The organism is Shewanella bicestrii (assembly GCF_002216875.1).
In the GTDB taxonomy this organism is placed as follows: domain Bacteria; phylum Pseudomonadota; class Gammaproteobacteria; order Enterobacterales; family Shewanellaceae; genus Shewanella; species Shewanella seohaensis.
In genome coordinates, this window is record NZ_CP022358.1 from 57,672 (window position 1) to 173,014 (window position 115,343).

Below are 115,343 nucleotides of genomic sequence, written 5' to 3' on the forward strand. Positions count from 1 at the left end.
CTAGTTCGGTGATGGTCTTTTTTAACTCGTTAATCGAGTTCATGCGTGCCTTGTTGAGGTATTGGTAATAGGCCAACATCCGCTCAATCGTGGCGGGACTCTGCTGATTCAGCATCATCTTAGTGTAATCGTGGTTACCGGCAAGATAGGCGCTCGAGAGTTGTTTTGAGAGCGTTTTTTGCTGGCTGACCTTGAGGGTTTCTAACTCTTCCTGGCGTTGTTTGAGTTCGGCGAGCTTAGTATCAATCTGCGCCAAACTGTTTTTGGTGCTATTGACCTTTTTGGCTGCCGCCGCAATCGCCTCTTCGTCACTACGTAGCAGAGCGAGTAACTTTTCCCGCTGTTTACTGGTGTTTTTGAGCGCACTTTGTTGTTGGTTGATTTGCGCTTGGATGGATTTCAACTCGGACTGACGCTTCTCCAAATCAGAAGCGTAGACCGAGAAAGATAACATCATAAAGCCAGCAATAATGCTGGCTTTAACGGGGAGTCGAGTGCTCACTAGGTAACAACTACTCTTTTACGTGGATTAAGGGCTTACCCGTCATCTCTGCTGGAATGGTTTCACCCATTAGGTGCAGAATCGTTGGGGCGACATCGCTCAGTTTACCGCCTTCATCTATGGTGGCGTCACGGCCAACAAACACAAAGGGCACGAGTTCACTGGTATGCGCCGTATGGGCTTGGCCAGTGGTTTCGTCGGTCATCTGCTCGGCGTTGCCGTGGTCGGCGGTAATAATACATTCGCCGCCCACTTTCGCCAGCGCATCGACTACGCGGCCGATACAGGCATCGACAGCTTCGCAGGCTTTAACCGCCGCATCGAAGTTGCCAGTATGACCCACCATATCACCGTTCGGGTAGTTACAGATAATCACATCGTATTGAGCGGATTCAATCGCTGCGACTAACTTATCCGTCAGCTCGGTTGAGCTCATCTCGGGTTGTAAGTCGTAGGTTGCCACTTTAGGTGAGTTGATCAGGATGCGATCTTCACCGTTGAAAGGCGCTTCCTTACCGCCGTTGAAGAAGAAGGTCACATGGGCGTATTTTTCAGTTTCGGAGATACGTAACTGAGTACGGCCACGGTTTTGCAGCACTTCACCTAAGGTGTTCACGAGGTTTTCAGAAGGATAAGCGATAGGTGCTTTGATATCGGCTGCGTATTCGGTCAGCGTTACAAAGTTAACCTTTGGCGTCACTGCACGTTCAAAACCATCGAAATCGGCATTGATAAAGCTGCGGGTGATTTGACGAGCACGGTCGGCGCGGAAGTTCATAAAAATCAGTGCGTCGCCATCGTTTAAGCTGGCAACCTTGCCTTCACTGTCGGTAATGGCAGAAGACGACACAAACTCATCGTTTTCATCGCGGCTGTAGGCTGCTTCTAACGCGGTCACGGCGTTATCGTATTGGAACTTCGCCTTGCCTTGGGTGATCAGCTCGTAAGCCTGAGACACGCGGTCCCAGCGGTTATCGCGGTCCATGGCAAAGTAACGACCAATAATTGAGGCGATACGGCCATGGCCCAATGTAGTAAACAGATCATCAAAGTGGCTTAGGCTGCCTTTGGCGCTGCGAGGTGGGGTATCGCGACCATCTAAGAAGGCATGCAAGTACACTTTAGTGGCACCGCGCGCCACTGCCATGCGGCACATGGCTTCGATATGCTCTTCATGGCTGTGTACGCCACCGGGAGAGAGCAGACCCATAATGTGCACTGCACCACCGGCTTTGACTGCTGCATCAACGGCATCACAAAGGGCTGGGTTTTGTTCAAACTCATGATCTGCAATGGCTTTGCTGATACGAGTCAGCTCTTGGTAAACGATTCGGCCAGAACCTAAGTTGATATGGCCTACTTCAGAGTTCCCCATCTGCCCATCGGGCAAGCCTACATCTAAGCCTGAACCTGAAATTAAACCGTGGGCATATTGGGCGTTGAGACGGTCGAGCACTGGTGTGTTGGCGTGGTAAATCGCATTCATATGCGTATTTTCACGGTAACCCCAGCCATCGAGGATCAACAACGCGATTGGACGTTTAGTTGTCGTCATGGTGATACCTTTAAAGTTTAAGGAAGCTAAAGAAATCTGAAATTGGTTAAATATTACTACGTAAGCGGGGTACGAAAAAGCGCTTTACCTAGATTAAGGTCATCGAATCGCTATTTGAGCAGATTCTGTGAGCGCCAAGAGAAGCGAGATGGCGCAAGGGCTGAGCTGTGTTCTAGAACAGTGACTAAACTGCTGCAATCTGCCAAGGCAATGGGTATACTCTGTGCCCTTATCGAATTTTTCGCCATTTATACGGGCTGTAACCATGCAAGAATATATCGAATTTTTTAAGGCTCACACTATGCTAAGTCTGGCTTGGGTGGGTTTGTTTGTAATGCTTGTGGTCAGTGTGATCAAATCGAGCTTCTCTAAAATCAAAAATGTCACTCATCAAGAACTCACCACTATGGTGAACAGACAAGACGCTAAAGTCGTGGATGTGCGTTCAAATGACGAGTTCCGGAAGGGCCATATTGTTGATGCAGTTAACGTTACGCTCGCGGATATCAAAAATAATCAGGTTTCAGCCCTTGAAAAGTTCAAAGGCAGTCCCATTATACTGGTATGCAATGCTGGCATGACCTCGTCTCAAGCGGCTCAGCTTTTAAGTAAACAAGGTTTTGAAAACCTATATAACTTGAAAGGTGGTATGGGTGAATGGCAGGCAGCAAATATGCCTGTTTCAAAAAGCAAAAGATAAGTTGTCGGCGGCAGTTATGCGCTGTGCTGCATAGTTAATTGATTGTGCAGCAGTGGCGTCATCATTGTTTGGCATACTAATCCTGTGGTCACTAAGGGCTTAAATTAAGTATTTAGATTGACTTCAAAAGTACCCCGTTAAGGGAACGTTGGGACGGTACTGAGATCTCATTCAGGCATCAAAGCATAAGCCCAGCTAAATAGACAAAAAAGCCAACCAGATAAGTGTTGGCATAACATTGATAGGATAGGTAGGAAATTATGGCTGAAGTAGCAAACAACGAACAACAAGCCCCACAATTCAACATCCAACGTGTTTACACTAAAGATGTTTCTTTCGAAACACCTAACAGCCCAGCTGTATTCCAAAAAGAATGGAATCCAGAAGTTAAGTTAGATTTAGACACTCGCAGCGCTAAATTAGCCGACGACGTATACGAAGTGGTTCTGTCTTTGACTGTGACTGCACAAAACGCTGGCGAAACTGCATTCCTGTGTGAAGTACAACAAGCAGGTATCTTCTCAATCGCAGGTCTGACTGAGCCACAACTGGCTCACTCATTAGGTGCATACTGCCCTAACATCCTATTCCCATATGCGCGTGAAGCTGTAGGTAGCTTAGTGGGTCGTGGTACTTTCCCACAACTGAACTTAGCACCAGTAAACTTCGACGCTCTGTTCGCACAATACGTGCAACAACGTCAAGCCGCAGCAGCTGCACCAGCAGCCGAAGAAGCTAACGCTTAATTACATGAAAAACTCTGCCGATATCACGGTGTTAGGGGCGGGCTCTTATGGCACCGCCCTTGCCATCTCTCTAGCCAGCAATGGTCATAAGACCTTGTTGTGGGGGCACGATCCTGCCCATATGCAAACGCTCGCTCAGGACAAATGCAACCAAGCTTTCTTGCCTGGTATTGCCTTCCCTGAGTGTTTACATATCGAAGCCGACTTAGCCAAAGCCTTAGCGGCCAGCAATAATGTGCTGGTTGTGGTACCTAGCCATGTGTTTGGCTCGGTACTGGCCCAAGCGAAACCTTTGTTACGCCAAGATGCTCGCATCGTATGGGCGACCAAAGGACTCGAGCCTGAAACCGGACGTTTGCTGCAAGATGTGGCCCGTGATGTGTTAGGCGAGCAATATCCGCTGGCGGTATTGTCAGGACCTACGTTTGCGAAGGAATTAGCCATGGGGTTACCTACGGCGATTTCGGTTGCGGGCACTTGTCCTAAATTTACCGCTGAGCTAGTGGAATTGCTGCACAGCCCTAAACGTTTACGCGTTTACGCTAACGACGACTTTATCGGCCTGCAATTAGGCGGCGCGGTGAAGAACGTTATCGCCATTGGCGCGGGGATGTCCGACGGTATTGGCTTTGGTGCCAACGCCAGAACGGCGTTAATTACCCGTGGTTTAGTCGAGTTAACCCGCTTAGGCGAAGCCTTAGGCGCTAGCACTGCCACCTTTATGGGCATGGCTGGATTAGGCGACCTAGTGTTGACTTGTACCGACAACCAATCCCGTAACCGCCGCTTTGGTTTAGCCTTAGGTAAAGGCTGCGATGTGGATACCGCACAGGCCGAAATCGGCCAAGTGGTTGAAGGTTATCGCAATACTAAAGAAGTGTTTACGCTGGCGAAGCGCATGGGCGTCGAAATGCCGATCACCGAGCAAATCTACCAAGTGCTCTACCAAGGCAAAGCGCCCTTGGATGCCGCCAAAGAACTGCTCAGCAGAGAAAAGAAATCAGAAACGCCAGCGCAATAAAGCGCGAGTCGTGATGATGCTGAATAAAATAAAGGGTGCTAAAATAGCGCCCTTTTTTATACATGGAAGTATTTATCCCCGATCGCCATGGCCCTTGATGTTCCCTACATCAGGCGGGCATTTCCTCCATCCTTGGAGGTCAGATGGTGAAAGAGGGGATTTATGTCCGATCGCTATCGCCTTAATGTACTGGCAGCAGTCTGCATTGGCTGTATCCATCAAGGCTGGATGCTGAACACGGAATATCTACCCCAATATCAAAGACCAATACTGTAACCCAGTCTTTGAACTATTTGGGATGATAGGCAATAGCCAAATTAATTTATCGACTGGAGTATAAGTGTGAAACATCATGATGTAATTATTATCGGAGCCGGCGCCGCAGGATTAATGTGTGCTGCAACAGCGGGTTACCGAGGTCGTGATGTACTGGTACTCGATAATGCCAAGCAGGCTGGGCGTAAAATCCTTATCAGCGGTGGCGGCCGTTGTAACTTTACCAACCTTAAAGTCGAACCCGCCAACTTTATCTGTGGCAACCCGCACTTTGTCAAATCCGCATTGGCGCGTTATCCGTCGCAGCAGTTTATCGAACTGGTTGAGCGCCACGGCATTGAATACCACGAGCGCGATCATGGCCAGCTGTTCTGTAATGACTCGGCCAAAGAGATAGTCACTATGCTGCTGACCGAATGTGAGTGGGCAGGCGTGAGCATTAAACTTCGCACCGATATTCTGGCGGTGAGCAAAACCGAGGCAGGCCGCTTTGAGCTAAACACCTCAAATGGCGAGTTAAGTTGCGACTCCTTAGTGATCGCCACCGGCGGTTTATCAATGCCAAAACTCGGCGCCACGCCTTACGGCTATCAATTGGCCGAGCAGTTTGGGCTTAAGGTGTTGCCAACTCACGCGGGTCTGGTGCCTTTTACTTGGCACAGCGAAGATAAAATTCGCTTCGAACCGCTGTCGGGCATTGCCGTCCCTAGCCGTATTACCGCCAAAGATGGCACCGCCTTTAGCGAAGCTTTGCTCTTTACCCACAGAGGCTTATCTGGTCCCGCTATTTTGCAGATTTCCAACTATTGGAAAGCGGGCGAAACCATAGAAATCAATCTATTACCCAATATGGATGCCGCACAGGCTTTAGAGCAACAACTGGCCGCACATCCTAAACAGAGTCTGCGTAATACCTTAAGCCAGTGGTTACCTAAGCGGCTGGTGGAAGTGTTATTCGATGAAGCTTTACTCAACAAAGCCTTAAATCAGCTGGTTCATGCAGAGCGCGCCAAGTTAGTCGACGATCTGCACCGCTGGACAGTCTTAATGAATGGCACGGAAGGTTATCGCACCGCCGAAGTGACACTAGGTGGCGTGGATACCCATGAACTCTCCTCCAAAACCATGGAAGCCATAAAAGTCCCCGGCCTGTTTTTTATCGGCGAAGTGATGGATGTCAGCGGTTGGTTAGGTGGGTTTAACTTCCAATGGGCCTGGGCGTCTGGTGTGGCAGCAGGAAGGGCGGTTTAGTCTGTTTGGGAACAATAAAGTTTGAAGAAATATTTAGAAAAATTAAATGAACTAGAAATCGCTTGTCATAACAATTTTAAGCATGACTCAGATGAACATTGGGTTGATGAAGAATACGTCCGTATAAGAGTTGATGCTCTCAAGTTGCTAAGTAGCGCAAGCAAAGAGTTAGAAGTAAATGAACTCACTAGTTTTAGATTGAAAATAGTACAGTTCTTTTGTGCCAATATGGGATGTCATTTAGATATCAAAGTGCTTGAATCTGAAGATGCAAATGTACTGTCGCAAAATGAGATCGAATTTATATTGGGAAATTCTCAGCTAGCGCGGTGGAATACGTAAATTTAAGTTTGTTTTCTGCACATAACAATTCAAGGCAGTTGGCGTTGTATACATTGTCACTGTTTCCCCAGTGACACGCCGCCCTTTTATTTTACAAGAAGTATCCCTATAGGCTCGACGGCGGCATCTGCAATACATGGAAGGAGGCTGTTCATAATTCTGTGTCAGGTTAATTTCACAGATCGATATGGTTTTCTAAGCGCCCCTCAAAATGGATTGAGAGCTGTGATAGCGTCAAATTCCAATTTTGGATGGGGTGAGTCCAGCGCTCAGAGGCCTTCAATATACCCGCGTAAAGCAGCTTGAGTAAACTGTTCTCGTTAGCAAAACCACCTTTGGTTTTAGTTAACTTTCTGAATTGGCGATGCACGGCTTCAACCGCATTGGTGGTGTAGATGGCGGTCCGAACGTAGTCAGGGTATTTGAAATAAACCGATAGCAGTGCCCACTTGTTGCGCCATGACTTAATCACTACAGGGTATTTATCACCCCATTTTGTCTCCAGTTCATCCAGTGCCATCTCGGCCGCATTCAAGGTGGCAGCCTTATAAACACACTTTAAATCGGCCATGAAGGCTTTTTGGTGCTTGGACGCGACATACTTCATTGAGTTGCGAATTTGATGGATGACGCACAGCTGTACTTCCGTCTGTGGATATATGGTTTCAATCGCTTCAGGAAAGCCTTTAAGGCCATCCACACAGGCGATGAGGATGTCTTTCACCCCACGGTTATACAGGTCGGTTAGTACGCTTAACCAATGGTGAGCCCCTTCATTATCAGACAGATATAAGCCTAATAGCTCTTTCTTGCCTTCGACGTTAAGGGCCAGAATGGTGTAAACCGCCTTGCTGATAAAGCGACCATTCTCTTTGATTTTATAGTGAATCGCATCGAGCCATATGACGGGGTAAAGCGGCTCTAGCTCGCGTTCCCGCCATGCCTGAAGCTCAGGTAGTAACTTGTCAGTAATGGCGTTCACCGTGCCGTTGGACACCGACATGCCGTACATGTCTTCGATATGTGCACGAATATCTTGATAGCTGGTGCCTAATGAAAATAAGCCAATGATTTTACGCTCCATTTCATCGGTAAGCTGGGTTTGGTGCTTTTTGACTAATTGAGGCTCGAAGGTGCCCGCTCTGTCTCTGGGCGTGTTCAACTCAAAGTTACCAATGGGGCTTTTAACTGTTTTAGTGGTTTTACCGTTTTTACGATTAGCGCCTTCAGTGCTCGCCAAATGGCCATCCAACTCTGCGGCTAAGGCCGCTTCAGTGAGTTGCTTAATCAAAGGGGTTAAGATGCCATCCTTGCCGGTGAGGTCTTTACCTTCACGCAGCGCTTGAATGGCAGCATTGATATCAAAAGTAGGTGTGGTCATAAATCATCTCTTTTTGGTATAGCTTAAAGAAATGACACAGAAATTTGAACACTACCCATGGAAGTGTAAATGCCGCGTTCACATGGCCGATGATGTTCCCGACATCATAGTGGCATTTTCCATATTCCTATGGGTCAGATGTGAAAGAGCGGCAATGCCGCCAACGGTCACTGTTGCAACAATGGCAATTTTAACGACCATTGAACTGTTCATCTGGCTAAAGGCTTTTGCCCCATTCTTTGTTTCGGCTCGTTAGATCAACCGAAAGTTCCTACACCTGTAGCCATACAAACTCTCATCTAGCTAACTATGTTTGCCCCTACCAGAAATAGACTAACAATGTATGGGTATACAGTCGTATTTAAATTTAGGTATTTGGGGATGATTTGAAGGCAAAAACATTGCGCACTAATTCCATCTGAAACAAATAAAACTCTATAAAATCAATTAACTATAGTGGCTAGCTTTTAGTTAATAGGTTTGAAAAACGCGCATGCGCGTTTTTGCAGATGGTGTATTTGGCAGAAAGCTGATAAGTTCTTTTGATACAGATAGTTAACTGTGCGCGCTTCACTGCTCCAAAGAGGTAAACGCGCATGCGCACGAATAAAATGTTATATGCCAAGGAGTGTTTACCGCAATGTCAGGTTATAAATTTTCAGGTTACGACTTTTGTGGTGGCTATGATGATGGAAGCACCATCTTTATGTTTGTTGATCCCGAGGATGAATCAAAAGGTTTTACTTTGTCGTTGAGAGACCATGAAGGGTTTGATGATCATGATGAGTTACTTTATGAAGATGAGGGTGAAGTGCCTGAAGAGTTAAAAGGTTTAGTCCTATCAGAACTTAATCAAGTACTAATTGAGCATAAAGATAATACCGAAGCATGTGAAATTGTTCGTCGTTGCATTGCAGCTATTGGCATATAACAAGAAACTGCAGCCGACCGCTGACGCGCCGGCTGAGTAAAGCGTTACAAGGCATAAGGATGTTCCGTGTTTGAAATAGGTAAGGAATACAAAAGAAATACAGAAATTCATGGTCCATACGGCGGCCAGGCTCAAGGTGGAATTTCAACTCCTAAGAATTTCCCAGTGGTTTTTGTTTTTACGTCTGACGCAGGGGAGCAACACGGGTACAAGGACGAATATCGTGACGACGGTATTTTTTGGTACACCGGTGAGGGCCAAGTCGGCGACATGAGAATGGCTTCTGGAAACAAAGCCATTCTAGAACACGCTAAAAACAATAAAACGATTCATGTGTTTGAATACACAAAGAAAGCATTTGTCCGATATATAGGCACAGCAGAGTGCTTGAGTTACCACGAAGAAACTCGTCCCGATAGAGAAGGTGATGAGAGAAACGTTTTTGTATTTCACCTAGATATAGACTCGGTTGATACAGCCAGCCAGGTTACGGAGCCTTCGGCCAGCTACGGTCCCAAGAACGTTAAAGGCTTAAAGAATAAAAGCCTAAAAGAGCTGAGACGGGCTGCGCTAAGCAGTAGCCCAACAGGCGCCAGTACAAAATCGAAGCGCGAAACTGCCTATTACCGATCTCAAGCTTTAAAGTTATATGTGGTCGCGCGTTCGAAAGGTATCTGTGAGGGCTGTGGTTCTGGCGCTCCATTTCAAACTAATAGCGGTCCATTCCTAGAGTGCCATCACGTGCATCGTCTTGCTGATGGCGGGCCTGATCATCCCCAAAACGTTGTAGCACTGTGCCCTAACTGCCATAGGCGTGCACATTTCGCTAAAGATGCCATTAGCTTTAACAATGAGCTAAAAAAAATTGCATTAGAGGCAGAGAAAAATGCCTTGTAACAAGGCCATCAACGATCAGCCCAACTACGTTGTGCTCGGACCTTCGCCCCTCTCCATAGATATTCTTATCCAAAACAGACACGTTCGAGTTAAGGCTTTAACTCGAAAATGTCCCATAAACGAGTCGCATATCTTCTTTAAAACAGCCGATGCTAAACAGGTGAGCCATGGTGATTAGTGAGGCGACCGTCCGCACCATGGCCGCTCTTTGGCATCCATGCCATCGCGGCATTCGTGAATCCATTCACATCAGACGACCGTCCGCACCTCGGACGGACTTGAACAACATCCGTGTTTAACGGCCAGTTCGCCTTCCATGGCTCTCGTTCATAAGCTTAGAAACCCAAGGTTTCTATTCACCGCGTCGTCGAGCAAATGCCATGGCTCACCTATCAGTCAGCGTTTAAAGAGCTAAGTTCCAAATTTGCCCCTCTTCATGAGTCCTACCAAATCCATGCTTTACACTCTTTTTGTCCGTAAATGAGCGAGTGAATCCATCCGTTCTAGACGGATTCACACCAATCGACCATTCCACTGGCTCAAGATTACAACTCTCTGATTATCAGTAAATTTGTTGTGCCACCAACCAATCCTTAGCCAATTGCTAATTTGGTTTCTGCATAGCGCAGCTTTTTTACCCTTGGGTTGGCAAGGAAGTAGGCCAACATCAGTGGGCCGAGGCGCCCCATAAACATCATAAAGATGATAATGCCTTGGCCTGCACTGGATAAATTGCCTGTTAATCCACGGGATAGCCCAACGGTGCCGAGGGCGGATACGGCTTCGAAGGCGATATCCATTATCGGGGCTTTTTCGGTAAGCACGAGGGCGAATATTGCCAGCCAAGTGACGCCGATGGATATCATCGTCAGGGCGAGTGCCTTGCTAATGGTATCTTTGGGGATTTCCCGCTTAAACACATACACAGCTTCATCGCGGCGTAAATAGCCGTAGGTGGCGAGGATTAACACCATAAAGGTCACGACCTTAATGCCGCTGGCGGTGCTGAGGGAGCCGCCGCCGATAAACATCAGCACTAAAATCAATAGGGTGGAACCATCTTCGAGTTGGTCTATGGGCAGGGTGTTAAAGCCTGCGGTGCGCGGGGTTACGGCTTGAAACCAAGAGGCCAACCATTTGCCGAGTTCGCTTAAGGGGGCGAGGGTGTTGGGGTTATTGTACTCAATCAGGTAAATGGCTATCACGGCTACGGCATTGATCAGTATGGTGCCGGTAATCATCATGCGGCTGTAAACGGTGAGCTTCGACCAACGTTTATTGCGCTTGAGGTCAATCCACACCGAAAACCCAAGGCCGCCCACAATAAATAAACCTGTGATGGTGAGGTTAACGACTGGGTCGGCCACATAGGGGATTAAACTATCTGGGCTTAGGGCAAAACCCGCGTTATTAAAGGCGCTAACGGTATAAAAGAAGCCATGAAACAGGCTGGTTTGCCAGCCAAGCTCGCCGCTCCAGTAGACGGATAAAATCAGCATACCCACGGCTTCAACCAATAGTGAAAACATCAGCACGGCCTTAGCGGTCGAGACTAAGGTAGAGGTGTCGGTTTGATTAAACGCTTCTTTCGCCACCGTTTGCTGCAAGAAACCTATCTTACCGCCCAGTGCTATTAGCGTGACTATGGCAAAGGTCATCAAACCTAGGCCGCCGCATTGAATTAACAGCGCGATAATCACTTGGCCAAAGGGCGTGAACACACTGCCAGTATCGACGACCACAAGCCCTGTGACCGTCACCGCTGAGGTCACGGTAAAGAGGCTTTGCAGCCAAGTAATGGGCGACTCGGTGGCGACGGGCAGTTTTAGCAAGCAAGTGCCAAGTAAGATCAGCAGAGCAAAACTGACACTTAAGATAAAAGGCGGCGCGCCAAAGAGTTTTTTACCGCTTTTAGGTGTGTGCTCTAGGGTGAGAGAAGGGTGCCATTGAACCACGTTACACCAACCTTGGTGCGAGCTGTTTTAACTCGGCACGGCTACCGCAGAGGAATAGGGCATCCTCTGTGTGCAGGCTAAAGTCGCTATCAATCTTGCTAAATACGTTGTGCTCACGCTTAACCATCAGCGCCGCTACCTTGCCCTTAGGATTGCGTGGGACATTGGTTTGCTCATCGGCGCTGTGCTCCTGCAAGCTCCCGAGCAGTTGGCCAACAGTGGTGTGATGCAACTGGGCTTTAATATGGATTTCAACAATATAAAGCCCATCGCCGATGGCGAGAAAGTTATTCACCATAGGGTAGTTAAGCGACTGGGCGACGCGGATCCCCATTTCTTCCTCGGGATGAATAATGCGGGCAACGCCGAGTTTCGACACTATGATGTGGTGCGCCTTGGTGCTGGCCTTGACCCAAATCGTCTGCACGCCGAGGTTTTTCAGTGCCAGCGTGCACAGCAGGCTAGACTGCATATCCTCACCGATAGCGACCAGCACGGCCTCGCAGTTGGTCAGATCGAGTTCGCGCAGCGACGCCTCATCGGCGCAGTCGCAAATCACCGCTTCTGTAAGACTTTCTACATATTTTTCAACGATTTTTGGGTCGCTATCGACACCGGTAACCGTGTGGCCTAAGTGGATGAGTTCGAGGCTCGCGGCAACGCCGAAGCGGCCTAATCCGATGACAGTAAAATGTGCCATTTCATATCCTTTTGTGATTGAGCTAAAGAGTGAGGCGAGTTGGCCTAGGGCGGGCCGAGGTCGGTGAGTCGATACCCTAAGCCGGGCTCGGTTTTGATCAGTTGTTGTTCGTCGCTGTCGTTAAGCTTTTTACGCAGTTGGCGGACTAGAATCCGCAGGTAGTGGCTATCTTCTTGGTGAGTCTCACCCCAAATATTGCGCAGCAGTTCGCTTTGTTTCAGTAATTGCCCCGGGTGGGACATGAGTTGGGCGAGCAGGGCAAATTCCTTTTTAGTAAGCGCCACTTCCTGTTGATTGAGCCAGCATTGATGGCTGCTCTTTTGTAGGGTGAGCGGGCCAAATTGCAGCATATCGATGGGGCTTGAGGTATCCACAAGGTCGCGGACTAATACCTTGATACGCACGATTAATTCCCTGATGCCAAAGGGCTTACTCAGATAATCGTTAGCACCCGCCTCGAGCAGGCGGATTTTTTCTTCCTCCTGATCGCGGGCGGTTAAAACCAACACGGGGGTTTTATCCTGCTGGCGCAGCCCATGGAGCAATTCGATACCATCGCCATCGGGCAGGCCGAGGTCGAGCACGATAAGGTGCGGCTGGTGGCTTTGGTATTGTTTAAGCGCCGTGGCTATGCTGGTGGCGCTTAAGTATTCAAAGCCTTCCGCTTCGAGTGAGATCCGCATAAAGGTATGGATTTGCGGTTCATCATCCACCACTAATACCTTATAAGCCATTTATGCCGCCTCCGTGGTTATGGGTAAAGCGATGCGGATCAGGCTGCCTTGGGCGACAGTTTCGGCGCCGATGCAGCCCCTGTGGGCGGTAATAATGCCTTTGGCGACCGCTAGGCCTAATCCCGCACCGCCATCGGTCGAGGGATGTTGACGATAGAACAACTCGAAAATGGCCTCGGCGTCGGCTGGCGCTATGCCTTGTCCTAAGTCTTGAATATCGATGCGTAGCAGCTGTTGGTGGCGGTATAGGTTTACCGTGACAGGCAGTTCTGCGGGCGAGTAGCGCAGGGCATTGTCGAGCACATTAAAAATCGCCTGTTCAATCAAAGAGCTGCAAATCATTAATGGCGGAAGTTCTGGCTCACTGTGAATTTGGATCCTAGGTTGCGCGGTTTGAAAGCGGGCAATCGTACGCTGTAACACTTCGCGTAGATTGGCTTCGTCTAGGCTAAATTTGAGCGCGCCATGTTGTAACTTGGTCGCCTGCAAGAGGTTTTCGATATATTGGTGCAGGCGATGACTCTCGGCGGCGGCCGAGTCAATAAGCTCCTCGTTTTGCTCTGGGCTGAGTTTAGCTTGGTATTCCTTCAGCGTGGTTAAGGTGCCGATAATGGTCGCAAGCGGCGTGCGTAAATCGTGGGAGACTGAGAGCAAAATGCTATTTCTGAGCTGCGCCTGTTCGAGTGCCTGCTGCTGACGGCGATAATGTTCGGCTAACTTGCTGCTAGTGAGGGCGACCAGCAAAAACACGCTTAGATTGACTATGTCTTCGACGTTGAACATCTGCAACGAATAGCGCGGCGTGGTAAATAAAAAATTGAAACTCACTGCGCCAAACACGGCCACAAAATAGGCGTAGTTGGCGCTGCATTGCAGGGCCACGGCGACCACGGCTAATTGCAGGATAAGCAGTACGGCAATGGCCGAGCCTGAAAAGTGATCAATCAAATAGCTAGTGAGCAGAGCAATCACTAACAGCATGGCGGTAAATAACGCGGGATGCGTGCGCCAGTATTGGTTGATGGAGGCTGTATTTGCAAAAGTCATAACGGCTAAGGCGTTGCTGAAGTTAAGGCTACTCTAGCAAAGGCCTGTAGGGATAGCGCGTAAAAAATCCGTAAAATTTTCTGTGGCTTGGCGTGTGAATGTTGTCTGGCATTTACCTCAGGCTGGCGGTTCTACTCACCAACTTGCATTAGATAGTGGCTGCAAATGCCGCCATTACGCGAGGCAATCTAGCTCGATTACCTCGCGCTAACGCATGAACGGCTTGGGTTACCAAGGGATGGGCGGCGGCATTAAGCGTTTGCCGTTATAACCCGGCACAGTGGCAAAGCGTGGGGACTTGGACTCCCAATCGGCTTGGGCGCTGGCGATATCTTCCTTGCTGTGGCCGACAAAATTCCACCAAATACTGACGGTGTCGGCGAGGGGCGCACCGCCAATCAGCAGTAAACGTGCGCCAGGGTGAAGGTCGAGTGTCACACTCTCGCGCAGCATGCCAAGGTAAGCGAGGTTATTGTTATCAAAGGCCTCGTCGTCGATATCGAATCGGCCCTCGAGTGGCATTAGGCCATATTCAAATCGCGGATCCAGCCTGAGCGTCAGTTGAGTGGCCTCTGCGGCGAAGATATCGAGCGCGACGATTGGTGAAAAGTGCAGCGTTGGCGCTTGTTTATCCTTCCACGAGCCTATCAATAGGGTAAATTCGACGCCCGCCTCCTGCCAAGTGGGCAGCTGGGGATAATGGTCGAATCTCGGGGCTGTGTCTTTGTGCTCCAGCGGCAGCGCAATCCATAGCTGCACCGCATGCATAGTGCGATGACCTTCGATGGACTCTTCGGTGTGGGCGATACCATGGCCCGCGGTCATCAGATTGACCTGCTTTGGGCGGATCACTTGGGCGCTACCTAGGCTGTCCCTGTGCATGATTTCCCCCTCCAGCATCCAAGTGAAGGTTTGAAGGCCGATATGGGGATGCTCGCCCACATTCATTAAGGGGCCGTCGGTGACTGGGCCAATATGATCCAGAAAACACCAAGGTCCTATGAGTCGACGCGGTTTTTGTGGAATCGCCCGCGCCACGGGTATCCCGCCCACATCACTGATTTTGGGAGCAATATGCTGGATTTGGATCCGCCCATCTTCGACGGGGCATTCCCTTGGGCCGCCGTAAAATGGCGATGTTTGCATTTGACTCATATCGACTTCTTATCTTCATTTAGACACGGATAGACTTAACATTTATGCTGGTGCAGCGAGGCGTGTTATCGCCCTCAAGGCCTGTTACTCTTTGCTCGACCTTAATGACTTTAACGCAATATTGGGAATAAGGGATGTTAACAGACCCTGTTTTTTGGCTGGTGGCGATTCCTGCGGTGTTGATCACTGGGATCTCTAAATCGGGTTTTGCCGGCGGCGTCGGTGGCCTGACCGTGCCTCTATTAGCGCTCGCCATAAGCCCGGCAACTGCTGCGGCAATCATGTTGCCATTGCTGATTTATATGGATTTTTTAAGTGTTCGCTCCTGGTGGGGCCAACATAACCCTCGCCAATTATGGATCCTTTTACCCGCGGCGATAGTGGGCATAGGCATAGCCTATTGGCTGTTCGACCGCTTAAACGAAGATTATTTACGGGCAATTTTAGGCTGTGTGTCCTTAGGTTTTGGTCTTTATGGCTTGATATTAGGGGATAAAACCCAAGCAACGCCTTCGCCACTCGTGGGGCGGCTCTGCGGCTTAACTGCAGGCTTTACCAGCTTTGTGGCCCATGCGGGCGGGCCGCCACTCAATGCCTATTTGCTGCCGTTACGCTTGGCCAAGCCAGAGTTTTTAGCCACGGCAGTGGTATTTTTTGCGGTGGTGAATCTGGTTAAGTTGGTGCCCTACAGTCTGCTCGGGCAAATTAACCAAGGTAACATTCTGATTTCGCTATTACTTGCGCCTTTGGCTTGGTTAGGCGTAAAACTGGGGTTGGCGATTCAAGATAAGATCAGCGATAGGTTGTTTAAACGCATCATCTTGATTTTAATGGTGCTGGTGGGTATTCGTTTATTGTGGACGGCGTTATAGTTTTAAGCTTGGGATTAGCTTAGGCTGTTACCATCGGTTTTTTCACGATATTTTCGTTATCGCTTTGATAGCACCCATATTACGCAAGAATTGCCTGCGATGAGTTTTACGCTAATGAAACGATTACTGATAGTTATCTTAGCTTTAGGTCTTGGCGCCTGTGCGAGCGCGCCAGAACCTAAGCCTGTGGTGAAGCAAGTTGAACCCGTATCCGTTTGGAACGATAGCAATATCGCCGATTTCCATTCCGAATGGCGCGGCGTACCCTATCGCCTAGGTGGCGGCACTAAAAAAGGCATTGATTGCTCGGCCTTTGTGTCGGTCGCTTATCAAAAGATGTTGGGCATGACTCTGCCGCGCACAGTAGAAGAACAGCAAGCCCTCGGCAAACCCGTGGCGCGGGACCAACTGCGTAAAGGCGACTTAGTGTTTTTCAAAACGGGTTGGAGCACGCACCATGTTGGCATTTATGTGGGCGGGAATAATTTCCTCCATGTCTCGACGAGCCAAGGGGTGAAAATTTCGAGTCTGCTAAATAGTTATTGGGCATCAAAGTATTGGAATGCAAGGCGAATTTAAGCCTTAATCACAGGTGGAGACTCTATGACCCCTGCGTCTGCTTCGTCCCAACATGAGCCTCTGCCCACCTCGGTTTTTCTGGCGATTTTTTCCGCCGTATTCTTGCCCATGTTTCTGGCAGCAGTCGATCAAACCCTACTCGCTACCGCAACCCCTGCCATAGTGGAAGATCTTGGCGGCCTCAGGCAAGCCTCGTGGATCACTATCGGTTATATGCTGGCGATGGCGGCCAGTGTGCCTATTTACGGCTGGCTAGGAGATAACTTTGGCCGCGCTAAAATCCTGATGATCGCCTTAGTGGTGTTTGCGTTGGGTTCAATCGTTTCCGCCAGTGCCAGTACGATGGACCATATGATTGCCGGGCGGATCCTCCAAGGTCTCGGCGGTGGCGGGCTGATGAGTCTGTCCCAATCCCTAGTGGGGGAATTAGTACCGATACGACAAAGGGCACGTTTTCAGGGTTATTTTGCCGCTATGTTTACCCTCGCCAGTGTTGGCGGCCCTGTGATTGGTGGCTTTGTGGTGCATGCCTATTCTTGGCACTGGTTATTTTGGGCGAATATTCCTTTGGTCATGCTGGCGGTTTGGCGACTTAATCGCTTGCATAAACAGAGTGTTAAACCGGTGCGGCAAGGGCGGTTTGACTTACTCGGCGTACTGTTATTTCCCACGATCATCACAGCGCTGTTGTATTGGTTGTCTGTGGCGGGGCAAGACTTTGCTTGGCTATCGGCCACAAGCTTAGGCTTTATGGGATTTATCTGTGTGGGCGCCCTTGTTCTGTTGTGGTGGGAGCGTCGGCGTGAGAGTCCTTTCTTACCTCTGGATTTACTCGCCAATAAAGCCATTTATATGCCGCTCTTCACGGCCGCGCTGTTTGCCGCCTGCCTGTTTGCGATGATCTTCTTTTTACCCATTTACTTGCAGGTCGGTCTGCACACCAATCCGGCCAAAACGGGCTTGCTGCTGATGCCAATGACCTTTGGCATTGTCACAGGTTCCACCATCGCTGGCAGGCTGTTGAGTCGGGATGTGGCGCCTAAATGGTTGCCGACCTTCGGCATGGGCTTAGCCTTTATCGGTTTGCTCTTAATCGGTTTAGTGCCGCCGAATGCGAATTTGATTGGCGCTTTAGGTGTGCTGGTGGGCATTGGCTTAGGGACTGTGATGCCCAGCGTGCAGCTAGTGGTGCAGAGCGTGTCGGGCAAGGCGCGTTTAAGCCAAATCACCGCCATGGTGTCCTTGAGTCGTTCCATGGGCGCGGCAATTGGTACGGCTTTATTCAGTCTGTTGCTATATGGCTTATTGCCGCTTGACGGGGCGCAGGTGGGAATTGCGGCAATAAAGCAGTTACCCATAGAGGTTGTGCATCACGCCTTCCAATGGGGTTTTATCGCGGCGGCTCTGGTGGCGCTCAGCTCGGCGATTGTGGGTTATCTCTCGCCTGCGACTGCGCTTAGGGATCATGAGTAGATTTGTTGGTGCACGACGGATTTAAGCTGTGTAGTATTTGCGGTAGGTTAGCTTCCGCTGTGACCCCATTCTTTGCCAGGAATTCTGCATGACAACTAAAAACTGGACTTTAAAGAGCATAGCTAACGAGCTAGGTGTCTCTAACGCCACTGTTTCTAATGCTTTTAATCGTCCCGATCAGCTATCGGAAAAACGTCGCAACGAGATTTTAGCCGCCTGCTCTAAACTGGGGTATTTTGGCCCAAACAAGGCGGCGCAGTCCCTACGTAGGGGCAAATTTGATACCGTCGCGCTGGTACTGTCCGATAGTGTTGAATATATGGTGTCCGATCCTGTCGCCAGTAAGTTTATGAAGGGGGTGGCTTCGGTATTGGAGCGGGAAAAACTCAACTTACTGCTATTTTCTGGCAGCTCCGACAGTGTGAATGCGGTGGCCGATTTTGTGGATGGGTTTATTTGTTATGGTCGCCCGCGCAATGCCTTGCTCGCCGAGCAATTAAAACAGGTTAAGAAGAAGGTGGTTACAGTGGACTTTGATATCCACCGCAACGCTTCTGTCAGCATTGACAATAAGTTAGCCGCCTATGAGGTGGCAAAATTGGCGTTAAAATCTCCCTCCGATCAAGTTGCAATATTGGGATTGAGGCTACTCGATACCCATTTAACTTGCCGAGTTTACGATTTGAATTTGCTCGAAATCGATATGTCGATTGCGCACCAGAGGTTGCAGGGATATTTACAGGCGATTGAGGAAACGGGTGTCACCCTTGGTAATGATCGGATTTGGAATATTCCAGAAAGTAATGCGGAGTATGCGCGGATTGCGGCCAAGGAGGCATTAAACTCAACCCCAAGACCCAATGTATTTTTATGTATGAGCGACTTAATTGCCCTCAGCGTGCTGGGTGAGGCGCAGGCCATGGGATTAGCGATTCCGGAGGATATTCGTGTCGTGGGATTTGATGGTATTGATGAGGCGACTCGCTCAACTCCACCACTGACCACGGTTTACCAATACTCGGAACAAAAAGGCCAAATGGCAGCGCAGATGTTTATCGACGATGCCGTGCATGCTCAGGTATTAGGGTATGAACTACGTTTAGGCAAAAGCTGTTAATACAATCAGTTTTATATGCAAAAGGCGCTAATTAAGCGCCTTTTGTTTTTGTTCTGCATTAGGCCTGTGCTTGAGTGAGCAGGTCTGCTAATGCGATTTGGGTTTCGATGCCTTGCTCATCAAGTAGGGTGATCAGCCCTTGTTTATGGGCAAAGTCGAGACTAAGACTGGCCGATGCATTTTGTGCAGACCATGTGAGAGTTAGTGTTTTTCCACTTGCAGCCATCGAAAAGCGGCCATTGAATGCTGCGCTATTATTACGCAGTTTAATCAATTGGATGAGGGCTTTAACCACAGGTTTTTGCAGGGCTTGTTGCACTTTTTCCCGGTTTAAATAGGGGCGATTAATGTCTCGGCCGACGTGGGTTTGATTCAGCAACGTCATGTCGTTTGGTATGGCAAGCAGGCCTGTGTAGTAGACCTGAGGAATACCCGGTGCGAAAAACTGAATTGCTCGCGCCATCAAGTAATCTAGATCATTTTGCCCTAGGGCATCGTAATAGGTGCAGTTGATTTGATACAAATCGACATTGCTGGCGGCCGCCCCAGTGGCTTGTAGACTCTCGCCTTGACTGTTGCCGTGTATGGTTTCGACCAGATTATCGATTTGTTTTTCGTTCAATAATCCGCGTAAGCCATCCATTGGGCCGACATCGATAATACCAATGCCATCGTGGGTATCGAGAACGGTAATGCAGTTGCGAGGGGCCATGTCTAGCCAGTGACTCAGGGCGCTACAATCTTGGCTAAACAGCGTGTGCAGGATGAGCGGTGGCAGGGCGAAGTCGTAAACCATGTCCACTCGTTTGGCGATATCGATTTGCGTCATATGATGGGAGTGGATTTCGGCTAGGGTTGTCATACCTAACTCATTGGCCTGTTTCGCTAATTTATCCACAAACTCGAAGGATTCCTCAATCATAAAGCAGCTAGTGCCGGGTTTTTTTATCGCATAACCTGCGGCATCTAAGCGGATTAAATTGACTTTGCTGTGGTTAAATCGCGCCAATACGCGGTTTAAATAATCCTTACCTGCAGCTGAGTTAACATCGATATCGATCTGGTTACGGGTAAAGGTGGTCCAAAATTCTTCCGTTGAACCATCCGCTAAGGTGTAAGTGCTAAAGCAGCTTCCTGGGCGGGGGCGATAGATAGCTTTTTGATCCTGTTCACTTAATCCCTCTGGGAATACCTTGTCCTTGGTCAGGAATAAATCCCAGTAAACCGATTGTTTGCCATGTTTGAGCACATCTTTAAACTCGGGAGATTCTGCGGACATATGGTTAACGATCAAGTCGGCCATGATGTCGAACGCTTCGCCTATGCTTTTGACATCGTCCCAATCACCTAAGCGTGAGTCCACTTGTACATGGTCTATGGGATCAAACCCTGCATCGCTGCCATCGATGGGATAGTAAAATGGCAGTAGATGAACGCCCCCAAATAAACCATCTAACTCATTATCGAGTAAGGCTTTGAGTTGTTTGAGTCCGGCACCGGTTATCCGATCGACATAGGTGATCAATTGCACTTGATTTTTCATACTTTGCCCACGCTTTAGTAGCCTTCCCAGAGTAAAGTTTGCTGGCGGTTATTTATAAATTGCACAAACAAACTTAATCGATTAAGTTGTATATTTAACCAATGTGAAACATTATTCAAGTGGTTTGTTAGATTTTTGAGTTAGTCTTGGTTTTGGGGGGATTAGCTCACTGCTGTACATAAATAATGCCTAAAGCTGTTTGGGGCTTAGCTAGCTTCAAGGGGGATTTAGCGCGATAACGATAAGGTGAAACAGTATGGTAAGTGATTCAAATTCTGTAGAAAATCGCCATCACACTCGAATTAGAGTGCTGACGTATTTAATGTTTTTTATGTTCGCTATGACCTCAGATGCCGTGGGCGTGATCATTCCTCAGCTGATTTCTGAGTTTGGCCTCTCTTTATCACAGGCGAGCGCCTTTCATTATATGCCGATGATTTTTATTGCAATAAGTGGTCTATTCCTCGGTTTTTTGGCGGATAAAATAGGGCGTAAACTAACCATTTTATTAGGGCTGTTGTTGTTCGCCATTGCCTGTTTTTTATTTGCGCTTGGGGAGTCGTTTTATTATTTCCTGCTGCTATTGGCCTTGGTGGGCTTGGCAATAGGGGTATTTAAAACCGGGGCCTTAGCCCTGATCGGTGATATTTCTCGGTCGACAAAACAGCATTCCAGCACCATGAATACGGTCGAAGGTTTTTTTGGGGTCGGCGCCATGGTGGGGCCAGCCATCGTCAGCTATCTGCTTATCAGTGGTGTGTCATGGAAGTATTTGTATTTTGGGGCGGGTGTGTTTTGTCTGCTGCTCTGTTGGTTAGCGTTTAGGGCCGATTATCCGCAGGTTAAGCGATCTTCAACGGAAACAATTAATCTGACGAATACCTTCAGTATGATGAAAAATCCTTATGCATTAGGGTTTTCCCTTGCTATTGGTTTGTATGTGGCCACCGAAGTGGCGATTTATGTATGGATGCCTAGCTTGCTGCAAGAGTATCAGGGGGATTACACAGTACTTGCGGCCTATGCCTTGACCATCTTTTTTACCCTGCGAGCGGGTGGACGGTTTTTGGGTGGGTGGATATTAAATCACTTTTCGTGGCAACAGGTTATGTTCTGGTTTAGCTTAGCGATCAGCCTTTGCTACCTCGGTTCAATGCTCTATGGCGTTGAGGCCGCTGTTATTCTCTTGCCCCTCTCAGGGCTGTTTATGTCAATGATGTATCCCACTTTAAACTCCAAGGGGATCAGTTGTTTCCCCGTGGCACAGCACGGCTCTGTGGCTGGAGTTATCCTGTTTTTTACCGCGGTTTCTGCGGCGTTGGCTCCCCTGTGCATGGGGTTAGTTGGGGATATTTTCGGCCATGTGAAGTATGGCTTTTACCTCGCAACCGGGTTTGCCGTTTTGTTGTGCCTGTTAGCGGGGGTTAATCTGATTAAAGATCCTTCTCAAGCTCTGTTAAGCCGTGAAACCGCTTGAATTGAAATGTGACAGAAAAATTTTTTCTGTCACATTTTTTCGATTAATCAATTAATTGCCAGCTGTTCCCACTTTAAGTTTGTTGGCTTGTACAAAAAACGCACTTGCTTTTTGTTATTTAGTTGCTAACTTGTTAACTTAATCGATTAAGATGTTTTTGGGAACCAAACAAGACTCACTAATCGATTAACAACAATTCAGTAGAAGTTGCCGTGGGGAGATATAGGCAGCTTCTCAAAATATGGGTGGGGACATAAATAATGATAAATCGCACATCACAACAATTCTTGTTAAGTACCATCGCCGTCTTGGTGAGTTCTCAGCTTTGGGCTGCCGATGCACCCGCGCAGGAAGAAACCAAGAAAGATGCGTTAGGCCTTGAGCGCATTACTGTTACGGGCGTGGCCCGTGGTACTCGCGTCATGGACTCGAGCGTGTCAGTTAGCAGCGTATCACTCGCGGAGTTGGAGGTTAGTACTCCACGTTCATCCGCCGAAGCGTTCCGGATCATTCCGGGGATGAAGGTGGAATCAACGGGCGGCGAAGGTAATGCTAACATTGCGGTCCGTGGCTTACCTGTGGCATCGGGTGGTGCTAAGTTTCTTCAAATCCAAGAAGATGGTTTACCAATTCTGCAGTTTGGCGATATTGCCTTTGGTAATGCGGATATCTTTTTACGTTTAGACTCTACAGTGCAAACTATTGAATCTATTCGTGGTGGTTCGGCATCCACTGCGGCGAGTAATGCTCCCGGCGGCATTATTAACGTGATCAGTAAAACTGGGAGCTCGGATGCTGGCAGCGTGTCTACCACCTTTGGCTTGGACTACGATACCTTCCGTACTGACTTTGAATATGGCACGAGTATCAATGATAGCCTGCGTTTCCATGTGGGGGGATTTGTGCGGACTGGCGAAGGTCCTCGCCAAGCTGGTTATGATGCCAACAAGGGCGGCCAGGTAAAAGCCAACATTACCAAAGAGTTCGATAGTGGCTATGTTCGTCTTTATTTTAAACACTTAGATGATAAGAGTATTGGCTACTTACCTATGCCAATGTATTCGGACGGTAGTTCTGTCCCAGGTTTTAATGCGAAATCCGATGCTATTCAATCAGCTTATTTCCTCTCAACCCTGAGTTTGGGCGCCGATGGTGAGCGTCGTCGCGGTGATATGCGCGATGGTATGAACCCTGAGGTTAACTCTGTGGGTTTAGAGGCGTCTTTTGATTTAGGCAATGATTGGCAGGTCGAAAACCGTTTCCGTTTCTCGGATGTGAGCGGTAATTTTATGGCGCCATTCCCTGCCGAAGTGGCTAATGGTGCCGACATTGCGGCCAGTATTGCCGGCACTGGCGCCAAGTTGATTTATGCCAATGGTCCCGATGCGGGCAATCCTATGGATGGACTCGCCATGCGTATCCATACCTTCGACGTCAAGATGAATGACTTTGGCTCAATCGTAAACGACTTAAAATTAACGAAAACTTTTGACGATACCAGCGTTACTCTGGGTTATTACAATGCCACCCAAAATATCAATATGACCTGGATGTGGAACTCCTATCTGATGGAAGTCAAAGGGGATAACGCCGCATTGCTCGATGTGGTGGCCGCCGATGGTACCGCCTATTCCGATGCTGGGCTCTACGGCTATGGTGTGCCTTATTGGGGCAACTGTTGCCAACGTAATTACGATACCGAATACAACATTAAGGCGCCTTATCTTGCGGTAGCGTCAAGTTTTGGGGATTTGTCGTTGGATGCCAGTGTGCGGTACGACAGCGGTGATGCCAGTGGTTACTACGCAGGTAATGTGCAATCGCAAGTGGATATGAACTTGGATGGCGTTATCTCTATTCCTGAGCAGAGCGTCTCTTCTATCGATAATGCCAATCCGCAACCCGTGAATTATGACTGGAGCTACACCTCCTATTCACTCGGCGCAAACTATCAGTTTGACAGTGATTTAGCCGCCTTTGGTCGCTTGAGTCATGGTGGCCGTGCCAATGCGGATCGCCTGTTATTTGGTAAGGTTCGTGCCGATGGTTCAGTGGCAAAAGAAGACGCTGTCGATAATGTGGATCAATATGAGTTAGGCGTTAAGTACCGTTACGATGATTTATCTGTGTTCGCGACCGCTTTCTATTCAGAGACCGAAGAGCAAAACTTCGAGGCGACCAGTCAGCGTTTCTTCGACCGTAAGTACAAAGCCAAAGGTATTGAAATTGAATCGGCCTATTTTATCGGTGACTTCGATTTTAGGGGCAATGTCACTTGGACAGATGCTGAAATTGCCAAGGATGCGTTAACGCCAGACGTTGTGGGGAATACCCCAAGAAGACAGGCCGACTTTATCTACTCACTGATGGGCCGTTATAACTTTGACCAAGGTTCAGTGGGCATCAACCTGATTGGCACTACTGACTCCTATGCACAGGATAATAATGACCTCAAGTTTGATGGTTATAATCAGGTCAATGCCTTTGCAACCTACAACTTGACTCAGGCCTTAAGCGTCTCGTTAAACGTCAACAACCTGTTTGACGCCACGGGTATCACCGAAGCTGAAGAGGGTTCGATTCCTGATAACAATATTATCCGTGCTCGCACCATTAATGGCAGAACCACGAGTGCAACCTTGAGATACGAGTTTTAACTCCGGCGGGTTTGAGGCTTAAAACCAACAATTTAAAAGGCCCATCAAGCATGGGCTTTTTGCTTAACCATTAGAGACATAAAGGGATCCATATGACGGTATTACTCAGTTTCGGTGAGGTGTTAGTGGATTTATTGCCCACAGATATTAGCGGCAAGTCCCATCAAGCCATTGCGGGCGGCGCGCCTGCAAACGTGGCTGTGGGTTATGCCAAACTGGGGGGCAAGAGTTACTTTGCCGGCGGCATCAGCACCGATGATTATGGGGCTATGTTAAAACAAGCCCTAGCGAATGAAGGGGTTGTAACGGATTACTTGACCCAAGTGCCGGAGGCGCCAACGGCGACTGTGGTGGTAAATTTGGATGAGCATGGCGAACGGACCTTTGAGTTTAACCGCCAAGGGACTGCCGATCTTTGCTATAGCCCGCGCCATTTTGATGCCATTCCATGGCAACAGATGGATATTTTTCATCTCTGCTCCAATACCTTTACCGAAGCGAGCATTTTTAACGCGAGTCTCTACGGCGCTTTTTGTGCGAATTCATTCAATAAGATAGTGAGTTTTGATGTTAATTTGCGCTTATCACTCTGGCCCGATACCGCATTGCTTGCTGAGCGGGTTGAGCAGTGTTTTCGTTACACTCAGGTACTGAAAATGAGCCGTGAAGAGGCTGAGTATTTAGCGTTAACGCGGAATAAGAGTTTCGAAGATTATTTGCAGTTTTGTTTGGCGCACGGTGTTGAAGTTATTTTGATTACGGACGGCGCCAATCCAGTGCAATGCATCACAGTGAATGAACGATTTAGTGTGCCAGTCCCCCAAATTAAAGCCGTTGATACCACGGCGGCGGGCGACAGCTTTATGGCGGGTTTTTTGTTTGCACTGGGTTTTGAGTTGGCGTTTGATCTCGAGCATTTAACCTTAAAACATCGACTCGCATGTCAGGCACAGTTGCGCAAGGCGATTGAGTTTGCGGTGCGTTGCGGCGCCGTAACCTGTGGGCAGAAGGGCGCTTTCCCTGCCTTGCCCACATTGTCACAGGTGAGTTAACACTTCCTGCAAACCATCAAGCTGAGGTGAGTGATTGCTTGCCTTAGCTTTTTTTCGAGCCTATTGCGCGAACTTCATCACGTTTTACTTGCCCCATTAGTCGAGCATTTATGCTATTTTAGCTGCGGCTTATAGTCGAAGGAGCATAGGTTTCTCCTCTGCTTTCGGTCGATTGGTTTTATTTCAACATGATTGGGGATTTCCTATGAGCAAAGCAAAAATCGGGATTGTTACGGTAAGCGATCGTGCCAGTGCGGGGATTTATGAGGATATCTCGGGCAAGGCCATTATCGACACCCTCAATGATTACCTCACCAGCGAGTGGGAGCCGATTTATCAAGTGATCCCCGACGAGCAGGATGTGATTGAAGCGACCCTGATCAAGATGGCAGATGAGCAAGATTGCTGCTTGATTGTGACCACGGGCGGCACTGGTCCAGCAAAACGCGATGTCACGCCTGAGGCGACTGAGGCGGTGTGCGATCGCATGATGCCGGGCTTTGGCGAGTTGATGCGCGCCGAGTCGTTAAAGTTTGTGCCTACGGCGATTCTCTCGCGCCAAACTGCGGGCTTGCGAGGGGATTCATTAATTGTGAACCTGCCGGGCAAGCCAAAATCTATCCGTGAATGTTTAGATGCGGTGTTCCCCGCCATCCCTTACTGCATCGACCTGATGGAAGGGCCGTACCTCGAGTGTAACGAAGCCGTGATTAAGCCTTTTAGACCTAAGGCAAAATAACGCGCCGCACAGCTATATGACATAAACCCAAGCCTAGCTTGGGTTTTTTATTGGCTTGTTCGGAGTTGGTGGCTTGCTGGTGATCAGCAGCGCCGATACACCTGTCGCGATAAACAGCACTGGGATAGCCACAAAATGCGCGAAGGCATTGGGCGCAATGCTGAAGTTTAACCAGAGCAAGAGTGCCCAAATGAGGCTGAGTAAGCCAAAGGCCAGCAGGCGTTTAAACTGGCTGAGGGTGCGCTGTGTCATAGTGTCGTCCTGTGTGCTGGAGGTTTAAGCACAGTCTAAAAACTCCCGCATTGGGCTTGAAGTGTCGTTATTGACAATTTTAGGGTGAGTAGTGACATTTTTAGCCAGTAAGCTAGACTCAATGCATGATGAGGCTGGCGAGGGCATTGGGATGAAAAGGATCACTATTTTGGCGACGGACAATACGGTTGCCAGCGGGATTATTGGTTTTCTCGATGTGTTTAGTTTCTGCAATACCTATTGGCGGCGAGTCAATCCACAGGCCGAACAAGACCTGTTTGAGTGCCAAGTGGTCTCGAGTCATGGCGGTGATATCCTAACGAATCAAGGTATTAAAGTGCCTGCCGTTGGGCTTAATACCCCGAATGATATTCTGCACTCCGATGCGGTGATTTTGGCTTCGGCCATGGTGACCAATAAAAGCGAGTTTCAAAACTATCTTCATGATTTTGAATCCTTATTCGAACCGTTAAGGCTGTTTGCCGACTCAGGTAAACCATTGGCGGCCTATTGCTCTGGCACCTTGATTTTAGCGGCCTCCGGCCTGCTGGACGGGCGTGAAGCGACCACCGTCTGGTGGCTGAATGAGATGTTTCAGCGACATTTTGCCAAGGTGAACCTGCGGATGGACAAGCTGGTGGTGTCCGACGGCCATCTGCATACCGCAGGGGCGACAACCTCGAATATGAGCCTCGCCCTGCATTTAGTGCACATTTTGGTGAGTGAGCAGTTAGCAAGCCAGATGGCAAAAATCCTGCTGATTGATCCTAATCGCCAATCCCAACAACCCTTTATGACCATGGATCTGATGACGTCGAGCCATAAGGACGAGGTGATTTGGAATGTGCAGCAATGGATGCAGCATCATTTAACCGAACCCCTGTTACTGGATGATATTGCTGATAAATTTGCTTTAGGTAAGCGCACCCTTATTCGCCGCTTTAAAAAGGCATTAAACGAGACTCCTGCCAGCTATGTGCAGCGTCTGCGGGTGGATGAGGCAAAACGCCTATTGGAAACGACCAGTTTAGGCTTAGAGGAAGTGGTCACCCGTGTGGGTTATGAGGATGTCAGCTCGTTTCGCAAATTATTCATTCAGCTAACGAGCTTAACCCCGAGGGCCTACAGGCAGCGCTTTAATACTCAGCAATATGAGTTTGATAGCGATAACTGCTGCGAGGCCGAACTGCATTAACGGCTATTTCAGCGCGTCAATCTGTTGCGCAAGAGATGTCTTGGCAGTGTCGTTCTCTGCGTCTGTCACTATGCGCTCCAGTACTTGCACACGCTCGGTAAGCACTTGATTCTGTAAACTCAGTTGCGTGAGTTTATCCTCAAGCTGTCGCTCGTTGCCGCCACCCAGTTGGCGGATTTTCAGGTAATGCTTAAACATTTCTGTGGCACTCACACCCACCACAAAAGTCACCATGATCACCATCAGCACATATTCGTTTTCCATAACTGACCTCTTTAACCCAAGGGCATACAGTGCCCTTGGGTCGATAGTGTTATAAGCCGAAGACCACTTTTTCACTCTTTAAGGATTTTTCCATACCAAGCGCCAAGACGAGGGCGATGGCTAGGGTGCCGAGCGTCGATACCAGCAGTTGCAGCATGCTCATGTCCTTACCTTTGATAAAGTCCATCAGCGCCTGTTGCTGACCGGATACTGGCAACCACTGCAGTATGTCCGGTGCTATGTTGTAGCTGGCCGCCATCGATAGTGCTAAGGGCACAAACAACACCATGGTCAGGTAGGATTGGGCTTCCTTAAAGGTTTTGGCCATAAAGGACACAAACAATTGCAGACAGGCGGCCATCAGGGCGACGGGAATACCGACCAGCAGCATTAGCGCCATAAATTCATTGGTGATGCTGACGCTAAAGCCGAGTTCCTGCCAAGGCACGAAGGTATAGGCGACCTTAGACACCAGTAAAATCAACACTAAGCCGAGCAGGGCAAACAGGCCGACGGCGATGATTTTCGAGAGCACTAACTGGCGTGTGGTCAGCGGATGGCTGAGTAACAATGCCAAGGAGTTGCGCTCACGCTCACCGGCGCTGGTGTCGATGGCCAGATTCATCCCCGAGATAAACACTGAGTAAATCATAGTGAAAATGGCGATGCCTAAGATCATCCCGCCCTTAGAGTCGGTCGTGGCTTGGTCATGCACATTCACTTTCAGTGGCTGCACCACTCGAGGGTCGATGCCTCGAGCGATTAAGCGTAGGCTGCCCATTTCGGCGCTGTAGGCCTGTAACTGTTTCTCTAAGCGACGAATCGAGTTTTGCAGTTTTTCCTCTGAGTTATCGGCCACGATAGTGATTTCGGCGCCTTTGCCTTGGTTCATCTGCTTGGCATAGTCGGGGCTGATAATCAGCTCGATGGCTTTCAGATCCTTAGCGCCTGCTTCACCTTGGGTAATGCCCTTGTTGGACAAAAATCTCACTAAGTCCGGTGCTTTGTCGGGGTTAGTGATGCTGATTTTGAGATCGTCCGGGCTCGTCAGCTGGCCGATAAGCACCATAAACAGGCCACACATGATCAGCGGCGTGCCGATGGCGTAGTAGAGTCCCGCCATCACAGAGCGTTTATCGCGGGCGGCGTCTATCAGTTCCTTGCGAACCATTGCGATGATTTTGTTCATGATTATTCCTTATCCCAAGTTTGTCTGTTCGCCATTAGGTCGAAGCAGGCGTTATCGCAATTTGTGTGAGCGTGAATGCTGTGAGTCATCATGCGGCAATCCCCTCATCGGTGCCGATCAGCTGGATAAAGGCATCTTCGAGTGAGGCCTTACCCGTTTGCGCGCAGAGCTGTTCAGGGCTGCCGATGGCGACCACTCGGCCCTGCGCCATCACGATCACTTGGTCGCATAATGCTGCGACCTCCTGCATCACATGGCTGGAAAACAGCACACAATGCCCTTGATTCTTAAGGTCGATAAGAATGTCGCGCAGCAAGCGAGTGCTCATAACATCGAGTCCACGTGTTGGCTCGTCGAGGATAATATTGCTCGGGCTGTGGACTATGGCCTGGGCGAGGGCGGTCTTCATTCTTTGCCCCTGGGAGAAGCCCTTACAGCGGCGGTCGCTGATATCTTCGAGGCGCAATTTGGCGATGACATTGTCGGTGGCCGCCTTGGCATCGCTCGCGGATAAACCGCTGAGTTCGGCAAAGTAACGGATATATTCCCGCGGTGTTAAGCGCTCATACAGACCGAACGGGTCGGGGAATAAGCCTAACTGCTGCTTAGCGCCAATCGGGTCGATGGCAACGTCGATACCTTCAATTTCAGCCGTGCCAGTGTCGGGTTTTAACAGGCCGAAAATCGTGCGTAAACAGGTGGTTTTACCCGCGCCATTGGGGCCGAGCAGGCCGGTGATCTGGCCATTTTCGGCCACGAAACTCAAATCGTTTAGGGCCTGCACTTCGCCGATGCGCTTAGAAAGATGGGATACTTTGATCATGATTACTCCTTGGCACCAGTGCTGGGCTTATCCTTGGCTGATTGGGTTGCGGCTTCGGTCGCGAGTGGCTCAACCGAGCTGGCATTTAAATAGAAGCTACGGCGTACATCCTTCTTCAAACATTCACCATCGAGATCTTTGACCGAACCAGTACGCACTAACTCGGCGATTAAGTTATTGGCACAGGACTGATAGGCCACGCCATGGGTGGCGTATGGCGCGACAAAGTGTTTGGCGTTAGTGAGTTTTTCCATCGCCAGCTCTCCCCAGCTCGGTGGGGTTGCTGGGTCAATTTCGCCCGACAGCAACAGTGTGGGGATATCGCTCTTGATAGGCTCGCTAAAGCTGGCATCGACCGCAGGCACCTTCCACACAGAGCACGAGGTTTCGAGGCTCTCGAGCATGGTTTTGCCGACATAGGAGTTTTTGGCCTGTTCACGCATCGCCGGAGTGATGCGGTGCATGTCTTCGCCGCAGACGACGGAGGCGTGCATGCCCATTGCCATACCCGCATTATCCGTAGTTAAGGCAAATAACCCGAGTAATGGTTGGTAGTTACCCTTAGCGGCCTGATGAATCGCATGGGGCACTAAGGCGCGCACATTGGTTTGATACAGCGCCATGCGGATCGCGCCATAAAACTTTGAGCGAGTCATAGTGAGTAGGGTCTTTTCTCCCGTCACAGGGTCGTGCACTTGCTCCATCACTGGCCCTTGGCTGAGTTTAGCGACTACTTGGTCAAACTCGGCTTTGAGCTCAGGAAACTCGGCATGGCAGGCGGCTGTGTCTTGGCAGTCTTTAAACAGCAAGTCAAAGCCACGTTCAATCGCCGAGCCAATCTCCAATACGCTCTGCTGCATGGGCACAATGCCGTCTATGGTGACTGTGGCTAAGTGCTCGGGATATAAGCGCATATAGAGCTGCGCCATACGTGTGCCGTAGGAGATACCGTAGAGGTGCAGTTTCTTATAGCCTAACTTGGCGCGTACGGCTTCGAAGTCTTGCACCGCATTGAGGCTGCCATATTGGGTGACGTCAGTATCGGGGAATTGATCGCGGCATTTTTGTGCCTCGACCAAGGTATCGACATTATCCTCGTCGATGGCGAGCGGAGATTGCGGGCCTGAGTCGCAGTTTAGTGGATTCGAGCGGCCTGTGCCCCGTTGATCGATAAGCAAAATGTCGCGCTGCTGGCGCACTTTGTTCAGCATGCTATCGAAGCCTGCCGCGTTATCTATGGCCGATTGACCTGGGCCGCCGGCGATCGCCAGTAAGGCCTCTTCGTGGTTGACGTTTTTCACCGCGGGCAAGACCACATAATGCACTTGGATCTGTTTGCCATCGGGCTTATTAGGGTTTTCCGGCACAGTGACAAAGCCGCAGTTTAAGCGGTCCGATACGCCCTCCACATAACAGGTGTTGGCGGATTCAGTGGGCTTTACTGAGTTGTCGCTCGCCCAAGCCGTGGCGCTACCCATGGCGAGCATCAGCGCACTCAAACTGATGATGCTTTTGCTTAACTTGCTCGAGAGCTGGTGCGTATCAATGCGCTTCATTGCCACGTCAGCGCTGGCATTATGGGACTTCCTGTGGATCATGCTATCTATCATGAGCGCTTTCCTTTTTGCATTTCAGGATGAGTGTGTTACTTTAAATACAGTGTATCGGTGTATCAATGTATTAATACAGTGTGTAAAGACTAATGTTAGAACTTTTAAATGTCAACCCCAGCAGTGGTGAGCCAATTTACAAGCAATTACACGAGCAAATCGTGCGCTTGATTGTGGGCGGCCAGTTGCAAGAGGAAGACGTATTACCCTCAGTGCGCCAAATTGCTGAATATCTTGCGGTCAATCCAATGACGGTGTCCCGCGCGATTCAGCAATTGGTCGATCAAGGTTGGCTAGAGCGCCGCCGTGGTCAGGCGACTAGGGTTGCGGCGCGTACCGAGGCGATGGAGTCGGGCGTGAGTCTGCTCGAGCCGCAATTAGATGCCTTGCTGGCGCAGGCAAAGCAGCTGGGCGTGAGTTTGCCCGAGTTACTGCAATTGATTAATGAGCGTTGGTAGCCTGAGTAGAGCTAAGTGAAAACGAGAATAAAAAGGACGCAATTCGATGGACCAAGACTGTACCCCAATACTAGAGTTTTCTAACGTAAACAAAGTGTTTCGTGGCAAAGGTGCCAGCGAAAAACGTGCGCTCAAGGATCTGACCTTACGTTTATCGGCCGGTATGGTGGTCGGTCTATTGGGACAAAACGGTGCGGGTAAATCGACCCTAATGCGCTGCGCCTTGGGGATCCTCTCGCCGGATTCGGGTGAAATCCGCACCTTAGGCGAAACGCCGGAGCAGCTTTCTTCTGCCGCTAAGGAACGCCTCGGGTATGTGCCGCAGCAACCCTTTGGTTATGAAGGCTTTACCGTTGAGCGCGCCCTCGATTTGCACCGCAGTTTTTATCCCCACTGGGACATGCAGTTAGAGCAGGATTGGCTCACCCGCTTCGAATTAGATGTCACTCAACAGGTACAACGCCTGTCCGTTGGTCAGCGCCAATCCTTGGCCTTGATCATGGCGATGGCCTATCGCCCCGAGTTGCTGATCCTCGATGAACCCGTGGCCAGTCTCGACCCGATAGTCAGACGCAAGTTTATGGTCGATTTGTTCGACTTGGCCCTCGAATCCGGCTCGGCCGTGTTGTTTTCATCCCATATCACCTCAGATTTAGAGCGGGTCGCGAGCCATGTCGCCCTGATTAAACAGGGCGAGTTAGTGCTGTTTAAGGAGATAGATGCCCTGCGGGAAGAGGTGCGTTTAGTCAAACTCGCGGAGGGCGCCGAGTTACCTGAGCAGGTGCGTATCCTCAGCCGCGATGGCGATTCTGTGCTGGTGGATAGGGGCGATGTGGAGCTTAATTTTCCCGGCGTGCAGCGCAGCGAAGCGCTGAATTTAGAACAACTCTTTGTGGAGCTGCACAAATGAGTGCCGCGAAACCCATAGTTGAATCAACGACCCGCATTGGCACTGGCCATTCGCTCAATCCCTTTAACGGTATGCTGCGCCTGTGGTTTTTTGATGTGGGCAGCGTGAGTTTTATAGGCACTGGCATATTTGGCTTGGCTCTGAGTGTGTTAGCGGGATGGGCGGGGCAAAAAGCGAGTTTCGATATTTTTGTCACTATGGGACTAGTGTCTACCTCGGCAGCGGTGGCATGGCAGCTGATCCGCCTGATGGCGAGTGAGTGCTCCATCTTAATCCCCCGTTATCGGCAAAATATTTTTATCCAGTGTGAAGTGATGCTGATAGGCGCCTTTAGCCTTGCGGTGTTGCAATGCGTGCTGTTTGACCTGACCGATACTCTGTCGTTACTGGTCTTTGCCCAAGGGATAAGCCTAGGGTTTATTTTGTTGTGCCTGCGACAAACCCAATGGTTTTACAGCTCCTTTTTACTGTTTATCTTAGTGCCGTTTTCCAACGAGTTGGCGGAGCAAGTGCCGCTGTGGCTGAGCATCATAGTGCTGTTTGTACTAGCCGCTTTGATTTGGCGCCGATGCTTAGTGTTACCTTGGCGGGTGGAGGCACGAAGTGTGTATCTTAACGGCTTGGAAATGGGCTGGTTTTGGCTGCCTAGTCTGCAATCCATACGGATCTTGACTCGGTTAGAGCGTTATCTGCATCCGGTTAACTTCTTTATCGGTCCTATGCTGACCGTGTTGCTGCTGTTGCTCCCCGTGCTAACCATCGGGCTTGGGATAGTCTCACACGAGCTGCATTGGAACTTCCCGGTATTACTGCTACTGGCACAATTTAGCGTGATTAGTTGCTCGTTAGTGCATTGGAGCCGCGTACAACGTTCTCGTGCGACTGAAATGCTGCTGTTGATGCCAAGCTTTGACGGCCGTGCAGGCTTAGTTAAGGCCTTTGGTCGTGGTCAACAACGCTTGCTGCTTCTGCTCAGTTTGAGCGTGTTAATCTGCAGTCTTTTTGTCACTTGGCTCGATGGTGATTTGAGCTTGCCTCTGCTGGCGCACATAGTGATGAGCACGTATTGGGCCTGCGCCTTAGTGTTAGGGCTAGGTTGTTTGTGTCGCCGCGTATTGCAGGTGAGCCTGACCATGCTGGTGGTGCTCGGGCATTCGCTCTGGGTGTCTATTAGCCTCGCGGCGCTGCAACACGAGGGCAGTCTGCTCTATTGGTCGCTGGGTAATCTAGTGCTGCTGATCCTTGGGCAAATCGCACTGATTTGGGGCAGTAAAAAGCTCTGGCAGGGCGACATTACCGGGCTCTAATTGCCCTGAAATGGCGTGATTTGGGTGACATTTGCACAAGATTAGAGCAAAAACTCTTAGTTTTTAGCTTGCCTTCAGGTAGAATGCCGCAAAAGCGGTACACTTGTAAGCTAAAAGGTGAGTCACTCATGTCTCTCGAACAATATCACGTAATTCGACTATTACAGCAGCAAAGCCAGTCATTAAAAGAGGCTATAGCGCTGGAAGGTTTTGAAATGGCTGCGCCTTGGCATCAAGTCAGTTGGCAGGCATTCGATCAAATCAGCCATAAAATTGCACAGGTGTTGATTGAACTTGGCGTACAAGTGCAAGACCGTTGCGTGATCCTGTCGCAAAACTGCCCTCAATGGACCTGCGCCGACATAGGTACTCTGAAAAGTCGTGCCGTTGTGGTCCCCATTTACCCGACCAGCACCTTAGAGCAAGCCAGCTTTATCATTAACGATGCGGCGGCTAAGGTGATTTTTGTCGACGATGCTAAGCAATATGCGCTGGCCTGTGAGCTGCAAAAACAGTGTCCGACCCTAGAGCATGTGATTGTGTTCGACGCGAGTGTTGAGCTGGCGCAGGACAAGGCTCAACATCAGCATTTAGACAGTTTGTTAGCCAAAGAATATGGCCAGAGTGCTGAGCTTGAGCAGCGCTTACAGGATGCCAATCTCGACGACCTGTTAACCCTGATTTATACCTCTGGTACTACGGGCGACCCTAAGGGCGTGATGCTGGATTACCGCAATATGGCTTCGACTGTGCGTCAGCACGATCAGATCCTGCCGTTTACCACTGGCGATGTGTCGTTAGCTTTCTTACCGCTAAGCCATGTGTTTGAGCGTGGTTGGAGCTTCTACGTGCTGTGCCGTGGCGGCCACAACGTGTATCTGCAAAACACTCAAAGAGTGAAAGAGGCCATCAGCGCCGTGCGTCCACATACCCTGTGCGTGGTGCCGCGTTTCCTCGAGAAGGTTTACAGCGCAGTACAGGATAAGGTCGCTAAATCCGCCGAAGGCCGTAAAAAACTGTTTGCCTGGGCCATGGGCGTCGGCGAGCGTCAATTTGAGGTGAGCCAAGGCCGCGCTAAGGGCGGTTTGTGGTTATCCTTGCAATGGCGTTTAGCGCACAAGCTGGTTTACAGCAAGTTGCAAGCCGTGCTCGGTGGACGCTTAAAGTTTATGCCCTGCGGTGGCGCCGCCCTCGATTTAAACGTAGCGTCTTTCTTCCATGCCATTGGTATTCCCGTACTTTGTGGTTACGGCATGACGGAAACGAACGCCACTGTGACCTGTAATACCCTAGATAATCGAGTTGCGGGTTCGAACGGTAAAGTCTTGCCCGAAATCGAAGTGAAGCTAGGTAAGGACGATGAGATTTTAGTCCGTGGCGACACTGTGATGCGCGGTTATTACAATCGCCCCGAAGACACTGCAGCTGCCTTCGAAGATGGCTGGTTAAAGACCGGCGATGCGGGACGACTCGATGCCAATGGCAATTTATTTATTACCGACCGCATCAAAGAGTTAATGAAAACCTCCAACGGTAAATACATTGCTCCGCAACGGGTTGAAGGCACAGTGGGCCGTTGCCCCTTTATCGAACAAGTGGCTGTGATTGCCGATGCCCGTAACTATGTGACGGCGCTGATTGTACCAGCCTTTGAATCCCTCGAAGCCTGGGCCAAGGATAAGGGCTTGAAATACGAGTCGCCTATCGAGCTGCTGCGTCACAGCCATGTGGTTGAACATTTCGAGCAGCGCTTAAAGCATTTACAGCAAGAGTTGGCGGGTTTTGAGCAAATCAAGAAGTTTACCCTGCTGCCTGAAGCCTTTTCGATGGAGGCGGGATTAATCACCCCGACGCTGAAATTGCGCCGCAAAATGATTTACCACAAGTACGCCCATGAAATTAATGCTATGTACAATAATTGATTGTTAAATCTCTGATCTTAAAAGGCCGCTAAGCGGCCTTTTTTGTGTCAGCCACTTCCTGAAGCATCAGACTTCGCTTAAAATTCGCCCCGCTTACTGGTGCGCACGAGGCGCAAGGTGTCGGTGTTAAGGATAGTTAAATGGAACTTTCGATTCGTCGTTTATGCGCCGCGGCTGGTGCGGTGTTGCTCTCTTCTTTTGCGGTTATTCCTGCTGCACTTGCGGCGGAATATGACAAAATGGTTCACGGTCCCGTGGATCTTCCCAATGGCTCAATTTTTATCAAAAAGATCAACAGGTATGGGGCGAAATGCTCTACGGCGATGCGCCGGGTGTGCGCATTGACGATTACGGCCGCGCCGAAATCGTGGCGGTGTTTTACTATGACTTCGACAAGGGCGGCACTAAAGAGGTGATCGTCATGCTCAAGGATGCCGATGGCCAGCATCTACGGGGTTATGGTTTTGAGGGCGAGGAGTTGACTAAACTGCCGCGCCTGCAAGCTGTGCTCGATGAAGTCGCACCCACCATTAGCACCTTTACCGTTGGCGGTGTTCGCAAAGTATTAAGCCAGTTACCACCGCAGCAGTACCGTATGACCTATGAGGCTGAGGGCGTCCAAGACCCTGACATCAAAGCGATTCTTGATGGTACCTCTAAACTCAAACCGACCTTAATTGGCTATCGCAATTCTGAAGGCACGGCGACGGATGTAAAAACCGCAGTGGAATACAAGCTGCGCTATCCCCTGACTCGCACTGATAAAGATGCCGAGGGGCGTGAACGAAAATACAGTCTGGTGGCAACCTTTGATCGCAGCGCCTACGTCGAAGAAGATAGCAGCTTTATGCTGGTGGCCATTGGTTACGAGGCCGATGACATCGATTGGCTTAAAAATGGCAGCGAAAAAATCCCGCGAACTGGGCCTTTTTACGAATATATGAGCATGGGCAGTACTTGGGCAGGCGTTGCCAGTGAAGCCCATTATGTGCAGGGTGAGCTTGATGGCCACTTTGCCGCCTACGATGCCCGCAATGGCAGTGTGATGTATGCCGGTGACTATAAGCTGGGTAAGCAAGTGGGTAAGTGGATTGAAGCCGACAGCCGTGAAACCTATTGGGAAGGCGAGTACCTCGACGGCCAAAAGCAGGGTAAATGGGTGTTGCAGTCCATTATGGATGATGCCGATAACTACGGCTTTATTCACTACAACAAGGGCGTGCCCGATGGCCCGAGTGAAATCTATACCCCAGATTACGATTCCAGCACCGAAGGCGCGAAAAAGTTGTCCGAAAAGGGCATTTATCTCAATGGCGTAAAAGATGGCGAGTGGCTTGAGTCCGATGGCAGCAAAGGCCAATACCAAAAGGGCGTAAAACAAGGCGCTTGGGTGGAAAAGGCCACTCAAGGGGATTATCGCTTTCAAACCGGTGAAGGCCGCTACCTCGATGGTAAACGTTCAGGTACTTGGGTCTATATTCGAACGCCCGATGAGAACGATGCTTTTACCACTAAGCAATCAGTAACTTACCTCTACAAGACTGAAGTCAACTATGAGAATGGCCTACGCCAAGGTGAAGCTAAGTTATTCAATAAAGATAATTTTATGTTCGCCCTAAAACATTACGATAAGGGCCGCCTCCACGGTGAAAGTCTATGGTATTCCGCGCCAAATATCGTCAGCAATGTTGCCAATTATCGTCAAGGGGAGTTGGATGGCGCACAAATGTGGCTCGAGCCTAACGGCGATCTGAATGAGTTGAGTCAGTATAAGTTTAATGACGCCGTAACACTTAAACCCTCGCAGGATGAATGCATGATGCGAAAAGAACCCTACGCAGGCGATTGTGAGGGGGTGTTAAATTCAAAAAATGCTGAAACCACTTCAATTAAGGATGGTGAGCAACGAGTGTATCGCGGCGGCCGCCTATCCGAATTAAGCTATTACACTAATGGGTCTGTCGATAAAGAATATCGATTCGATTCTAACGGTCGCTTAATGTCCTTGCAGACCTATAAAGCGGGTCAGGAATACGGCCCAAGCATCCGCTATTCCACCGACGGCGGCTATTCGCTCGTGCAATATGGTCATCTTATCAATAACCGCTTTTCTGGACCCCATTACACTTTCTACCCGAACGGCCAGTTAAAGAGTTTGTGGAACTATTGCCAGCAAGAAGGTGAAACCTGGAACGGTGAACCTTATTTCTGGGATAACGCCATTGCGCGCTGTGGTATCCAGCGGGAGTATTTTGATAATGGTGCCGTGAGTTGTATCGAGGATCTCGACAGCAATTATGCCGTGGATAAAGTCTGTTACGACCAGAATGGTAAGTTAGCCAGCGAAATGCTGCGTATCGACGAGCAGCATGTGGTGCATAAGCGCTATATCAACGGGGTCATCTATCAAGAGGAACCCGGATTCTCGGATTTTTCCCATGTGACTAAGGGGCGCAAAATCTATCACTTAGAAAACCCTAAAAGCCATGGTGTGTTTAAGTCCTACGACAGCAGTGGCAAGCTCAAATACGAAAAAATATTCGATATGGGTAAGGCTGGCTGTATGAAAAAGTACGATGCCAATGGCAAGCAAACCCCAGAGACCGCGAGCTGCCAGTTCTAGCATCGCGCTTCTTATTTCTGTTAGGCTTGGTGGGGATAAACGGGGCAAGCGCCTCGTTTATCCCATTCACAGCATAAAAGTATAAGAACAACAAAAGGGAAGTTTGCATGTCAGTCACCGAATACAGCCTTGAAATCCACCCAAGATTTACCGAAACCGATGGTCTAGGCCATATCAACAACACAGTGATCCCCGTGTGGTGCGAGGCGGCGCGCACGCCAATCTTCGAGATTTTTAATCCCGAGTTGGATTTGCATCAGTGGAACCTCATAGTGGCAGGCTTTACCGTGGCCTTTATCGCGCCGACTTATTACGGCAAGAGTGTGACGGTGAAAACCTATGTCAGCCGTATCGGCAATAGCAGCTTCGAGCTGACTCAAACCTGTTGGCAGGCTGGCAATAAAACCGCCGAAGTGAAAACCACCTTAGTGCACTACGACTACAGCTGCGAAAAAAGCCGCCCCATCCCCGAAGATATTCGTGAAATCCTAGCTAGCCTGAACGGCGAAGATGCATAAGTCAGATATTCGCTTTCACCGCACAATTGCAATTGCGCGGTGAAAACGTTAACGTGGCGGCCGCAAATGTGATGCGGATCACTTATCCGCGCCTTTATTCCTTCCGGCCGGATTTAGCATGAGATTTTACTTCACCCGAATGCGTTCTAAGGACATCTGTCCGCCACGACAACCCCTGAAAAAGATCGTTTGGTCATGGGTAGGGGCCTTTTGCGGCATTTACTTAGTCGCCAGTCTCGCCAGTTATATGGGCGATAATCTGCTCGGTACCATGTTTGTGATTGGTTCATTTGGGGCGTCGGCGGTATTAGTCTACGGCGCACCGCTGGCAGAGTTTTCTCAGCCACGTAACTTGATTGGCGGCAGTGTGTTATCAGCACTGATTGGTGTGGCTGTTTATCAAGTGTTTGCCGATTATATGGTGCTCGCGAGTGCGTTAGCCGTATCACTAGCCATCGCATTGATGTATTTAACTCGCACGCTGCACCCACCGGGCGGCGCAACGGCATTAATTGCCGTGATAGGCGGCGAGAACGTGCATCAACTCGGATTTCTCTATGCGTTGATGCCGGTCTTTCTCGGCTCACTACTGTTATTGCTGGTGGCGCTGGTCGTGAATAATCTCTCCACCGATCCCAAACGCCACTATCCAGTCTATTGGATTTAGCGTACCTGTTGCGAAGCCTGTTATTTCAAAAACTTCTGCACATACCAACAGCTGGCTGCTATCTCAAAATCTTGGGTTTTGGCCCACTTTAGGCCATGGCGAACTAAACGTTCGGCAAGGCCTTTGCCGCGCAGCTCGTCGGGCACAAAGGTTCGGTTAAAGTCGATGTGCTGGCCATTGAGTCGGTATTCCAGCACGGCTTCATGCCCGTCAACGGGGATCACAAAGCATTGTTTATCCTGTTGATGCTCAACAACGACTTCTATTGGCGCTTTTTCTGACATACAGCCTCCCTCTGATATGGCCTAAAGTGTTATGGCAATGTAGCCATAGACTCGGTAGCTTAAGCTTGCTCGTGTTGTTTAAGAATGGCGAGTAATTCCGTGGGAAGCTCGGCTTTTTGGCCTGTTTTAAAGTTAAACATCACAGCGACCGAAGTGCCTAAGGTCGTTATGGCCTGTTGCTGCTTACTAAAGGCCTGATAATGCATGGTAAATCTGTCGCTTTGAATATCGCTGATACTCACGCTGACCAATAGGGTATCAGGGAAGGTTACTGGACGTTTATAGCGGGCCTGATTTTCGCTAATCACTGGGCCGACACCGGATTTATACAGGGCATCGAGTGGAAAGAGGCGGTTGAAAAAGTCGATACGTGCGGTTTCAAAATAGCGGAAATAGACCACGTTGTTGACGTGTTGCAGCGCATCCATTTCGCCCCAAGCCACGGGGATTTCGGTCACTATAGGGTGCTGTGCGAGAAACTTTTCCATTGGACTTAGTGTTGGACTTTCCATTGCATTACTCATAGTCAAAAGCTCTAGTTAAAACGCTCGTTTAAGGCAGCCAGACTAGCAGTATAAAGTGCGAGCGACAAGCCTAAAGCGCGGTGATATGCTGGCTAAGGCTTGGAGGTTTATGATGATTTTTTCAATTATTTTAATGGATTAAATACTATGTATATTGGTGCTGTGGCGAAGCAAACGGGCCTGTCGATCAAGGCGATTCGCCTCTACGAGGAGTGGGGACTGATCAGTGCGCCGATCCGTAAGGGGCGTTATCGCACTTATAGCGCAACCGATATAAAGCAGTTATTGCTGATCAAAGAGGCCAAAACCTTAGGTATTAAACTCTCGCAACTTAAAGACTTGTTTACCGAGGGTGAGCAGGCGGCGCAGCTTGAGTCTGTGCAGCAGTTTTTATTGAATATCAAAGCCGATTACCAGCGGCAGATCAGCGAATTAGAAGATAAATTAGTCAGGCTCGATGCATGTATTGATGGTTTGGATACCTGCGAATCCCGCGCCTAATTCCTGGCTTGACTCTACCCCTAGGGGCAGAGCTTAAGCTGTTGTCATATTGAATACTCAAGGTTTTTACTATGACAAAAAAGATTCTGGTGATTTCTGGTCATCCCAAACCCGATAGCCTGTGTGAACATTTAGCCGACACTTACGCCAAGGCCGCTGGCGAGTCGCATTCGGTGCGTCTGTTAAAGCTCAGCGAGTTGGAATTTGAGCCTAATCTGGCGCAGGGATACCATCAAGAACAGCCATTAGAGGCAGATTTGCAACGCTTTCAGCAGGCCATTCTCTGGGCCGAACATGTCGTGATTGTTGTGCCCATTTGGTGGGGCAGCGTACCCGCCAAGTTTAAAGGATTAATTGATCGAACATTTTTACCCGGTTTTGCTTTTCAGTATCAGCAGGGGAAAACCTTTCCCAATCGGCTGCTCGAGGGGAGAACCTCACGCATTATCATGACCATGGATACGCCGCCTTGGTATTACAAGTGGTTCCAGGGCGCGCCCGCCCTAAAGCAATTAGATATCGCGACCTTAGCCTTTAGTGGTTTTAAGCGCGCCAAGAGTCAAATGTTGGGGCCAGTGATCAATGCCAAGGCGCAGCAAGTGCAAAACTGGCAAGCGCAAGTTGAACGGCATGGCAGGTTGGGGCGTTAATCCCTATGAATTAGGCGATGTGCCGGTTTGCGATGGGGTGAATCACCCGGCGGACAGGTAAATGTGATTTGCTCGATAAACAAACAAAAAGCGACCCTTGGGTCGCTTTTTGTGTGCTGTGCCGATGTTAGTCGATCACTAGCTCATCGAAGCTGTTGATAGTGCGAAAATCGCCGGTGCGTTGTTTGCTGTCGCGCACCATTTGGCAGGTCATCATGCCTGCAGCTTCGGCGGCTTTAAGCTCTTCAACCACGTCGGACACAAACAGCACTTGCTTAGGACTTAGGCTGATGGTGTTGAGTATGTTGGCGTAGGCTTGTTTATCTAATTTGTTACCGGTACGGGTATCAAAATGGCCGCTAAACATCTCGGTTAAATCTCCACCATCACTGTGGCTGAACAGCAGTTTTTGGGCTTCAACCGAACCCGAAGAGAAGCTGTAAATACGCAGTTTTTGCGCGCTAAAACGGCTAACCGCTTCGATAAAGTCGGGGAAGATATGGCCTGTAAATTCGCCATGGGCGTAACCTTGCTTCCAAATCAAACCCTGAAGGGTCTTGAGTGGGGTCACTTTACGGTCTTCATGCACCCATTGCTGCAAAATTTCAGTCACACGGGCTAAATCGGCATCGGGTTCGAGGGCGATATCTCGGGTGTCGCAGATACAGTTTTCCACCAAAACATTGTGTTGGTTCTGCGCTAAAAAGTCTGGTAAGGCTTTGACAGAATAGGGGAATAGTACATCTTGGATAAAGGTTAGGTCTGTCGTGGTGCCTGCTGTGTCTACGACTATGGCTCTGATACCCATAATGTTTTGATACTCCACAATATGTTGGCTAAAAAATGCAACCCCGATCCTAAGCGTTATTGGGGTAATTGGCTAGTGGATTTCGCCCTTAGACCGTGGGAGATTGTGCACCATATCACTCAGCTATTCGACTGAAACTTAATTAAATGAGGAATTTTAGAGGCTTATCTAGTGGATATGGATGAAATACTGGATTTAGTGGGGAGAATTATGCTGTTTATGATCCCACAACGTGTTGCTGGCATAAGACTATGGTCTTAATAGCTAAGGGAAATTTGGGCTGTTATTGTAGCTTTACTATCTTTCGACTGAATTTGTTCTCCTTTAGGGTTTAGGAATGAGGTCGAGCGAGTTCTGCACTGATGAGACTGTTTATGAAATATTTACCCGCATTTGGCTTAGGTATTCTGTTGGCGGTATTGAGCTTTGTGAGTTTTGCACTGGTTGCAACGGCGGGCTATATGTACGCCTTGCTCGGAAGCATCGATAACCTTAGCCACACTAGCGCGGTTTATTTGGGGTTAGGTGCCCATGATGCGGGCTTATTATTGCTGCTCTCTGGGCTGATGTTATTTAGCTATCAGCGGCTGTTTCCTCGATTGCCATTCGATTGGTACGCAGCGGTGGCGATGCAATTACCCTTAGGTTCCTTAGTGCTGTGGGCAGATGGGGTTTCCTTTAATCTTACGGATTTTTACGGCGTAGCCAGAGCCTTAACCCTCTTTAGTGCCACCTTTGGAGTGCTGATTATTTTTGGCTTATTGCAGCGCCGTGGTCGTAGGCTGGCTCGGGCTTAATCGGTCATTTGTTGGCCTTAAACTGGCCTTGCTGGAATAAAATCCGTAAAATCATTGCCCTAAATGGATTTGAGTCGTAAGAGTAGGAGCCAATGAGTTCGATTGAATGTGATATTCCCGAAGATCACCGTATCCCCTTTCAGAAGTATTACAAACAAAAAATCGCCCCTAGATGCGCACCGTTTGAAGCAAAACGTGAAGGCGTGAACCAGAGGCGGCGTGAAAATGCCAAGTTCACCACCCCAATCTACTACCTATGCATCACTATTATTTTGGGTGCCTTCGCCGGGCTGCTCGGGGTCCAGTTTATGCTGGTGCCTATGGATTATTTTGTGCCTTTGATGATTGGCGCGTTTTTGCCGATTCCCGTGATAGCCCTAGTGGCCATTGCCTCGGGAAAGGAAAGCAATGAACTTTATAATGCCGCCTTTGAAAAACTCTACCCTATTAGTCTCAAGTACTTCGGCAATGATTATGCGTTAACGAGGGAGCCTAAGGTGGATTTCTCAACCTTTCTGGAGTTGGGGCTGCTGCCTAAAACCGATAAACAGTATGCGCCAAATTGCCTTAAGGGAACCTATAACAAGGTGCCGTTCCAGTTTTACGAGGTCGATGCTTACAACACTAAATCGAACAACAATGGCTCGGTTGAGCGAGAGACCATCTTCAATGGTGTACTGCTGGTGTGCAATATTCCTAAGCGATTCAACGGTACCACGCTGTTAGTCACGGATAAGGGCAGTTTAAAAAATCGAATTGAGGGGTTTAAGACAAAGCTGTCGCGGGTCAAGCTTGAGGATGTGCGTTTCGAGCGTTGTTTTGAGGTGTATAGCAGCGACCAAGTCGAGGCGCGCTACTTACTCAATCCCTTGATGATGGAGAATCTCTTGGCCTTAGGTCGCGAGCTAAATGCCGAGGTGGAAGTCTGTTTCTATCAAAAACAATTGTTGATTAAGATCCCGACAAAACACCATTTCTTTATCAATCAACTCGATTTAGATCGCCCCATCGATTTTAAGCTCAATATCGAGCGGATGTTTACCGAGTTAGGTTATACCTTCTCGATCATCGATACCTTAAGACTCGATAAACATACCGGGTTATAGCGACAGTCGCCTCAATTGCAGCCACAGAATGTAGCTGCTCTATGCGACAGCTTAAAACATGACTTTTGGCACTTATGGGTGACTCCCCGTGCTCGTTAATATCAAGCTTCAAACTTTGATGGAGCAAGATGATGAACACGATTTTCACCCTGTCGCAATTTGTGCATATTACCGCGGGCGCACTGGCATTAGTGTTATTTTGGATGCCTGCCATGCTGAAAAAGGGCAGCGCGAACCATAGTCGTTTTGGCCGTTATTATGTTTATGCCATGTACACAGTGGCGGCGACGGGCGTGGCGATGGCAACGACGGGCCTGATTGATCCGCTCGCGGTGATTAAACAGCCTGCGGCCAACGCTGACGCCTTAGCGGCGCAGATTGCAGATCGTAAAAATGCTTGGATATTTCTCATCTATATCAGCTTGTTAACTCTAGTGACCGTTAGGCATGGCGTGTTGGTCCTGCGTTATAAGGCGCAGCGTCAGCAATTAAAATCGCCTATGCATCTGTCGTTAATGCTGAGCTTAACGCTACTTGGCCCTGTGATGGCGATATGGGGATACCAAGAAAAGCTGATCCTCGCGATGATTTTCGGCCTGTTAGGCACTACGGTTGGGGCGGGATTCTTGCGTTATAGCGTTAAGGCGACCCTGACCAAATTAGAATGGTGGATTGAGCATTTAGGCGCCATGATTGGCTCGGGTATCGCCTGTTACACCGCCTTTTTCGCCTTTGGTGGCAGCCGTTTGTTTATCGACCATGGCAATTTGCGTCTGCTGTCGTGGACACTGCCAGGTGTTATCGGTTTTGTGGTGATCCGCTATTTAAGCGGCAAGTATCAACGTCGTTTTGCGGATTAACCTGAAACGTAAAAGCATAGGGAGCCGTAAAAAGACAGGGGCCGCCTAAGCTACCCCTATATTGAGATGATGTGAGCGGTTTTACCCGAGTTACACCTTGGTCTCGGCGGCGGCATTGGCCGCCTTAGCGGATTCGAGCCACTGATCCATCTTTTGCTCCAATAAATCTAAGGGCAAGGCGCCATTTTCGAGTAGCCTGTCGTGGAAGACTTTAATATCAAACTTATCGCCCAAGGCTTTTTTGGCCTTAGTGCGCAATTCGATAATTTTTAGCTCGCCCAGCTTGTAACCTAAGGCTTGCCCCGGCCAAACCACATAGCGCTCGATTTCGCCCGTGGCTTCAGAGAGGTGTATTCCCTCAGTCGCCACTGCATAATCAATGGCTTGCTCACGGCTCCAATCCTTAGCATGCATACCCGTGTCGACCACTAAGCGCACCGCACGGTGTAACTCAGACTGCAAGCGGCCAAGGTCGTTAATCGGATTATCCTGATACATGCCCATCTCGGCGGCTAAGCGCTCAGCATACAGTGCCCAACCTTCTCCCGCGGCATTAGAGTAAAAAATGGTACTCAGCAGCGGCAAGGTATCCGACAGACCGATGAGCGTCTGTAGATGATGGCCGGGATTGGTCTCGTGGTAGGTTAAGGTTTGCAGCGAATAGGAGGGCAGCGCCGCCATATCGTACAGGCTTATCCAGAAGGTGCCCTTACGCGAACCATCTTGAGAAGGCGCATCGTAAAATGCACCGCTGGTTGCGGCGGCGCGACTGTCTGGCACGGCTTCAACCGCAACCTCTTGATTCGGTAACAGCCCAAACCACAACGGTAATTTGGCGTTCACTTTCGTCAGATAGCCGTGAATGTCCGTCATTAATTGCTGTTTACCCTCGGGGGTGTTGGGGTAGATGTATTTAGGATCCTTAAGCAATCGCTGCATGCGCTCGCCCACTGTGCCTTTGCGGTAACCCACTTGCTTGAGTAACACATCCATCTCGGCCGTAATGCGGGCAACTTCGTCTAATCCTAGTTGGTGGATCTCATCTGGGGTCATCTCCGAATTGGCGAGGTGCTTAATCATCGCCTTGTAGAGTTTAGCGCCTTGAGGTTGGTGTCCGAGTCCCGTTACATGGGTGGCCTTGAGGCGCACGGCTTGCAGTGCGGAAATCAACTGGCGCGTCGCAGGGTAATATTTTGTCTCCACCAGTTCGGCGGCAGAGTTCACCAACGCTTCACTTTCTGGTACTTGGGCGGCGGTTAATTTGGCTTTAAAACTGCTGACCAAGGGATGTTCATTAGCATGGTGCACTAATTGTTGCTGCAACACGGCTATGGTCTTATCGATAATAAAATCGGGTGGGATCACGCCCATTTGCACATCTTGATCCAGCTTATCGATAACTGTGCCCATGGCGGCAGGATACATGGTTAAGCGGTTGAGATAGGCCTTAGCTTGCTCTGGGGTGGTGACCGCAAACTTATCTTCCATATACCCCGGAAATTCAACATGCAATCCAGATAAGTGGTTGACGACATAAGGTAAAAACCAAACGCCGTATTCACCGAGCATAGTGCCATAGGCCACGGTTTCGGCTGGCAGCAGGGCGCCAGCGATTTCAGATTTTATCGAGCCTAAACTCACTTGCTCAGAGGCGCTAAGCTGGCTGGCATCGATAGTATTGAGTTCGGTCAATATGGCCTTAAGCGCTTTACGGCGATGATTTTCCCCCGATGGGCTGTAATCGGTCAGCTTAGAGAGTACATCCTTGCCCGCTTCATCCTCGGCCACGCCATAATAGGTGGCGATTTCGGGTCTAAGGGCAAAATAACGCTGGGTGATTGGCGCAAGTTGTTGCTTAAGGCTCAATACTTGGACGGCCTTTTCGGCCTTGGCCTGCTCGGCGGTTTGATTGGTCTGTGTTGGGTTTGGATCGCTACAGCCCGTTGCTAACATGGCCAGCATTAAAGCATTTATTATTCTTTTCATCGGGTTACTCATACAAAGACATTGAAGCGAATCCGTTATCGAACAGACCCCTCAAGCGTTAAACCGTGTTTAGTGTGATCAAGCTCAAATTTGAACGGTTATCCTAGCAGTTTATTGCATCTAAACCGCAAGAATTTTGTTACTCGTTTTGAGTGGGTGTACTTGATTGACCCACGGTCGCTGGCTTTTTCTCGGCTGAAGCAGTAATTCACCAATCATCACTTAATTGACATAGTCAACCAATCTCGATATTGTTGACAATGTCAACTATGTCGAGATGCCATTATGCCTGCTATTTCCCTCGGTGAAACCTTGCACAGATTAGTGCATGCCTACAAAAAACAACTGCGTGCGGATATTGCCGCGCAGCAGATTGAATTGCCTGTCACCCATATTCGGGCGCTTAAGGGGATTTGCCGTCATCCCGAGGCCACGGCGCAATCTATTGCCCTACGCATGCAACGGGATAAAGCCCAAATTACGCGTGTGCTCAATGAGCTACAGCAGGCTGGTTATATCCTAAAAGTCGATAATCCTAAGGATGGCCGTAGCCTGTTATTGAGACCGACGGCGCAGGGCGAGCAGTTGATGACGCAAATTATTGCCGCCGAAAAAGCCACAGTTGGCCATATGACCCAAGCGCTCAGTCAGGATGAAATTGCGGTGTTTATCCGTATTGCCAACCAGATCAGCGATAGCGTGGCGGAAAGCTAACGATTGAATGCCATTTATTTTTTGGAGTTTTAGTATGAACAGACCCGCCCCGCGCGAATTGACCGTGATAGGTAAAACCCAAGTCACGCCACATATGCTACGTATCACCTTAGGCGGCGATGGCTTCGCAGGTTTTCCCGCCGATCAAGAAAGCGCCTATATCAAATTACTGTTTCCGCAGCCGGGGGATGAGCGGCCATTAATGCGCACTTATACCATTCGTCAGCAGCGGATGAATGAAATCGATGTGGACTTTGTGCTGCACGATACCGATGGCCCCGCATCCCGTTGGGCAAAGTCGACCGAGATTGGGGATACCATCCAAATCGGTGGCCCCGGACTGAAAAAACTGATCAACTTAGATGCCGAATGGTTTTTATTGGCAGGGGATATGACGGCCTTGCCCGCCATCAGCGTGAACTTGGCGCAATTGCCAAGCAATGCAGTGGGTTACGCAGTGATTGAGGTGCTAAGTGAAGCCGATATTCAGCCCTTAGTGCATCCTCGCAATGTGCAACTGCATTGGGTGATTAATCCAGAGGCCGACCCAGAAGGTAAGCCCTTGGTCGAACGCATTGCTCAGTTGCCAAAACTCGAGGGACAAGGCGCCGTGTGGCTCGCCTGCGAATTTAGCAGTATGCGCGCCCTAAGAAAGCTGCTTAAGCAGACATACGACTTACCGAAAAGCCATTTTTATACATCAAGTTACTGGAAAATCGGCTGTAATGAAGGCGAGCATAAGCTGGTAAAACAACAAGATGAGCAGTTAGAAAATGGCGCTCAATAACCGCAGATATGATTGCTAAACAAGGCCGGCAGTATCCATGGCGACCTTGTTTAGCTGAACCGCTGATTATTGATGCACTAACTTACCGTTTTTCACCACATCCTTGCAGGGATTCACGCCGTAGCTATAGGCGAGTTGCGCTGGGGTGGCGATATCCCACAGACAGAAATCCGCCTGTTTACCAACCACTAAGCTGCCGACACTCTCTTCAATCCCAAGAGCCTTAGCGGCATTCAATGTTAAACCCGCAAGCGCTTCCTCTGGTGTTAAGCGGAATAGGGTGCAACCCATGTTCAGCATCAGCAGAGTCGAGCAGATGGGCGATGAGCCGGGATTAAAGTCGCTGGCGAGCACCATAGGCACACCGTATTGACGCAATAAGTCGATAGGCGGTTTTTGGGTTTCCCGCAAAAAGTAAAACGCGCCCGGTAACAGCACGGCGCAGGTGCCACTTTCACTTAGGGCCTTAACGCCAGCCTCATCTAAATATTCAATATGATCAACCGACTTAGCGCCTAAGCGTGCGGCTAATTCAGAGCCGCCCATATTGGATAATTGCTCGGCGTGCAGTTTGACTTGCAGGCCAGCCGCTTTGGCGGCGCTCAGCACGCGCTCGGTTTGCTCTAGGTTAAAGGCGATGTTTTCACAGAATACATCCACCGCATCGGCGAGGTTTTCGGCAATCACCGCAGGCAGCATCTTATTGATTATTAAGTCGACATAGCCGTCGCTATTGTCTTTAAACTCGGGCGGCACCGCATGGGCACCGAGGAAGGTGGTCTTCACATCCACATGGTGATGTTGGCCGAGTTCGCGGGCAACACGCAGGATTTTGAGTTCGGTTTCGGTATCTAAACCGTAGCCAGATTTAATCTCAACCGTAGTGACGCCTTCCTTTGCCAAGGCATTTAAACGCTGGCGTCCGAGATCAAATAACTCGGCTTCGTCGGCTTCACGGCAGGCGTTAACCGTGGAAATAATGCCGCCGCCAGCACGGGCGATTTCCTCGTAGGTAGCGCCCTTTAGGCGTAGCTCGAATTCGTTGGCACGATTACCGGCAAACACTAAATGGGTGTGGGCATCAATCAGCCCCGGAGTGATCCAACCGCCCTTGCCCCTGTAAACAGGAATGGACAACACATCGAAGGCGGGCAGCTCGCTGCGCGGGCCTAACCAGGCAATTTTACCGTCTTTTACTGCGATAGCTGCATTGGTAATTGCGCCGTAAGGTGCTGATATGGAAGGGTCCATTGTTGCTACGTTAACGTCTATCCAAACCTGATCCCAAGACATTGTTATCCCTCGCTGCGTTGGCTTTTTGGCCCCGCAAACTCTTTATTATCGAAAGTTATGTGAGCTAGCTTGTATTTACTTGTATATACAAGCTAGGATTGTAGCCGCAATTTTGAACGTTTGAAAGTGGCTCAGTGTTTTGGTGTGTGAGTACTTACCATGCCAAACCTAGGTAGATTTGATCTTGAGGAAGTGTTTTGGCTACGCCTAAGTTTGCAGAAATTAAGCAATATATCATTGGCTGTATCGAGTCTGGTGAGTGGGAAGAAAATGCCCGTGTCCCCTCGGAAAATCAGCTGGCCGAACTGTTTGTCTGTAGCCGTATGACGGCGCGTCGCGCCTTGACTGAGCTGACAGATAACGGCGTGCTTGAGCGTTCGCAGGGGCTGGGCACCTTTGTGGCCGGGCGAAAGTCGCAATCCTCCATGTTGGCGATCCGCAACATTGCCGACGAAATCAAAGACCGTGGTCATGGTTACAGTGTGCAGCAGTTAGCACTTAGACAAGTGAATGCCACCGCGCCTATCGCCATCGCACTGGCGCTGGAGCTCGGAAGTCCGGTGTTTCATTCGGTGTTAGTGCATTGCGAGCAGGGCGTGCCGCTGCAAGTCGAGGAGCGTTATGTGAATCCTGCCTTTGCGCCTGATTACTTAGAGCAGGACTTTAGCGAGCAGACACCCCATGAGTACCTGTCGCAGGTGGCTCCGCTGACCGAGGCGCACCACACCATCGAAGCCATTATTGCCAGTAGCGAATTGCAGCAGAGGTTAGCCATTCCGGCGACTGAGCCCTGTTTACAGATTTCACGCCGCACTTGGTCGCGCCAAGGGGTGGTGAGTTTTGCCAAATTGGTACACCCAGGTAGCCGCTTTAAGCTCGGCGGACACCTGACATTCAATAAATAACGTACGCAAACAGCGGTGAAGGCTTATGGCATTCATCCAATGTTTAGCGACAAAAACACAATAAAAACAATAGCACTTAGCCGAATGGCGAGTGAGTTCAACAGGTTGAAAGAGGACATCTCAATGGACAAGCGACACGACCCAAGCCGCCGCATTATTGCGCCCCATGGTAGCCAATTAAGCTGCAAAAGCTGGTTAACCGAAGCGCCAATGCGCATGTTAATGAACAACTTACATCCAGATGTGGCCGAGCGCCCAGAGGATTTAGTGGTTTACGGTGGTATCGGCCGCGCGGCACGCGACTGGGACTGCTACGACAAGATTATCGAAGTGCTAAAACGCCTCGAAGACGACGAAACCTTAATGGTGCAATCGGGTAAACCTGTGGGCGTATTCCGCACCCATGCAGATGCCCCGCGCGTGCTGATTGCTAATTCTAACCTAGTGCCACATTGGGCAAACTGGGAACACTTCAACGAGTTAGATAAGCAAGGTCTGGCGATGTATGGCCAGATGACCGCGGGTTCGTGGATTTATATCGGCACTCAGGGCATTGTCCAAGGTACCTACGAAACCTTCGTTGCCGTGGCAAAACAACACTTTGGCGGCGTGGCTGCCGGTAAGTGGATCCTCACCGGTGGTTTAGGTGGTATGGGCGGCGCGCAAACGCTGGCCGGTACTATGGCTGGCTTCTCTGTGCTTGCCTGTGAAGTGGATGAAACCCGTATCGATTTTCGTCTGCGTACCCGTTATGTGGATAAAAAGGCCACTTCATTAGACGAAGCCTTGGCGATGATCAACGACGCCAATGCCTCCGGCAAACCCGTTTCTGTCGGCCTGTTAGCGAACGCCGCCGATGTATTTGCCGAATTAGTAAAGCGTGGCATTACTCCTGACGTTGTCACCGACCAAACCTCTGCCCACGATCCGCTAAACGGCTATTTGCCACAGGGCTGGACCATGGCGCAAGCGGCTGACATGCGTAAAACCGATGAAGCCGCCGTCGTTAAAGCGGCTAAAGCCTCGATGGCGGTACAGGTACAAGCCATGCTGGATCTGCAAGCGGCAGGCGCTGCGACCTTAGACTATGGTAACAACATTCGCCAAATGGCCTTCGAAACTGGCGTTAAAAACGCGTTCGATTTCCCAGGTTTTGTGCCTGCTTATATTCGTCCACTCTTCTGCGAAGGTATCGGCCCGTTCCGTTGGGTGGCCCTATCTGGCGAACCTGAGGATATCTACAAGACCGACGCCAAAGTGAAGGAGCTGATCCCCGACAATCCACACCTGCACAACTGGTTAGATATGGCCCGTGAGCGTATCGCCTTCCAAGGTCTACCAGCGCGTATCTGCTGGGTGGGCTTAAAGGACCGTGCGCGTTTAGCCCAAGCCTTTAACGAGATGGTGAAAAACGGCGAGCTGTCGGCGCCCATCGTCATTGGTCGTGACCACTTAGACTCAGGTTCAGTCGCCAGCCCTAACCGTGAAACCGAGTCTATGATGGACGGTTCAGACGCAGTATCTGACTGGCCATTACTGAACGCATTGCTAAACACTGCCAGCGGCGCGACTTGGGTGTCGCTGCACCACGGTGGCGGTGTGGGCATGGGCTTTAGTCAACACTCGGGTGTAGTGATCGTGTGTGACGGTACTGAGGCCGCCGCTAAACGTGTTGGCCGCGTGCTGTGGAACGACCCTGCGACAGGCGTGATGCGCCATGCGGATGCGGGTTACGAGATCGCGAAAAACTGTGCAAAAGAGCAGGGCTTAGATCTGCCCATGCTTAAAGACTAACAATTCAACACAAACCGTGAAAAACAACGACAAGAATACGGATGTAAAAATGAAATCAGTCAATCATTTAGTATTAACGCCCGGCAGTTTAAGTCTGGCGCAATTGCGTGAAATCAGCCGCCATAAGCTGACACTTGAACTGGCGCCAGAGGCGATTACCGATATCAACACCAGCGCGCAAATCGTGCAAAAGGTGTTGGATGAAGGTCGCACCGTTTATGGCATCAACACAGGTTTTGGACTGCTGGCGAACACTAAGATTGCCCCGGAAGATCTGCAATTGCTGCAACGCTCTATCGTGTTATCCCACGCTGCGGGCACGGGCCAATACATGCAGGACGCCACAGTGCGCCTGATGATGGTGTTAAAAATCAACTCCTTAAGCCGTGGCTTCTCGGGAATCCGATTAGAAGTCATCAACTTCCTTATCAGCCTAGTGAACGCCGAGGTTTATCCTTGCGTGCCTGAAAAAGGTTCTGTGGGTGCCTCTGGCGACTTAGCGCCGTTAGCCCATATGTGTTTGCCGCTGTTGGGTGAGGGCGAGATGAGCTATCAAGGTCAGATTATTTCGGCCGCCGAAGGCTTAGAAATCGCCGGCCTAAAGCCAATCGATTTAGCCGCGAAGGAAGGCTTAGCCCTGCTCAATGGTACTCAGGCTTCTACTGCACTGGCGCTGGAAGGCTTGTTCCACGCTGAAGACTTGTTTGCTGCAAGCTCAGTGATTGGCGCCATGAGCGTCGAGGCAGCCATGGGTAGCCGCAGTCCGTTTGATCCACGCATTCATGCAGCCCGTGGTCAGAAAGGACAAATCGATGCGGCCATGGTGTTCCGTCATCTGCTGGGCGAAGAGTCTGAAATCAGCTTAAGCCACATCAACTGCGAGAAGGTGCAAGACCCTTACTCACTGCGCTGCCAACCACAGGTATTAGGTGCTTGCTTGACCCAAATCCGCCAAGCGGCCGAGGTGTTAGGCACAGAAGCCAACGGTGTGACCGATAACCCGTTGGTATTCCAAGATACTGGCGATATTATCTCCGGCGGTAACTTCCACGCCGAGCCCGTTGCTATGGCAGCCGATAACTTGGCGATTGCGATTGCCGAATTAGGCGCGATTGCAGAGCGTCGTATCGCGCTGCTAATCGACTCTAGCCTGTCTAAACTGCCACCTTTCCTGGTTAAAAACGGCGGGGTGAACTCGGGCTTTATGATCGCCCAAGTGACGGCGGCGGCATTGGCCTCTGAAAACAAAACCTACGCCCATCCAGCATCGGTCGACAGTTTACCAACCTCGGCCAACCAAGAAGACCATGTGTCTATGGCGACTTTTGCGGCGCGCCGTTTACGGGATATGAGCGAAAACACCCGTGGCGTATTAGCGGTTGAGTTATTGGCGGCCGCCCAAGGCTTGGACTTCCGCGCGCCATTAATGCCAAGCAAAGCAGTGGCGCAGGCGAAGGCCGAGCTACGCGAAGTGGTTGCCTACTATGATAAAGACAGATACTTTGCGCCGGATATCGATGCGGCAACGGATCTGCTTTATACCGCCAGCTTCAATGCTTACTTGCCCCAAGGCGTATTGCCGAGTCTGTAATGCACAGTCTTTGGTACCGATAACCCATCAGCGGGTGAAAAGTGCTGAAGCAAGCGACCAATAAAGTGAAAGGCATAGCGATTTGCTATGCCTTTTGTCTATCCTATGCGGCGATTTCGCTGTTTTTGCACTTTGTACTTTAGGTGTGTTTAACACCGCAGGATGAGTGCTTTTTTATCCAATCTTTACATTGTCAGCTTTGATGGCTGTCTATCCATCCAAAACCGGTAAATATGAGGTGTTTTTAACCATCTCTTATTTCATTTCGGCTTTAAATTCACACTCTATATAACCTTAATATGTCATTGTGAGACAAAATGCCCATTAAGTGGTGGACAAAATGTCTTTTGGTGTTTTTTGGATTTGTATCTTTATTTGTGTCGTTTCGCTGAAATTAAACTCTGAAAATATCAATTTAAAATCTATTTTTTGGTGGTTTGTTTTGTAGCTGGTGAATTGAGATCTCGATCTCATGTCATTATTTGTTATCTATTTTCACTTTAAGGATAATCTTAGATTAAGTGGGGGCTTTATTGACTCACTCAAACGATTGCAGCGTTACCACTGCAATTACCAAACTCATAACGACAAAAGTGTGAGAGAACGCTATGAACAGACGCCAGTTTTTTAAACTGTGTGCGGCCGGAGCGGCAACCTCAGCGATTTCAGCGCTGGGATTGATGTCCGAAAAGGCCTATGCAGCAGTGCGAGAGTTTAAGCTGATCGGAGCCAAAGAAACCCGTAACAACTGTCCGTATTGCTCGGTCGGTTGTGGCCTGCTGATGTACAGCCAAGGCAGTGGGGGCAAAAACTCTGAGCATGCTATTTTCCATATCGAGGGTGATGCCGATCATCCAGTAAACCGAGGTGCATTGTGCTCTAAAGGTGCGGGCCTTGTGGATTATGTTAACAGTCCACACCGCTTACAGTACCCAGAATATCGCGCCCCCGGCAGCAATAAGTGGGAACGGATCAGCTGGCATGATGCCTTTAAACGTATTGCTCGTTTAATGAAAGATGACCGTGATGCGAACCTGATTGAGAAAAACGCCGATGGCGTAACGGTTAACCGTTGGTTAACTACAGGGATGATGACCTCATCCGGTATGGCCAATGAAAGTGGCTTAGCGACACAAAAATTTGCGCGCGCTTTAGGCCTAGTGGCTATCGATACTATTGCACGTAACTGACACTCCCCAACGGTAGCAAGTCTTGCTCCAACATTTGGGCGCGGTGCCATGACCAACCACTGGATCGATATTAAAAATTCTAACGTAGTGATTATTATGGGCGGTAATGCCGCAGAAGCTCACCCTGTCGGATTCGGCTGGGTTACAGAAGCTATGCAGCATAACAATGCTAAGTTGATTGTGGTTGACCCACGTTTCAACCGCAGTGCGTCATTGGCAGATCACTATGCCCCAATCCGCTCAGGAACTGACATAGCATTCCTTCTGGGTGTGATTCGCTATTTGATTTCGACCAATCAAGTTAACTTCGATTATGTGAAAGCCTATACCAACGCCAGTTATCTGGTGCGGGATGATTTTGACTTCCATGACGGCCTATTCTCAGGCTTTGATGAAGCAAAAGGCGAGTACAACAAAGAATCCTGGTTCTACCAACTCGACGAAGACGGCTATGCCAAAGTGGATGAAACACTTGAGCACCCGCGTTGTGTGTGGAACTTACTCAAACAACACGTAGAACGTTATGATTTTGCAACGGTAAGTAATATCACTGGTACGCCAACAGCGGACTACCAAGTGGTATGTGACGCCATTGCGAGCACTCATACTAAAGATCGTGTGGCAACCTTTATGTATGCATTGGGCTGGACCCACCATAGTAAAGGTGCGCAGAACATCCGTTCTATGGCGATGATCCAGTTATTACTGGGCAACATTGGTCAGTTAGGCGGTGGTGTTAACGCATTGCGCGGTCACGCCAACGTTCAAGGTTCAACCGACATGGGGCTACTGGCCCAAAGTTTACCCGGTTACCTTAAACTGCCAAACGATAAAGAACCGACCTTAGCGGCTCACTTGGCGGCGAACACGCCTAAGCCATTGCGCCCAGGTCAAACCAACTACTGGCAAAACTATCCGAAGTTTTATGTGTCCCTGCTTAAAGCCTTCTGGGGTGAAAACGCGACGCCTGAAAACGAGTTCGGTTATCAGTGGTTACCTAAGTGGGATCAGATGTATGACTTCGGTAAGCATCTGGACATGATGTACCGTGGCAAAGTGAACGGTTGCATCGTGCAAGGGGTTAACGCCATTAACTCCATGCCTAACCGTAACAAGAACATCAAGGCGCTGAGTAACCTTAAGTACTTAGTCGTGCTTGATAACTTGTCATCGGAAACCGCCACCTTCTGGCAAAACGAACCCGGTTTTAACGAGGTCGATACCGCCAGTATTCAAACCGAAGTCTTCCGCCTACCTGCGACTGTGTTCGCAGAGGAAGAAGGTTCGATCGTTAACTCTGGCCGCTGGATGCAATGGCACTATAAAGGCGCTAATCCTCCAGGCGAAGCGATGTCGGACTCTGAGATTGTCTCTGGTCTGCTGCAGGAGCTAAAACACCTCTATCGCGAAGAGGGTGGCAAACTGCCAGAGCCCATTGAAGCGATTAACTGGAACTATATCGATCCGCACAACCCAAGCTCTATCGAACTGACGAAAGAGTTGAATGGTTACGATGTTGCGACCAAGCGTCAGATCAGCAGCTTTGCTGAACTGAAGGCCGATGGCAGTACCGCGAGTGCCTGTTGGATTTACGCGGGTTCTTGGACCGAAGCCGGTAACCAAATGGCTCGCCGCGACAACCATGACCCATCGGGTAAAGGTATTACGCCGGGCTGGGCCTTCGCATGGCCGCTTAACCGCCGCGTCCTCTACAACCGTGCCTCTTGTGATGTGAACGGTAAACCTTGGGATGAGCACCGTAAGATTGTCGAGTGGAAAGACGGCAAGTGGGAAGGGATAGACGTGCCCGACTTCAATGCCAAGTTGAATCCACAGGAAAGTGCGCATCCTTTCATTATGCAGGCTGACGGCGTGGGTCGTTTCTTCGCGCTCAAACTGCTGAAAGAAGGACCGTTCCCAGAGCATTACGAGCCGGTCGAATCGCCCATCGGCACCAACCCACTGCATCCCAATGTGGTGCACAGCCCTGTGCTGCGTTGGTTCGAAGGGGTGAAAGACACCATAGGTACTAAAGAGGAATACCCATACGCCTGTACCACTTACTCACTCACAGAACACTTTAACTTCTGGACGACACACTGCCGTTTAGCGGCGATTGCCATGCCAGAGACCTTTGTGGAAATGAATGAGCAATTGGCAGCAGAAAAAGGCATTAAGAATGGCGATTGGGTGAAAGTGAGCTCGAAACGTGGCCACATTCTCACCAAAGCCTTAGTGACTAAGCGTATGCGCCCATTGCAGGTCAATGGTCAAACGGTACACACACTCGGTATCCCACGTCACGGCAGCCATAACGCGCTAACACGTAAGGCCTATAGCTGTAACGTCCTTACCACTGAGATGGGTGATGCCAACACGGGTGTGCCTGAGTACAAAGCGTTCCTCGTGAATGTTGAAAAGGCGGAGGTCTGATAATGGCGACTCAAGATATCATTCAACGTTCCGGCACTTCGCAAGCGACTCCGCCTGCCCAGGCGAGAGTCGGTGGCGTGAAGCAAATTGCGAAGCTGTTTGACGCGACTAAGTGTAATGGTTGTAAAGCCTGTCAGGTCGCTTGTTCCGAATGGAATGACCTGCGTGAAGAGGTGGGTTCGTTCCAAGGGACTTATCAAAACCCAGCATCTCTGTCCCCAGAGTGCTGGACCCTGATGAAGTACAACGAGATCGAAGACCAAGGCAAATTACGTTGGCAGTTTACCCACAGTGCTTGTATGCACTGTGCGGATCCCGCCTGCTTAAAGGCCTGTTCTACCTCTGGCGCGATTGTTCAACATGCCAATGGCACTGTGGATTTCGATTCGGACAAATGTATTGGCTGTGGTTATTGTGCCAGTGCCTGTCCATTCGATATCCCGAAGATCAGCGCCGTCGACAACAAAGCCTACAAGTGCACTATGTGCTCTGACCGCTTGGCTGTTGGGCTTGAGCCTTCCTGCGTGAAGTCTTGTACCACAGGTGCGCTGCGTTTTGGCACGCGCGAAGACATGCTGTTCTCCGCCGAAAAGCGTGTTAACGAGCTGAAAGAACGTGGTTTTGCCAAGGCGGGACTCTACAACCCTGAGGGCGTAGGTGGCACAGGCATGCTGATGATATTGCACGATGTCACTCAGCCTGAAACCTACGAAATGCCAAAGGATCCGCAAATCCCATTGTCTGTCACCCTGTGGCAGGACTGGGTGAAACCACTGGGTACTGTCGGACTGCTTGCAACGGCGGCTGTGGCCTGCCTGCATAAGATCACCGTCGGTCGCAACATAGTGGAAGAGGACCAACCCGGCTATCAGCCGCCAGAGGACAAGGCGCAAGCGGAAGAGGAGGCCAAGAAATGAGCAAGCATAACAAGCAAGAAATGGTAGTGCGTCACAAACTGTTCGACCGCATCTGTCATTGGTTCATTGTGGCCGTGGGGCTAGTCACCTTTCTGACGGGCTTTTCCTTCTTCTATCCCTCCTTCCAATGGTTAGGCGCGATAGCGGGCACACCGCAATTGGCGAAGTTTATTCACCCAATTGCTGGCCTGATGATGTGTTTACCGCTGATGTTGATGTTGGTGCGTTATTACCACCACAACAAATGGGAAAAACACGATTTGGCTTGGATGCTCGCCATTAAGGACGTGATGTTCGAGAACGAGGACAAAATCCCGCCTATCGGCCATTACAACCCTGGTCAAAAAGTGCTGTTCCGTGCCTTTGTGCTGACTTCCATCACCTTAACCGTGACGGGATTCATCATGTGGCAACCCTACTTTGCACCTTACTTCTCGGCCACTGTGGTGGGCTGGGCGATCGTGCTACACGCCATTTGTGCCTTGATCATGTTGATGTTTGTGATGGTGCACTTTTGGATGGCGACCTGGGTGGAAGGTTCTATCACAGGCATGCTTTACGGCAAGGTCTCTAAGGCTTGGTGCCGTAAACATCATCCGCTGATGTTGGATGAACATTCGGACGTGGAGAAACATTAATGAGTCATACAGCCGAGATACCTATGGTCCCCGGCAGCGAATCGCCGCTGGAGCTTAAACCCTTAAAGGCGGTGGACCCTAAAACTGTGTATCACAGACGGGCGCAGCGTTTGTTGTCGTTGGCCAAGGACTCGCCGCTGGCCGACTACTTTGAGCTATGCCGCCGTGTGGTTGCGATTCAGGCCAGATTGGCGGCGGAGGCTGACTTCGGTCAGCTTCTCGCTTGGGGGAAAGATGAAGCGATTCCGCTTTCCCACTTGGGTTCAGAGGCAGATAGCTACTGGCAAGGACTGCTACAACAACTGTTAAGCGATCTGCTGCCGCAGGTGGATGAGGATATGGCGAGAGTGCTGCGGTTGTTGATGCAGCAATCTCCAGAGCAACTCACCTCCTGGGGCAGAGCATTGCGTCAGGGACATATGAGTGAAGTGCCCGCGCGCTTCAGTTTGTTTATCTGGGCGGCGATGGGGGTCTACTGGTCCCATTGGGCACCTATGGTGATTAAACGGATCGATCAACGCAAAGTCGTGCAGCAAAACCTATGCCCGATTTGCGGGTGTCATCCCGTGGCGAGCGTGATCGTCGACCAGCCGCGAGCGGGTCTGCGTTATCTGCATTGCAGTTTGTGCGAGAGCGAATGGCATTACATTCGCGCCCACTGCACTAGCTGTGGTCAGGATAAAGGGACGACGCTCTGGTCATTCGATGATGCCAAGGCGCAGGTGCGCATCGAGAGCTGCGACGAATGCCATGGTTACACCAAGATGCTGTTCGTCGAAAAGTCACCGCTGATGGATGTTGCGGCTGACGACTTAGCTACCCTGATGCTCGACAGTGAGCTAAATGCCAAGGGCTTTGGGGCGACTACGGTCAATCCATTGCTGCTGGCCCACGAAACTGAGCAATAACCAAAGTCGGGAAGGGCTCACCGAGTCCTTCCCCTTATATTTATCAAGATGATACAAATGATGACCCAAGTACCCGATACACCCCAAGCCCTGTACCGCGCGCTGCCGTCGATGGACAGTCTGCTCGCCGATGCGGCGTTAGCCCCTTTGCTGCAACGCTATGGTAAAGCAGCAGTAAAAGCGGCGCTGGATAGCCAGTTACGCACGGCGCGTGAGCTGATTGCCCAGGAGCGGCGCTTGCCCGCTTGGTGTGCTAACCCGGCGTTATTGAACGGATATTTGGTTGATCAATTGTCTAAGGACTATAGCCATAGTCTTAAGCCCGTGTGGAACCTCACGGGAACCATACTGCATACCAATCTTGGTCGCGCCCAGCAGTCTGAGGCGGCCATTCGTGCCGTGACCTCTGTGATGCGTTATCCCACGCCGCTGGAATTTGAATTAGCCGCCGGTGAGCGCGGCCATCGGGATAATGCCATTAGTGGGTTAATCCAGCGCCTAACAGGAGCTGAAGCCTGCTGTGTGGTGAATAATAACGCCGCCGCTGTGCTGCTGATGTTGTCGGCGGTCGCGGCGGGCAAAGAAGTGATTGTCTCCCGCGGTGAGCTGGTGGAAATCGGCGGCGCCTTTCGCATTCCAGACATTATGCGCCAAGCGGGTTGCACTTTAGTGGAAGTCGGCAGCACTAATCGTACTCACCTCAAAGACTATGAGCAGGCGATAACCGAAAATACCGCCGCCATTATGAAGGTGCACACCAGCAACTACCATATCAGTGGTTTTACCGCCTCGGTGGATGAGGCCAGATTAGGCCAACTCTGCCGCGAGCGTGGGGTCGCGCTGATCTCGGATCTTGGCAGTGGTTCACTCACCGACTTACGCCGTTTTGGCCTAAAACAAGAGCCGACGCCCCAAGCCATGTTGGCGGATGGGGTCGATCTGGTCAGCTTTTCTGGCGATAAACTCCTCGGCGGCCCGCAATCGGGTTTGATTGTCGGTAAACAGGCGCTCATTAATAAGCTTCAAAGTCATCCGCTAAAGCGTGCATTGCGTTGCGATAAGCTGATTCTCGCGGCGCTCGAGGCGACGCTGATCCATTATTTGAACCCCGAAACCTTGGATCGGGAACTGCCGATTATGGCTAAGTTTGCCCGCAGCCAAGCAGAGTTACGCCAAATCGGTGAGCGCCTGCAGCGCGCCTTAGCGCCGCTGTTTGCCCCGAGCTATGGCATCGAGTTAGTGGAGTGCCAAACTCAAGTCGGTAGCGGCTCGCAGCCCGATACCTTTTTGCCCTCAATCGCCCTGTGCTTTAACGCGCAAGCGGGTGGCAGTCTCACGCTGCTCGAGCAGCATTTTAAGCAGGCGCAGCGGCCTGTGATTGGCCGAATGACCCAAGATCAACTTCGCCTCGACTTGCGCGGTATCGATGATGAGGCCGAATTATTGGCCGAACTCAGCACTTTAGGTGTGCAGCTATGATTATGGTCACCGCGGGCCACGTCGACCACGGCAAGAGCACGCTGATCCGTGCCTTGACGGGGATGAACACCGACAGGCTCCCCGAAGAAAAACGCCGTGGCATGACTATCGATCTCGGCTACGCCTTTATGCCACTGCGAGATGGCACTCGTTTAGCCTTTATCGATGTGCCCGGCCATGAAAAATTCATCAATAACATGCTGGTGGGCGTGAGTCATGTGCGCCACGCGCTGCTGGTGTTGGCCTGTGACGACGGCGTGATGCCGCAAACCCGCGAGCATCTGCAAATCCTTGCGCTTTTACCGCTCAATAGTTTGACCTTAGTGCTGACCAAGCGGGATTTGGTCGATGACCAAACCGCCGCCAAGTTGACCCTAGAAGGGATGGCGCTGCTTGCCGAATACGGTATCGAGGCCTGTGGCGTATTTGAGGTCTGCGCTAATGATGCAGGCGATGCGGGGGTAGAAACCCTTAAACAACATATTTTAGAGATCGCCGAGCAGCAATGGACCCAAGCGGAAGATGCCAGTAGCTTTAGGATGACGCTAGATCGCGCCTTTAGCGTTAAAGGCGCCGGCTGTGTGGTCACTGGCACTGTGATTAGCGGCAGTGTGTGTATCGGCGATAGCCTCTACAGCTCTGGGCAAAAAGCAAAATTACGGGTGCGCGGCATTCACTGCCAAGGGATGGAAGTCCATCGAGCACTCAGTGGCACTCGGGTCGCGTTGAATCTTACCGGTGTTGATAACCATAGGGCGCCCGCCCGCGGTGACTGGTTAAGCAGCCTGCCTCAGGCTGAGCTGTGCGCCAGACCCGTAGTGCAAATTCGCAGTTTTGAACCCTTAACCCATTGGCAAAATGTGCATTGTCACCACGGCGCCGACCATACCCTGGGTCGAGTGTCACTACTCGATGAAGCCGATGAGCAGGGGCATTATCTGGCCGAAATAGTGCTCGATAAGCCGCTGCTGCTATGTCAGGACGACCCGATAGTGCTCAGGCATATTGGCGGTAAGCAAACCCTGGGTGCAGGGCGAGTGCTGGCATTAAAAGTCCCCAATCGTAAGAAGCGTACGCCGGAGCGTGTCAGTAAGCTGCAACAGCTGGCCAAGCTCCCCAATCCGGTGAATGTGCTGGCGCTACTCGGCCAGAGTGAGGCGCTCAGTATTGATGAAATCCGTTGGCGTTGGCAGCTAACAGATGAAGGGCTGGCCGCCATGCTGGCGCAGGCGGGGCTGACTCGCCTCGGCGCCTATGGACTATCTACCCAGCTACTTGAGCAAGAAAAACAGCAGTTTATCGAGCTGTTACGTGAGTATCACCAACAGCATCCCGACCAACTAGGGCTGGGGCGTAATCGTCTGCAACGCATGAGCCACAGCATATTACCCAACGAGCTGGCCAATAAAGTGCTCGATAGCCTCTGCCAAGACGGTCAGATGGTGCTGCGCGGCGCCTTGCTGCAGTTGGCGGATCACAGAATTGTCCTCGATAGCGAGGCGCAGCGGTGTTGGCAACGCTTGGCCCCTTGGTTGGCGCTACAAACCTCGCCCGTGTGGGTAACTGAGATGGGGGAATATCTCGCACTCGAGCCCGCCAAACTCAGATTGCTGTGTTTTCAACTGGTGCAACAGGGCTTTATTACCGCCGTGGTGAAGGACAGATATCTGCTGAGTGAGCAGTTGTGCCATTACGCCAATCTGGTGCGTGAACATGTGGAAACCCACGGCAAGCTCGAAACCGCAGAGTTTAAGGATCTGATTGGCCTAGGTCGTAAGGTCAGTATTCAGCTGTTGGAGTTTTTTGACCGCAGTGGTTTTACCCGTAGGAAGTATCGCAGTAACAGTCGGGAGATCCGGGATGGGGAACTGTTTTATTCCCATGAGAATTGGCGGAAGAACATAGGAGTCGAACCTACCCAGGACTGCTGGCAGCCCTACCCGGATTTGAAATCCGGACGCCTCACCGGAGACGACGTTCTTCCATTCGAAGACAGACCGATAGTAGAAAATGCTTAAACCTGAATCAAGCGCATTCGTATTTCGTTAGTCGCTTTGTGACTTGAGTCGAACTTTACTGGCAAACCAATTGTTTTTATTTGAATTAATGAGTTTAGAGGGTCGCTATGGAATATCATTCACACGCCGTGGTTACTGAAAGAAAGGTGACCCTTTTAGAGCAGGGACAGGCCTCCGAGTTAACCGATTATGTGGCTAACGAGGTACGAGTGGCGCTGGTGTATAACGGCATCGCCCACACTGTGATGCTCGCCAGCCCAGAAAATCTCGAAGAGTTCGCCATTGGCTTTACCTTGTCGGAGCGGATTGTTTCCCATGTGAATGAAATCAAAGGGGTGGATCTGGAGTTCACCCCCGAAGGCGTGCTCATTCAGGTGGAGATCACCCAAAGATGCTTTATGGAACTCAAGCAGCAGCGGCGCAATATGGCGGGGCGCACGGGCTGTGGACTCTGTGGTGTAGCGCAGCTAGAAGAGGCGGTTAAACCCGTTATCCGCGTCGACTCGGACGCCAGATTTAATATCGATCATCTGCAGCTTGCCCTTGAGCAGATCAAAGAGAATCAACATCACTTTAAGCTCACGGGTGCAACCCACGCCGCCATGGGTTTAGACGAGGAAGGACAAATCATCGCCGCCTTTGAGGACATAGGGCGGCACATTGCACTGGATAAATTAATCGGTGGATTTTCAATGCGTAAGGCAGAGCGACCTGTCGCCGTGTTGCTCACCAGCCGCGCCAGTTTTGAAATGGTGCAAAAGGCCGCCAGTGCCAATATCCAAATTCTGTTTGCTATGTCCGCCGTGACTTCACTGGCGTTGGAATTAGCAGAGAAAAGCAACATCACGCTTATCGGTTTTTGCCGTAATGGCAGAGCCACGCTCTACACCCATAGTTATCGACTGTTGGGGATAAATCGTGGCTGTTTAGCGAAAGCCATCTAAAGCGTGTCGCCACACAATTAAGATTCTTTAGCACCTTATTTTTAAGGGATTGTGCCTTGCTTGTGTGGCAACAGGTATAAGCCTTGTGCTTATTTTTTTATAGTCTCGTTCATTAGGGTAATGACATGACATGGCAACAATTTAAACAACAATATTTAGTCCGTTTTTGGGCTCCTATGCCTGCGGTTATCGCCGCTGGTATCCTTTCTACTTACTATTTTGGGTTAACTGGCACGTTTTGGGCGGTCACGGGTGAATTTACGCGCTGGGGCGGGCACTTACTGCAACTGGTAGGGGCAAATCCTGAAACTTGGGGTTATTTCAAAGTGATAGGTTTGCAGGGCTCGCCCTTAGACCGTATCGACGGCATGATGATCATCGGTATGTTTGGTGGTTGTATTGCGGCGGCGCTGTGGGCGAATAACGTTAAGCTGCGTATGCCACAGAGCCGTATCCGCATCGCTCAGGCACTTATCGGCGGCATTATTGCGGGCTTTGGTGCGCGTTTGGCGATGGGCTGTAACTTAGCGGCCTTCTTTACCGGGATCCCACAGTTTTCCTTACACGCATGGTTTTTTGCTCTCGCGACGGCGGCGGGCTCTTACTTTGGCGCGCGTTTTACCCTACTGCCCATGTTCCGCATTCCAGTGAAATTGAAGAAAGTCGATAAGGCGACGTCGGTTAAACAGGATGAAAACCAAGCCAGACGGCGGTTTCGTATCGGCATGTTAGTGTTTGCGGCCATTATCGGCTGGGGATTACTGACTATGTTCAACGCGCCTAAACTGGGTATCGCCATGCTCTGCGGCGTCGGTTTCGGCCTGTTGATTGAGCGGGCACAAATCTGCTTTACCTCGGCATTTCGCGATATGTGGATCACCGGACGCACCCATATGGCCAAGGCGATTATTCTCGGTATGGCGGTGAGTGCCATCGGGATTTATAGCTATGTGCAATTAGGTGTGCCGCCGAAAATTATGTGGGCTGGCCCGAATGCGGTGATTGGTGGTCTGCTGTTTGGCTTTGGCATTGTGCTGGCAGGTGGTTGTGAGACGGGTTGGATGTATCGCGCCGTCGAAGGCCAAGTGCATTTCTGGTGGGTTGGTTTAGGTAACGTGCTGGGTTCAACCCTGCTGGCCTATTACTGGGATGATTTAGCTCAGCCATTAGCCACAAGTTGGGACAAGGTTAACTTGCTCTCAAGCTTTGGCGATAAGGGCGGTTTATTGCTGACCTATCTGCTGCTGGCGCTGTCGTTTGCGGCCATGTTGCTGTGGGAAAAACGTTTCTTTGCCCGTAAGGCGAAGCGGGATGAACAACTGATCGCGGAGGCGGCGTAATGAGTCAATATATTCCAGATTATCAACTCGATATGGTGGGCGAGCCTTGCCCTTATCCTGCCGTGGCAACCCTTGAGGCCATGCCAACACTGAAACCGGGGGAGATATTAGAAGTGATCAGTGACTGCCCACAATCAATCAATAACATTCCACTCGATGCCAAGAATCATGGCTATAAAGTGCTAGAAATTGAGCAAAACGGGCCAACGATTCGTTATCTTATCCAGCGCTAATTGAACCATTCGAGGCCATCACGGCAAAGAAAAAGCGCTGCATTGGCAGCGCTTTTTGATCTTAGCCTTGGCAATCGGCAGGTAGATATTCGTCGGGAATACCGTTACTGCTACATACCCAAGTGACATTGTCTTGGTCGTCAACTTGGGGCGACAGATACACCTCATAACCTTGATAATCTCCTAAGGCTTCGCCGGCAACAAAACCAACAATCCCCTCGGAATAAAGGTTAAAGGTGGTTAGCTGCTCATCGCTAAAACCTAGCGGCTCTAACTCGGTTGGCCAGGCTTTATGGCTTTGGTAGTACTGAGCCAGCACCCCGGTAATCGGCGCTAATGATTGATGTAACTGGTCTATATGCTCGATTGCCAGTGCAGCATCGGGCACGTTAGCGGGCTCTGTGTTCATTTGCTGAGTACTGGTAGCGTAGTTGGCATCATCATAGTTAATGCTGGCTGCGCCCGCCTTCTCTTGGTATTCCTTATATGCGGGAATCGCGACCGCAGCGGCCACACCGATAATCGCGGCAAGGATGATAATCCCGCCGCCCGCCGTACCCATACGTGGCATAAACAGGCTAAATAGGTAGGCAAATACACTGCGAGAAGGCGCTGAATATACTTTACCTTGCGCGGTCGCTTGTACTCTTGCCATACGTTTTGTCAGCCATGGATAGCTGCTGTTCAGCTCATGGAAGGACATCCAAAATCCGCTCGACTCTTGGGTTTGGCGAATATATTGATCCACATTCATCCGTTTCCACTGCTCAACCCCAGCTGCTAATACGGCAACCGCATTGGTAGCCGAACGTAAGCTATTGCAGCAACGCAAGCCGTGTAAATCGCAGGTGTACTCGCAGGCGCGGGCGTAGGCGGCGCCTACTAACGGCAGCCAAGTAGCGAACACTAACAGTGGCTCTTTACCAATATGGTTACGGCGAATATGGCCAAGCTCATGGCCGATATAGAAGTTAAGGGCGTCTTTATCGGACTCGAGTGCATCCACAATCGAGGAGAACAGCACTATGTAGTTACGGCGCAGGAAGCGGGTGGCGAGGGCATTTAGCATACCATCGGCGGCTAACAGGTAGGCGCGGGGCGGTTCTTTCACCTCTAAACGCTCACAGCAGGCGAGGTATTGCTTGTGTAAGTCGGGGAACTGCTCAGGGCTGATTTCAACCGCAGTGCCCTTTAAATAGCTGATAAACGCCGAGTGGGTGAACAGATAAATGATAAAAAACATCAGCACATAAATCAGGGCGAGACCTTTGGTGGCTAAGATCAGCACGGCCCAAATCAGTCCCGAAATAATCGCTAAAATTGTAAACAGTGACTTTTCTTTCGAATAGACGGTATCGGCCATTTGAATGGGGTTGTCGTTCCCTGTACTAATCGCTTGTTCCATGTTGATCCTTTTCCTAGTGAAATAACAAAGCGGCGTGAAAATAGTCAATTTCACTAGGAAATTCAATCTCTATAACTGGAATAACCGATAATTTACCTTTAAGTGCTAAAAATGGCTTAAGGTGCCAATACGGCGGTGCCATTTTTAATCGCGTTTTGCGCCAGTTCGTAAACCTGCTTCTCGGCCACATCGACTAACGCTTGGTGCTCTTCGCCGAGTTGTTCCATCTCTTTGCCCATCACATCCATCGATGCGCTTAGGCTTTCAATTTGCGCGTTAACCTCAGCATCTTTTTCCCCGGAGGCGATATTGGCGACGAGTTTGCTGGTTTCGGCGCTGATGGCATCGCCCTTAACCTGCATTTGTTCTCCCAGACGCTGCATCTTATCTCCTTGGATTTGCATTGGGCTTACGGCCTCTTTCACCTGATTAACGAGAGCCGGATCGGTAATCACATAGCGGTTTCCGCCAGTCTTAACCCACAGATAGTCCGTTTGATACGCATTACCTTGGCGTTTGAGTTTGTTCCAATCTTGGCTCTCACCCGCGCCGATAGTGAGCTCACCATCTTGACGCACATAAATCCACGAAAAGTCAGGATAATTGCGGCTATTGATCGAGATTTGGGTGTCGCTAGATGATTGGGTGCTTGCCTGCTGTGCTGCCCAAATCCCACAGGGGATAAGTGCGAGAATCAATAAACCGCCGAATATTTTGGTGTGAGTGTTCATAATGCTTCCTTGTATAGGGATAAGTGTGATGACCTACTGGCTAGGCAGAATATGTGCCAACTAAATATTCGTTATTTATCAATTAAATAAAAATCCGTGTCCGCTTGATAAGCCTAAAGTGTCCGCACTTTGGCTGTTAATGTGTCCGCGCGATTGTCCGTTGAGTGGACACTCTTGGGATAACGTCTGTGGCTGCACTACACTTATTCGGGTTTATGAAATGTAGAGCTGCTATTGAGGGGTATTTTGCTTAAGTCAGCTTAGGTTAAGCCGAGATAGGGTTAGCTATGGACAAGAGATCGCTCGGGGTCCAGATAAAGGGAATGAAACAATGAAATTAACTAAGATAATCAATATGCAAACCGCTGCAGTGGCGGGACTTTTCGCCATGACGCTAGGCACGCCTGCGATGGCTGCAGAAAAACCGTCCTTTGATTGCAGCAAAGTGCGCGCCGGCAGTATCGAGGAGCTGGTGTGTCAGGATGAGGGCTTAATTAAGCTCGATCAACAACTTGCCGAGGTGTATACCAAGGCCACGGAAAAAGCCCAAAACGAACAACCGCCCACCCTCAAAGCCATGCAGCGAGGTTGGGTGAAGGGGCGTGATGAGTGTTGGAAGAGCGAAGATAAACGCGCCTGTGTTGAATCGACTTACCAGACGCGGATTGCCGAGTTACAGGCGCAGTATCGTTTGGTGGAAATGACAGGCCCGGTGTTTTATGCCTGCGATGGCAACCCCGCCAATGAGGTGGTGGTCAGTTACTTTAAGACTGAACCTGCCACGTTAATTGCCGAGCGTGGCGATCAAACGTCCTTGATGTTTGTTCAGCCCAGCGGCAGCGGTGCTAAGTATCAGGGCCGAAATGAGAGTCTATGGGAACACCATGGCGAAGCCAAAATCGTCTGGGGATACGAAGCGCCCGAGATGACCTGCGTAGTAAAGCCCCAATAAGCCTAGAAGTTGACTCCCAGACCTAGGGTGTAGGAGATATCCCGCGAGTGCTGCACAGTCGATTTAGTCTCATTGATGTCGTATTTGAATGAGAGGTAAATCTGCTGTGTCAGCAGATATTTAAGTCCAAATGTGGAGTCCGAAATATATTCAATGGTGGGAATATCGGGGAAGGCGATTTGCAGATCCGCATAGGTTTCTAACACGCCGTCGAACCAATACTGCTTGTAGTTGATGGTTGCAGCCCAAGCGTTTAGCTCATAGGTAAATACTTGATAATCTAGCCAGAAATGGTTGTAAGTAAGCACAAAGTCGAGCTTGTCGCGGTTGACACCCCAGAAACGATAACCGGGACCTATGGCCGCATAGTAACTGCGAATATCGAGTTCGAGGTTCTCCTCCCTAAAGTAATCTTCCTGACGCACTAACCAATGGTCACTGATCAAGTAGTCGACGCTGTAATGGGCTTCGAGGGTATTACGTTTGGTGGTTTTTTCTTCGGTCTCGTAGCGGACTTCACTCTTTAAATTATGGCGCCACTTTAAGGTTTCGGCGGTTACATCGCCCTTGGCATGCAGCTTTTGGGTGTTTTTGCTGTTATCGGTGACATCTATCGCGGCTTCGGCGCTGCCACTGTAGCGCCATTCTGACTGGTTTAAGGTCTCGGAATAGATTAATTCACTGATGGGGATTTGCCGTTGATTGACTATCACAAAGCTCTCTAAGTCAGAGGCTTGAATCGTGACTTCCTCTATCGAGCGGTTGATGCTCCAGTGCTGTGACTCACGGGTTTCAAAGCTGCGAATCGCGCTGCGTTCGATAGTGATTTTAGGGGCGTAGCTAGGTTTAATCACCAGATTCTGTTCGTCTAGTGCTTTAATTTCACCTGTGATTTTATCGCCATTGGTAAGAAACACAGTATCGGCAATCGCCGGATGGCTCAGGGCACAGAGCAAGAGGGCAAGGCTGAGATTGAGGTCGCGTTTGGGCATCTTGCATCTGGCTCACATGGGAAATTAAGGCCTGGTGGAGAGTCTAGTTTATCCTGCCCACCATAGCCGAGTGAGATGGCAAGGAGTTGAAACTCATGCTCAATTCCTTACCCGTATCTTTCATTAGCGTGAATTAATCTCAGTGATTTTGAGGTTGAGCAGTTGTTTTTGCCAACGGCTTTTATCGACACCTTCAACCCAAATGACCGGACTCTTACGCTGCTCACCTTTGCGTAGGTAAGTTTCTGGCATGCGGAAAATCGCTTCCCAGACGTCGAGCTTCTCGGTTTTGAGCAGGGTGCCATCGTCGGCAAAGAAACTGGTTTCCACTTCAACTAAGGTCACATGTTCACCGCTGGTGCTGGCAAGCTCGAAGGTCAGGCCGAGTTTATCGCCCTTCCATTGACTCTCACTGAAGGTGACTTTAATGCCATCTTTAGCGGTAGAGCCTAAGAGCTCGGGGCGCGCAATGGCGTTCGCCGTTAGTGTGGTGACAGGTTTGGCTGCTTCAACGGCCACTGGAGTGGAAGCTACGGCTGCGACGCTGGGCGCGGCGGCAACTGTGGCTACCGCAGGCGCTTCGGCGACTTTAGTCTCTGTGATGATATATTCCCAAGTGAAGTCATCTTTTAATCTGACTTGAGCGCCATTCTCTAGGGTGATGGTCGCCACATCGGCCGCCATCACAGATGAAGAGAGCAACAATAATGAGCTGAGCGCGCTGAGGCGAAATGAACTGGGCATGGTTTCTGGCTCCGATATCCGTCTGAGTCAATATTTTGCCCTAACATAAACAATTTACTGCCATTAAGTCACTGTCTAAGTCGCATTTGTACCAATAAAATCGATTTTAAATCCCGACAATACAGCTTGTGCTTGTTGGCTGTGGCACTATCAACCCAAGAGCAGTATTTCAGTCCGCTAAAGGAGATTGCCATGTTTTGTCGATATGGATGTTTGATCGCATTATTGTGCAGCGGGATTGCCACCGCGCAGGAGGATGCGCCCAAGGGCTGTGGAGCTAAACTAGCGGCGATTGAGGCACAGCTTGCCGAGGCTAAAGCGTCGGGAAATCAAAACAAGGTCAATGGATTAACAACAGCACTGGAGGCGGTTGTCGCCGATTGTGAGGATGACACCCTATACGCTGAGCGCTTAGCTAAGGTCGAGGCCAAACAGGCTAAATTAGTCGAGCGCCAAAATGAACTCAGCGAAGCCATCGCTAGTGGCCAGTCTATGGAGAAGATCAGCAAAAAACGCCAAAAGGTCGCAGAGGCGCAGGCTGAGCTGCATCAAGCCGAGGCCGAATTGGAGCAATAACGGCGGTAAAACCGAGCCGAAAGGGAACCATTGTCGACTCATGCGGCATTTTACATAGATACGCCCTTTGAGCACTGGGTCTCGGATGCTAAAATCGTTTTAAAAATATATGGTTGTGAAATATTTGTTGCACAGATGCCGCAGTCGCACGTCATGTGCTCGCAACCTTGAGCCCTTATCTTGGCATGGCTGACCTGGGCAGATAACCCAGCCGTTTTTCTAGGAGTAGATTGTGGATCAAGAAATTCGCCTTCAAATCTCGAACTGGTTATCGAGTATCGGGATCGACAGCCAACCATCCGACGGCATATCGACCAGCATTATGCTACTAGCCTGTGTGCTGGTGGCGGCCATTGCCTATTTTATTATGCGCCGTGGGGTGATCCGTGCGGTTAACATGGTGATCCTGCGCTCCAAAGCAACGTGGGACGACGTATTTATGCGTTACCGGGTGCTGGAAAAGCTGGCAATGTTAGTGCCCGCTATCGTGCTAAACCTGCTGGTGCCAATCACTTTAACCGAACATCCCGTACTCAGCAGTTTAGTCGACCGTCTATTGAGTATTTGGTTGGTGATCCTGATGATCCGCGCCATTTACGCAGGGCTCGATGCGGTTAATGAGATTTCCGATGTCAATTTGGTCAGCCGCCGCTTGCCGGTAAAAAGCTTTGTGCAGCTGATTAAACTGTTCCTGTTCTTTGTCGGTCTGATCGTGTCGATTTCCGTACTGGCGGATCAATCACCCGTGTACTTCCTCAGCGGTTTAGGTGTGGCAACGGGTTTTGTGATGTTAGTGTTCCGCGACACCATTTTAGGCTTCGTGGCGGGGATCCAGTTGGCGGCTAACCGTATGGTCAGCAAAGGCGACTGGATCCAGATGGACAAGTACGGCGCCGACGGTGCGGTAGAGGAAGTGTCCTTAACTACGGTCAAAGTGCGTAACTGGGACAAGACCATCACTATGATCCCCGCCTATGCCTTAGTGTCGGATGCGTTTCGTAACTGGCGTGGTATGTCGGAATCCGGTGGTCGCCGTATCAAGCGTGCGGTCAATATCGATATCAACAGCATTAAGTTTTTAACCGAGGAAGAGCGTAGTCGACTCAGTAAAATCAATTGCTTGAAAGAATATTTCCCCGCCAAAATCAGCGAGATCCAAGAGTCGAATGCCAAAGTGTCGGATCTGGATATGAAGGTTAATGGCCGCCATCTGACCAACGTTGGTACCTTCCGCGCTTATTTGCAGGAGTACCTGCAACGCCATGATAAAGTACACAAAGATATGACACTGATGGTGCGCCAACTGGCTCCTACGACCGAAGGTTTGCCGATTGAGATTTATATCTTCACCAATGATACACGTTGGGCTTTTTATGAGGCGATACAAGCGGATATCTTCGACCATATCTTTGCCGTATTGCCCGAGTTTGGTTTGCAGGCCTTCCAAGCGCCGACGGGCAACGATATCCGCAGTCTAAAATCGGTGAAAGTCGAGGGCTAATCTCGACTGACTAAGATGGCGGCGAGGGTGAGAAACACGCCGCCGCTAGTACGGTCAAACCAATGCAGTTTGTTGCTGGCCTTTAGGCTCGGGGCCAGCACATTGGCCATAGAGGCGTACAGCATCACAAAGCTAAAATCGACCAGCGCCCAAGTGAGGGCAAGAATCGTCAGTTGCGGCATTTGTGGGGCGGTTAAATCGATAAATTGTGGAAATAACGCCGCAAAAAACAGTAAGTCTTTAGGATTGCTGATCCCCACTAAAAATGCCTGTTTATAGAGTTGTTTAGCAGTCCCTTTTCCTTCGGTTTTCGTCACTTCCAGCTTTTGCCCCTGCGACTTGGTGAGCACGAGTTTAATGCCCAAAAACACCAGATAGGCGGCGCCGCACCATTTGAGCAAGCTAAAGCCGTATTCCGAGGCGCTGATAATGGCGCCTAATCCTGCCGCCGAAGCCGCCATCAGCACCAGCGCGGCGCTGACACTGCCAAGTCCTGTGGCTATGCTACGTTTTTTACCGAAATGAATGCCATGGGACATAGATAACATGGCGATAGGCCCGGGGGAAATCCCAATCAACACAATCGCAAAAAGATAGAGTAACCAAGTCTCGGTCTGCATGTTTTGCTCCGTAATTCCTTAGGCATTAACGTCTGTTGTCTGGCGTATAGTCGGGGATCGTTTTGGGATGACGCCCTTTAATGCTGCGGTAAAAACGGAGGATTTCCGCCATATCTTGTTCTATTTCTTTTGGTTGCAGTGGCGGCTGGATCACCACGGCCTTACGGGCAAAGTCTAAGCCCACTGGCACTATGGGTACCTGCGCCTTGGAGGCGATATGGTAGAAGCCGCATTTCCAGCGGGTCACTGGGCTGCGAGTACCTTCGGGGGCGAGCGCGAGTTTATAGTCGGGCTGAGTGGCAAACAACTGCACGGCAGCATCGACTAAATTATTGTTTTTACGCCTATCCACAGGGCTGCCACCGATAGCGCGGAAGAACCAACCCCAAGGCGGAATAAACAACTGATGCTTACCGAGGAAGTGTATACGGGTGTTTAAGGCGCCGCGGGCGAGCACGCCGATGATAAAGTCCCAGTTACTGGTGTGTGGTGCAACAATCACAATGTATTTGGCCTGAGAGGGTAACTGCCCTTGGATTTGCCAGCCTGAAATTTTGAGTAGCCAGCGGCATAAATGTGTAAACATAATTTGGTGCTCAGAGTCGAAAAATGAATAATATCATCAGCTTTTTTTAATTATAAATCGGCTTTGACAAGATAGTCTGCGCCAATTTGGTTATAGTACAGTCTAACCTGATAGTTGGGGAGCGATACTATGTTGCGACAGGGATTGATGAAAAAACACATTTTACAGTGCCTCGCGGTACTGATGTTGCTGTTTGTCGGGCAGGTGAGTGCGGTGCCGACGGATGACATTGCCCAAATGCTAAAAGGTCAGGAAGATGCGTGGAACCGCGGCGATCTTGACGCTTACATGCAGGGTTATTGGAAGAGCGAACAGCTTAGATTTGTCTCTAATGGAAAGTTTCGTTACGGCTGGGATGAAACCCTTGCCGCCTACAAGAAAAACTATCCGAATAAAGAGGCTTTAGGTGAGCTGAAGTTCACCATCAAAGAAATCAAAATGCTTAGTAACTACGCCGCTATGGTCGTAGGACGTTGGGATTTAAAGCGGCAAAAGGATGCGCCCACGGGGGTGTTTACCCTGCTGGTGGAAAAAATTGATGACCGCTGGGTGATCACTATGGACCACAGTTCGGACTGATAAACTGATCTCGGACGAGCAAGCTAAAAGTGGGCGAGACAGTCCGGTTCTTTAGGTAATTGCGACGGCAGGGTAAAGTGGAAATCCTGCTGTCCCAGTCGTCGGCCCTTACCGTCATATCTTACCTCGGTAAACTGGACTTCCCCTTGGGCATTTTGCAGTAAAATGCTAGTGGAGCGGGTGCCATAGTCGGGGTGACGAATATAAATTGCCGCGAGTCGGCGTTCCCACTCTAGTCCGACGCCAGTGTCGGGGAGCTCGTTATCCTCTGGCCGCGAATCATCCTGCATCAATTGAATGAGCGACTCCAGCTCAAGCGGCCCCGATTGTTGGATGAGGGCCTCGAGCGAGCGTTGACCTTTAGCCATTTTCGGCCAGATATCATCGAGCGCGCCATTGCTTATGGCGTGGAATCCTGCTGTGAGTTTTACCGTTTCTTGCTTAAGACTATTAAAGCAATAGAGATTAGTGCCTTGGCCAAATACGAGGTTAAATGGTTGATAATCTTCGGCGTGCTCCTCAAGCCAATTTGGGCAGATAAGCGAACCCGAGCTTAAGGCTTTAATGATCAGCTCACCGCGGCTGCGCATCGGCTCTTGGGATTTTTGCGCCACCCTTAGGTTAGTGACTCCCGCAATTTGCCCCTGCTTATTTATCCCAAACCAAGTACCTCCCGCCTGCAAATCTTTGCCCGCGAGCATATTCTGCTCCGGTGGCCAAAATTGTGCTGGTGCTGTGGGTCTGTGGTGAAACTCATCCCGATTGGCGCAAATGATCAGCGGATACTGGGGATGTGTTTTAAGGGCGACAAAGAGTATGCACATAACAGGCTAAATTAATCCTAGGAGTAGGATTAACTTAGCCTGTCTGTGATCAAATGAACAGTGCTAGTGATGGTGCTTATTTGCATCGCTATGGCTGTGGCCGCCACTCTGATGTGAATGAGAGTGTGTATGGCCGTGACTATGGGCGGTTTCTGCTGCCGAGGCATGCGCGTGTGCATGATCATGGCCGTGCTTATGACCATGGCTAGCCGGTTTTAACATCATCAAGCGGCGTAAGAACTTGCGTGGCCCTAGGCGTAGTAAGCTCGCGGCAAATAAGCCTGATAGAACCAGCAAGGCGGCCAAGTTAATCGCCTCGGGCAAGGTGATTAAAGAGAACCACATAGGTAACCTGATAGCGGCAACGAGTGCGACGGCAATTATCGCCAGTAAAACACCGCGCTGTGGCCAGCTCATGAGTTTAAGTTGGGCGATATTCAGTACGGGCGCTGCAATCAGAGGCAGTATGATGGCAATAGGGCTCCAGCCGCTGTAGGCGAGGGCAATCGACAGTACTGCTGCACCTAAATTACAAAAGCGCATAGGTAAAAAGACCAACAAGAGTACGGCAATCTGCAACATAGGATTGCTTAACGGTACCGAAGGATGGCCGATCAGATTGACTAGCACTAGGTTGAGGAGCACCCAAGGGGCACTGCGATCAACCAGATGGGCAAAGCCGAAGCGCAGCGCATTGTTGGGCAACTTACTGTGGGGATCGGTTATCTCGACCCGAGCATGAGCCAGATAAGCACTCATAATAAACGCCACGAGTAGTTGGAATAGCGTCAGCCAAGGGCCAAGCAGTAGCGCGGTGAGCACAAGCGCCTCTGGGCCCGCTAAGCGTTGGAACCAACGGCGAGCGAGGCTGTTATCCTGCGGAGTTAACCCTAGTTGGAATCGCAGCGCGGCCGCGGCATAGCTGAGTAAAAGTACCGGCGCTATGGTCATTAACCAAGTGGTTAGCTGTTCAGTGCTGTGATCGTGGTGGGCATGTTCATGGCCGCCAGAATCCATCAGTAACAGCACCATCAACAATCCAATCCCCAGTAAACTGCCGATACCGGCCTGATATTCATACTGGCCTTGCTTATCAGTGTCGTGTTGACCATGGGGTTGATGCAGCACGACGTGCAGGATTGAACCTGTCACAAAGGCTTGTAAATAAACGGTATTATCTAAACTGAGTTGGGATAATAATTGTTCGCCCGCGAAATAACCCACGCCTGTGAGCAGCATCATGGCGACTAATACTAAACTCGCCCAACGGGTGCCGACTTGAGGTTTGAGTAACCACCAAATGGCGAGACCTACGGGCAGGCGATGCAATATCACCCCGAGCGCTAATAGGCTGGAATTGCCATCTTGCTGCGCCAGCACCATAGCGCCGCCATCTGTGATGGTATGCAGTAAAAGACCGCCAATCCCGAGTGATAGGGTGAGATTATGGGTGATCTCCGAGTAGCGATGGAATAAGCGTTCGCTGGCGGTCGGTCCCCAGAGGCCGAGGACGACAAAGACGATGGCCAATAGGCCGCCATGCTCGAGCAATTCAGGCAAAATATGGATCAGCACTAGCCCGCCTAAAGAGACGAAGATAAAGCCATCGAGTCCCTTCTGTAAGCCGCTGCCCGATGAAAAGTAGCGATAAAACAGTGGTCCGATTAATAGTGCGATACAGCTAGCGAGAAGATAGAGCATGGATTCCACGAATTTTGCTGAAAAAACGCCATAGTATACCAGTTGTAATCAAAATGAGCAGCGACTTACTGGCAATTTACTAAAGTGACATTTACTTATCATTGCAGGCGCAGAAATCCCTTTAACGCTCGAGGGCGTAAACTCAGTGCGCTTGGTATTTGTCGGAGGGAAATTGACAATGGCATGCTGGCTTAGGGCCATCATTAGGAATTTTATAGATAATTTTTCACATCTGTAACGCGAAAAAGTTATACAATATCGGCTCATGTTGGCTTGGGTGTTGATAACGTTAAATGGATATATTTTCTGCTGCGGTAATGTTGTTTTTGATCATGGATCCCCTCGGTAATTTACCGATTTTTGCGTCGATTTTAAGGCATATCGACCCGAAAAAGCGCCGTAGGGTTTTGATCCGTGAGCTGATTTTCGCATTATTGATCATGTTGGCCTTCCTGTATGCCGGCGAAGCCATCCTCAGTTTCTTAAATCTGCGTTCCGAGTCAGTCAGTATTGCTGGCGGGATTATTCTATTCCTGATCGCCATTCGAATGATTTTCCCTCAGCCGGGCGGCGTGGTGGGTCTTGCGGCGGGAGAGGAACCCTTTATCGTCCCTATGGCCATTCCTTTGATGGCGGGGCCATCGATTCTGGCTGCGCTTATTTTACTCGCGCACACCGACAGCACTCGCATGGGTGACTGGACGATAGCGCTAGTGTCTGCGTGGGGAGCGAGTGCGGTTATCCTTATGTTCTATAAGCTCTTTACCCGTATGCTGGGTGAAAAAGGCTTAACGGCAGTTGAGCGCTTGATGGGGATGGTACTGGTGATGATATCAGTGCAAATGTTCCTCGATGGGGTTTCAAACTATATGAAAACCGCCAGCTAAACCCAGCTCTGTTTTGCAAGAACCGCATTGACGCCCGTTAATGCGGTTTTTTTATGCCTAAGGGGCGATGAGGCCTGTTTGCTGAATAACGGCTGACAAAACATAAAAAGAACCCCATCTCTGAATGTATCAAGTTGTTACGCAAAAGTAGTCCTGATATGGTTTTACATCCCTCGAAAGTGGGGAAGGTATTCAAGATAGCGAGCCGCTAAAAACAAACTTGCCATAGAGCAAATAGGCACTAGCCTTAGAAAATAGCTTGGCTACAGCGCACATTGTGACGGAAGGAAGAGTAATGCGAAGTTCAAAAAGTATCACAGCGTTAGGATTGATGTTGGCCTTGGTGTGTGGCGCTAGTATTGCGGCGCCCAATCATACGCCAGCGGATGCAGGGGTCATCAATAAAGAAAGGATCCTTTATTGGTTGATCAAGCGGGGTGAAGTCTCCGCGGATGCCAGCGACAGCGTTAAGCAAGCGGCCGTTGAAGCCTATATTGCCCGTGCCAGCCTAGCCCAGCCCAAAGAGCCGAGAATGGTGGTAGAGGCCGAGCATGACAGGCTGCAAAAAGCCAAGTCGACGGCGATGATGCGCGCGCCTGCACAGCGGGTGTTAGCGGATGCCGACGTGACCAAAACGGTGAAGGTATTAACCGTTCTAATTGATTTTCCTGATTTAAAGTATAACAACAATGGTTTAACGGCGAGTGATACCGACATGTATTACTCCAGTTACCCTGCGTCCCACTATAAAAATTTACTCTTCTCCACCACAGGTTTTAATGGTCCTCAAGGGCAAACCTTAGACTCGGCCTATCAATATTACCAAGCTGTTTCGGGCAAGACTTTCTTCTTCACGGGAGATGTGAAAGGTTGGTACACCGCGAGCCAAAATGCCGATTACTATGGCGCGAATGATGCCGATACAGGTAGCGATGCTAATGTGACTGAGCTGGTTAAAGAGGCGGTGAGCCAAGCGGTAGCCAATATGTCTGCGGCGGAGCTCGCAACCTATGATATTGAAGATCCATACGATTTTAATGATAACGGCAATCTAAATGAGCCCGATGGCATAATTGACCATGTGATGATTTTCCACTCGAGTATTGGGGAAGAGACAGGGGGCGGCAAATTAGGGGATAGCGCGATTTGGTCGCACCGTTACTACGTTGACCAAAGCACGCAAGGTTATAGCCTACCTGGGTCGTCCAAAAAACTCTTTGGTTACACCATACAACCAATCGATGCGGCAACCGGGGTATGTACCCATGAGTTTGGCCATGATCTGGGTTTACCCGATGAATATGACACTACGGATAACACCAACAAAGATGGTTCCCCTGTCGGTTTTTGGTCTTTAATGTCGGGTGGTAGCTGGACCGGCGCTCTTGCGGGAACTAAGCCTAGCGGTTTTAGCCCCTATGCACGCTCCTATTTGCAGACAAAATATAAAGGTAAATGGCTGAATGAGCGTGAAATCAGCTTAGACAGCATTCCTAAATCTGGCATGGAGGTGACACTGAACCAAGCGTCAAATCAAGACCTAGTGAATCAGGTGTCGATTCCTCTCCCTGCAGCTCCGATTGCCTTTAAAGCACCCTATCAAGGGAGTTATCAGTATTACTCTGGCCAAGGCGATATGCTGAGCAATAGCATGAGCTTTACGGCAAATTTACCGGCGACGAGTGAAAAACTCACGCTTGCGATGCAGGCGAGTTGGGAAATTGAAGCCGACTACGACTATATGCAGGTCAAAGTGAACGGCGTGGCGATGGCGGGCAATTACACTAAGTCCGTCAATGCGATTAACAGTGCTCGACATATTATTACGGGTAAATCATCGAGTATTTCGACCGCAGTAGGCAGTGATGCTTGGGTAGGATTGGAATATGATTTATCAGCCTACGCTGGTAAAGCTGTGACGATTGAATTTACCTATGTGACCGATGAAGCCGCTATCGAGTCCGGTATCACTATCGACAACATCAGCATTAAGCAAGGTGCAACTGAGCTATATGCCGATAATGCCGAGGTTGCGGGTAAAGCCACTCTGGCAGGTTACAATCGTATTACCGACACTCGTCCAGGTCCTGCATCCCGTTATCTTATCCAGTTACGCAGTCATAATGGTGTCGATGCCGGATTGAAGGACGAAGGTTTTGATCCCGGAGTACTCCTGTGGTTAGAGGATTTTAGTTACCAGGATAACAATGTGTCTGATCATCCTGGCCATAGTTTGATTGGGGTAATTGATGCGGATCAGAATAGGATTAGCGCTGGTTCTACTGATGTGCAAATCCGTGATGCAGCCTTTAGCACAGTAAGACAAACGGCTTACAAGGGCGACACCAATCTTAGCCCTGTGAGTCTGTTTGACGATAGTTTAGATTACAGTGCACCGCTGCAACCTCAAGCGGGTATGGTGTTGCAAAAACTGGGTTTGACGATGCAAGTGGTCTCTCAAGCCAGTGATAACAGCACTGCGGTGATCCGTTTAGCCAATGCGAATGCCGATCCAGCGTTAACTCCCTTAACGGCGGCAATCAATCTGAGCCAAAGTGGCTTAACCGCCACTGTGGCTGCTGTGGTTGATGGTGGTGAAGGCGCTTATACTTATGCTTGGGATTTTGGCGTTGCGGGAGCGACCAGCACTTCAGCGTCGGCAACTTATACCTACGCGAATGCAGGAACCTATACGCTGACCTTAACGGTAACCGATGCCAAAGGCGCGAGCGTTACGGTGACGAAAACACTTGTGGTGAGCTTGCCCTTAACTGCTGGTTTTAGTGCCAGAGCCAACCAGCTCACGGCGAACTTTAGCAACACCTCTGCAGGTGGCGTTGGTAGCCTAAGTTATACATGGAACTTTGGCGATGGCACCTCAAGCACTTCGGCATCGCCAACCCACGCTTACACTCGCGCGGGCACTTACACTGTCACGCTGACGGTGAAAGATACTCAAAACGCTACCGCAAGCAGCAGTTCAAGCGTTACCGTGACAGCACCAACCACGCCTGCTGAAACATCGAGTGGCGGCGGTGGTGGCAGTCTAGGTTGGCTGAGTCTGATGCTGCTCGGTTGCTTTGCGTGGCGCCGTCAGCACAAATAAGCGGATATGTTTACGAAAAATGCCTCTGATATAGAGGCATTTTTGTTTTAGCGTAGAGGTTAGGACTATAGCCTAGCCATCGCTTGCACCGCGGCCGGGAGGAACATTTCGCTGACAAACATTTCCTCCTCGTCATGGTGGAAATATCGGCGGCGTCCCCAGAGCTCGTGTTCGACGTTTTGCGCTAAACTCTGAGCGAGTTGGGCGAGGCGACTGTCGGTGGTAAAGCGGGCTATTTCGATGCGACCGGGCACAAAACTGTCTTGGCTAAACAATAATTCGCCCAGAGGACGTGTACCTAGGCCTAAAAAATCGGCTTGGCGGGTCGATAATAAAGATTGCGGGATCAAGGTTCTAGCAAATACCCAAGGCACAGAATCGAGGCAGAGTAAGACTTCTCGCACCCAAACGGCATTTTGCTTGGGATATTCGCCTTCGAGCGGGGCACATTGGCCTTCACCGAGGATTTTGACTTCGAACTTATCACAACAGCCCTTGAGCTTTTGTGTCAGGCTTCCCGGTGCCAGCAACCATTCTTTAAGGGGAGAAGAGGGAAGATTTTTGGCGTTATCGGCACAAAACCATTGAATAGATTCGCCATAGGGGAAGCTTAAGCTGGTCACATTCATTAAATACTCGTTACAATATAAGCAAACGTCGGCAGTCTACCAGATAGATTGGGAAGTTTCTTCCATTGACCATTATTGTTTTTAGGGAGCTGTAAACCGCGATGAAAAAATTATTATCAGCCTGCCTGATCTTATTCAGTGTTGTATTGAGTGCATATGCGGCCGACGAGAAAGAAGCGACTCCCGCAGGGGATTACGCTTACTACGGTTTCGAACCCGAAATCGTGACTAACTATATTTCAAACCGCAAAAAACTGGGGTTTGTGAAGATCAGTGTCGAGCTGATGGTAAAAAATCCCGATGATCTCGTCATCGTCGAGCGCCACGATCCGCTGCTGCGCGCCGCGATTATCGAAGTGCTGGGTAATCAGGCCGAAGAAAAGATTAAGTCCCTCACTGGCCGTGAAGAAATCCGCCGTGAGTGCTTCGATATGGTGAATAATCTGCTGACCAAAGAGGTGGGTAAACCCTTAGTGGTCAACCTACTGTTTACCTCCTATCTTTACGATTAATTCCGCCAATATGTTTGAGGGCTGATCCTTGGATTAGCCCGCCCTTGTTGATAAGTCATTATGCCTAAACCCGCCATTAAAACTGCCGCAAAACCAGCGACGTCATCCGCAGGTAAACGGGGTAAGCCAAGCACGCCCAAATCGGTAGCCAAGCCCAAAATTGCCAATCCGAAAACGGCCAGCAAGCCCAAAGTAAAGCATGGCGAGAAGAAGCGCTTACATCCGCGTAATTTGCACATTAATGGTTATGACTTTCCGGCCCTAATGGCGAGTTATCCCAAGCTAAAAGTCTTTGTTCGGCCCACGCCCTATGGCGACTTGTCTATCGATTTTGCCGACCCCTTAGCGGTAAAAACTCTGAATGCGGCTCTCTTGCAACATCATTATGGGTTGGCATTTTGGGATATTCCCAAGGGCGCGTTGTGCCCGCCAATTCCAGGGCGGGTCGACTATCTGCATTACTTGGCCGATCTGTTATTTGAGGGCGGCAAAGTTAAGCGCGCTGCGGCTATCCGTGCCTTAGATATAGGCACTGGGGCGAATGGCGTTTATGCCATCCTAGGTCATCAAGTGTATGATTGGCAGTTTGTCGCCTCGGATATTAATCCTCAGTCGCTTACCAATGTGCAGCGGATTATCGACAATAACCCGAGTTTGCAGGGGCACTTATCCTTAAGGCGGCAGCAGGATGACAAGGCGGTCTTTAAGGGGATTATTCAAGCTTCTGATCGCTTCGAGCTAACCCTGTGCAATCCTCCCTTTCATGGCTCGTTAAAAGAAGCGAGTGAAGGCTCGCTGCGTAAGGTGCGTAATCTGCAACTTAATCGGGGTGAGCAGCCGAAAGCGACCAGCGCGACCTTAAACTTTGGTGGTCAGGCGGCGGAGTTATGGTGCCAAGGGGGAGAAAAGCAATTTTTAGCCACTATGATCTGCGAGAGCCAAGTATTTGCCGAGCAGTGTTTGTGGTTTACCAGCTTAGTGTCGAAGCAGGAGAATCTAAAGCCCTGTTATCAGGCTTTGGAAAAGTTGGGTGTCGATACCGTTAAAACCATTGAGATGCAGCAGGGCAATAAGGTCACTCGGGTGCTCGCATGGAGTTTCCATTCGCAGGCTAAACGTTTGCAGTGGCGAAATCAGATAGTTAGCGAGATATAAAACAACAGGCGCCGAGTGCGCCTGTGTTTTTAGTCAGCCTCAATTACTGGGCTTTTTCCTGTGGATGGTCACGGCGAAATAGCGCCCACTCATCAATTTTTTCACCGCTTGGCAAAGTACAGACACCCTGTTCACCTTCAGCAGTCTTTTGGATTTCCGAGGTGCCGCCCAGTGAGACGCAATATTCGGCGGCTGGATTGGCGATTTTCACTTTAGTCGCTGCTTTAGCTTCAGTTTTTACTTCGGCGGGCGCTTGGGTTGCTGGCTCAGTTTTGTCGCCGCAGCCGGCTAAGCTGCCGCACATAATCAGGCCGATTAACAGTGGTGATGTTAACTTCATGCTGTTTTCCTTGTCGTTGAGTGACTTATTTACGTCCTAAAATCCGCAGGATACGCAGAAATAGGTTGATGATATCCATGTATAACGCGGCGGCGCTGTCGACGGCATTATCGATGGTTTTAGGGATCTGATTCGCGCGTCCCCAGTCGTAGCCAATATAGCCGCAGAAAATGAGCACAACTATCCAATCCAAAATGCCGTGGTGGGTTTTAAAGATAAATATTTCAACCAGTTCAACTACTATCACCAGCAAGAGTGCCATAGTCAGCACCCCTGCAATTTTTTGGAAGAAGGCCGGAAACAGCGTCCCCAAACACATCATGGCGATAGTCACTAGGCCCGTTATCCGAATCGCTTCGGTCACCAGCTCGGGGTCGTACTGGCTGACGACCATATTAATGATCAAACCGAAGGGCACGACCACAAAGTTGTAGCCGATAAAGCTGACGAGGGGATTGCTCGAACTTTGAAATAAGTAAATCCCAAAGAAACAGGAGGCGAAATAACCGATAAAGAAAATCCACGGGTTAACGCTGGCAATCGCTTCGGGGTCGATATGGCTGACCATCATATAGTTCACGGCGAAACCCCAGAGCAGGGTTAAGCCAATCACTAAATTATAAAGACCCGCGCCAATGAGAGTGTCATCGGTAATGCGGCGGTCGAATACGCTGTTTTCAGAATCCATTGATTTTTATATCCTTAATTGTAGAAAGCGTGCTAAGTGGTGAAGGTTACTCTGTTACTCACCACAAATCATGCAGTGGGGTTGTTTAGGGAGTTTCATTTCGCGAAATTCCATGGTCATGGCATCGATCATCAATATTCGTCCTGCGAGTGTTTTGCCCATTCCCGCAATAACTTTAATGGCTTCGACGGCCTGTAAGCAGCCGACCATGCCCACTACGGGGGCGAGAATGCCCGACTCGACACAGCTGAGTTGTTGCTCGCCAAAGAGTGAACTAAAGCAATGATAACAAGGTGTTTGTGCTTGATAGTCGAAGACGGTAACCATGCCTTCCATACGAATCGCAGCGGCCGAGACCAGCGGGATCTTGTGCTTAAAACAGCTCTGATTTAACTGCTCACGCACACTGACATTATCGGTGCAATCGACCACGATACTGTGGCTGGCGACTAAGGCGTCGATCTCATGGTCATCCAATACCGCATTGATGGTATTGATTTTAACGTGAGGATTGAGCCGATTAAGGCTCTGCTTGGCCGACTCGACCTTAGGTTGGCCGATAGTCGCATCCTGGTGCAGCACTTGGCGCTGTAGGTTAGAGAGTTCGACCGTATCGAAATCCACTAAAGTTAGCTCGCCAATGCCTGCAACGGTTAGATATTGCCCCGCCGCGCAGCCTAAACCGCCGGCGCCAATCATCAAGACTTTGGCGAGTTTTAAGCGCTCTTGGCCATCGATATCCATCGCTTTGATTGAGATTTGGCGACTGTAGCGGGTGAGTTCGCCGTCGCTGAGGATCTCTAGTTGTTCATTCATCGAGGCGCACCTTAGCAGAGCACTGAATTAAAAGGTTCAACCGTCACTTGCGTGCCCACAGCCGTGTCACCTTGGAATTGCTCCAGCAGCACGAAACAATTCGCCAGACTCATAGAGGTCAACATGCCCGAACCTTGGCTGCCCGTGATGGCCACTTCCAATTCGCCCTGTGCATTGCGGGATAAAATGCCGCGCTGATACTCGACGCGGCCGGGCTGTTTACGCACTGGGGTTGTCAGTGTGGCGGATAGCATCAGTGGCGCTTTCGGGGTTAAGCCCTGCATCTTATTCAGAATAGGCCACACCAACTTGTAGAAGGTCACCATGGAAGACACAGGATTGCCCGGTAAACCGCAGAATACCGCCTTGCCTATGCGTCCCATGGCGAAGGGTTTACCCGGTTTAATAGCGAGTTTCCAGAAGGTAATTTTGCCTTCTTCATCAAGTATTTGTTTGGTGAAGTCAGCTTCACCGACCGAGACGCCGCCCGAGGTTAGCACCATATCCGCTTGGCTTGCGGCATGGCGGAATGCGTGACGAATCGCCTCTGGGTCATCGGCTATCACGCCTAAATCCAGCCATTCCACATTGGCGCGGCTGAGTAAACCTTGGATGGAATAACGGTTCGAATCGTAAATTTGTCCCGGCGCTAAGTCACTACCGACAGGGCGTAGTTCATCGCCTGTGGAGAAAAACGCCACCTTGAGTTGGCGGTATACCCGCACTTGACTCACGCCAATGGTGGCGAGTACTCCAAGTTCTGCGGCTTTAATTTCGATGCCCGCTTTCAGCACTTTGGTGCCTTGTAGCAATTCTTCACCACGGCAGCGAACATTGGCGCCCTTAGCCTTAGGGTGATTGATTTGGATTTGGTTGCCCTGTGCTTGGGTCTCTTCCTGCATTTGCACTGTGTCATAACCCGCGGGCACCGGCGCGCCCGTCATAATGCGCACGCAGGAGTGAGGGGTGATTTCACCTTCAAAACCATGGCCCGCGAAGGAACTGCCAATCAGTGTCAGCGTGGTTTGATTGGTGTCAGTCGCTAAATCGGCAAAGCGAAAGGCGTAGCCGTCCATCGAAGAGTTATCGAAGGGCGGTAAATCGATACAAGAGGCCAAATCCTCCGCTAAAACGCGGCCAAGCGCGTGGGGAAGAGTAACGACTTCTGTGTCTGACACTGGGCTAACCTGCTCAAGCAGAAGGGGAATGGCTTGATCTGGATGCATTAAGCTAGGTTGCGAACAAGGATCGGCTTTCACGGACATCGGGTCTTCCTTATGGGCAAAAGATTGGGCAAATATGGGGGCTATTATGCCACGCTGTGCTTGCTTGGCTATGATCTGCATAGGAGTTTATGTGATTTGTCAGACAGTTTCCCCCTTAAGTGTTGCCTAAGGTGAATCCTTCTACTCTGTGATTTTGCACTACAGCTCAGGCGGCGCTAAACGCGAGTCGATGAACAAATGAAAATCATTTTTATCAACTAATCATTAACTTAGCTCAATAAACAAAGGTAAATTTTGTTGCTTTTGGTGACGCCCTTCATGACAATGTGTGCCAAGATTTCAGTTCGAATGCCCAAGAGGATTAACTATGCTGTCTGCAACCATGATCGAAAAGTTGAATGAACAAATTAATATGGAGTTCTTCTCCTCTAATTTATACCTGCAAATGAGTGCATGGTGTGAAGATCAAGGCTTTGAAGGCGCAGCAAAATTTATGCGCGAACATGCGGATGAAGAGATGGGCCACATGCGTCGTTTGTTCACTTATGTGAGCGAAACCGGCGGCTTACCGCTACTGGGTGCAATTGAAGCGCCGCAGTCGCAGTTTGATTCGCTGCTGGCGTTATTCGAGCTGACCTATGAACACGAGCAACTGATCACTAGTAAGATCAATGCCTTGGCTCATGCTGCCTTTTCAAACCAAGATTATTCGACCTTCAATTTCCTGCAATGGTATGTGGCCGAGCAGCACGAAGAAGAAAAGCTGTTTAAGTCGATTGTCGATAAGATCCGTTTAGTGGGCGAAGATGGTAAAGCACTGTTCTTTATCGATAAAGATTTAGCTAAGTTGGCATCAAAGGGCGGTGAGAGCATTATGAACCCCCAAAGCCAGCCGCAGGCCTAAGCGCCATTGTGATGATAAAAAAGCAGCCTAGGCTGCTTTTTTATTGGCGATCATTCAGCTTAATGAGCCTTTATATCAACTGTTTACGCATTTCTCTCGCTGCTCTAAGTGCAACATTTTCGGCAAGGTCTGGCCGAGTAATGGGGTAATCTCATCGAATGGCAGCGGTTTCGAGAGTAAATAGCCTTGTGCATAGTGGCATCCTAAGTCACGCAAAAACTTCCATTGGGCCTCGGTTTCGATTCCTTCGGCGACAAGTTCCATCTCAAGACTTTGCCCCATCATCACAATGGCCTTGACCAGATTAGCGTTAGAGCAGTTTTCGAGGGCGTGCTCGACAAAGCTGCGGTCAATCTTGATCACCGAAATCGGGAATTTCTTCAAATAACTCAAGGATGAATAGCCAGTGCCAAAGTCATCGATATAAATCTGCGAGCCTAAGTGGCGGATGGATTCGAGGGTGCTTAAGCAGTGGCTGGCATCACCCATCAGCATGCTCTCGGTGATCTCGATATGCACGTTTCTAGGATTGATATGGTGACGGTTAAAGCATTCCTGTAACACTTGGTCGAAGCCGATACCACGGGTATTAATGCACTGACGGCTGGAGACATTGATGGCGACATTCAGGTTGAGCCCCATATGCTGCCATTGTCTTAAATCGTGCATGGCTTGGTTGAGCACCCATTCGCCCATAGGTTCGATAAGCCCTGTCTCTTCGGCGATAGCGATAAATTGGTCTGGCGGGATCAGCCCTAAGTCGGGATCTTGCCAGCGGATCAGCGCCTCAACGCTGCAGATTTGTCCCGTCTTCATATCGACAATCGGTTGATAAAAGAGGGTAAATTCATCCTGTGCCACGGCGCGGCGCAGCCGTTGTTCCAGCTCCATGCGGGCAAACATGGCTTGGTTCATGCCCGAGGTAAAGTACTTAAAGTTATTCCGCCCAGCATCTTTGGCCTGATACATGGCCATCTCGGTATTGCGGGTCAGCGAACTCACATCGAGCCCGTCCTCGGGGTAGACGCCGATGCCGAAGCTGGCCGAGATCTGGATTTCCCGCTCATTTAAGTTAAAGGGCGCGGCTAAGGTTTCAATGATCCGGCTCGCCATATGTTCAATCGCGAACTCATTGGTGACGCGGGGGAGGATAAGCACAAATTCGTCGCCACCGATGCGGGCGACAAAGTCGTTCTTACCGGCAATATTTTCCAGCCGCTTAGCCACGTCTTGCAACAAGAGATCGCCCGTCGCATGGCCTTGTACATCATTGATATATTTAAATTGGTCTAAGTCGATCAGCAGAATCGCCAGCTTACGGGAGTCGTGTTGGGCGAGTTGGATTTCATGCTGCAGGCGCTCGTTAAACAGCTTACGGTTGGGTAGCCCTGTTAAGGTGTCGAAGTTTGCCTGATACCAGAGGTCTTGCTCGTATTGTTTGCGCTTACTGATATCCATAAATAAACCAATATGTTGGATTATTTCGCTTTGTTCATTACGCACCACAGTAATGGCGAGGTACTCGGGATACACTTGGCCATCTTTACGTTTATTCCAGATCTCGCCTTCCCATTTACCCTCTTTATACAGTGCTTCCCACATGGCGGTGTAGTAATGATGCGGGTGGCGATTCGAGCTTAGAATCGAGGGGCTGCGGCCCTTCACCTCTTCGAGGCTATAGCCGGTGATCTGGCTAAAGGCTGGGTTAATCAACTCGATATGGTTATCGGCATCCGTGACCATAATGCCTTCGGCGGAATAGTTAAATACGGCGGCAGCGCGGCTTAGGGCGTGGTTGGCCTTTTGGCGCTCGCTGATCATCCGATTCATGGCTTGTGCCATGCGAGCCAGCTCGTCGGTGCCAGAAGCATCGATATTGATATTGAGCAGCGGATCGGCGGCCATTTGCTGCATATCATTGGCAATCTTAGTGATTTTGACCATAAAGCTGCGAATGATTTTGCGGCCGAGCCAGAGGGTAATTGCCGCGGTAAAAATCGCGGAGAATAGATATAACCCGAGTAAACTGAGCGATTTAGTCTGCTCAACCTCACTCTGATGCGCCATTTTTTCGGTGATTTCATCACTGATGGCGTGCAACTTATTGATCCTATCGCTGGTGAGTGACCACCAGTGCTTGCTGCTGACGGGATGTGGCGGCATAAGCAATTTATTGATGGCGGCACTTAGATCTTGGTCATCCACTTGGATAAGGGCGCTGATTTCTTCGAGTGATAGCTGTTGATGCTTCAACTGCTGCAACTGGGTCATGCAGAATTGGTATTGATCTATGCTGTCCTCGATGGTTTTTACCGCAGGCTTAAGCTCAGGAATATTGCGGATCTCATGATTTAACTCATCGAGATTCAGCTGAATAATCGATAGTGCCTTAGTAAATCGTTCCAGCGCGGCACTGTTTCCCTTAATCAAATAGTCTTGAAAACTGTCAATCAAGCCACCGTAGCCTAAATGGGCATTGATATTTTGCACTAAGGTACTGACACGGATTTGCTGTTCGATGCGTTGGCTTATCTTGAGGATACGCAGGTTTTCGGGGGAGGTTTGTACCTTGCGGATTAAGGATTGGCGGTCGGAAATCGAGGCATTGCTAGCGTGTTCAACTGCTTGGCCATATTCGTACATTATGGTGCTGATCGCGCGGTAGTCGTTAATGCTCAGCGTCTGCGACTGTAACATCCGATTAATTGCATCGCGCTCTTTTACCGCCAGTTGTTGCACCATGAGTATATTGAGCAAATCCGTGTAGGCCCTAGATTGGCTGATATTGCTGGTTTGTAGCTGTAATTGCTGGATAAGTTTGACCAATTCAGCGTTGAACTGATTATATAAATCGATAAATGCCTTGGGATGTTGGTCTAAAGCCTCTTGGCGACCCGATGCCAGCTTATGGCTCAGCAGTGTCAGGGTATTGAGTTGCTCCTGCAACTGCACGGCGGCGAGTTGATTGCGACCCAATGCGGACATCAAGTTGCTTAAGGCTGAGCCGTTGAGCAGGGTGTCTAAGGCGTTCGACGTAACCTGTTGCTGCTGTAGGAGGCGAGTTTCTTCTTGGGGGAGTGCGGGGGCTGAAAGCTGGGCGCTGAGGCCATATTCGTTATGCAGTTGATAGAGTAGTTCGGTGGTTTGGGCGGTCGCTTGGATTGCCAGATGATTCTGATTGGCGGAGCGATATTCCTTCACTAGCACATACATCCGCGACAACACAAAAATACTCATCATCAGCAAAGGTAGCAGTGAAAACAGAATCAACTTCTGCTTCAGGCTGAGATGCTGTAGCGTGGATGGCATGTAAACTTACTCCTACTTTTGCCTGGTTGGAGACATAAAAAATCAAGGCATAACCTTGATATGTTGAAAGCGAAAAAAAACCAGACACTGGGTGTGGATATTTAACATAGAAGCAAGAGGGTCGCGACCCCTAGTTTATGGATATCTAATCTAGCTCACGAAATTCAGTTATTTATTATATATAACTAACATACTATTTTTATTAGTGTATTTACTCACCTAGCAAACAAATAAATTGCCTGTCTGTGATATCCGATGGGATTTGATACAAAAGCTAAGATTTTGTGCCAAGGATAATCGGCAAATAAAAAAGGACGTGGGCAGGGCCGACGTCCTTTAAATCGAATTCCGCTTGTGGGGTTAATTAGCCAACGTTGGCTAATAACGACTTACGGTAAACGACGATATCTTCAATCGTCAGCACTGGCATATTGTGCGCTGCACCAAAGGCGATAATTTCTGGCAGACGCGCCATAGTGCCATCGGGATTGGTGACTTCACATAACACGCCCGCAGGTTTGAGTCCGGCCAGTTGCATTAAATCGATAGTGCCTTCGGTATGGCCACGGCGAGTTAATACGCCGCCGGGTTGGGCGCGCAGTGGGTACACATGGCCTGGGCGAGCTAAATCACTCGGCTTAGCATTGTCGGCGATAGCGGCTTTAATAGTGGTGACGCGGTCCGCGGCCGAAACGCCAGTGGTAACACCCACTTTGGCTTCGATACTCACGGTAAACGCGGTGCCATATTGGCTCGAGTTGTTTTCGACCATAGGTGGCAGCTCAAGGGCTTTAACCTTTTCATCCGGTAAACACAAACACACGATACCGCTGCATTCGCGGATCAGCATGGCCATTTGCGCATTGGTCAGTGACTCGGCGGCAAAAATTAAGTCGCCTTCGTTTTCTCTATCTTCGTCATCAACGACCAATACACCTTGGCCTTGGCGCAGGGCTTCAAGACCCGCTTCAACGCGTTCGATAGCAGTACCAAAAGGAGCAAGTAAAGACTGATTCATGGTTAATATCCTTCAAAAATACGACATGGGAATTTCCAGAATCAGGGCGTGCAGAAATACAGCCTTTACCCCAATGGGGATTGAGCTGTAGCAATAGACCCGTTTAAGCTCAATGGCTTACGTCGGCTAATTGCAAAATATGAGGCTAACATTCAGATGGCGATGGCTTTCGCTCATTGGCTGAAACGAAGCGCCTGCATCCTAATGTTGTCTTACATTCTCTTCCATCCGGACTCAGTACCGTTGCTATGATGGCAAACAGTCCATTACCGTCGGCTCTGGAATAGTAGCGCTCGATAGGCGTTAACCAAAACGAGACAAGCTAAGTCACCAGATCTGCTGACCCCGAAATTGCATTCGGGCGCTCGCGGGCTTTAGTGGGAGTGAAAACGGCTCACGACACTATTTACCGCCGGTGGGGAGTTTCACCCCGCCCTGAGAATTGTTGTTAGGCCTTAGCCTAAAAACGCGGTTATGTTGCGCCTATTTAGTTGGAATGGCAATAAAATCGCGCCATAAATTGGGCAATGTTTGCGCAAGCGCACAACTGGCCGCCAAGCTTAAACCAGCATCATCTTTAGGAAACTCGCAACAAGCGCTAGCTTGGGTATATCATATCCGGCACAACAACTTATTGGCTTGCCGTCGTGCCCCACGATGGTGTTTGAACGTCACAAGGACGTATAAATGCGCACTCTGCTGCTTACTTTAGGTCTCGCTATGCTATTACCCGGTTGCTCCACTCCAAAAGGGCAAGTTTCTGCGCCCGTTGCGGAAAAAATTCCCCATGTGATGACCTTGCACGGGGTCACGCGCACCGACGATTACTACTGGATGCGTGACGATAAACGCCAAGATCCTAAGGTATTGGCGCATCTGAATGCCGAAAACCGTTACACCCAAGCCTACTTTAAGCCGCTTAAGTCATTGCAGGACGGGCTGTTTAACGAACTGACTGGGCGCTTAGTGGCCGACGAGTCGAGCGTGCCTTACCAATGGCACCAGCACAGCTATTACCGCCGCTACCAAGAGGGCGGCGAATATCCGCTGATCGCCCGCAAAGGCAGTGACGGGGTTGAGCAAATGATGCTGGACGTGAATGAGCGCGCTAAGGGCCATGAGTTTTATGGTTTAGGTGGCGTCAGCGTCAGCCCGGATGAAACCATGTTGGCCTTCGGTGAGGATGTCTTAAGCCGCCGCGTGTATAACATCTACTTTAAAGATATTGAGTCCGGCGCCATGATCACCGATGTGCTTGAAAACACAGAGGGACGCATCGTTTGGGGCAATGACAATCGCCATGTGTTTTATATCGCCAAGGATCTGCAAACCCTGCTGGGTTACCGCGTATATCGCCATGAACTCGGCACGCCACAATCGAGCGATGTGTTGGTGTATGAGGAGCAAGATGATGCTTACTACATCTCCCTCGGCAAGAGTTTAGACGAGTCGCAAATTGTGCTGTTCCACGAGAGCACCACAACCAGCGAAGTGTCAGTGCTGGATGCTAACGATCCCCTAAGCCTGTTCAAACCTGTGCTGGCGCGGGAAGAAGGCCATGAATACAGCGTATCTAAGCTGGGCGACAGCTATTACATTCTGACTAACTGGCAGGCAACCAACTTCCGTTTGATGAAAGTGGCGATTAAGGATGCCGCCGATAAGTCTAAATGGCAGGAAGTGGTTGCCCATAATCCTAATGCGCGCATCGAAGACGAGCTGGTGCTGAAGGATTATTTGGTGATTCAAACTCGTGAAAATGGCCTAACGCGTATTAAAGTGATGCCATTCAATGGTCAAAAGCCCTTTGAGCTTAGTTTCGATGAGCCCGCCTATGTGCTCGGTTTAGATGTTAATGCTCAGCAAGATAGCGACAAGTTACGGATTTTCTACTCGAGTCTGACTACGCCAGAGGCGATTTATGAGTACCACTTAAGCAATCCCGATAGACGCGATCTGCTTAAGCAGGAGCAAGTGCTCGGCGGCTTCGATGCCAGCCAGTACCGCGCCGAACGTTTATTTGTCACCGCCCGCGATGGCGCTAAGGTGCCAGTGTCCTTGGTGTATCGCAAGGATAAGTTCAAGAAAGACGGCACCAATCCACTGTATCAATATGGTTATGGTTCATATGGTTACACTGTAGAGCCTGATTTTTCGTCGTCGGTTATCAGTCTGCTCGACCGCGGCTTTGTATATGCCATCGCCCATGTGCGCGGCAGCGAAATGCTCGGCCGCCCTTGGTACGATGCGGGTAAGTTGCTGAATAAAAAGAATACCTTTAATGACTTTATCGATGTCACCACCGCCTTAACCGAGCAAGGTTATGGCCATAAAAATAAAGTGGTGGCCTCGGGCGGCAGTGCTGGTGGGCTGTTAATGGGCGCGATTGCCAATATGGCGCCTGAAAAGTACTTTGCCATTGCAGCACACGTGCCCTTTGTGGATGTGGTTACGACCATGCTCGATGAGTCGATTCCGCTCACCACCAACGAGTACGATGAATGGGGTAATCCAAACGAGAAGACCTATTTCGACTATATGCTTAGCTATTCGCCCTACGACAATGTTGCCGACCACGAGTACCCACACCTGTTGGTCACCACAGGTTTGCATGATTCACAGGTGCAGTATTTCGAGCCTGCAAAATGGGTAGCAAAACTGCGTGAAGTGCAAAATAAATGGTACAAACTGGACGATAAGGTGTTGTTATTCGACGTCAATATGGATGCTGGTCACGGTGGCAAGAGTGGCCGTTACCGTCAGTATCAAGACACAGCGCAGGAATATGCCTTCTTCTTAAGCCTGCTCGGCATGACTAAGTAGGCGCCAACGGGTGACCGATTTAGTGATTGAAGCCGCTAATTCAACTCCCTCGGCTAGCCCCCAAAAGGGGCTAGCCAAGCGCCAGCTGTTAACCAAACTCAGCTTTCGAGCAGGCCAGAAGCGCTAGGAGCTGAGCAAGTTTTGACTTCGGAGCAAGGCGCAACATCAGAGATAGAACAAGTCTCGAAGTGGTATCTGTACCTTATCCGCTGCGCCAATGGCCACTTATACACTGGCATCACCACAGATGTCGCACGCCGCTTTAATGAGCATCAATCAAGCAGCCCCAAGGCAGCAAAGTACCTGCGTGGCAAAGGGCCATTAACCCTAATGTATCAAGAACAAGTCGGCACCCGCAGTGATGCCCTAAGGCGTGAAATCGCGGTTAAGAAGTTAAGCCGCAATCAAAAGTTGGCGTTGATTGAATCTGCTTTTGAGCATAGTGCTGTCTCGTCCTGAAATAAGTTAACACCTTAAAATGATTAAGCACAGTCATTCCAGTGACACGCCATGAACTCATCCCTGAGGGCTCGACGGCGGCATCCATGCCGCCAACGGTCACTTCCATGTCGGTGCTTAATTCCATTAACCACTGAGTATTCTGTTAGCCTGCACATGCCCCAACTCTGTAGTTTCGGCACAAAATTTAACAATGGGTGTCTAGATAAACTACATGGGTTGGATTTTTAAACTTGGGTTTGTGTTATTAATTCCGTAGAATCTGTAACTAGAATTTATGAGAAATGCGTTGTTGGATCAGCAAGGTAGGGTAAGACGCCGTTGAATTGAATGGTTTTGTTTCTGACATCAATTATTATAACTTAAGGCTAGGGCTTTGAATAAAATGATTTTATTTGATTTTTATAAGCAGGAAATTGAGTGATGGTTATGCTTGCTTATACTCTAGAATATGATGTCAGTGTACCTCCTGTTGTCGCTTATGGAATTTCCTACACAGCTCAGCAACTGGACCTGATACTATCTGGTCCAGTGAAAGCTATTTTGCAAGATACAACAGGTCAAGAAGAGCTTCATGGTTTATTGGCTGGTCTTATTACTACAGATTTTGAGCATGCAGAATTGTCTAACGTACTTGCTGAAACCAATGAGATTGAGGATTGGCTGGTAGGTGAAGCAATAGCTGAGGCTTTTGTCTCAGAGCGTGGTGGGTGTGAATATCCTTGGCCTACATCTAGGGATCTAAAAAATTCGAATGCAAGTCCTGCTGGGTGTGACTTAACAGGACTTCAACTGCTTGATGATCAAGAATTGCCGTATCGTTTTAGTTTTGGAGAAGTTAAGACATCCTATTCTGCCAGTTCCCCACCAAGTGTAATGACTAGTCTAGGACATCAATTGTTTGGTTTACGTGATGACAAAAGGATCAAGGCAGACTTGGTAAAATATCTTGGAAGGCATTCCATTGGTAAACCTTGGCAATTCAAGTATCAAAGTGCGGTTAAACGTTATTTGCAGTCAAATGGTACAGACATAGCTGTATATGGCGTACTTATCCGTGATACAGCACCTCAAGAGACTGACATTCGTGGGAAAGTAAATGCTCTTGCTGCGAATTGTCCCGCAGCAACAAACATAGAGTTGCACGCTTTACACATTCCTGTTGGAGGTATATCGAATCTACCTGCACTAGCCCAATCTGCAATAAACGATGGGGAGAATGTATGACCTTATCATTTGAGCAGTTGCAATTAGTAGATAACCATTGGGCAGTACAATCTATCAATACAGAAGTTCGTAATGCAGCTTTTGAAACAGCTAAAGATAGTTTGGTAAATAGCGCATTGGGAAACTTGTTTACAGGTGAATCGATAGAAATTGATTATGATTCTATTGAGGACGTTGCATCTGCTTATGAACTTGCTGCTATTGAAGGGCTTTCTGCTTTACTTAGTCCTTCATCGTTAGATCAAAGCACCAAAAATACTGCAATCGCTGGTGCAAATAAAGCATTTGGTTTAATGCGAGTACTTCCTATTCCGGAAGATACAGATCAACGTATATTTCATGTCCTTCATCTTTCCGGCTTGGCGTATGCAGGGGATCGTTGGACAGATTTAAGGCGCTGGTTTGAAGAGAATGAGCAAAACGTTCAGATCCCATCTGTAGCGGATGCAACTTGGAGTAAGCGAGTAGTTTATCGTTTATTTGACGCCTGGATTCGCTTGCTTAGAAAGCGCTCTTGGGATGATTTAGACCAAATTTCAGAAATCATAGTAGGGCTTCGCAATGATCAGGCCCGCCATGAGAGAGCTTTCTTAGACTCTTCTCAAGGCTCAGCCAGACAAAGTGAAGCTATTCGCTTAGTTTCTTTATACCATTGGGCCAAGGCTACAGAACGACTTGCTACTTATATGCTTCAAGGTGAGCCACTAGCTATTGAGGCTGAACTCGATCAACATTTCGAAGCAGCTACAAAAGCAGCCCAACTATCTAGCGATACTAAGTTGGAGATGTTGCTGCGCTGGTTGCATGTATCTAGCCACAAAATGGCTGCAGGATCGATTTGGTGGGTAGCTCACAGTGTGAACTCTAGAGTAACGAGATTTGTAGATCATATTACTCGTCATAAAAGCATGTTTGAGTTATTACCTCCCCAAAGAGCTGCTTTGCAAGAGCAGAACTTACTTGATCCAGCAAGTAGAGCGGTTGTAATTGATATGCCTACATCTGGAGGAAAAACACAATTAGCGCAATTCAGAATGCTGCAAGCATTAAATCAGTTTGCTGATGACGGTGGTTGGATTGCGTACGTTGCACCTACTAGAGCTTTGGTATCACAGATTACGAGAAGATTACGCTCTGACTTTGGTCCTTTGGGCATAAAGGTAGAGCAGCTTACTGGTGCGATTGAAGTTGATGCATTTGAAGGTGCGCTTTTAAGTGAAGAAGAAGCATTTCAAGTATTAGTTGCAACGCCTGAGAAGTTACAGCTGGTTATGCGTAACAAGAAGGTCCAACGTCCACTTGTATTACTAGTGATGGATGAAGCACACAATATAGAAGATAAAGAACGAGGCCTGCGTATCGAGTTGCTTTTAGCAACTATTAAGCAGGAAGCCTCAAGAGCAAACTTCTTGTTATTGATGCCCTTTGTTCCGAATGCAAGTGAGTTGGCCCAGTGGCTAGGTTCAGGTAGAGGTAAAAGCATTAGTCTTAGTACGTCTGCTTGGCAACCAAATGAAAGAATTATTGGCCTGTTCGATGCAGAAGAATCTGAGAGTGGAAAGCGGGGCGATTGGAAACTAACGTTCGAAACGTTAATGACTTCTCAACGAACTCTCCATCTACGTGGTAAGCATGATGTTGATGGTATTCGACCGATTAAGTCATTGAGTAAGAGTAAAGTTGGTATAAACAACCTAGCTGGTGCTATGGCTAAAGTGTTTTCTAAACGTGGAACTAGTATTGCTGTAGCACAAAATATTCCATCAGCATGGAGTGTGGCTAGGTTAATTGCCGAGGAGTTGGAACCGTTTGATAGAATTCCAGAAGAAATTGCTCTAGTACAGCGCTTCTTAAGTACAGAAATTAGTCCTGATTTTGAGCTTATAGGAATGCTGGGGAAAGGGGTTGCTGTTCATCATGCGGGTTTGCCAGTGGAAGCTCTAGCTTTGATTGAATGGCTTACCGAGGAAGGTCATATCAAGGTTATGTGCGCTACGACAACTATTGCACAGGGCTTGAATTTCCCTGTGTCGTCAGTTTTTCTTGCCACTCCTAAATATCCTTACGGGATTCAAATGTCTCCACGGGAGTTCTGGAATTTAGCTGGACGAGCAGGGCGTATTGGTCACGACAGTGTCGGTGTAGTTGGAATAGCTGCGGGATCTAACCCTAATGAAATCAGGCAGTTTGTTAGTAATGCTACTGGTGATCTTCTTTCTCGTTTAGTAAGTATGCTTGATGAGATGGAATCAGTGGGGGAGCTACATGAGCTTTCAACAGTTATCCACCAAGAGCAGTGGGCAGACTTCCGTAGTTATATTGCACATCTATGGAATGAGAAACGAAACCTTGACGAGGTAATCGCAGAAGCTGAGCAACTATTGAGAAATACTTATGGTTTTAGCTCGTTGCGAGCAAAATCAGATGTGCATTCCCAACAGCAAGCGGATGCATTGCTTGAAGCTACTTGGGGCTATGTTAGACAAATTGCGGAATATCCTGAGAATGCGGCTTTGGCTGACTCTACAGGGTTCTCTCCAGAAGGTGTTCGTACTGCGTTGCTAGAACTCAATAATCTTGAAAATAAACTAACGACCGAAGATTGGCATCCTAATAGTTTGTTTGGGAATGAAGGCGGTCGCTCTGCTCTGCCAGACTTGATGGGTATAATGATGCGAGTTCCACAGCTTCAAAAGAGTTTAACTGATATTGGTGGTGACGGTATCGGTCATAAACGGTTGGCAGACATCACTCAAGCTTGGGTTGACGGCGCATCCCTTAGAGAAATTGCTACTCAGTTTTTTAATGAGGACAACTTAACAAATAGTCTTTCTAAAGCCTGTAAAGCTGTATACAGAGATCTTGCAAATAATGGTGCGTGGGGGTTGTCTGCATTAAGCAAAATGCCAACCGCAGGTATTGATTTCGATAGTTTAACGGACGCTGAATTGAGAACTTTGAATAATCTTCCGGCTATGTTGTATCATGGCGTTCGAACTGAGGAAGGCGTTTTAATGCGGATGAACTCAGTTCCTCGCAGTATTGCTGAAAACTTAGGTGTAGATTTTAAACAACGGTATGGAGATGTAGATGCAGTCTCAGCTCCATCTACTGCCAATGGTTATGTACGAATGTTGAGCTCTGATGATTGGTCGAGACTTTGTCCTGATGGTGCAGCAATGTCAGGTGATGATTACCAGAAAATCTGGAAACAGTTATCCGGAGTTTAGATTTAACAATGCAATTTTAGCATTAGTAAATCCTTATAAAGATGTTTTATGGCCAAATATTTGGCGGTGTATAAAAAGTAAAAAGGGCACAGATGTATCCCCTTAAAGATATATACCTGCTGAGATTGTTCGCTCGATTTTCACGTCACACTTATGCGCTGTTTAAGGCTAACATAATACGATTTAGCTCGCGGAATTAAGCACTGTCATGGAAGTGACCGTTGGCGGCATGGATGCCGCCGTCGAGCCTATAGGGATATATTTACGGCGAGTCACTGAAATGGCAGGGCTTAATTGCAGAACTATTAACTTTCATAATCAAATCAATCAAGTCGTTAAGCTTTGTTCTTTACCAAAGACTCGCTTGAATACAAGCCTGAGAAAGTCTCCGACGCAAAAAAAGATGCCACTACAAGGGGTTAGTGGCATAAAGTGCATAAGAATGTCCATGGAACGATAACGCAAAAAGGGTGGGTAGAAGACTGACATTTGGTTGGGTACTGCAACATCAGTCTCTACGCCGGGAAGTAGGTTGAGCGGTAACGCTATTGGTCTAACGGCTTAGTGTTTACTGACGGGGCCATCGATTTTATCGAAGCTCACATCCCCTGAACCTGCCGAGAGAATGGTTAAGCCCTTAGTGTTCACCACATTGATATCGCCTGAGCCATCGTTGATGGTGACTGTGTTTTGCACATTGGCGACGTTGATTTCACCAGAGCCATCATCGATGGTGATGCTGCCTTTAATATCATTGACTTGGATGCCACCAGAGCCATCGACAATCGCTAGGTTGCCGTTGACTTGACTGACTTCAATCGCGCCAGAACCATCGTCGATGCTGACATTATTGCCGCCATGGATAGCCAGTTCGCCTGAGCCATCCTTGACCTTAATATCCGCAGTCATCTTGTTGATCAAAATCGCACCCGAACCATCGTCTATGTCCAGCGCTAATCCGGCGGGCACTTGTAACTTAAGGTCGATATAGGGTGAGTAAGTGCTAAAGCTGCTATGGGATTCAAAGTCGGCCTTAAGCTGGGCTTTGTTGGCCTTTTTCTCAAGGGTGAGAATGACTTTGCTATCGTCATTGCTATAGATATCAGCGACTAACTTAATTTGGGTCAGGCCTTCGACACCGATGATTTCAAGGCTGCCTGCACCTGTTTCGGCGACGAGCGCCTGTAGGTCTTGGGCATCGAGGCTGAGTTCACGTTGTTGGTGGTCTAAATCCGGCATGCCAGCGGCGTTCACATTGATAATGCAGCCAGTGAGTGACACGCCAACCGTAAAGAGGGCGACAAATCCGAGGGTGAATATAAAAGGGCGTAGTGACATTTTCTTCTTCCTTGTTATCGACACTCGACGACCGACTGAGTGCTGAGCTATTAGCGATAAGCTTGATATCAGTCGAGATTGCACATCCTATGCCAATTTTAAAATGCATTAATAATCATGCAGATAAATCAAATGTGTCCGTTTGGGCGAGGGCGGACATGTCCGCTGAATGAGTGATTTTTCCTAAAGAGTGGTGAAATTAATCACTTATTCGGTTAGCGTGTGTCCAACATTCCAGCTTGATAAAAAGCGTAACCAGAAAGGACTCATATGGATTACTTAACGACCAATAAAATCGCTTGGGATGCCCGCACTCGAGTGCACTTAACTTCTGATTTCTATGATGTTGAAGGCTTTTTGAGTGGCAACACATCCTTAACGGAAATCGAGCTAAACGAGCTTGCGGTGGCGGGCAAAAGCCTGCTGCATCTGCAATGTCATTTTGGTTTAGATACCCTGTCGTGGGCGCGAATGGGCGCAAAAGTCATTGGGGTCGATTTATCCGAGGTGGCGATTGCTGAGGCGCGCAAGCTGGCACAGCAGACGCAGTTGTCCGCCGAGTTTATCTGTAGCGATGTCTACAGCGTAGCGGGCAAGGTTGAGCCGCAAGATATTGTATTTACTTCCTATGGCGCGATTGTTTGGTTGCCGGATTTAACGCTCTGGGCGCAGACCATTGCGGCGTGTTTAAAGCCCGGCGGACAGTTTTACATGGCTGAGTTTCATCCGGCGCAGCAGCTATTTGATGGGTATAGCTATTTTAATCGCGGTGAGCCAGACATTGAGCAGGAAGGGACCTATACCGAGAATGCCGGTGATGAGCTGCAGACCTTAATGTGCTGGTCCCATAGCTTGTCTGAGGTGATCAATGCCTTATTGCAGGCGGGTTTAGTGTTGGAGTTCTTCCACGAGTTTGCGTTTAGCCCCTATAACTGTTTCGAAGGGCTAGAGGCGCAAGCCGATGGCCGTTATGTACTAAAACACCAAGGGCAACAGGTGCCCTTGGTGTATAGCATTAGCGCGCGTAAGCCTGCTTAATCCTTGCCGTTTTTAACTGCGGGATTAACGGCTACGGTAGACCGGATACTTAAGATATTGATTATCGTAGTAAGGGCTGCGCTCATAGAACCAGCGTAAACGTGCCTCGGGATCGGCGGCAAACTCTGGGTTTTCCAGTGCTTTGTTAAATTCCGCCTGCAGCTTTGGATCTTCCTTAAGCATCTTGGCGGCCAGCGGCTCTACGGCGTAGTCCTCAATGTATTCGGTACGTGTAAAGATAGGGTTGAAGAAGCCCCATTGCAGTAACGAGTCCGGTGATTGTGGCTCGAGCAGTAAAATCGCCAGATCGCCTAAGGGTTGATCTGTGCTGATTTTCACTGTGCCCGCGGGCAAGGTGGTGGTTAGTTTGGTCAGTGTCGAGTCTGCCTTCACTGTGAGTCGCCCCTCGAACGCTTTGGTATTAAACACCGGATTGCTCAAGCTATATTGCTGCAATTTAAGCTCAGTTGGCTTGCTTAAACGTGTCATCCGAATGCCGTGTAGATTTAAGCGGTCGATCACTTGTGCCCACTGGGCGGGAATATAGTAAGCACTCGGGCGAGTGACTTTAATATCGGGCACAGTTTCGGCAATCACAGGTAAATTGGGGTACAGCTTAGGCTCGCCTGTCCAACGCACGACCTCGGTGCCGCTAATCGGGCTCTGCTCAAGCTTGTAATCTATGCCTTTAAAATCCCAGCCTTTAGCCAGTGGCGCCGATTTCCACGTTAATGTGATCAGTGGCGAGGCGCGGTATTTATCCTCTTGAATCGCACTCTTTAACTTAGTCGCTTGGTCACCCACGGTTTTCAGGGTTTGCTCTAGCATTACATAAGTGCCAAGTACGCGCTGCTTAAAGGGTTTTAAGCTGTGGTTCTCAATCAAAATGGTAGGCAGATGGCGGGCATCACCATAACCATTAGAAAAGCGTGGGCTAGGGTTCCACAGTGACATGCCTTTAGTGATGTCGGTATTGTCGACGGCAAAAATCAGCGGACCAGGGATATGGCCTTGGGCGGTTAATGCCGCTTCGACCGCTGGGCGGTAGCTATTTTCGAGCCAGCGGAAACTGGCGGGGCTCAAGCCTTGGGCAAGGTTGTAGCCGAAGGTGATGTCGTATTGGTAGTCGATACCGTCGGTGACATGCACATCGATATACAAATCTGGTTGCCACACATTGATTGCCCGCAGCATATGCTGCATTTCTAAGGTGTCGGCCTTGGCGTAGTCGCGGTTCAGGTTGAGGTTATTGGCATTGGTGCGCCAACCCATATTGACCGGGCCGCGCTGATTTACGCGGTTAAATTCGCCGCTGCGCTCATGGGCATCAACACTAAACATAGGCACAAACAGCAAGTTAGCCTTTTCGAGCAAGTCGATCTTGTCGCCTTTGATGATATCCCGCAGCAGCATCATGCCGGCGTCTTTACCGTCGATTTCGCCCGCGTGGATCCCGGCCTGCACTAGAATCGTCGGCTTAGTGTTTTGCTTTAAGCGTGCCGATTCGTTAATGCCTTCGCTGCTGGCGACATACATCCAAATGTCGCGCCCTTGAGGGCTCTTACCTAGGCTGACTTTCTGCAATTTGGTGGTTTCGGCCGCCAGTCGGTCAAGCCAAGTAATAGTATCGTCATAGCTTGGGCTTTCGGTGCCGTTGCTTTGCTCGAAGGGGGTCGCCCATTCGTTATCGGCGCTGAGTAACAGGGCTTCGCTGCCACCGTGCCAAGTGATGCTTGGCGGGAGAATGGCGTCATTCACAAAGGTATTGGCGCGAGTCGGTGTTGCTGTTACTGCGGCTGCGGGAGTGGCTTCTGCCGCGGGCGAAGCGCTGCTGTCGGCGCTGGCGTCAACTGCGTCGGTTTTAGCTGCCTCAGTGTTTGCGACTTCAGCGTTGGCAGCTCCAGTCGTTGTCACTTCGGGTTGTGCGACTTCGGTATTCGCGGCAACAGCTAACGGGGCGGTGAATAGTGAACCCGCCGATAAGCAGGCAATGGCGATAACGGAAGGGGAAAACAAGCGCATGAAAACAGTCCACACATCGAATTTTTATTAGGGCGGTATCTTTTCATTAAGCCCCTGCGAGTGCAAGGGCTGCCAAGGGTTTATCTTGGTTCGGGTGAGTGATTTTCGCTGCCACGCCCCGTGATAACAGTCTATGAAGGTTTGGCGATTTTATGTAACACGGTTTGTCCGCTATAGGCGATTTCAATAATCTCGATATCGGCGTAGAGCGCTTCGACGGCAATGGCGAGTTGATAGATAAGCCAGCCGTATCCCGTGAGGGCAAATCCCTGCGCGACTTCATTGGCTAAAGGGGCCGAATTTGGCGTTTGGGCGGCTAAGCTGAGTTGTAATCTGTGCTGCAACTCCTGCTCTAATGAATTTGGTAGTGTTGGCAATGTGGCTGTTTTACCTGCAACAAATTCACTCAGCCTGTGAAGATAAGCCGTAAGCTCTGCGGCGACACGGTTGATTTGGTGGTATGCCTCTTTGTCGGCCTCCTGCCAGCGACTCAAAGGTAATAGCTCGAGTAGAGTGATCAGCCGCACCTGTTTATTGACTAATTCCGCCAGCAGCACTTTATGTTTTTTTAGGGTTTGGCTTTCCCACTCGAGGGAGAAAAACAGTTTCTTCTGGGTTAAAACCGCCTTCATGGCCGTCTCGAGTTCGGCGCGAAAGTCTAAATCATGGTTGGCGGGGGCCTGTAGATGTTGGGTCAGCACTTTGGCCATACTGTCGATGGCATTGGCGAGCTGGCTGCGCCAGTCCTGCTTGGCCTTAATCGGGAAGATAAACAGCGACACCAGAATCGCGATAACACAACCGAGCAGAATATTCGCCGTGCGCCAGAGTGCCTCTGAGGTGTCGTGGTTCGCATCGCCCACCACGATAATAATGGTAAATCCCGCCACCAGATAGGCATAGCTGTAGCGCCCCGCCGAGATAAAACAGATCAGCGTGACCCCTAAGATCAGCAGCCCCATAATCAGCCAATAACTGTCGATAGTGGCTACTAACATCACGCCATAAGCCGAACCTAAACAGGTGCCTACTGCCCGTTGCAGGGACTTTTCAATTGCGCCGCCCACCTGCGGCAGACTCATCATAATGATCACTATGGTCACCATGCTCCAAATAAAATGCGGCGGCGACCAAATGGCGTTAATGGTGACGGCAATCAGCAGGGCGAGGCCGAGTTTAAGGGCGTGAATGGCGCGGAAATGACGATAGATAAAGTCGGCAAAAGGGCTTGCAGGGGCAAATACGGACATAATGCAACACTCCTTTGGACTGATGGTAGCCAAGCCATTATCGCAGAAAGGCACTGTGTCCGTGTGGCTTGGCAGATAAAGAAATACGAATTGCGAGGCGGCGCCGTTTGAGCTTAGACCAAGGCGTCGGCAAGATCACATAAATCTGCATTAAGTGATACAAAATCAGAGGGATAAGATGCGGTATCCCGAGGGTTTAGGTATAAAAAAGGCTTGAATAAGCAAGTCTATTCAAGCCTTGGTATATCAATGTATTTATGCTGTTAGTTCGAGCTTGGCTCTGCGGTGTACTTATCCATAATGATGGCGCAGGCGGCATCACCTGTGATGTTGAGTGCGGTGCGGATCATGTCAAACACTCGGTCGAGGGCGAATAACAGTGGTAAACCATCAATTGGAATCCCTGCGGCCAGTAGTACAGCGACCACTAAAAATGACGGACCGGGGACACCCGCTTGGCCAATGGCACCCAAGGTAGAGGTAAAGATAATCGCGGCATAGGCGGTCATCGACAGATCGATGTTGTACATTTGCGCGAAGAACATGGCGACTAAACCATAGTAAATCGCGTTGCCGCTCATATTGATGGTGGCACCTAAAGGCAGCACAAAGGCGGTGGTTGCCTTAGAAACCTTAAGATCTTCTTCACAGGTTTCCATATTCACCGGCAGCGTGGCCATAGACGATGCCGTCGACAGTGCCATCACCTGAGGTTTTTTCATCGCCGAAATAAATTGGCGTGCCGATACCTTAGAAAACAGCTGTACCACTAAGGGGAAGAATACAAAACCGTAGATCAGAATCGCGGCCACAAACACGGCAAACAGCTTAAACACGACTTCTAAGGCATCGAAACCGAAGGTGCCGACGGAATCGGCCATCAAACCAAATACCCCAATGGGCGCAATCACCATCACACAGTTGATCATCCACACAAAGGCGTCGACGACGGTATTTAACGCCGCCATGATGGGCTTGGCGCCATCGCCTTTTACCTTGGTCAGAGCGATACCGAAAAATATACTAAACACCAGAATTTGAAGGATATTTCCGCCAGTTAGTGATTCGAACACATTGGTTGGGATCATGCCAATAAAGGTGTCCATGACTCCTGGCAGTGCGCCATGTTCGGCGGTGACTTCCATCAGGCCGCTACTGCTATGGGCGGTAAAGTCGACGCCCGCGCCCGGGGTAAACACCTTGCCCATGACTAATGCCAAGGCCACGGCAATTCCCGAGGTGACAATAAAGAAACCGAAGGTGCCGACACCAATCTTACCCGCCGAGGGGCTATCGCCTAAGCTGGCGGCGCCGCTGATGATAGACACCAGTACCAGTGGGATCACTAGCATTTTGATTAGATGGATAAAGATGGTACCCAGTGGGGCGAAGATGCTCGCACTTTCGCCCATGGTAAAACCAACCAGTGCGCCAATAATCATGGCAATAACCACTTGCACACCAATGTTGCCTAATAAACTCTTGCTCTTCATTCTTGCGAAACTCCCCAATTACCGCGGCATTTTGTGTGTTAAGACTAGTTATCTATTTACAGGCCTGCCCTCGCTTTTGGCGTAAAAGCTCAGCCTTGACACGTTTTTTTGGGCGCTTAAGGTACCACAGTTGCTGTTATGGGTTTTGTGAAACATCACCAACCTTGGTTTGAAAATAACCAAAATCTAAATAACGCGACGACTAAATGAATAATGTTTAAAAATACATGCTGTAAAATAACGTTTATTTAAATTTGATTGGTTTTTTGTCCATCGAATTGATGAATTGTGATTTTGGCTTTGATGGACGCAGATGTCCTCTCGTATTCTTGGGGCGAGTTGAGTCGCGAGAACTCCCATCTGTTACTTGTATGCATCTTGGGAGTGGTGAATAGCCTCTATGACCATGCAATTTAGTGACTCACTCGGTTTTACTATGACAACGCCATTCGAGGACATTATGAATATCAGCTCATTTTTCGGTCAGCCCGAGTCGTTACAGCGCTGGATAAGAAAGTGCATCGAACAACCTGGATTAAGTTATTGGCTGGTCTATCAAGATCTTGATGACGGTGAATCTCTACAGTTGACCACGCTATTATTCCCGATAGTGGCTGATAGGGATCTCTCGGATGCCGAAATCGATGCCTTTGAGGATGGTTTAGGCCGCAGTGACTATGGTTATCTGCTAAACACGGATCAAATAGAGGATGTGATTGATAATCTTAAGCAGCAAAAAGCTCAGCCCAGTGAACAGGAACTGCTTGAAGCCATTATCTTTTACTATGAGCGAGATGCATTTATCAGCCTCTAATGGGCTCTTTGTGGGGGGCGCGACTTAAGCAGAGATAAGCGCCCCCGAGGAATCAACGCAGGGGCGCGGATGGAGTAAGCTTTACTTTGCTAGCGACTTAAAGTGGTTGTGCAGGGTATTGCTGAAACTTTGGTCGTAGGTAAAGCGATATAACTGTTTATTGTCAGTCGTATCAAATGCCGTGTTTAGCTCAACTTCAGTCAGCAAGTTTGAGGTTACAAGGTAGTAGCTTGGTTGCACCATCTGGCTCGCAATCGGATCCTCCACAATTTCAGTGATAGTTAGCAGCTTGCCGCCGTTCGGACTGGTGCTAATGCTCCATTCATGTTGGCTTTCAGGCTGACCGAAGCTATCGAGAATGGTGAATTTATTCGTTGAGTCCTCTACGTAACTCTCGGGGTAAGCGAAGGGCCACAATAGCTCCACGATCAAGCTAGTAGAAAGCTCGCTCGCGGTTTCAACGCCCGTTTCATAGGTGGTGGGATCTTCTTCGCGGCATAACACGTCGGCAGTTTGCTTAATATCCATGCGATATATTTGTGAAGGCCAGCTGAGTGACGCCAACTTAAGGTCGCTCGGGAGGTTTGCCAGCAAATCTTGCCAGTCAGCGGCCGTGTTTTGATACTTATGGAAATTCATTTCGACAGGAACTTCAGTGCCGGCATAAACGGTTTTTAATTGATTGCCTTCAATCACAGGTTCTTTGAGGACATACCCTTGGTCGTTACGTGAGGCATTGATCCATTTCTTCATTGGCTCATTCCAGCATTCGGTAGGGACTTCCTCTCCCGACGTGTTGTCGAAGATCATCACAGCGTCACCTGAAAATACCCCAGTAAGAGTTTGGTCAGCAGTACCATAATCTAAGCTGACAAAGTGGCTGTTGCGAACGGTGGCGATATTGAGCACATGAGATGCGTCGGTATGATTGAGCATGCTGCTAAACACTGTATCCCAGTCAGTGCTGTTCATCGCCTTACCATCAACCGGCGCTTCCATATAACCGAAGGACACTAAGGTGCTCTCCACCTTATTGGTGACGGCAACGGGATTAGTTTGCAGATAAGCCTCAGTGCCAAAACCATACCCTAGGATTAAATTCTCGAAGGCTTCAAATGCGGCGATTAACACTTCGATAGCCGCCAAAATTTCCACTGTGCGCTCATTGGTGAGGTTTAGCAGGTAATCGTGTAACAGCAGGGTGTCGAGAAATGTGGGTTGCAGGGTGATTTCGGGCGAAAGACTAAATAAATCGGCTTCGACTTGTTTAAATCCAGTGGCGTATAAGGATTTGAGTTTGGCGCGGAACTCAATCACTTGCTGTGGCGTTAAGTCGGCCTCAATCATCTTGCGATAGCGTGAAAACTCAATATTGGTCAGCGCGTTGATATGACCCGCATGATCGGGCAGGGCAACGATATTCATGCCGCCAGTGGTGGCACTGGTGTTAGCTGCGGCAGAGCTCATCGCCAATGCCGAGCGTGCAGATGACGGTGCGTTATCAATCCAATTGGCCAACAGGTAATAGTTAGGTTTTTCGGTCTCGCTTTTCCAATCGATTTGATACTTACCGTCAGTGTCCGTAGTGGTGCTCGGTTCACCCTCTGAGCAGCTTAAGTCTTGGTTGAGATCGACGCACACGTTGGCCCCGGCGATAGCGCCGATATAAGTGACTTGACCTGTGACCTTATGTGCGTATTCAGTTGGAGGCGTCGGCTCTGGCGTCGTGGTGGTGTCATCTTTATCGTCTGAGCCAGAACATGCCGTCAGCAAACTGGTGGCGATCAGCAAAGAGAGCAGTTTAGGTTTAAACATCTTGTGTCCTTACATTAATTCGGCAATTTCCATTGCACTAAGTTAGCGTGGAGTCATCTGATAACGTCGAGTATTCAACGTGTTGCAGTGTTATTCGTGGCCAAGCCAAATAGCATGAGCCTAGGTGACTAAGAAGGGCGTGAGTATCGGTCTGAATGGATAAAAATCGACGCCGCTTGTGATAAAACATGTGGCTTGATGTGAAATCCCTTTCACGACAACGTTTGGCATCCTTCCGGTCAAAATGCGGCTGTTTTTAAATCAGTCTGCATTTTCGGCAGCTATTTTTGCTTGTACAACCCATCGCCTCAATCACGCTAAAGTATTAACTTGTTTCATATTTGTTATTGCGCAATCCGTTTAGTGTTACTTTTCGCAGCAGTATTTCTATGGAGAGTAAATATTGATGCGTGTTTCTAAGCGGAGTTGTTTTGCGGGGTTATTGGCTATGTCGACGAGCCTGTTGCCATTGTCGTTGATGGCGGCGGATGAGGGATTATTTACGCCTTTTCCTACGGCGAAATTAAAGGATGAATTGACGCGCCATTATGCCGAATATCCCTTTATTATCAGCGCGGGTGAACAAAGATCTGACTATCGTTTTAAGCCTATCTTCGGTCAGGTCCATCAGCAAAAATATAAATTAGCGCCTGAATATAGCCCCGCGCATATTCTCGACAATTACCGTGAGCAGATTAAAAAGCTTGGTGGCGAAGTCCTATTCGAGTGTCTGCTTGAGGCCTGTGGTGATTCTCGCTTATTGCGAGAGAAAATTGCCCTGTTAGATGGTGTTATTGGTGTTGAAAGTGGTTACTTGTTTGCTCGAGTTAAAAATGAGCAAAAAGAGTTTTATACCGCCATACAAGCAGCAGTTATGGATGATTCTGCGGGTCTTCATATTACGACGCTCGAGGTGATCCCCGAGCCGTTAGATTTAGTCACAGTTAATGCTGCATTTTTACAGCAGGCGCCTAAGCAAATCGAGTTTAAAGATAATCAAAAGAAGGATACCAACGGCGCCGAGGATCATCCGCTTATCAGCCGCCTAAAGGGAAGTTATATCCAGGACTTTAAACGCCAAGGCTTTGCCAGCACTGCCTTTGTGTCGTCAATGGATGCAAGCAATAAGCCTGTGCTGGTGGAGCGTGCGGGTAAGTTGACTCAAAATGGCTATTCAATACCAAAGGAATATTCGGGTTACGAGGTGTTCACTAACTACAAGGTGGCATTGGCTAAACTCGGATTCGAGACGCAATTTGAGTGTCTGGGAAAAGCCTGTGGTAGGGAGGATAGGTTTATCAAAGCCATTGATTCTCTGGTGAACATTGGTAACGAAGACAGCCAGTTTTATGCTTGGTATACCTTAACGCGCCCCGAGGGGAATGTGCATGTGAGCACTTATACCATTGGTTATATCGGCGGCTTATGGACCGACTTGCGGGTGTTAGAGGAGACTGAGCTTAAGGATGATCGCGTGGGGATCAATCTTGAGGCGCTGACCGACCAAATCGAAGTCAAGGGGCATGTTGCCTTAGAAGGGCTGTTATTTGAGTACGATAGCGACAAGTTGTTGCCCGAGGCGCAGCCCGTTGTCGAGGTGCTTGCCAGTTATTTAAAGGCAAATCCTAAGCGTGCATTTTATGTGGTGGGTCATACCGATGACAAAGGTAATCAAGCCTATAACCAAGGTCTATCCCAGCGCCGCGCGGTGGCGATTGTGAAGTTATTGACCACGAGTCATGGTATTCCAACTCAACAATTGGAAGCCGTAGGCATAGGTGAACATGCTCCCGTTGCTAGCAACAGTGATGAGGCGGGGCAGCAGCAGAATCGCCGTGTCGAGTTAGTATTGAGATCGGATACGAAGTAAACCCAATCGTTTGATTCAATAGATATAAAAATGGCGTCAACTCTTGTCGAGTTGGCGCCATTTTTGTTTATCTGTGATAGTTCAGCCGACGTCTCTGCTAAGCGATATTTATACTAAGGCTAAGATAGTGCCGGGAAGGAGAGTGAACTGCCAATTCCTAATGGCAGACCTAGGGCCCAGTAAGCGAGTAAGAAACCGCTCCAAAGCAGCAGAAAACTGATTGAAAACGGCAGCATCAGCGCCACTAAGGTGCCAATGCCTGATTCCTTAACGTATTTTTGGCAAAACACCACAATCAACGGAAAGTAAGGCATTAGCGGGGTAATGATATTGGTCGACGAGTCGCCCACGCGGTAAGCGGCTTGAGTCAAATCGGGCGATACGCCCAGCTCCATTAACATGGGCACCATAATGGCACCAATCAAGGCCCATTTGGCCGATGCCGAGCCGACTAATAGATTGACGAACGCGGTGAGAAACACAATCCCGACTAATGTTACGCCCATAGGAAGGGCCAATTCTTTCAACGCCAACGCGCCTTTAATCGCCATTAATGCGCCTAAATTGGATTGACCAAAGGCATAAATAAACTGGGCGCAGAAGAAGGCCATGACAATGTAATAACCCATGCCGCTCATGGACTTACTCATGCCTTGAATAATGGCTCTGTGGTTATTCGCCGTGCCCGCAACATAGCCATAGACTATGCCTGGCACGAGGAAGAACACAAAAATAATCGCCACAATGGAGCGCATTAAGGGAGCTGAGGCACTGGTTAGCGCGCCATCGGTACCACGCCAGGCAGAGTTGTCACCATAGGCGGTAAACACCAGCCCTAAGGCACATAACAACATGGCGCCCATAGCGAATTTGAGACCGCGGCGCTCATGGGGCGCCAGCTCATCAAGCGTTGGCAGCGTGCTGGGATCGCCATTCACTGCGGTGTTTTTTAGGCGCGGCTCAATCACTTTATCCGTTAAGAACCAACCAACTAAGATAATTAACACGGCTGAAGCCGACGTAAAGAAGATATTATTTAGTGGGTTAATCGTTAATGTAGCGGCCGCTGGGTCGGCCGATAATCTGGCCGCGGCCTGAGTTAAGCCCGCTAACATAGGGTCAAGGCTCGATGGCACACCGACGGTCGCAGAAAAACCGCCGGATACGCCAGCAAAAGCGGCGGCAATACCGGCTAGGGGATGACGACCCGCGGCATAGAAGATCACCGCGCCGAGTGGGATAACCAGTACATAACCCGCATCAACCGCGACATGGCTCAGGATACCTACGGCTATCAATACCGGGGTGAGTAACATCTTGGGGGTCACAGATAAAATCGAGCGCAGACCAGCATTAATAAAGCCAGTATGCTCAGCCACGCCAAGCCCCAGCATAGCAACCAGCACGACACCGAGCGGTGGAAAAGTCACAAAGGTGGAGACTATGTTCGAGGTAAATGCAGTCAGTGCGCCGCCTTCGAGCATATTCACGACTTGAATGGGGTTGCCAGTACGAGGGTCGATTTCATCAAAACTGACACCCGATAATCCCCAAGAGATCAGCCAGACTAGGCCCAGAAACATCGCAAATAACACCGCCGGATCGGGCAGTTTATTGCCGACGACTTCGACGCCATTGAGAAATCGCTGGAATCCAGTGACAGGTTTATGGTTTTCCATTTGGGTGCCGCTTCCTAAAAAATGATGATTGTTATCTGTGATTATAAAAACGCAGCATTAATTTAAGCTTGGTTTAACTAATCGATAAGAAATAAAACACATAAAAAATCTATCGCAGTGACTTTAGTGCGGCAGGCTCTTAGTCATAAAATCAACAGGCAAATAAAAAGCGCGGGTTCATCGCTGAACCCGCGCTTTTTTACTCAATAATGTGTTTGATTACATTATCTAAATGAGTCCGCTACCCGCTTATGCCTTTGGGCCAGCGTTACGGATGGCATCTGACACTTGGTACTTAGCGAAGTTCTTAGTGAAGGCTTCGGCCAGTTTTTGGGCGTATTCGGCGTACAGTGCCTTATCGCTCCAAGTGTTCACAGGGTTGAGTAGGTTAGTGTCTACACCGGGTACCGCCACAGGCACGGCCAGATTCAGCGTCTCTAAGTGTACGGTGTCGACGTTTTTCAGCTCACCGCTGACAATCGCATCGACAATGGCGCGCGTCGTTGGGATATCGAAACGTTTACCAATACCGTGTGGACCGCCAGTCCAGCCAGTGTTAACCAAGTACACTTGGCTACCGAATGACTCGATACGCTTCATCAGCAGCTCAGCATACACGCCCGCAGGACGTGGGAAGAAAGGCGCGCCGAAGCAAGTCGAGAAGGTTGACTGAATCGCCGAGGTTGAACCGATTTCAGTCGAACCGACTTTAGCGGTGTAACCAGAGAGGAAGTGATAAGCCGCTTGCTCTTTGCTCAGGATAGAAACCGGTGGTAATACGCCAGACACGTCGCAGGTTAAGAACACCACTGCGTGCGGCTCGGCGCCACGGTTGTCTTCTTTACGCTGAGCGATATGCTCGAGTGGGTAAGCTGCACGGGTGTTTTCCGTCAGGCTGCTGTCTTTGTAGTTAGGCACGCGGTGTTCGTCCATGACCACGTTTTCCAGCACAGTACCGAAGCGAATCGCATCCCAAATCACTGGCTCGTTCTTTTGGCTCAGGTCGATACACTTGGCGTAGCAGCCGCCTTCGATGTTGAATACGCCGCCTGGTGCCCAGCCGTGCTCATCGTCACCGATCAGGAAGCGTTTTGGATCCGCAGACAGCGTGGTTTTACCCGTGCCTGACAGACCGAAGAATAGGGTAGTGTCGCCATCTTTACCTACGTTTGCCGAGCAGTGCATTGGCAATACGCCTTGGGCTGGCAGCAGGAAGTTTTGTACAGAGAACATCGACTTCTTCATTTCGCCAGCGTATTTCAGGCCCGCTAGCAACACTTTGCGCTCGGCAAAGTTTAAGATCACCGCCGCATCTGAATTGGTACCATCACGCTCAGGAACACA

General features: G+C 49.6%; 97 protein-coding genes, 1 tRNA gene, 3 pseudogenes and 1 riboswitch (2 of these 102 cut by a window edge). Of the genes and pseudogenes, 58 read left to right on the plus strand and 43 right to left on the minus strand.

The window, feature by feature from the left end:
* A protein-coding gene (locus tag CF168_RS00275; RefSeq protein ID WP_011624692.1) for a murein hydrolase activator EnvC family protein crosses the window boundary here: on the minus strand, positions 1 to 502 show its 5' portion. 632 nt of this gene lie to the left of the window's left edge; the window shows 502 of its 1,134 coding nt (coding positions 1-502); it begins with the start codon at positions 500 to 502; the stop codon falls past the left edge of the window.
* A gap of 10 nt (positions 503 to 512) precedes the next feature.
* Complete coding sequence (gene gpmM / locus CF168_RS00280) at positions 513 to 2,057, minus strand: 2,3-bisphosphoglycerate-independent phosphoglycerate mutase (RefSeq protein WP_086904786.1); 1,545 nt, start codon at positions 2,055 to 2,057, stop codon at positions 513 to 515.
* A gap of 265 nt (positions 2,058 to 2,322) precedes the next feature.
* Here gpmM and CF168_RS00285 point away from each other — a divergent pair, with 265 nt between their 5' ends.
* The 5 genes from CF168_RS00285 to CF168_RS00305 all read left to right on the plus strand — a co-directional run bounded on the left by CF168_RS00285 (position 2,323) and on the right by CF168_RS00305 (position 6,393).
* Positions 2,323 to 2,757 (plus strand): rhodanese-like domain-containing protein, encoded by a 435-nt coding sequence (locus tag CF168_RS00285; RefSeq protein WP_011620881.1) that lies wholly within the window; start codon positions 2,323 to 2,325, stop codon positions 2,755 to 2,757.
* Positions 2,758 to 3,017: 260 nt separating this feature from the next.
* Positions 3,018 to 3,503 carry a protein-export chaperone SecB gene (secB, locus tag CF168_RS00290; protein ID WP_011620882.1) on the plus strand — a complete coding sequence of 162 codons (486 nt, stop codon included), beginning with the start codon at positions 3,018 to 3,020 and terminating at the stop codon, positions 3,501 to 3,503.
* Positions 3,504 to 3,507: 4 nt separating this feature from the next.
* A complete protein-coding gene (gene gpsA / locus CF168_RS00295) occupies positions 3,508 to 4,524 on the plus strand; it encodes an NAD(P)H-dependent glycerol-3-phosphate dehydrogenase (protein ID WP_011620883.1) in 1,017 nt (338 codons plus the stop codon).
* A 342-nt stretch (positions 4,525 to 4,866) separates the two neighbouring features.
* A complete protein-coding gene (locus CF168_RS00300) occupies positions 4,867 to 6,051 on the plus strand; it encodes an NAD(P)/FAD-dependent oxidoreductase (protein WP_086904787.1) in 1,185 nt (394 codons plus the stop codon).
* A 21-nt stretch (positions 6,052 to 6,072) separates the two neighbouring features.
* Positions 6,073 to 6,393: a hypothetical protein gene (locus CF168_RS00305; RefSeq protein WP_089066613.1), complete on the plus strand. Its 321-nt coding sequence runs from the start codon at positions 6,073 to 6,075 to the stop codon at positions 6,391 to 6,393.
* Positions 6,394 to 6,568: 175 nt separating this feature from the next.
* Here CF168_RS00305 and CF168_RS00310 read toward each other — a convergent pair whose 3' ends face one another.
* Together CF168_RS00310 and CF168_RS22605 are read right to left on the minus strand one after the other, a co-directional pair.
* Entirely contained in the window at positions 6,569 to 7,774 is a 1,206-nt protein-coding gene (locus CF168_RS00310; RefSeq protein WP_089066614.1) for an IS256-like element ISSod5 family transposase, read from the minus strand.
* Positions 7,775 to 7,852: 78 nt separating this feature from the next.
* The gene (locus tag CF168_RS22605) at positions 7,853 to 7,975 is read right to left on the minus strand and encodes a hypothetical protein (protein WP_276207226.1); all 123 of its coding nucleotides are present in this window, start codon (positions 7,973 to 7,975) and stop codon (positions 7,853 to 7,855) included.
* A 439-nt stretch (positions 7,976 to 8,414) separates the two neighbouring features.
* Here CF168_RS22605 and CF168_RS00315 point away from each other — a divergent pair, with 439 nt between their 5' ends.
* Both CF168_RS00315 and CF168_RS00320 read left to right on the plus strand, forming a co-directional pair.
* Entirely contained in the window at positions 8,415 to 8,705 is a 291-nt protein-coding gene (locus tag CF168_RS00315) for a hypothetical protein (protein WP_089066615.1), read from the plus strand.
* A gap of 66 nt (positions 8,706 to 8,771) precedes the next feature.
* Positions 8,772 to 9,602 (plus strand): HNH endonuclease, encoded by an 831-nt coding sequence (locus CF168_RS00320; RefSeq protein ID WP_089066616.1) that lies wholly within the window; start codon positions 8,772 to 8,774, stop codon positions 9,600 to 9,602.
* A gap of 593 nt (positions 9,603 to 10,195) precedes the next feature.
* Here CF168_RS00320 and CF168_RS00330 read toward each other — a convergent pair.
* From CF168_RS00330 to CF168_RS00350, 5 genes are all read right to left on the minus strand, one after another.
* Positions 10,196 to 11,557, minus strand: a complete 1,362-nt coding sequence (locus CF168_RS00330) for a TrkH family potassium uptake protein (protein WP_089066618.1) — start codon at positions 11,555 to 11,557, stop codon at positions 10,196 to 10,198.
* A gap of 1 nt (position 11,558) precedes the next feature.
* A complete protein-coding gene (locus CF168_RS00335; RefSeq protein WP_089066619.1) occupies positions 11,559 to 12,257 on the minus strand; it encodes a potassium channel family protein in 699 nt (232 codons plus the stop codon).
* A 44-nt stretch (positions 12,258 to 12,301) separates the two neighbouring features.
* Positions 12,302 to 12,991 carry a response regulator transcription factor gene (locus CF168_RS00340; protein ID WP_089066620.1) on the minus strand — a complete coding sequence of 230 codons (690 nt, stop codon included), beginning with the start codon at positions 12,989 to 12,991 and terminating at the stop codon, positions 12,302 to 12,304.
* Positions 12,992 to 14,038, minus strand: a complete 1,047-nt coding sequence (locus CF168_RS00345; protein ID WP_089066621.1) for a sensor histidine kinase — start codon at positions 14,036 to 14,038, stop codon at positions 12,992 to 12,994.
* Between the two features lie 228 nt (positions 14,039 to 14,266).
* On the minus strand, positions 14,267 to 15,193 hold the full coding sequence (locus tag CF168_RS00350; protein WP_089066622.1) for a pirin family protein: 927 nt from the start codon (positions 15,191 to 15,193) through the stop codon (positions 14,267 to 14,269).
* Positions 15,194 to 15,327: 134 nt separating this feature from the next.
* Here CF168_RS00350 and CF168_RS00355 point away from each other — a divergent pair, with 134 nt between their 5' ends.
* The 4 genes from CF168_RS00355 to CF168_RS00370 all read left to right on the plus strand — a co-directional run bounded on the left by CF168_RS00355 (position 15,328) and on the right by CF168_RS00370 (position 19,234).
* Positions 15,328 to 16,065 carry a sulfite exporter TauE/SafE family protein gene (locus CF168_RS00355; RefSeq protein WP_011715348.1) on the plus strand — a complete coding sequence of 246 codons (738 nt, stop codon included), beginning with the start codon at positions 15,328 to 15,330 and terminating at the stop codon, positions 16,063 to 16,065.
* A gap of 114 nt (positions 16,066 to 16,179) precedes the next feature.
* Positions 16,180 to 16,644, plus strand: coding sequence for an NlpC/P60 family protein (locus CF168_RS00360; protein WP_041408656.1), 465 nt, complete (start codon positions 16,180 to 16,182; stop codon positions 16,642 to 16,644).
* Positions 16,645 to 16,668: 24 nt separating this feature from the next.
* On the plus strand, positions 16,669 to 18,117 hold the full coding sequence (locus CF168_RS00365; RefSeq protein WP_011715349.1) for an MFS transporter: 1,449 nt from the start codon (positions 16,669 to 16,671) through the stop codon (positions 18,115 to 18,117).
* An 88-nt stretch (positions 18,118 to 18,205) separates the two neighbouring features.
* The gene (locus tag CF168_RS00370; protein ID WP_011715350.1) at positions 18,206 to 19,234 is read left to right on the plus strand and encodes a LacI family DNA-binding transcriptional regulator; all 1,029 of its coding nucleotides are present in this window, start codon (positions 18,206 to 18,208) and stop codon (positions 19,232 to 19,234) included.
* A 58-nt stretch (positions 19,235 to 19,292) separates the two neighbouring features.
* Here CF168_RS00370 and gtfA read toward each other — a convergent pair whose 3' ends face one another.
* Positions 19,293 to 20,777 carry a sucrose phosphorylase gene (gene gtfA, locus CF168_RS00375; RefSeq protein WP_011715351.1) on the minus strand — a complete coding sequence of 495 codons (1,485 nt, stop codon included), beginning with the start codon at positions 20,775 to 20,777 and terminating at the stop codon, positions 19,293 to 19,295.
* A gap of 256 nt (positions 20,778 to 21,033) precedes the next feature.
* On the opposite strand from gtfA, the gene CF168_RS00380 reads away from it, so the two are divergent.
* From CF168_RS00380 to mog, 4 genes are all read left to right on the plus strand, one after another.
* Positions 21,034 to 22,254, plus strand: coding sequence for an MFS transporter (locus tag CF168_RS00380; protein ID WP_011715352.1), 1,221 nt, complete (start codon positions 21,034 to 21,036; stop codon positions 22,252 to 22,254).
* A gap of 260 nt (positions 22,255 to 22,514) precedes the next feature.
* Entirely contained in the window at positions 22,515 to 24,911 is a 2,397-nt protein-coding gene (locus tag CF168_RS00385; protein ID WP_011620901.1) for a TonB-dependent receptor domain-containing protein, read from the plus strand.
* A 92-nt stretch (positions 24,912 to 25,003) separates the two neighbouring features.
* Positions 25,004 to 25,963, plus strand: a complete 960-nt coding sequence (locus tag CF168_RS00390; RefSeq protein WP_089066623.1) for a carbohydrate kinase family protein — start codon at positions 25,004 to 25,006, stop codon at positions 25,961 to 25,963.
* Positions 25,964 to 26,168: 205 nt separating this feature from the next.
* The gene (gene mog / locus CF168_RS00395) at positions 26,169 to 26,702 is read left to right on the plus strand and encodes a molybdopterin adenylyltransferase (RefSeq protein ID WP_006083754.1); all 534 of its coding nucleotides are present in this window, start codon (positions 26,169 to 26,171) and stop codon (positions 26,700 to 26,702) included.
* Positions 26,703 to 26,735: 33 nt separating this feature from the next.
* Here mog and CF168_RS00400 read toward each other — a convergent pair whose 3' ends face one another.
* The gene (locus CF168_RS00400; RefSeq protein WP_011620903.1) at positions 26,736 to 26,954 is read right to left on the minus strand and encodes a hypothetical protein; all 219 of its coding nucleotides are present in this window, start codon (positions 26,952 to 26,954) and stop codon (positions 26,736 to 26,738) included.
* Between the two features lie 151 nt (positions 26,955 to 27,105).
* On the opposite strand from CF168_RS00400, the gene CF168_RS00405 reads away from it, so the two are divergent.
* Entirely contained in the window at positions 27,106 to 28,149 is a 1,044-nt protein-coding gene (locus CF168_RS00405) for a GlxA family transcriptional regulator (RefSeq protein ID WP_089068875.1), read from the plus strand.
* 3 nt (positions 28,150 to 28,152) lie between these two features.
* Here CF168_RS00405 and CF168_RS00410 read toward each other — a convergent pair whose 3' ends face one another.
* The 4 genes from CF168_RS00410 to CF168_RS00425 all read right to left on the minus strand — a co-directional run bounded on the left by CF168_RS00410 (position 28,153) and on the right by CF168_RS00425 (position 32,035).
* Positions 28,153 to 28,413, minus strand: a complete 261-nt coding sequence (locus CF168_RS00410) for a hypothetical protein (protein ID WP_011624712.1) — start codon at positions 28,411 to 28,413, stop codon at positions 28,153 to 28,155.
* A 49-nt stretch (positions 28,414 to 28,462) separates the two neighbouring features.
* On the minus strand, positions 28,463 to 29,602 hold the full coding sequence (locus CF168_RS00415; protein ID WP_011715356.1) for an ABC transporter permease: 1,140 nt from the start codon (positions 29,600 to 29,602) through the stop codon (positions 28,463 to 28,465).
* An 88-nt stretch (positions 29,603 to 29,690) separates the two neighbouring features.
* Entirely contained in the window at positions 29,691 to 30,425 is a 735-nt protein-coding gene (locus tag CF168_RS00420) for an ABC transporter ATP-binding protein (RefSeq protein WP_023265913.1), read from the minus strand.
* Positions 30,426 to 30,427: 2 nt separating this feature from the next.
* Positions 30,428 to 32,035 carry an alpha/beta hydrolase gene (locus CF168_RS00425; RefSeq protein ID WP_011620908.1) on the minus strand — a complete coding sequence of 536 codons (1,608 nt, stop codon included), beginning with the start codon at positions 32,033 to 32,035 and terminating at the stop codon, positions 30,428 to 30,430.
* A 92-nt stretch (positions 32,036 to 32,127) separates the two neighbouring features.
* Here CF168_RS00425 and CF168_RS00430 point away from each other — a divergent pair, with 92 nt between their 5' ends.
* From CF168_RS00430 to CF168_RS00460, 7 genes and pseudogenes are all read left to right on the plus strand, one after another.
* The gene (locus CF168_RS00430; protein WP_011620909.1) at positions 32,128 to 32,493 is read left to right on the plus strand and encodes a GntR family transcriptional regulator; all 366 of its coding nucleotides are present in this window, start codon (positions 32,128 to 32,130) and stop codon (positions 32,491 to 32,493) included.
* Between the two features lie 46 nt (positions 32,494 to 32,539).
* Positions 32,540 to 33,403: an ABC transporter ATP-binding protein gene (locus CF168_RS00435; RefSeq protein ID WP_089066624.1), complete on the plus strand. Its 864-nt coding sequence runs from the start codon at positions 32,540 to 32,542 to the stop codon at positions 33,401 to 33,403.
* Positions 33,400 to 34,710, plus strand: coding sequence for an ABC transporter permease (locus CF168_RS00440; protein ID WP_089066625.1), 1,311 nt, complete (start codon positions 33,400 to 33,402; stop codon positions 34,708 to 34,710). Before CF168_RS00435 ends, CF168_RS00440 begins: the two co-directional genes overlap by 4 nt.
* Positions 34,711 to 34,838: 128 nt before the next feature.
* The gene (locus tag CF168_RS00445; protein ID WP_089066626.1) at positions 34,839 to 36,632 is read left to right on the plus strand and encodes an AMP-dependent synthetase/ligase; all 1,794 of its coding nucleotides are present in this window, start codon (positions 34,839 to 34,841) and stop codon (positions 36,630 to 36,632) included.
* Between the two features lie 140 nt (positions 36,633 to 36,772).
* Positions 36,773 to 39,255 (plus strand): annotated as a pseudogene (locus CF168_RS00450) (hypothetical protein).
* Positions 39,256 to 39,362: 107 nt separating this feature from the next.
* Entirely contained in the window at positions 39,363 to 39,773 is a 411-nt protein-coding gene (locus tag CF168_RS00455; protein WP_089066627.1) for an acyl-CoA thioesterase, read from the plus strand.
* Positions 39,774 to 39,891: 118 nt separating this feature from the next.
* The gene (locus CF168_RS00460; RefSeq protein ID WP_089066628.1) at positions 39,892 to 40,440 is read left to right on the plus strand and encodes an HPP family protein; all 549 of its coding nucleotides are present in this window, start codon (positions 39,892 to 39,894) and stop codon (positions 40,438 to 40,440) included.
* A gap of 20 nt (positions 40,441 to 40,460) precedes the next feature.
* Here CF168_RS00460 and CF168_RS00465 read toward each other — a convergent pair whose 3' ends face one another.
* A complete protein-coding gene (locus CF168_RS00465; protein WP_089066629.1) occupies positions 40,461 to 40,724 on the minus strand; it encodes a GNAT family N-acetyltransferase in 264 nt (87 codons plus the stop codon).
* Positions 40,725 to 40,783: 59 nt separating this feature from the next.
* Positions 40,784 to 41,212 (minus strand): acyl-CoA thioesterase, encoded by a 429-nt coding sequence (locus CF168_RS00470; protein WP_041416664.1) that lies wholly within the window; start codon positions 41,210 to 41,212, stop codon positions 40,784 to 40,786.
* A 183-nt stretch (positions 41,213 to 41,395) separates the two neighbouring features.
* Here CF168_RS00470 and CF168_RS00475 point away from each other — a divergent pair, with 183 nt between their 5' ends.
* Both CF168_RS00475 and CF168_RS00480 read left to right on the plus strand, forming a co-directional pair.
* Positions 41,396 to 41,749 carry a MerR family transcriptional regulator gene (locus CF168_RS00475; RefSeq protein ID WP_089066630.1) on the plus strand — a complete coding sequence of 118 codons (354 nt, stop codon included), beginning with the start codon at positions 41,396 to 41,398 and terminating at the stop codon, positions 41,747 to 41,749.
* Between the two features lie 71 nt (positions 41,750 to 41,820).
* Positions 41,821 to 42,399 carry an NAD(P)H-dependent oxidoreductase gene (locus CF168_RS00480; protein ID WP_089066631.1) on the plus strand — a complete coding sequence of 193 codons (579 nt, stop codon included), beginning with the start codon at positions 41,821 to 41,823 and terminating at the stop codon, positions 42,397 to 42,399.
* Between the two features lie 127 nt (positions 42,400 to 42,526).
* On the opposite strand, the gene mtnC is transcribed toward CF168_RS00480, so the two are convergent.
* Positions 42,527 to 43,207 (minus strand): acireductone synthase, encoded by a 681-nt coding sequence (gene mtnC / locus CF168_RS00485; RefSeq protein ID WP_089066632.1) that lies wholly within the window; start codon positions 43,205 to 43,207, stop codon positions 42,527 to 42,529.
* A 362-nt stretch (positions 43,208 to 43,569) separates the two neighbouring features.
* Between mtnC and CF168_RS00490 the strand changes: the two genes are divergently transcribed.
* The 3 genes from CF168_RS00490 (at position 43,570) to CF168_RS00500 (ending at position 45,970) form a co-directional block, all read left to right on the plus strand.
* Entirely contained in the window at positions 43,570 to 44,004 is a 435-nt protein-coding gene (locus CF168_RS00490) for a hypothetical protein (protein WP_089066633.1), read from the plus strand.
* 92 nt (positions 44,005 to 44,096) lie between these two features.
* Positions 44,097 to 45,110: a DUF3137 domain-containing protein gene (locus CF168_RS00495; protein WP_089066634.1), complete on the plus strand. Its 1,014-nt coding sequence runs from the start codon at positions 44,097 to 44,099 to the stop codon at positions 45,108 to 45,110.
* Positions 45,111 to 45,238: 128 nt separating this feature from the next.
* Positions 45,239 to 45,970: a hypothetical protein gene (locus tag CF168_RS00500; protein ID WP_167373524.1), complete on the plus strand. Its 732-nt coding sequence runs from the start codon at positions 45,239 to 45,241 to the stop codon at positions 45,968 to 45,970.
* Positions 45,971 to 46,060: 90 nt separating this feature from the next.
* Here the strand turns inward: CF168_RS00500 and CF168_RS00505 are convergent, their stop codons facing one another.
* Entirely contained in the window at positions 46,061 to 47,956 is a 1,896-nt protein-coding gene (locus CF168_RS00505) for a DUF885 domain-containing protein (RefSeq protein ID WP_240520050.1), read from the minus strand.
* Positions 47,957 to 48,241: 285 nt separating this feature from the next.
* Between CF168_RS00505 and CF168_RS00510 the strand changes: the two genes are divergently transcribed.
* Both CF168_RS00510 and CF168_RS00515 read left to right on the plus strand, forming a co-directional pair.
* On the plus strand, positions 48,242 to 48,670 hold the full coding sequence (locus tag CF168_RS00510; protein WP_089066637.1) for a MarR family winged helix-turn-helix transcriptional regulator: 429 nt from the start codon (positions 48,242 to 48,244) through the stop codon (positions 48,668 to 48,670).
* A gap of 34 nt (positions 48,671 to 48,704) precedes the next feature.
* Complete coding sequence (locus CF168_RS00515; RefSeq protein WP_089066638.1) at positions 48,705 to 49,457, plus strand: siderophore-interacting protein; 753 nt, start codon at positions 48,705 to 48,707, stop codon at positions 49,455 to 49,457.
* A gap of 66 nt (positions 49,458 to 49,523) precedes the next feature.
* Here the strand turns inward: CF168_RS00515 and hutI are convergent, their stop codons facing one another.
* Positions 49,524 to 50,750 carry an imidazolonepropionase gene (hutI, locus tag CF168_RS00520; RefSeq protein WP_011715377.1) on the minus strand — a complete coding sequence of 409 codons (1,227 nt, stop codon included), beginning with the start codon at positions 50,748 to 50,750 and terminating at the stop codon, positions 49,524 to 49,526.
* Between the two features lie 197 nt (positions 50,751 to 50,947).
* On the opposite strand from hutI, the gene hutC reads away from it, so the two are divergent.
* The 9 genes and pseudogenes from hutC to selB all read left to right on the plus strand — a co-directional run.
* Positions 50,948 to 51,655 carry a histidine utilization repressor gene (gene hutC / locus CF168_RS00525; RefSeq protein ID WP_011715378.1) on the plus strand — a complete coding sequence of 236 codons (708 nt, stop codon included), beginning with the start codon at positions 50,948 to 50,950 and terminating at the stop codon, positions 51,653 to 51,655.
* A gap of 123 nt (positions 51,656 to 51,778) precedes the next feature.
* Positions 51,779 to 53,449 carry a urocanate hydratase gene (gene hutU, locus CF168_RS00530; protein ID WP_089066639.1) on the plus strand — a complete coding sequence of 557 codons (1,671 nt, stop codon included), beginning with the start codon at positions 51,779 to 51,781 and terminating at the stop codon, positions 53,447 to 53,449.
* Positions 53,450 to 53,498: 49 nt separating this feature from the next.
* Positions 53,499 to 55,040, plus strand: a complete 1,542-nt coding sequence (hutH, locus tag CF168_RS00535; RefSeq protein WP_089066640.1) for a histidine ammonia-lyase — start codon at positions 53,499 to 53,501, stop codon at positions 55,038 to 55,040.
* Between the two features lie 608 nt (positions 55,041 to 55,648).
* Entirely contained in the window at positions 55,649 to 58,663 is a 3,015-nt protein-coding gene (fdnG, locus tag CF168_RS00545) for a formate dehydrogenase-N subunit alpha (protein WP_157705907.1), read from the plus strand.
* A 2-nt stretch (positions 58,664 to 58,665) separates the two neighbouring features.
* Positions 58,666 to 59,580, plus strand: coding sequence for a formate dehydrogenase subunit beta (gene fdxH, locus CF168_RS00550; RefSeq protein WP_023265886.1), 915 nt, complete (start codon positions 58,666 to 58,668; stop codon positions 59,578 to 59,580).
* Complete coding sequence (locus tag CF168_RS00555; RefSeq protein ID WP_011620938.1) at positions 59,577 to 60,218, plus strand: formate dehydrogenase subunit gamma; 642 nt, start codon at positions 59,577 to 59,579, stop codon at positions 60,216 to 60,218. Before fdxH ends, CF168_RS00555 begins: the two co-directional genes overlap by 4 nt.
* Positions 60,218 to 61,126: a formate dehydrogenase accessory protein FdhE gene (gene fdhE, locus CF168_RS00560; RefSeq protein ID WP_089066641.1), complete on the plus strand. Its 909-nt coding sequence runs from the start codon at positions 60,218 to 60,220 to the stop codon at positions 61,124 to 61,126. The genes CF168_RS00555 and fdhE overlap by 1 nt, the downstream gene beginning before the upstream one ends.
* Before the next feature lie 57 nt (positions 61,127 to 61,183).
* A complete protein-coding gene (gene selA, locus CF168_RS00565) occupies positions 61,184 to 62,605 on the plus strand; it encodes an L-seryl-tRNA(Sec) selenium transferase (RefSeq protein WP_089066642.1) in 1,422 nt (473 codons plus the stop codon).
* Between the two features lie 2 nt (positions 62,606 to 62,607).
* A pseudogene (selB, locus tag CF168_RS22705) lies at positions 62,608 to 64,401 on the plus strand (selenocysteine-specific translation elongation factor); the annotation flags it as partial.
* Positions 64,402 to 64,494: 93 nt separating this feature from the next.
* On the opposite strand, the gene CF168_RS22270 reads toward selB, so the two are convergent.
* A tRNA-Sec gene (locus tag CF168_RS22270) sits at positions 64,495 to 64,589 on the minus strand.
* Positions 64,590 to 64,730: 141 nt separating this feature from the next.
* Between CF168_RS22270 and fdhD the strand changes: the two genes are divergently transcribed.
* The 3 genes from fdhD (at position 64,731) to yedF (ending at position 67,140) form a co-directional block, all read left to right on the plus strand.
* Positions 64,731 to 65,567, plus strand: coding sequence for a formate dehydrogenase accessory sulfurtransferase FdhD (gene fdhD / locus CF168_RS00575; RefSeq protein WP_011624738.1), 837 nt, complete (start codon positions 64,731 to 64,733; stop codon positions 65,565 to 65,567).
* A gap of 125 nt (positions 65,568 to 65,692) precedes the next feature.
* Positions 65,693 to 66,907 carry a selenium metabolism membrane protein YedE/FdhT gene (yedE, locus tag CF168_RS00580; protein WP_011620943.1) on the plus strand — a complete coding sequence of 405 codons (1,215 nt, stop codon included), beginning with the start codon at positions 65,693 to 65,695 and terminating at the stop codon, positions 66,905 to 66,907.
* Complete coding sequence (gene yedF / locus CF168_RS00585) at positions 66,907 to 67,140, plus strand: sulfurtransferase-like selenium metabolism protein YedF (protein WP_011070517.1); 234 nt, start codon at positions 66,907 to 66,909, stop codon at positions 67,138 to 67,140. Before yedE ends, yedF begins: the two co-directional genes overlap by 1 nt.
* A 61-nt stretch (positions 67,141 to 67,201) precedes the next feature.
* Here the strand turns inward: yedF and CF168_RS00590 are convergent, their stop codons facing one another.
* Positions 67,202 to 68,545, minus strand: a complete 1,344-nt coding sequence (locus tag CF168_RS00590) for a M48 family metallopeptidase (protein WP_089066643.1) — start codon at positions 68,543 to 68,545, stop codon at positions 67,202 to 67,204.
* 116 nt (positions 68,546 to 68,661) lie between these two features.
* A complete protein-coding gene (locus CF168_RS00595) occupies positions 68,662 to 69,276 on the minus strand; it encodes a hypothetical protein (protein ID WP_089066644.1) in 615 nt (204 codons plus the stop codon).
* Between the two features lie 355 nt (positions 69,277 to 69,631).
* Between CF168_RS00595 and CF168_RS00600 the strand changes: the two genes are divergently transcribed.
* Positions 69,632 to 70,228: an MliC family protein gene (locus CF168_RS00600; protein WP_430980737.1), complete on the plus strand. Its 597-nt coding sequence runs from the start codon at positions 69,632 to 69,634 to the stop codon at positions 70,226 to 70,228.
* 2 nt (positions 70,229 to 70,230) lie between these two features.
* On the opposite strand, the gene CF168_RS00605 is transcribed toward CF168_RS00600, so the two are convergent.
* Positions 70,231 to 71,220 (minus strand): DUF481 domain-containing protein, encoded by a 990-nt coding sequence (locus CF168_RS00605; protein WP_089066646.1) that lies wholly within the window; start codon positions 71,218 to 71,220, stop codon positions 70,231 to 70,233.
* 123 nt (positions 71,221 to 71,343) lie between these two features.
* A complete protein-coding gene (locus CF168_RS00610) occupies positions 71,344 to 71,964 on the minus strand; it encodes a DUF3157 family protein (protein ID WP_089066647.1) in 621 nt (206 codons plus the stop codon).
* A 192-nt stretch (positions 71,965 to 72,156) separates the two neighbouring features.
* Between CF168_RS00610 and CF168_RS00615 the strand changes: the two genes are divergently transcribed.
* Positions 72,157 to 72,540 carry a DUF1090 domain-containing protein gene (locus CF168_RS00615; RefSeq protein ID WP_089066648.1) on the plus strand — a complete coding sequence of 128 codons (384 nt, stop codon included), beginning with the start codon at positions 72,157 to 72,159 and terminating at the stop codon, positions 72,538 to 72,540.
* A gap of 232 nt (positions 72,541 to 72,772) precedes the next feature.
* Complete coding sequence (locus CF168_RS00620; RefSeq protein WP_011620950.1) at positions 72,773 to 74,041, plus strand: mechanosensitive ion channel family protein; 1,269 nt, start codon at positions 72,773 to 72,775, stop codon at positions 74,039 to 74,041.
* Here CF168_RS00620 and CF168_RS00625 read toward each other — a convergent pair.
* Both CF168_RS00625 and CF168_RS00630 read right to left on the minus strand, forming a co-directional pair.
* Entirely contained in the window at positions 74,038 to 74,661 is a 624-nt protein-coding gene (locus tag CF168_RS00625) for a LysE family translocator (protein WP_089066649.1), read from the minus strand. The genes CF168_RS00620 and CF168_RS00625 overlap by 4 nt on opposite strands.
* A 25-nt stretch (positions 74,662 to 74,686) precedes the next feature.
* Complete coding sequence (locus CF168_RS00630) at positions 74,687 to 75,247, minus strand: lysophospholipid acyltransferase family protein (RefSeq protein WP_086902887.1); 561 nt, start codon at positions 75,245 to 75,247, stop codon at positions 74,687 to 74,689.
* 129 nt (positions 75,248 to 75,376) lie between these two features.
* Here CF168_RS00630 and CF168_RS00635 point away from each other — a divergent pair, with 129 nt between their 5' ends.
* Positions 75,377 to 75,826, plus strand: a complete 450-nt coding sequence (locus CF168_RS00635) for a YybH family protein (RefSeq protein ID WP_086902886.1) — start codon at positions 75,377 to 75,379, stop codon at positions 75,824 to 75,826.
* A gap of 23 nt (positions 75,827 to 75,849) precedes the next feature.
* On the opposite strand, the gene CF168_RS00640 is transcribed toward CF168_RS00635, so the two are convergent.
* Positions 75,850 to 76,650 (minus strand): NRDE family protein, encoded by an 801-nt coding sequence (locus CF168_RS00640; RefSeq protein ID WP_089066650.1) that lies wholly within the window; start codon positions 76,648 to 76,650, stop codon positions 75,850 to 75,852.
* Positions 76,651 to 76,713: 63 nt separating this feature from the next.
* On the minus strand, positions 76,714 to 78,351 hold the full coding sequence (locus CF168_RS00645) for a metal transporter (RefSeq protein ID WP_089066651.1): 1,638 nt from the start codon (positions 78,349 to 78,351) through the stop codon (positions 76,714 to 76,716).
* Between the two features lie 293 nt (positions 78,352 to 78,644).
* Between CF168_RS00645 and CF168_RS00650 the strand changes: the two genes are divergently transcribed.
* Both CF168_RS00650 and CF168_RS00655 read left to right on the plus strand, forming a co-directional pair.
* Positions 78,645 to 79,238 (plus strand): YhgN family NAAT transporter, encoded by a 594-nt coding sequence (locus CF168_RS00650; protein ID WP_089066652.1) that lies wholly within the window; start codon positions 78,645 to 78,647, stop codon positions 79,236 to 79,238.
* 295 nt (positions 79,239 to 79,533) lie between these two features.
* The gene (locus tag CF168_RS00655) at positions 79,534 to 82,344 is read left to right on the plus strand and encodes an immune inhibitor A domain-containing protein (RefSeq protein WP_089066653.1); all 2,811 of its coding nucleotides are present in this window, start codon (positions 79,534 to 79,536) and stop codon (positions 82,342 to 82,344) included.
* 65 nt (positions 82,345 to 82,409) lie between these two features.
* Here CF168_RS00655 and CF168_RS00660 read toward each other — a convergent pair whose 3' ends face one another.
* Positions 82,410 to 82,973, minus strand: a complete 564-nt coding sequence (locus CF168_RS00660) for a chorismate--pyruvate lyase family protein (protein WP_011715398.1) — start codon at positions 82,971 to 82,973, stop codon at positions 82,410 to 82,412.
* Positions 82,974 to 83,074: 101 nt separating this feature from the next.
* On the opposite strand from CF168_RS00660, the gene CF168_RS00665 reads away from it, so the two are divergent.
* On the plus strand, positions 83,075 to 83,485 hold the full coding sequence (locus CF168_RS00665; protein WP_089066654.1) for a flagellar basal body-associated protein FliL: 411 nt from the start codon (positions 83,075 to 83,077) through the stop codon (positions 83,483 to 83,485).
* A gap of 60 nt (positions 83,486 to 83,545) precedes the next feature.
* A complete protein-coding gene (rlmF, locus tag CF168_RS00670; protein ID WP_089066655.1) occupies positions 83,546 to 84,640 on the plus strand; it encodes a 23S rRNA (adenine(1618)-N(6))-methyltransferase RlmF in 1,095 nt (364 codons plus the stop codon).
* Between the two features lie 43 nt (positions 84,641 to 84,683).
* Here the strand turns inward: rlmF and CF168_RS00675 are convergent, their stop codons facing one another.
* From CF168_RS00675 to moeA, 4 genes are read right to left on the minus strand one after another with little or no spacing between them, the layout of a single operon-like run.
* A complete protein-coding gene (locus CF168_RS00675; protein ID WP_089066656.1) occupies positions 84,684 to 84,980 on the minus strand; it encodes a putative hemolysin in 297 nt (98 codons plus the stop codon).
* Positions 84,981 to 85,005: 25 nt separating this feature from the next.
* Entirely contained in the window at positions 85,006 to 85,668 is a 663-nt protein-coding gene (locus CF168_RS00680) for a Bax inhibitor-1 family protein (RefSeq protein ID WP_089066657.1), read from the minus strand.
* Positions 85,669 to 85,722: 54 nt separating this feature from the next.
* Entirely contained in the window at positions 85,723 to 86,484 is a 762-nt protein-coding gene (gene moeB, locus CF168_RS00685; protein WP_089066658.1) for a molybdopterin-synthase adenylyltransferase MoeB, read from the minus strand.
* A gap of 11 nt (positions 86,485 to 86,495) precedes the next feature.
* Complete coding sequence (gene moeA / locus CF168_RS00690) at positions 86,496 to 87,749, minus strand: molybdopterin molybdotransferase MoeA (RefSeq protein ID WP_089066659.1); 1,254 nt, start codon at positions 87,747 to 87,749, stop codon at positions 86,496 to 86,498.
* Positions 87,750 to 88,077: 328 nt separating this feature from the next.
* On the opposite strand from moeA, the gene ftnA reads away from it, so the two are divergent.
* Complete coding sequence (gene ftnA, locus CF168_RS00695) at positions 88,078 to 88,614, plus strand: non-heme ferritin (RefSeq protein WP_011620966.1); 537 nt, start codon at positions 88,078 to 88,080, stop codon at positions 88,612 to 88,614.
* A 75-nt stretch (positions 88,615 to 88,689) separates the two neighbouring features.
* On the opposite strand, the gene CF168_RS00700 is transcribed toward ftnA, so the two are convergent.
* Together CF168_RS00700 and ribB are read right to left on the minus strand one after the other, a co-directional pair.
* On the minus strand, positions 88,690 to 91,923 hold the full coding sequence (locus CF168_RS00700; protein ID WP_089066660.1) for an EAL domain-containing protein: 3,234 nt from the start codon (positions 91,921 to 91,923) through the stop codon (positions 88,690 to 88,692).
* A gap of 364 nt (positions 91,924 to 92,287) precedes the next feature.
* Positions 92,288 to 92,941: a 3,4-dihydroxy-2-butanone-4-phosphate synthase gene (ribB, locus tag CF168_RS00705; RefSeq protein WP_011620968.1), complete on the minus strand. Its 654-nt coding sequence runs from the start codon at positions 92,939 to 92,941 to the stop codon at positions 92,288 to 92,290.
* Between the two features lie 212 nt (positions 92,942 to 93,153).
* Positions 93,154 to 93,388, minus strand: a riboswitch (FMN riboswitch).
* A gap of 240 nt (positions 93,389 to 93,628) precedes the next feature.
* On the opposite strand from ribB, the gene CF168_RS00710 reads away from it, so the two are divergent.
* The 4 genes and pseudogenes from CF168_RS00710 (at position 93,629) to CF168_RS00730 (ending at position 100,680) form a co-directional block, all read left to right on the plus strand.
* Positions 93,629 to 95,764: a S9 family peptidase gene (locus tag CF168_RS00710; protein ID WP_089066661.1), complete on the plus strand. Its 2,136-nt coding sequence runs from the start codon at positions 93,629 to 93,631 to the stop codon at positions 95,762 to 95,764.
* A gap of 22 nt (positions 95,765 to 95,786) precedes the next feature.
* A pseudogene (locus tag CF168_RS00715) lies at positions 95,787 to 96,223 on the plus strand (GIY-YIG nuclease family protein).
* 423 nt (positions 96,224 to 96,646) lie between these two features.
* Positions 96,647 to 97,450 (plus strand): hypothetical protein, encoded by an 804-nt coding sequence (locus tag CF168_RS00725; RefSeq protein WP_089066663.1) that lies wholly within the window; start codon positions 96,647 to 96,649, stop codon positions 97,448 to 97,450.
* Entirely contained in the window at positions 97,447 to 100,680 is a 3,234-nt protein-coding gene (locus tag CF168_RS00730; RefSeq protein WP_089066664.1) for a DEAD/DEAH box helicase, read from the plus strand. Before CF168_RS00725 ends, CF168_RS00730 begins: the two co-directional genes overlap by 4 nt.
* Before the next feature lie 561 nt (positions 100,681 to 101,241).
* On the opposite strand, the gene CF168_RS00740 is transcribed toward CF168_RS00730, so the two are convergent.
* The gene (locus tag CF168_RS00740; protein ID WP_089066666.1) at positions 101,242 to 102,018 is read right to left on the minus strand and encodes a hypothetical protein; all 777 of its coding nucleotides are present in this window, start codon (positions 102,016 to 102,018) and stop codon (positions 101,242 to 101,244) included.
* Positions 102,019 to 102,288: 270 nt separating this feature from the next.
* Between CF168_RS00740 and CF168_RS00745 the strand changes: the two genes are divergently transcribed.
* Positions 102,289 to 103,056: a class I SAM-dependent methyltransferase gene (locus CF168_RS00745; RefSeq protein ID WP_089066667.1), complete on the plus strand. Its 768-nt coding sequence runs from the start codon at positions 102,289 to 102,291 to the stop codon at positions 103,054 to 103,056.
* 24 nt (positions 103,057 to 103,080) lie between these two features.
* On the opposite strand, the gene CF168_RS00750 is transcribed toward CF168_RS00745, so the two are convergent.
* From CF168_RS00750 to CF168_RS00760, 3 genes are all read right to left on the minus strand, one after another.
* Positions 103,081 to 105,078, minus strand: coding sequence for a M14 family metallopeptidase (locus CF168_RS00750; RefSeq protein ID WP_089066668.1), 1,998 nt, complete (start codon positions 105,076 to 105,078; stop codon positions 103,081 to 103,083).
* 131 nt (positions 105,079 to 105,209) lie between these two features.
* Complete coding sequence (locus tag CF168_RS00755; RefSeq protein WP_089066669.1) at positions 105,210 to 106,328, minus strand: FUSC family protein; 1,119 nt, start codon at positions 106,326 to 106,328, stop codon at positions 105,210 to 105,212.
* Positions 106,329 to 106,591: 263 nt separating this feature from the next.
* Positions 106,592 to 107,821, minus strand: coding sequence for a dicarboxylate/amino acid:cation symporter (locus CF168_RS00760; RefSeq protein ID WP_089066670.1), 1,230 nt, complete (start codon positions 107,819 to 107,821; stop codon positions 106,592 to 106,594).
* Between the two features lie 400 nt (positions 107,822 to 108,221).
* On the opposite strand from CF168_RS00760, the gene CF168_RS00765 reads away from it, so the two are divergent.
* Positions 108,222 to 108,635, plus strand: coding sequence for a DUF7716 domain-containing protein (locus CF168_RS00765; protein ID WP_240520051.1), 414 nt, complete (start codon positions 108,222 to 108,224; stop codon positions 108,633 to 108,635).
* Positions 108,636 to 108,716: 81 nt separating this feature from the next.
* Here the strand turns inward: CF168_RS00765 and CF168_RS00770 are convergent, their stop codons facing one another.
* Complete coding sequence (locus CF168_RS00770; RefSeq protein ID WP_089066671.1) at positions 108,717 to 110,450, minus strand: hypothetical protein; 1,734 nt, start codon at positions 110,448 to 110,450, stop codon at positions 108,717 to 108,719.
* Between the two features lie 406 nt (positions 110,451 to 110,856).
* Between CF168_RS00770 and CF168_RS00775 the strand changes: the two genes are divergently transcribed.
* Positions 110,857 to 112,320, plus strand: a complete 1,464-nt coding sequence (locus tag CF168_RS00775) for an OmpA family protein (RefSeq protein ID WP_089066672.1) — start codon at positions 110,857 to 110,859, stop codon at positions 112,318 to 112,320.
* A 119-nt stretch (positions 112,321 to 112,439) separates the two neighbouring features.
* On the opposite strand, the gene CF168_RS00780 is transcribed toward CF168_RS00775, so the two are convergent.
* A complete protein-coding gene (locus CF168_RS00780; RefSeq protein ID WP_089066673.1) occupies positions 112,440 to 113,999 on the minus strand; it encodes an AbgT family transporter in 1,560 nt (519 codons plus the stop codon).
* 249 nt (positions 114,000 to 114,248) lie between these two features.
* On the minus strand, positions 114,249 to 115,343 hold the 3' portion of the coding sequence (locus tag CF168_RS00785) for a phosphoenolpyruvate carboxykinase (protein ID WP_089066674.1). 447 nt of this gene lie beyond the right edge of the window; 1,095 of the gene's 1,542 nt are visible here — the last part of the coding sequence; the start codon falls outside the window, past its right edge; the stop codon is at positions 114,249 to 114,251.

Bases quoted from the DNA above. Each gene is read 5' to 3' on its own strand.
- CF168_RS00440 (WP_089066625.1), top strand. From the start codon at position 33,400: ATGAGTGCCGCGAAACCCATAGTTGAATCAACGACCCGCATTGGCACT.
- hutH (WP_089066640.1), top strand. From the start codon at position 53,499: ATGAAATCAGTCAATCATTTAGTATTAACGCCCGGCAGTTTAAGTCTG.
- CF168_RS00315 (WP_089066615.1), top strand. From the start codon at position 8,415: ATGTCAGGTTATAAATTTTCAGGTTACGACTTTTGTGGTGGCTATGAT.
- CF168_RS00660 (WP_011715398.1), bottom strand. From the start codon at position 82,973: ATGAATGTGACCAGCTTAAGCTTCCCCTATGGCGAATCTATTCAATGG.
- CF168_RS00515 (WP_089066638.1), top strand. From the start codon at position 48,705: ATGAACAGACCCGCCCCGCGCGAATTGACCGTGATAGGTAAAACCCAA.
- CF168_RS00655 (WP_089066653.1), top strand. From the start codon at position 79,534: ATGCGAAGTTCAAAAAGTATCACAGCGTTAGGATTGATGTTGGCCTTG.
- ftnA (WP_011620966.1), top strand. From the start codon at position 88,078: ATGCTGTCTGCAACCATGATCGAAAAGTTGAATGAACAAATTAATATG.
- CF168_RS00510 (WP_089066637.1), top strand. From the start codon at position 48,242: ATGCCTGCTATTTCCCTCGGTGAAACCTTGCACAGATTAGTGCATGCC.
- CF168_RS22605 (WP_276207226.1), bottom strand. From the start codon at position 7,975: ATGGTCGTTAAAATTGCCATTGTTGCAACAGTGACCGTTGGCGGCATT.
- CF168_RS00625 (WP_089066649.1), bottom strand. From the start codon at position 74,661: ATGCAGACCGAGACTTGGTTACTCTATCTTTTTGCGATTGTGTTGATT.
- yedE (WP_011620943.1), top strand. From the start codon at position 65,693: ATGACATGGCAACAATTTAAACAACAATATTTAGTCCGTTTTTGGGCT.
- moeB (WP_089066658.1), bottom strand. From the start codon at position 86,484: ATGAATGAACAACTAGAGATCCTCAGCGACGGCGAACTCACCCGCTAC.
- CF168_RS00490 (WP_089066633.1), top strand. From the start codon at position 43,570: ATGAGACTGTTTATGAAATATTTACCCGCATTTGGCTTAGGTATTCTG.
- CF168_RS00675 (WP_089066656.1), bottom strand. From the start codon at position 84,980: ATGAAGTTAACATCACCACTGTTAATCGGCCTGATTATGTGCGGCAGC.
- hutI (WP_011715377.1), bottom strand. From the start codon at position 50,750: ATGTCTTGGGATCAGGTTTGGATAGACGTTAACGTAGCAACAATGGAC.
- ribB (WP_011620968.1), bottom strand. From the start codon at position 92,941: ATGAATCAGTCTTTACTTGCTCCTTTTGGTACTGCTATCGAACGCGTT.
- CF168_RS00400 (WP_011620903.1), bottom strand. From the start codon at position 26,954: ATGACACAGCGCACCCTCAGCCAGTTTAAACGCCTGCTGGCCTTTGGC.
- CF168_RS00470 (WP_041416664.1), bottom strand. From the start codon at position 41,212: ATGGAAAAGTTTCTCGCACAGCACCCTATAGTGACCGAAATCCCCGTG.
- CF168_RS00680 (WP_089066657.1), bottom strand. From the start codon at position 85,668: ATGGATTCTGAAAACAGCGTATTCGACCGCCGCATTACCGATGACACT.
- CF168_RS00605 (WP_089066646.1), bottom strand. From the start codon at position 71,220: ATGCCCAAACGCGACCTCAATCTCAGCCTTGCCCTCTTGCTCTGTGCC.
- selA (WP_089066642.1), top strand. From the start codon at position 61,184: ATGATGACCCAAGTACCCGATACACCCCAAGCCCTGTACCGCGCGCTG.
- CF168_RS00730 (WP_089066664.1), top strand. From the start codon at position 97,447: ATGACCTTATCATTTGAGCAGTTGCAATTAGTAGATAACCATTGGGCA.
- CF168_RS00630 (WP_086902887.1), bottom strand. From the start codon at position 75,247: ATGTTTACACATTTATGCCGCTGGCTACTCAAAATTTCAGGCTGGCAA.
- fdhE (WP_089066641.1), top strand. From the start codon at position 60,218: ATGAGTCATACAGCCGAGATACCTATGGTCCCCGGCAGCGAATCGCCG.
- CF168_RS00430 (WP_011620909.1), top strand. From the start codon at position 32,128: ATGTTAGAACTTTTAAATGTCAACCCCAGCAGTGGTGAGCCAATTTAC.
- CF168_RS00500 (WP_167373524.1), top strand. From the start codon at position 45,239: ATGATGAACACGATTTTCACCCTGTCGCAATTTGTGCATATTACCGCG.
- CF168_RS00355 (WP_011715348.1), top strand. From the start codon at position 15,328: ATGTTAACAGACCCTGTTTTTTGGCTGGTGGCGATTCCTGCGGTGTTG.
- CF168_RS00700 (WP_089066660.1), bottom strand. From the start codon at position 91,923: ATGCCATCCACGCTACAGCATCTCAGCCTGAAGCAGAAGTTGATTCTG.
- CF168_RS00445 (WP_089066626.1), top strand. From the start codon at position 34,839: ATGTCTCTCGAACAATATCACGTAATTCGACTATTACAGCAGCAAAGC.
- CF168_RS00340 (WP_089066620.1), bottom strand. From the start codon at position 12,991: ATGGCTTATAAGGTATTAGTGGTGGATGATGAACCGCAAATCCATACC.
- CF168_RS00480 (WP_089066631.1), top strand. From the start codon at position 41,821: ATGACAAAAAAGATTCTGGTGATTTCTGGTCATCCCAAACCCGATAGC.
- mtnC (WP_089066632.1), bottom strand. From the start codon at position 43,207: ATGGGTATCAGAGCCATAGTCGTAGACACAGCAGGCACCACGACAGAC.
- CF168_RS00285 (WP_011620881.1), top strand. From the start codon at position 2,323: ATGCAAGAATATATCGAATTTTTTAAGGCTCACACTATGCTAAGTCTG.
- CF168_RS00390 (WP_089066623.1), top strand. From the start codon at position 25,004: ATGACGGTATTACTCAGTTTCGGTGAGGTGTTAGTGGATTTATTGCCC.
- CF168_RS00370 (WP_011715350.1), top strand. From the start codon at position 18,206: ATGACAACTAAAAACTGGACTTTAAAGAGCATAGCTAACGAGCTAGGT.
- gtfA (WP_011715351.1), bottom strand. From the start codon at position 20,777: ATGAAAAATCAAGTGCAATTGATCACCTATGTCGATCGGATAACCGGT.
- CF168_RS00420 (WP_023265913.1), bottom strand. From the start codon at position 30,425: ATGATCAAAGTATCCCATCTTTCTAAGCGCATCGGCGAAGTGCAGGCC.
- CF168_RS00505 (WP_240520050.1), bottom strand. From the start codon at position 47,956: ATGAAAAGAATAATAAATGCTTTAATGCTGGCCATGTTAGCAACGGGC.
- CF168_RS00455 (WP_089066627.1), top strand. From the start codon at position 39,363: ATGTCAGTCACCGAATACAGCCTTGAAATCCACCCAAGATTTACCGAA.
- secB (WP_011620882.1), top strand. From the start codon at position 3,018: ATGGCTGAAGTAGCAAACAACGAACAACAAGCCCCACAATTCAACATC.
- CF168_RS00335 (WP_089066619.1), bottom strand. From the start codon at position 12,257: ATGGCACATTTTACTGTCATCGGATTAGGCCGCTTCGGCGTTGCCGCG.
- CF168_RS00640 (WP_089066650.1), bottom strand. From the start codon at position 76,650: ATGTGCATACTCTTTGTCGCCCTTAAAACACATCCCCAGTATCCGCTG.
- CF168_RS00595 (WP_089066644.1), bottom strand. From the start codon at position 69,276: ATGAACACTCACACCAAAATATTCGGCGGTTTATTGATTCTCGCACTT.
- CF168_RS00555 (WP_011620938.1), top strand. From the start codon at position 59,577: ATGAGCAAGCATAACAAGCAAGAAATGGTAGTGCGTCACAAACTGTTC.
- fdxH (WP_023265886.1), top strand. From the start codon at position 58,666: ATGGCGACTCAAGATATCATTCAACGTTCCGGCACTTCGCAAGCGACT.
- yedF (WP_011070517.1), top strand. From the start codon at position 66,907: ATGAGTCAATATATTCCAGATTATCAACTCGATATGGTGGGCGAGCCT.
- CF168_RS00590 (WP_089066643.1), bottom strand. From the start codon at position 68,545: ATGGAACAAGCGATTAGTACAGGGAACGACAACCCCATTCAAATGGCC.
- CF168_RS00740 (WP_089066666.1), bottom strand. From the start codon at position 102,018: ATGTCACTACGCCCTTTTATATTCACCCTCGGATTTGTCGCCCTCTTT.
- CF168_RS00610 (WP_089066647.1), bottom strand. From the start codon at position 71,964: ATGCCCAGTTCATTTCGCCTCAGCGCGCTCAGCTCATTATTGTTGCTC.
- CF168_RS00405 (WP_089068875.1), top strand. From the start codon at position 27,106: ATGAAAAGGATCACTATTTTGGCGACGGACAATACGGTTGCCAGCGGG.
- CF168_RS00650 (WP_089066652.1), top strand. From the start codon at position 78,645: ATGGATATATTTTCTGCTGCGGTAATGTTGTTTTTGATCATGGATCCC.
- CF168_RS00435 (WP_089066624.1), top strand. From the start codon at position 32,540: ATGGACCAAGACTGTACCCCAATACTAGAGTTTTCTAACGTAAACAAA.
- CF168_RS00415 (WP_011715356.1), bottom strand. From the start codon at position 29,602: ATGAACAAAATCATCGCAATGGTTCGCAAGGAACTGATAGACGCCGCC.
- mog (WP_006083754.1), top strand. From the start codon at position 26,169: ATGAGCAAAGCAAAAATCGGGATTGTTACGGTAAGCGATCGTGCCAGT.
- CF168_RS00380 (WP_011715352.1), top strand. From the start codon at position 21,034: ATGGTAAGTGATTCAAATTCTGTAGAAAATCGCCATCACACTCGAATT.
- CF168_RS00385 (WP_011620901.1), top strand. From the start codon at position 22,515: ATGATAAATCGCACATCACAACAATTCTTGTTAAGTACCATCGCCGTC.
- CF168_RS00775 (WP_089066672.1), top strand. From the start codon at position 110,857: ATGCGTGTTTCTAAGCGGAGTTGTTTTGCGGGGTTATTGGCTATGTCG.
- CF168_RS00725 (WP_089066663.1), top strand. From the start codon at position 96,647: ATGGTTATGCTTGCTTATACTCTAGAATATGATGTCAGTGTACCTCCT.
- CF168_RS00475 (WP_089066630.1), top strand. From the start codon at position 41,396: ATGTATATTGGTGCTGTGGCGAAGCAAACGGGCCTGTCGATCAAGGCG.
- CF168_RS00745 (WP_089066667.1), top strand. From the start codon at position 102,289: ATGGATTACTTAACGACCAATAAAATCGCTTGGGATGCCCGCACTCGA.
- CF168_RS00635 (WP_086902886.1), top strand. From the start codon at position 75,377: ATGTTGCGACAGGGATTGATGAAAAAACACATTTTACAGTGCCTCGCG.
- gpsA (WP_011620883.1), top strand. From the start codon at position 3,508: ATGAAAAACTCTGCCGATATCACGGTGTTAGGGGCGGGCTCTTATGGC.
- CF168_RS00755 (WP_089066669.1), bottom strand. From the start codon at position 106,328: ATGTCCGTATTTGCCCCTGCAAGCCCTTTTGCCGACTTTATCTATCGT.
- CF168_RS00495 (WP_089066634.1), top strand. From the start codon at position 44,097: ATGAGTTCGATTGAATGTGATATTCCCGAAGATCACCGTATCCCCTTT.
- CF168_RS00765 (WP_240520051.1), top strand. From the start codon at position 108,222: ATGACCATGCAATTTAGTGACTCACTCGGTTTTACTATGACAACGCCA.
- CF168_RS00665 (WP_089066654.1), top strand. From the start codon at position 83,075: ATGAAAAAATTATTATCAGCCTGCCTGATCTTATTCAGTGTTGTATTG.
- CF168_RS00345 (WP_089066621.1), bottom strand. From the start codon at position 14,038: ATGACTTTTGCAAATACAGCCTCCATCAACCAATACTGGCGCACGCAT.
- CF168_RS00710 (WP_089066661.1), top strand. From the start codon at position 93,629: ATGCGCACTCTGCTGCTTACTTTAGGTCTCGCTATGCTATTACCCGGT.
- CF168_RS00780 (WP_089066673.1), bottom strand. From the start codon at position 113,999: ATGGAAAACCATAAACCTGTCACTGGATTCCAGCGATTTCTCAATGGC.
- CF168_RS00760 (WP_089066670.1), bottom strand. From the start codon at position 107,821: ATGAAGAGCAAGAGTTTATTAGGCAACATTGGTGTGCAAGTGGTTATT.
- CF168_RS00350 (WP_089066622.1), bottom strand. From the start codon at position 15,193: ATGAGTCAAATGCAAACATCGCCATTTTACGGCGGCCCAAGGGAATGC.
- CF168_RS00750 (WP_089066668.1), bottom strand. From the start codon at position 105,078: ATGCGCTTGTTTTCCCCTTCCGTTATCGCCATTGCCTGCTTATCGGCG.
- CF168_RS00310 (WP_089066614.1), bottom strand. From the start codon at position 7,774: ATGACCACACCTACTTTTGATATCAATGCTGCCATTCAAGCGCTGCGT.
- rlmF (WP_089066655.1), top strand. From the start codon at position 83,546: ATGCCTAAACCCGCCATTAAAACTGCCGCAAAACCAGCGACGTCATCC.
- CF168_RS00770 (WP_089066671.1), bottom strand. From the start codon at position 110,450: ATGTTTAAACCTAAACTGCTCTCTTTGCTGATCGCCACCAGTTTGCTG.
- moeA (WP_089066659.1), bottom strand. From the start codon at position 87,749: ATGTCCGTGAAAGCCGATCCTTGTTCGCAACCTAGCTTAATGCATCCA.
- hutU (WP_089066639.1), top strand. From the start codon at position 51,779: ATGGACAAGCGACACGACCCAAGCCGCCGCATTATTGCGCCCCATGGT.
- CF168_RS00615 (WP_089066648.1), top strand. From the start codon at position 72,157: ATGTTTTGTCGATATGGATGTTTGATCGCATTATTGTGCAGCGGGATT.
- CF168_RS00600 (WP_430980737.1), top strand. From the start codon at position 69,632: ATGCAAACCGCTGCAGTGGCGGGACTTTTCGCCATGACGCTAGGCACG.
- CF168_RS00360 (WP_041408656.1), top strand. From the start codon at position 16,180: ATGAAACGATTACTGATAGTTATCTTAGCTTTAGGTCTTGGCGCCTGT.
- CF168_RS00365 (WP_011715349.1), top strand. From the start codon at position 16,669: ATGACCCCTGCGTCTGCTTCGTCCCAACATGAGCCTCTGCCCACCTCG.
- gpmM (WP_086904786.1), bottom strand. From the start codon at position 2,057: ATGACGACAACTAAACGTCCAATCGCGTTGTTGATCCTCGATGGCTGG.
- CF168_RS00425 (WP_011620908.1), bottom strand. From the start codon at position 32,035: ATGATAGATAGCATGATCCACAGGAAGTCCCATAATGCCAGCGCTGAC.
- fdhD (WP_011624738.1), top strand. From the start codon at position 64,731: ATGGAATATCATTCACACGCCGTGGTTACTGAAAGAAAGGTGACCCTT.
- CF168_RS00410 (WP_011624712.1), bottom strand. From the start codon at position 28,413: ATGGAAAACGAATATGTGCTGATGGTGATCATGGTGACTTTTGTGGTG.
- CF168_RS00465 (WP_089066629.1), bottom strand. From the start codon at position 40,724: ATGTCAGAAAAAGCGCCAATAGAAGTCGTTGTTGAGCATCAACAGGAT.
- CF168_RS00645 (WP_089066651.1), bottom strand. From the start codon at position 78,351: ATGCTCTATCTTCTCGCTAGCTGTATCGCACTATTAATCGGACCACTG.
- CF168_RS00460 (WP_089066628.1), top strand. From the start codon at position 39,892: ATGAGATTTTACTTCACCCGAATGCGTTCTAAGGACATCTGTCCGCCA.